Below are 115165 nucleotides of genomic sequence, written 5' to 3'. Positions count from 1 at the left end.
ACGAACCGCCTACGAGCCCTTTACGCCCAATAATTCCGGATAACGCTTGCACCCTACGTATTACCGCGGCTGCTGGCACGTAGTTAGCCGGTGCTTATTCGAAAGGTACACTCACCGCACGAGGCGGCTTGCTCCCAGTCAAAAGCGGTTTACAACCCGAAGGCCGTCATCCCGCACGCGGCGTCGCTGCATCAGGCTTGCGCCCATTGTGCAATATTCCCCACTGCTGCCTCCCGTAGGAGTCTGGGCCGTATCTCAGTCCCAATGTGGCCGGTCGCCCTCTCAGGCCGGCTACCCGTCGTAGGCTCGGTGGGCCGTTACCCCGCCGACTACCTGATAGGACGCGACCCCATCCCATACCGATAGAATCTTTCCCAGAGGACCATGCGATCAACTGGAGCATCCGGCATTACCACCCGTTTCCAGGAGCTATTCCGGTGTATGGGGCAGGTCGGTCACGCATTACTCACCCGTTCGCCACTCTCACCACCAAGCAAAGCCTGATGGATCCCGTTCGACTTGCATGTGTTAAGCACGCCGCCAGCGTTCATCCTGAGCCAGAATCGAACCCTCCACAAAAAAACCTCGTGAAGAGAACCAATTGAATGACTCTCAAAATAAGAAAATTGACGATCGCCTTATAAGGAAAGGCGCATCGCACAAAAACCTCACCGCCGTTTGACCGATCCCTCGGCACCACGCGCAAGACGCGTGGCCGACGATGAACTGGCAATCATTGACTATAAAGAAGTAGTACAAATACGCTCTTGAGTTCTCAAACCACCACCACTCACCCACCTCACGACCCGGAAGCGTCCGGGCCACTCGCTGAGCGGCAGCAAGAGATAAACTTACAGCACCAGGGCGATCCACGCAAATCGATGCTTTGTAAATCCCTCGTAAACCATTGGAAATATTGAGCTCTGTCGGCGTGTCGAAATTTGACAAATCAGGAAGAAAATACCTTCCCAACGTCTACCAGCGGCGACCGCAGCGCTTTCCGCCGACTCCGGACTTGCCTCCCGCACCCCATGGACCACGTCCTTCGGCACGCAGCACACCCAGATGATGCTTCATGGCGACCAACATAATGTGCGTGTCCTCCAAACCAAGGTGACGTTCCGACTTGGTCGGGTCGAGCGCGCCCTGTCGCTTGGCGTACGCGTCCAACGTATTGACGCCGTACGGATGTTCATCATCGGGAACCGAGCCCTCATCCCAACGGCGGCTCATCGGCAACGTATCGATGATCGTGATATTGCCCGAACGGTAGCTTTCCGCATATCCGGCCACATTCAGCATGAAGAACCCATGCTCGAATCGGGCGTTGTGTGCCACATACGGCTGCTGCTCCAATCGCTGCAGCAAACCGATCTGCGCCTCCGGCCACTCGTCGAACAGGCGGAAACCGGATGCACGCTGAGCCACGTCGATGCCTGTCAGGTCACGGATCAGCGGATTGCCGAGCGTCGCGTTCCCCGCTGGGACGCCGAACGACAGACGCGACTGCCCATACGCGTCGCCCGCCTCGTAGTAACTCTGCTCATATCGGTATCCGACGGGCGCGTCAGCCGGACGCGGGGAAATCATGTTCATGTATTCGAAACCGACGTCGATGATGTACACGCGGGCCGGATCCGTGCCGGTGGTCTCGATGTCGATGCCCATGACCTGATCCACATCGCGGCCAGGCAGGTACGCGTCACGCCAATCGGACTTGCGGTACTCGGCCAGACGACGGCTCTGCGCCGATCCACCGGCCCGAGACGCATCTCCGTGCGCACCGGCGGAATCCGAACCTTGATCGAACAATGTGGAGCCACCAGGACTGGTGACACCGCTCAGATTCGCACGCGACATGGCGTAATCGCTGGCACGCTTCTGCTTCCGCTCCGCGGCGCGTCGGGCGGCACGTCCGTTGACGATGTCGGCTGTCCGGTCCTGGATGTCATCCAGCGAAATCTCTTCGGAAGCCGAACCGGAACCGGGTTGAAGCACCGGCACCGTCACGCGCTCACGTCGTTCCTCGGTGACTGTCCACAAACCCATCTCCACGCCGATACGGCGCAATACTGCGATTTCGTCACACAGCCGCCGATTCGCGTAGGCGAGCGCGCGAGGAAGCCGATAAGAGGCGATGAGCCGGTCGAAATCCATCATGAACGTGCTGTTGCATTGTGCGATGATTGGTTCGAGCCGGTCGCGAATGGCAAGATCGTCCTTAAGCAGATCATGCAATTGCCGGGCTGGCAGTTGCGGCGACGCTGCGGAGCGCAGCACGTCCAGCAGGTCGATATGCTGCCGTGCGGCGACGCCGATGCCGTTGCGCAGGTCGAGTGAAGACACCCACTGCCAATCGATCGGCTGGTTGTCGGCATTGTTCGGCATCGATGCCGACCATTGTCCGATGTCCTGTTTCGCGTCGTCAAGCCAGGAAGAATTCGTCGTCGATTCGCTCATATCTGCTCATCGTAGCCGATACCCACCATCAGCGTGCGCAAACATGCGATGGTCCGGCGTGGGCTTCCTCCCTGCGCGAACGTGGGTGCATGGGCCCGAGTGAAGACGCTCCCTACGAAACCGCGCGCGGATATATCCATGAACCGCTGTCGGCATGCGAATCACCATATAGCGCAAATGTGACGATTTTCCAGCAAAAGCCCAGACTCGACTTTCATTTTGAATCACGGAACGCGACAAAACGTTCCAAATCAATGAAAGGAAGCTGCAATGTCAGTGACACATTCCGACCAAAAGCACTCCACCGGCGACATCATCGCAGGGGAATGCGGATGCTGCCATGGAACGAACGCCAATGGAGGCACGACCATGCCGGCAACGTGTGAACCGGGCGAATCCCATGAATCATGCGGAACCAAGGACAACGGAGTCAAGGAAGGCGGACGTCTCCCGGACAATGTGGAGATCAATCCGCTGTTCGCACGGCCAAAGGAGGCCAAGGCGTTCCCGAAATTCACCATGCCGAGGGAAGGCTCCCTGCCGGAAACCGCCTATCAGGTAGTGCATGACGAAGCCATGCTGGACGGCAACGCGCGGCTCAACCTCGCCACGTTCGTCGGCACGTGGATGGACGACCATGCGAATCGTCTGTATATGGAGGCGGCCGACAAGAACATGATCGACAAGGATGAGTATCCGAAAACCGCCGAAGTGGAATCGCGTTGCTGGCACATGCTTGCCGACCTGTGGCACGCGCCCGACCCGATGAACACCATCGGCACCTCCACCATCGGCTCGTCCGAAGCGTGCATGCTGGGCGGACTGGCGCTCAAGCGCCGTTGGAAGGAGGCTCGTGAGAAGGTCGGTCTGCCCACCGACAAGCCCAATCTGGTGATGAGCAGTGCCGTGCAGGTCTGCTGGGAGAAATTCTGCAATTATTTCGATGTGGAGCCGCGCTACGTGCCGATCTCCGAAGACCACAAGGTGCTCGACGGGTATGATCTCGACAAGTACGTCGACGAGAACACCATCGGCGTGGTGGCCATCATGGGAGTGACCTACACGGGCATGTACGAGCCCGTCGAGCAGATCAGCAAGGCATTGGACCGTATCGAGGAACGCACCGGACTCGACGTGCGCATCCATGTGGACGGTGCTTCGGGAGCCATGATCGCGCCGTTCATCCAGCCTGACCTCGCTTGGGATTTCCGTGTCAAGCGCGTCTATTCCATCAGCACCTCCGGCCACAAATACGGCCTGGTCTACCCCGGCTTGGGATGGATCGTGTGGCGTGAGACCGCCGACCTGCCGGAAAGCCTGATCTTCAAGGTGAGTTATCTCGGCGGCGAAATGCCCACGTTCGCATTGAACTTCTCCCGTCCAGGAGCGCAGGTGCTGTTGCAGTACTACATGTTCCTGCGTTTGGGATTCGAAGGGTATCGAAGGGTGCAGCAGACCTCGCACGATGTGGCGAAGTACCTGTCGGGCGAGATAGCGAAGATGGACGATTTCACGCTGTGGAACGATGGTTCCGACATTCCGGTGTTCGCATGGATGCTCAAGGACAGGACGGATCGCAAATGGAACCTGTACGATCTGCAGGACCGGCTGCGTATGAAGGGCTGGCTGGTGCCGGCCTATCCGATGCCGGTGGATCTGACGCAGGTGACCGTGCAGCGCATCGTGGTGCGCAATGGCTTCAGCCACGACATGGCCGAGGCGTTCATCGGGGATCTGAAGGCATGCGTGAAGTATCTGGACGGACTTCGTTCGCCGATGCCGAGCGAGGCGCACGTGTCCGGATTCCATCACTGACGTCCCTTGAGTTCGGGGAATTGAAGAAAACCATGATCATTCCCACAACGATTATGTTCACGAAAGCTGGCTGCAATGACAGTTCATATGAAAAAGCCGCTTGCCGTGGTGGCACACAACGCAAGCGCAGCTGCACATCCAGGGTCCGCTCGCTTCGGGGCGAAAGCCCGGACGGCACCGGCCGGAACGGCGAACAGCCCATCCCCCATCGCGTCCGCCGGCAGATCTGCCGATGCCGGAAATCCCAATACTACGGACATACCTGCGCATGCCGGGGTGAATGACGCGGGCGGCACGATCGCGAATTCCGCAAGCAAAACCGGCAAGGTCATGATGTCGGTCGGCCAGCTGGCCATGCTGACCGTGGTGGCGGTGGCCTCGTTGCGTTCGCTGCCGGCCATGGCCGATTACGGTCTCGCATCGATCCTGCTGTATCTCATTCCCGCGGTGGTCTTTCTGGTGCCGACCGCCTTGGTCGCAGCCGAACTGGCCACCGGCTGGAAGGGCGGCGTGTACGTATGGGTGCGTGAGGCCTTCGGCAATCGAATCGGATTCCTTGCCATCTGGCTGCAGTGGATCCAGAACGTGGTGTGGTATCCGATTCAGATCGCCTTCATCGCCGTCAGCCTGTCGTACGTGTTCGGCATGGGCGGCTTGGGCAATAACGGCGTGTATGTCGCCGCGGTGATCATCGTGCTGTATTGGGCGAGCACGCTGGTGGCGCTGCGGGGAGGCAATCTGTTCGCCAAGGTCGGTTCGGTTTCGGGGCTTATCGGAACGCTGTTCCCGGCGCTGCTGCTCATCATCTTCGGAGCGGTCTGGCTGGCTATCGGCGAACCGATGCACACCTCCCTGCATGCGTCCGCGTTGCTGCCGCCGTGGACGGGCATCGCGTCGATCGTGCTGATCGTCTCCAATGTGCTCGCCTATGCGGGCATGGAGGTCAACGCTGTGCACGCCAACGACATGGAGCATCCGGGGAGCCAGTTCCCGCGCGCCATCGCATTGGCCACCGCACTGATCCTGCTGGTGCTCGTGCTGCCGACTCTGGCCATCGCCTTCGCCGTGCCGCATCGTGAGCTGGGGCTCATTGACGGCATCAATTTGGCGTTCAAAGAGTTCTTCGACCACTTCGGCATGAGCTGGGGCACTCCGGTGATCTCGCTGCTCATCGCGTTGGGCGCGTTCTCCTCCGTGGTGGCGTGGATCGCAGGACCTTCCCGCGGTCTTTTGTCGGCCGCGCGGACCGGTCTTATGCCGCCCGCGCTGCAGAAGCGCAACGCCCATGGCGTGCAGGAGGGCATTCTGATTCCACAGGGCATCATCGTGACCGTTCTGGCGTTGCTGTTCGTGTTGATTCCCAATGGCAACACCGCATTCGCGACGCTGGTGGATATGGCGACCGCGTTGTATCTGGTGATGTACATGCTGATGTTCGCCGCGGCGATCCGGCTGCGCAGAACGCATTCCGAGGTTCGGCGCACGTATCGGGTTCCAGCGATCCGGCTGGTCGCGGGCGTCGGCTTCGTCGCTTCCGCAGCCGCGTTCGTCCTGACCTTCGTACGCCCGGCCGGCTTCACCGGCTTGAACAGCATCTCGTATGCGATTCTGGTGGCCGTTGTCGTGATTGTGCTCGGCGTGCCGCCGCTGGTGTTGTATGCATCGCGCAAGCCGGGCTGGGATCTGCGTTCGGATGCCGAACGGGAAGCCGACGCGCACGACATGCTGGTGAATCCGGAATGCTGACGAGTCTCGCATGAACGCCGGAATATGAATTCCGAATAGCATGCGCGTCAAACGTAAGGGGCGTCTCTCAAGTTCATCGCTTGAGAGACGCCCCTTACGTTTCCCTGTTTTCGTCGTGTCTGCCGCGGCCGTCTATGCGGTCACGGCCATGCGGTCACAGTTCGAAGCCGAGCTCCGCTGCGGCTTCGGTCGGCACCGGATCATCGCACCAGAAATCCTCGAGATTCTCATTGGTGGTCAGGCTTCGGATTTCGGCCTGGTCGATATACAGCTCGCCGCTTAAATGGTCGGTCTCATGCTGGAAGATGCGTGCCGGCCATCCGTGCAGATGCTCCTCATGCCGGTTGCCGTCCTCATCCTGCCAGCGGGCTGTGATGTCAAGCCAACGTTTGCGTACGGCCTGGTAACCGTCGAAGCTCAGACATCCTTCGTAGAAGCTTCGGGTTTCGGTGCCAATCGGCTCATAGCTTGGGTTGATGATGACATGGAAGGGGAATTCCGCGGCCTCGCGCGGATCGCCTTCATCATCGTCACGCACATGGTCCTCCACGACGGCCAGCGCCAGACCGAGACCGATCTGGGTGGCGGCAAGGCCCACGCCCGGCGCATCAAGCATGGTGACGCGCATGGCATCGATGAGCTTGTCAAGCGTCTTGCGGCTCAGCTGACCGTCATAGGCGACGGTCTGCTGCCGCAGCACCGGCTCACCCGCCTGCACGATCGGCAGGATCTTCTCCTTGCCGCCGATTTTGATGAGTTTCTCGACCTCGCGATTGAGCTCGAGATCCACCTTCGAATTACGTCCGAACATATGGAAGGTCTCCTTTATGGGGATTACGGGACGGTCAGGGGGTTACAGGGCGCTCACAGGGCGAGTTCGTCGGCGACGACCTTGGCGAGTCGATCGCACACTTCGTCGGCCTGCTGCTGGGTTTCGGCTTCGGCCATGACGCGGACGAGCGGCTCGGTGCCGGACGGGCGCAGCAGCACGCGGCCGGTGTCTCCCAGCAGCTTCTCCTCACGCTCCACGGCGGCCTGCACCTTGGCGTTGGTCTTGGCAGCCATCTTGTCCACGTTCGGAACGTTGATGAGCGTCTGCGGCAGCTGCGGGAAGTCGGCGGCGAGCTCCTTGAGGCTCTTGCCGGACTTCACGACCTCGTTGCACAAAGTCAGCGCGGTCAGGGTACCGTCACCGGTGGTGGCGAACTCGCGGTTGATCACGTGACCGGACTGTTCGCCGCCGAGCGAGTAATCGCCACGCAGCATCTCCTCAAGCACGTAACGGTCGCCCACGTTGGTCTGCACGGTCTTGATGCCCATGGAACGCAGTGCGAGCTTCAGGCCAAGATTGCTCATCACCGTCACGACGAGAGTGTCGTGGTTGAGCTTGCCCGCGTTCTTCTTGGCGCGCGCCAGAATGCCCATGATCTGATCGCCGTTGACCATGTTGCCGTCCTCGTCCACGGCGAGGCAACGGTCGGCGTCACCATCGAAAGCCACACCCATGACGGCGCCGGAGGCCTTGACCATGGCCTGCAGCTGCTCGGGATGCGTGGATCCGGCGTTCTTGTTGATGTTGTATCCATCCGGAGACGCGTTGATGACGGTGACGTCGGCGCCCGCACGGCGCAGCGCTTCAGGCGCAACCACGGAGGTGGCGCCGTTCGCGCAATCGGCCACGATCTTCAGACCTTTCAGCGGGGTCGGCTGGGACTTGTCCGGACCGATCGGCGCGATGGCGGAGACCAGATGGTCGATGTACAGGTTGGTCGCGGTGGCGGTGTCATGGCTGACACGGCCGACACCGGCGCCGGTAGGACGATCCCAATCCTGGCCGAGCACCGCCTCGATCTCGTCCTCCTTGGCGTCGGGCAGCTTGAAGCCGCCACGCGCGAAGAACTTGATGCCGTTGTCGGGCATCGGATTATGGGATGCGGAAATCACAGCGCCCATTTCGACGTTAAGCACGGACGTCAGATACGCGACACCAGGAGTCGGGATGATGCCGGCATCGATCACGTCGAAGCCACCCGCGGACATGCCGGCGGCCAGTGCGGAGGCGAGGAAATCGCCGGAAACTCGCGTGTCACGCCCGACCAAGGCGCGACGGCGGCTTTCGAATTCGCTTCTCTCGTCATCACCCAGCACGCGCACCGCGGCATCGCCCAAATCGAGCGCCAGCTGTGCCGTCAAATCCCTATTCGCCAATCCTCGAACGCCGTCGGTTCCGAACATACGTGGCATGAGTCTCAAACCCTCGCTATCTGCAAACGATATTTCCGTGACCTATCGTACTCACCTGTGCCGCCGAAAACGGCAGGCCACGGCGCAATCGCACATACTTCACATTTCGCCGGGCAATACGCACGGCATTAGCATGGGGATGCATTCCCTCGAACGGAACTGATATGACATGTGCCTGACCGCTGGCCGAAGCCAACGATCAGGCACATGGTCATACAACCGTGGTATGCGCCTTCACGCGCGATGCCGACGGCGGATTCCGACGATATGACGATATGGAACCGTCAGAGCGCGACGTTGAAGTCGCGCACCTTCAGCGTGCGGTGCGACGACTCGACGTTGCCGCGCACGATACGCTTCAGGGCGTTGTCGGCATCCTCATGGGACGCGAGCCAGGCATCGCCGAGCTCGACGAGCTTCGCCGGATCGGCATAGCTCGGATACAGGCCCTCGAGCAGCGCCTCGGCCATGTGGAAGGTCTTATGCTCCCAGATCCAATCGGCCGCCTCAAAGTACTTCTCGGCATACGGTTCGGCCAGGTCGGCACGCGGCGTGGCCGCGAAGCCACGGGCCACGGCTTCCAGCTGCATGTTGGTCAGATCGTCATCGTGCAGAGCCTCATTCCACGCCCATTCCTTCGCTTCGGCGGTGCCGGCCACAGCGCGCGCACCGTAGGCGAACTCACGGTTCTCGGTGGTTTCACGCTTGGCCAGTTCGGCGTCGATTCCGGCCTGGTCGATCGCGTTGATGGTGCTCAGCGCGTTGATGATGGTCCAACGGAAGTTGTTGTCGATGTCAAGGCCTTCGAATGCCACGGAGCCATCGAGTAGACCCTTCGCATTGGCCTCGAACTCCTCGTCGCCCGGCTCGCCGTAACCCAAATAGGCGGTGACGAGCTGGAACTGCTCGTCAGAGCCGGCCTTGGCCGCGCCGGCCAGCTTGAACAGTTCGGCGGCCACATGCTTCACGATCTCGGCGCGATCGGCCGGTGCCGTGTAATGCCATGCGGTGGTGCTGACCTGGGCCAACGCGTAACGGAAGGTGGTGGATTCATGTTCAGTGGCGAGCGCGGCCAGCGAGGTGTCGATGAACCGGCGTGCCGGCAGTTCGCCGTCACGGGTCATGTCCCACAGGGCGAGCCAAATCACGGAGCGTGCGAGCGCGTCGTCGAAGCGGTACAGGTTGTCAAGGGCGAAGGCGAGGCTCTTGTCGTCGAAACGAAGCTTCGTATAGGTCAAATCGTCGTCGTTCACGAGAATCAGCGACGGACGGGTTTTGCCCGCGGCCGCGTCGACGACCGTCAGCTCACCGTCCACGTCAAGTTCGAATTGATCGGTGCGCACGATCTTGCCGGTTTCCGGGTCCTCGTTGTAGAAGCCGACGGCGAGGCGGTGGGCGCGCAGGACCGGATGTTCGGCCGGTGCGGTCTGGCGGAGGGCGAGACGCTTGATGGTGCCATCCTCGTTGGTCTCCACTTCCGTGGTGATGGTGTTGATGCCGGACTGTTCGAGCCATTGGGCGCTCCAGGCCTTGAGGTCGCGGCCGGAGGTGAGTTCCAGTTCGGTAAGCAGGTCGGCGAGGGTGGCGTTGGAGTAGGCGTGCTTGTTGAGGTAGTTGTTGATGCCCTTGAAGAAGCGGTCGCGGCCGACGTAGTAGACGAGCTGCTTCAGCACGGAGGCGCCCTTGGCGTAGGTGATGCCGTCGAAGTTGACATAGGTGTCGTTGAGGTCGTTGATCGGGGCGACGATCGGGTGGGTGGTGCTCAGCTGGTCCTGGCGCAGCGCCCAGCTCTTCTCACCGGAGCTGAAGGTGGCCCAGGCGTCCTTCCATTCGGTCGCCTCGGCAGTGGCCATGGTGGAGGTGAATTCGGCGAAGGATTCGTTGAGCCACAGGTCGTTCCACCACTTCATGGTCACGTAGTCGCCGAACCACATGTGGGCGAGCTCGTGCAGCACGGTGACGACGCGGCGTTCCGCATAGGCGTCGGTGACCTTGGATTCGAACACGTACTGGTCGCGGATGGTGACCATGCCGATGTTCTCCATGGCGCCGGCGTTGTATTCCGGCACGTAGATCTGGTCGTACTTGGCGTACGGGTAGGGCACGCCCCACGTCTTGGCATAGAAGGCGAAACCCTTCTTGGTGATGTCGAACAGGTAGTCGACGTCCTTTTCGAAGGCATTGGCGAGCGCCTGACGGCAGTACATGGCCATCGGCACGGTACGGCCGTCCTCATTGGCGTATTCGGTGTGCCATTCGGCGTACGGGCCGGCGCAGATGGCGGTGAGGTAGGAGCTCATGGTCGGGGTCGGTTCGAACACCCACAGTTTGGTGGTTTCGGCCTCGTGGCTGCCGAGCGTGCCTTCCTCGGTGACGGTTTCGGTGTCCGTGACGGATGCGGTCGGCATGTTGGAGGTGACGATCCAGGACTTGGCCGCAAGCACGGAGAAGTCGAACACGGCCTTGAGATCAGGCTGGTCGAACACGGCGTAGACGCGGCGAGCGTCCGGCACTTCGAACTGGGTGTACAGGTAGACGTTGCCGTCGGACGGGTCGACGCTGCGATGCAGGCCTTCGCCGGTGTTGGAGTACTGGCACAGCGCCTTGACGGTGACCTCGTTGTGTTCCTTGAGGTTCTTCAGCTCGATGCGGCTGTCCGCGAACGCCTGTGCCGGGTCGAGGGTTTCGCCGTTGAGGGTGATTTCGCTCACGGTGTCGGCGATGAGGTCGAGGAAGCTGCTGCTGCCCGGCTTTGCATCGAAGGTGATGGTGGTTTCGGAGCCGAAGTCCTTGGCTCCACGGGTCAGGTCGAGTTTGACCGTGTAATGGATGGGCGCCGAGATGATGCTTTTACGTTCCTCGGCTTCGATACGGGTGAGGTTTGCTCCTGGCATGTCACTCCTTCTTTTTCTGGTAACAGAAGGCGGCGCGACCGATTGTGCCGGTCACGTCGCCTTCCGATTTGCGTATGGTTTACAGGTTACTTCGATGCGTTCAGGTTCATCGCATCGTCCACGTCCCGCGCGATGTCGGCCACGACGGGGACGATCATGGGCTTGCGGTGCAGTTGGCGCGCCACCCAGCTGCCGAGCGTGCGGCGCATGATCTGCTGCAGCTTGTAGGTGTCGTGGGTGCCTTGCATCATCGCGTCCTGCAGCTGCTCGACGATCTGGTGACGGACCTTGTCGAACTCGCTTTCGTCCTCCGCGACCGCGTTGAGATAGATCTTCGGTCCGGAGATGACGTCCGCGGTCTCGGTGTCGACGACCACGAAGCTGGACACGAAGCCCTCGGTGCCGAGGATGCGGCGCTTCTCAAGCTCCTCGTCGGTCAGCTCGCCGACGGAATCGCCATCGACGTACACATAGCCGCACGGCACGGAGCCGACGACCGCGGCCTGTCCATGATACAGATCGACCACATCGCCATCCTCCGCCAGAACGACGTTCTGCGGATCGACGCCGGTTTTGACGGCGATCATGCCGTTGGCCACCAGGTGGCGGTTCTCGCCGTGGATAGGCATGGCGCACTTCGGCTTGACGATGTTGTACATGTACAGCAGCTCGCCTTCGTTGCAGTGGCCGGAGACGTGCACGGCGGCGTTGTCACGGTTGACCACACGGGCGCCGAGCTGCACGAGCTTGTTGATGACCTTGTAGACGCCATGCTCGTTGCCTGGGATCAGCGAGCTGGCCAGGATGACCGTGTCGAACTCGTTGATGGTGATGTCGCGGTGGTTGCCGTCGGCGATGCGGCCGAGCGCGGCCATCGGCTCGCCCTGGGATCCGGTGCACATGTAGACGAGCTTGTCGTCCTGCACGTCGTGGGCCTGCTTCAGGTCGATGACGGTGTCCTCCGGCAGGCGCAGATAGCCCAGATCGGCGGCGATGGACATGTTGCGGACCATGGAACGGCCGACGAACACGACCTTGCGGCCGTACTTGTGAGCGGCGTCCACGACCTGCTGCACGCGGTGCACATGGCTGGAGAAGCTGGCCACGATGATCTTGCGGGTAGCCTGCGCGAACGCCTGGTCGAGTGCCGGGCCGATGGAGGTCTCCGGCTTGACGAAGCCCGGAACCTCGGCGTTGGTGGAGTCCATCATCAGCAGGTCCACGCCCTTTTCGCCAAGTTTGCCGAATTCCACCAGATCGGTGATGCGGTGGTCGAGCGGCAGCTGGTCGAGCTTGATGTCGCCGGTATCGATGAGCGAGCCGGCCGGGGTCTGCACGTATACGGCGAGAGCGTCCGGAATGGAGTGCGTGACGTTCACGAATTCCAGGTTGAACGGTCCGACCTTGAGCTTGTCGCGTCCCTTGACCTCGACGAGCGTCGGGTTGATGCGGTGTTCCTTGCACTTGGCCTCGACGAAGGCGAGGGTGAGCTTGGAGCCAATCAGAGGGATGTCCGGACGGAGCTTGAGCAGGTACGGCACACCGCCGATATGATCCTCATGGCCGTGGGTGAGCACAAGCGCCTCGACCCTGTCGAGACGGTCCTTGATGTAATGGAAGTCAGGCAGGATGAGATCCACGCCCGGCTGCTCCTCTTCCGGGAAGAGCACACCGCAGTCGATGAGCAGGATGTGGCCGTTGTATTCGATCACATTCATGTTGCGGCCGATCTCGCCCAGACCGCCCAGCGGCACGATGCGCATGGAACCCTTGCGGTACTTCGGCGGGGCGATGAGGACCTCGTCCTGCTGGGGAGCAGTGGACTGCGGCGCGGGACGCGATGGACGGCGGTTCGAGCCGTTGCCGCGACCGCGTGATCCGCCATTGCGCTGCGATCCGCCGTTGCCACGGCCGCGTGTGGAGGACTTCGTCTTCTTGGAGACGGTCTTCTCGGACTTCACAGCCTTTCCGGCCTTGGTTGCCTTGGCTGCGGTTTCGGTGCGCTTGGCAGCCTTGCTGCCGCGCCTGTGTGTTGTTGTGGTTTTGGTTTCTTCTGTTGCCATTTCCTAGTTGGATTTCTGTTGCTAATTGCCTCCGCCTGTGCGGAGACGAGGAATTTCAGTGGTGCTTGCCCCTATTCGTGATTCACAGCAGTCCCGCGGCGCGCATGCCGTTCTCGGCGCGCGCGATCTCAGCCTCGCCCGGACCAACGTTCGGCAGGCGCATTTCGGTGGAATCGAGAACGCCACGCACCTTGAGCGCGGCCTTGGCCATCACAGCCTGGAAGCCGTTGCCGTTCATCGCTTCGACGAGCGGAGCCAAACGCACGGCGATACGCTGTGCCTCGTGGATGTCGCCGCGGTCGAACGCTGCCGCCAGATCGCGCATCGGGCCTGCTGCGGCGTGCGCGATCACGGAGATGATGCCGACAGCGCCGACGGACAGGAACGGCAGGAACAGGCCGTCATCGCCCGAATACCAGGTGAGACCGGTCTCCATACGCTTGCGCACCGCTCCGGCGATGTCCCCGGTGGCGTCCTTGACGGCCTTGACGTGATCAAGATCAGCCAGACGGCAGTAGGTCTCCAACTGGATGTGCAGACCAGTGCGGCCCGGCACATCGTAAACGATAATCGGCTTGTCCGCGGAATCGTTGACCGCCTTGTAATGACGGAACACGCCTTCCTGCGACGGACGGGAATAATATGGCGCGACCACGAGCACCGCGTCGGCGCCCGCCTCCTGGGTCTGCTCCACCATGCGCACGGTATGCGCGGTGTCGTTGGAGCCCGCGCCGGAGATGACGGGCACGTCCACGACCTCCTTGACGGCCTGGACCAGCTCGACCTTCTCCTCCATATGGGTGGTCGGCGATTCGCCCGTGGTGCCATTGACCACGAGGCCATCGGCGCCATCGGCCACAAGCTGCTTGGCCAGTTTTTGCGCGGCTTCGAAATCAACGGAGCCATCGGCCCTCATCGGGGTGACCATGGCCGGAAGGATACGTCCGAACGGAGCGGGGTCGAGAAGATGCATAGTACCGTCAGTCTTAGGGCTTGTCATACGGCTAACGGTACTTCCCTCTGCGGACGCTTTCGGCTCCATGGCGCATGAGAGAACCACATTATGGAAGAGGCATCAGAAAGCTCATGGGAAGATTCATCCGCGAAAATACTTCATTGACCGCGGATAGTGGATAAGGACAAACGAAGATACGGAAAACGCGCGCGGCCAGTCAGTCAATCGGAAATATACCGACTACCGTCCGACCACGCGCGGCGAAGGCTCAGCCGACGTAGGCCTGCGGATTCTGGGCGAATTTGTCGGCGCAACCGGGGTTGCAGAAATAGTAGGTGACGCCGTTGTATTCGCGGGTCGCCGCGGCGGTGGCCGGATTGACGCTCATACCGCAGACCGGATCCTTGACGACGTTCGCCGCGGAATCGCCCTCACCTGCGGACATGCCGCCATGTTCCATGCCATGGCATCCGCCGTGGCCGCAGCAGCCGGCTTCCTTCTTGGCCTTGTGATCGCTGAACAGTCCCATGATGGTTCCTTTCTGTTTACTGGTTCGATTATCGCTCGAATCCGGTTTGCGGACCCGATACGTCTTGCTCTTCGCGGCTGCGGCGTCCGGATCGAACAGCCGCAGCCGGCTCGCGTTCGTCACCACACACAGTGACGAGAACGCCATCGCAGCGCCCGCGATCATAGGATTCAGCAACATGCCGGTGAACGGGTACAGGACACCGGCCGCGACCGCGATGCCGATGCTGTTGTAGCCGAGCGCGAAACCAAGATTCTGCGCGATGTTGCGCATGGTGGCATGCGCCAGGTCGAGTGCGTGCACGAGGCCCATAAGGGAGCCGCCCATCAGCGTCACGTCGGCGGATTGGACCGCCACGTCGGTGCCGGTGCCGATGGCGAATCCCACATCGGCGCGGGCGAGCGCGGGCGCGTCGTTGACGCCGTCGCCAACCATCGCCACCGTGTATCCTCGCGATTGCAGTTTTGCGATTTCATCCGCCTTGCGTTCCGGCCTCACGCCGGCGATCACCCGGCTTTCGTCGATGCCGACCCGGCTTGCGATGGCGCGTGCGGTGGTTTCGTTGTCTCCGGTGAGCATGACGACTGCGATGCCGCGCTTTTCGAGCAGTTCGATGGCTTGGCGCGAATCGGTTTTCGGCTCGTCGGCCACGGCCACGATGCCGGCCAAGTGGCCGTCGATGGCCACCAGCATCGGCGTCTTGCCTTGGGAGGACAGATGGTCCATGTCGGCGATGATCGCGTCGAGGTCCGCGTCATGCGCCGCTTCCGGATCGTCGGACGTAACGGATGGCATGCCGATGTCGAGGTCGTCGATCAGGTCGGTGTTGCCGACCGCGACGGCATGCCGCAGTCCGCGGAAAGTGACGTTCGCGGTGATGCCGCGGCCGGCGATCGCTTGGAAATCGGTGGTTTCGGCGATGCCCGTGGCTCCAGCGTTCCCCGCGGACGATTTGTCGACGGCGGCGACGATCGCGGCGGCAAGCGGATGTTCGGAATCGCGTTCGGCGGCGGCTACGATCGTCAACAAATCGTCCTGTGTGCGCCGCCACGCGCCGAACGGCAGCACGTCGGTGAGTGTGGGTTTTCCGGCGGTGATCGTGCCGGTCTTGTCGAGCACCACGGCATTGATCTTTCCGCATGTCTCCAATGCTTCGGCCGAGCGGACAAGCACCCCCATCCGCGCGGCGCAGCCGGTGGAGACCATCACCGACAGCGGGGTGGCAAGACCCAGCGCGCACGGACAGGCGATCAGCAGCACCGATACCGCGGCCACCAGCGCGTGCGTGACGCGAGGCTCGGGGCCGAACACGTACCACAGGGCGCACGACCAGACGGCCACAAGTACGACGACTGGCACGAACACGCCGGAAATCCGGTCTGCAAGACGTTGCACGGGGGCTTTGGAGCTTTGCGCGGCGCGGACCATGCCGATGATCTGCGACAGCACCGTGTCCTTGCCGACTTTCGTGGCGCGGTATCGCAGCGATCCGCCACCGTTGATGGTGGCGCCGGTGACGTCGCTTCCCACGGTTTTGGCGACCGGCATGGATTCGCCCGTGATCATCGATTCGTCCACGTTGGAATTTCCGGAAACAACGATGCCGTCGACCGGCAGCTTCTCGCCGGGACGAATGACGACGACGTCTCCGACACGCACGTCGTCGATGGCGATGTCGGTTTCCTTGCCGTCACGCACCACGCGGGCTGTGGTCGGCCGGAGTCCGGCCAGCGCGCGCATGGCCTCTCCGGTGCCTTTGCGGGCGCGGGCTTCGAGCAGCTGGCCGACGAGCATAAGTGTGATGACCACGCCGACCGCCTCGAAATATGGTTCCCGCGCGTTGACGGGCAGAATCTGCGGAGCGAAGGCGACCACGCAGGAATAGGCGAACGCCGCGATCGCGCCCAAGCTGACCAGCGCGTTCATTTCCGGCGCGCGATGGATGATCGCCGCGAAGCCACTGCGGAAAATCGGCAGCGCGGCATAGCCGACGATCGGCAGCATCAGCAGGAATTGCACCCAGGCCGGCATCGGATACAGCATGAGCATGGTGGAGCCGAATACCGGAATCGTGCAGATGACGGCCACAACGAGACGCGCGACAAGGGAGCGAATTTCCGTTTCCCCGGAATCGGACATTTGAACGTTTTCCCAGGAAGCCCGGCTGTCTGTTTCCAAGGAATCGGACGATACGGCTCCCCCGTCAGCCGTGATTGCGTCCGAATCGGAGGAATCGGCGGAATCGGATGTCGAGGCATCGTCAGCACCGGCATGACGACCCGGCAGGATGCGCAACGTGCCGTGCAGCATGTTCATGCCGCAGGCGAAGGGATAATCGCCCGCCTTGTCGGGGTGAAGCGTCAGCGTGGTCGTGCGGAAGGCGGGAAGCGCGAGGTCTGTGCCGAAATCGGAGAATACGACATGCGACGAGCATTCGCCGTCCTCCTTGCGGTCGAACACGAGCCGCAGCGGCATGCCGGCCTCCGCCTCAATGACGGACGGACTGTATCCACCCTTCACTTCGACGACGGCCTCCTGCACGCCGTCGCGCACCTGCGCCCGATACGCCTTGCGCGGCGCGAAGAAGAACCACAGCACTCCCGCCGTGACCAACAGCGCCACGACGAATACGATTGCGATAGGCATGTCTCACCGGCCTCCACATTCCATGATTGTTTCCCGGCCTCAACGAATACCACCACAATATACCCCACCAGGGTATATCGGCAAGGAAAGTAGGCTATGTTTGTCCATAAAGCGAAATGTTCAGCGCAGCGAGGAGAACGGCATGAACGCCACAGAACATGGATACGCGGACGACCAAAGGAAGATCGTCGCACGCCTGAATCGCATCGAAGGCCAGATACGAGGCATCCGGCAGATGACGGAGAACGGCGAATACTGCATCGATATTCTGACCCAGATCTCCGCCGCGGACAGCGCGCTGAAATCCGTGGCGCTACTGCTGCTCGACGACCATCTGCATCATTGCGTGGCCAAGGCCTCGGCGGAGGGCGGCAAAGTCGCCGACGAGAAGCTGGCTGAGGTCGGAGCCGCAATCGCACGTCTTGTCAAATGATCTTCCGTGCCGCCGGAAGTGCCACGGTCGTTCCGGCGGTACGAAAGGTACGGCGGACGAAAGCCCGCCTCGGAAATTTACGGAGGTTTACAGGTCGAGGAAGTGGTCGAGGCCGACGGTCAGCCCCGGATAGGAGCCGGTGGAGACCTTGCGCACGGCCAGCAGCACGCCCGGCATGAAGGAGATGCGGTCGAAGCTGTCGGCGCGGATGGTCAGCTGCTCGCCGGAATTGCCGAACAGCACCTCCTCATGTGCGTTGAGTCCGCGCAGGCGCACGGCGTGCACGTGGATGCCGTCCACCACCTGGCCACGTGAGCCGCCATCGGTTTCGGTGGCGTCCGGAACCGGACCAAGCCCCGCGGCCTTGCGCGCTTCGGCGATGCCCTGCGCGGTGTGGAAGGCGGTGCCGGAGGGAGCGTCCACCTTGGTCGGGTGGTGCAGTTCAATGACTTCGGCGGATTCGAAATACGGCGCCGCGACCTTCGCGAAATGGTCGGCGAGCACCGCGGAGATGGCGAAATTCGGGGCGATGAAGACGCTCTGGCCTTCACGCGGGGCTTCGGCGAGCACGGCACGCACCTGGTCGAGCTTCTCATCGGTCCAGCCGGTGGTGCCCACCACCACATCGACGCCCTGCTTGACAAGGGTGAGCACGTTGCCCAGCGATACGCTCGGCACAGTGAATTCCACGACGACGTCGGTGTTTTCGGGGGTGATTTGCGTGAGGTCGTCACCCGCGTCGAGTGCGAGGGCGAGTTCGGTGTCGGACGCGCCGTTGACGGCGTCGACCACGTGCGAGCCCATGCGGCCCTTGGCGCCGACTACGGAAACCTTGATCATTGCAGCTCCTTAATGCTTCGGGCTGTTCGCCCGTGTCATAACGTGTTCCATCTATGAATCTAAAGAGACGCTTCGACGCACTGCGCCAAGCCGGCCCGCCGAGTCGGACGGGCCAGGCAAGGCATGCGGATCGTCTAGCCGCGGCGGCGCACCAGCGCCCAGCCGAGCAATGCGAATGGAATCGAGCACAGCACGAAGATCCATGGCATCATGAGGCTGACGCTCGGTGTGGCGTGGTCGAGCACAATGCCGGTGATCATGGAGCCGAAGGACGAGCCCACAGTGCCGGCGGTGGACACCCATGACAGGCCTTCGGTGAGCGATTCCTCGGGTACCGTCTCTTTCATCACCAGATTGCCGGAGGCGAACACCGGCGAAATGGTCAGACCGGTCAGGATCTCCACCAGGCCCATGATGATCAGGTTGCCCATGCAGGCGTGGATGACCACGAATCCGATGGTCATGGCGGATAGGAACATCACCATGTGCAGCCAGCGCGAGCCTTTGAGTTCGCGTGAACCGAATGCGAGCGCGCCGATGCATGAGCCGACCGCCAGCATGGCGAGCTGCACACCGAGCACGGAGTCGAGGTGCAGCGATTTCATCACGGCGGTCATGGAGGTGTCGAACGCGGTGAAGCTCATGTTGAAGACGATGAAGACGAGCAGCAGCGGGATCACGCCGGTATAGGTGAGCACGTTGCGTTTGCCTGTTTCGCCGCTCCCCTTCAGCTGTTTGAGGCTCAGTCTGGTGGCATTCGCGTCGGCGCGGCCCGGCACGTTGGCGGCGCGCACGTCCTTGTCTTCGGCGCTGGCGGCGTCAACTTCGATGGCCCGAACCACGGGTGGTTGCGTATCTCGCAGGGCGAAGAAGATCGTGCCGCCGATGGCGCTGGCTGCCGTCGGTACGAACAGCTGCGAGACGGGATGCACGGATGCGGCGAGGAACGCGGCGAGGATCGGCCCGAAGATGAACACGATCTCGTCGATGGCGGATTCGAGCGCATAGGCGGTGCCGAGCATGTCGTTGTTACCGGTGCGGTCGAGCACATACGCCCAGCGGGTACGCACCAACGCCCCGAAGGCGAACTGGGTCAGGCCCATGATGATGGCGAGCAGGAACAGCAGTGGGATGGGCACGCGCACCAGCGCGGCGAATGCGAAGCCGAGCATGGCGACGATCTGCACGGCGAGCACGGCCTTGCCGACCTTGCGTTGGCCGAAACGGTCGAACAGTCGCGCGTACATCGGGGTGACGGCCGCGGTGGCGAGCACGTAGGCGGCGCTCATGGTGCCGGCGATCGTCCAATTGTCGTACAGGTGGTTCAGAGCGAGGATGATGCCCAGGCCCATCATCGACATCGGCAGGCGCGCCAATGCTCCAGACGCGCAGAATGCCTTTGCTCCGGGGATGGAGAACAGCACCGCGTACGGCGAACGCTGTTTGCCGGAGGGCGCGTTCTTGCCGTTGGAACCCGTCATGCTGGAAATCGTTGTGTTGGAAGGTCCGTTATCGGCGGCCATTAGGCGTCCACCCGCCCCCGGTAGATGAACATGTCGTCGAACAACGGCTCCTTGCCGTCCTCGATCGGCGTGCCGGCCGGGCGTTCCGCGATGCGTTCCAGGCCTTTGTGGTCGTAGAAGCTCACGTCGCAGTCGGAATCGGTATGCAGGTAGAACGCGTCCACGTCCCATGCGGCCAGGTATTGCTGCATGCGCTTCCACAGGCCGCCGCCCACGCCGTGCCCGCGCACGTCCGGGTTGACGACGAACAGCTCCAGCTCGCCCAGCGTGGTCTCGTTGGCCTTGCTTCCGCGTTCAAGATCAAGTTCCAGCGCGAACGAGTTCTTCACCATGTCGAGACGCTTGGATGCCTCGGGATTCGTGCGGATCAGGCGTTCGGTGGCGTCCATCTCGTCGGCGACGTCGATTTCGTCGAGCTGCGGGCGTTCGCCTGCCACGCGGATGAAGGTGACGCCGGCGAGCGTGCCATCCTGCGTGAATGCGGCGTTGGCGAACGTGGTCGGCTGCAGATAGTGCAGCACGAAGTATCTGGATATCAGCAGCGAGAACCTCGTGCCTCCAAGTGCCCCGTCCTGGGGCCAGGTGCGGTCGAACAGGTCGACCACGGCGTCCACATCCTTCCATGTGATGGGACGGTAGATGATGGTGTTCGGGTTGACGTCGGTGGTTTGGCCGGCGTGATTGGTTGCGCTGGTCGCAGCCATGATGCACTTGCTCCTTCATTGTGTTGCGTCCGGCACGTGCGCCCGCCCACACGTGCTGCGCGAGGGTAGCGGCATTCCCGCAACGCGGCCCGCGGCGCGTTTTCCCCGGGGCCAGTCTGCCGCGCATGTCGGCGCGGCGGCATCGTTGCAAGTGTATGCGGAATTCCGTAGCTCTACTCGGCAAGGATTCTGTTGTACGGCCTGCGAACGTTGTGAGAACCGGTTCGAACAGGCTTCCCCGATACTATCGGGACGTGCAGATAGCGCCGTCGTCAATCGTCGTCGGATTGTTCCGGAATGCCGTTGCGCAATTCGCCGATGATCTCGTCCCGTGTCTTGTCCGAGGCATCGAGCTGCCGGTCGGCCTCATTCGGCTCGCTCAGGTAGTAGAGACACGCGTCGATGGCGTCCAACGGCACGTGTTCCATCGCGGCGAGCAGCAGCCGGTACAGATCGAGCTGCGCGAGCTTCTCCTTGACGTCCTCCGGCTTGCGTGGTTTCGCGCCGGTCTTCCAATCGACCACGGTGTAACGTTTCGTGGCATCGGTTTTATCGAGACCGCCGAAGAACACGGCGTCGAGTTTGCCGTTGACGATGGTGCCGAGTTCCGGCATGCTGACGACGAGCTGACGTTCCGCCCACGCGGGCCGCCGTTCCGCCCATTTCGATTCGACGAGCCGGCGCTGCCAGTCGGCGAGCCGTGCGTCGTCCCGATCACGCGTCTTATCCTGCGATTGGTCTTGCGATTGGCCCGGAATCGACAGCGGCATGCCGATTCCGGCTATCAGGTCCGCACGCGACCGCACGGTTCCCTCTTCGATGCCGTCTGCCGCCGCGTCGGCCATGATGAAGCGTTCCGCCCACGCGTGGAATCGCGTGCCGAGTTGCGCCGCAGGAGAGGCGACGTGCGGGATCGGACGCACCAGGCCACGCCAGTATGCGCGCGCGTCGCGTTCGCTCATGGTGCCGGCGCGCGCTTGCAGTGAGGTGACGTTCTGGCGTCCTACCGCGAGGATCCGCTCGCCTTTGGCACGGACGGCCAAGTCGAAGACATCCTGCGCAGCGGCTTCGTCGTCTCGGGCGTCAGCCGTCACGATTTCCGGCATGAGGTTTTCGTCGGCGACAAGTCGTTTGGCGCAGTCCAGCAGGGAATTTCCCGATTGCGATTGGACGGTTTTGGACGGTTCTACGGAGGCGTGCTCAACTTCGCGAACCTGTTCCGCGGCGGAGCGCAATCCGCCGGCGATGTCCGCCGTCAGGCCGCATGGCCATGGCAGGGTGCGGTCGTCGGACACCGGTTCGAGCGGCGCGTTCCATGCGTCGCCGACCACGGCGTCCTCGAAATCGCGGGCATGCTCGCCCACGAAATATCCTTCGGGCAATTCGCAGCCGAGCGTATGCAGGGAGACGTCCGAATCGCAGCCGTCGACGCATCCAAGCCCGTCGGACGGTATCGGCGAATCGGCCAGATTCTCCGGTTCACGCGCAGCCGAAACGATGCCGTTCATCGAATCGCGCACTTCCTGCCAGAAGTTCGACGGCTCGCTCTTCCTCTTCCCCTCCACCAGACGGGAATCGCGGCTCGTCTCGTTGCAGCCGCTGTAGGTGAGCAGCGCCTCGTAACGCGCGCGGGTCAACGCCACATAGGCCAGACGGCGTTCGTCGGCGTGCAATCGGCGCCCGTACTCCTCCCGCTGCGTCAGATACAGTTGCGACGGGTCCACCCCTTCCATGTCGTCGATGGGCATGGTCCGCAGAGTGCCGAACACCTCGTCGTCGATGAGTTCCGCATCGTCCAATCCGGCGAGCGCCTCCAGCGGGTCGCCGCCGACGGTCGCGTCGTGCGGGAAGCGTGGCAGGATGTCCGCGTCGGCACGCACCGGTACCGGGACCGCGGATGGGTCCTCCAGCCATGTGTGGGCTTTCTCATGGTATTCCGGCGGTTCCCACACGCCGTCCTTCATGCCGCCTGGATGGTCCTCGTCCATCGTCACGTTCAGACGGTCGCCTTGTTCGGAAGGGAAGACGCCGTCGCGCATGCCGACCACGGCCACGGCGTCCCATTCCAGTCCTTTTGATTGGTGCACGGTCATAAGCATCACGTCGACTGGGGTGTCGGGGGCGGTGGCGTTGTCGTCGGACGCGTCGCGCAGCGAATCCACCCATGACATGAACGCGCGGAGGCTTGGCGCGCCTTGGGCGGCGATTTCCTGCAGATACGTGTCCACCAGGGACAGCATCGCGTCGAGCGGGGATGTTGCGAGTGACGCATCCCGTCCGTTGACGGCGTCGTTTTCGTCGGCTTCGCCGTGCGGATGCCGCATCCGCTCCGCAAGCAGCAGGTCGATGTCTAGGTCGAGCGCGGTGATGGCCGCGCGCACCACTTCGGGCAGCGGATGGCCGACGGCGCGTTGCACCTGTCGGATGACGTCGGCGGCGCGGAGCACGCTGGCCGCGCCCGTTTCGCTCAGCGTGCCGTCGATCAGTTTCGGCAGGTCGCCGCGCAGCAGCACGTCGATCAGGAACACGGCGTTGGGAACTTGGTCTCGGTAGGCGCGCACGGTGGCGCGAATGTCCGCGTCGGACGGTTCCGCCTTCTCCTCCACGATGCCGGCCGCGACGAGTGCGCGGTAGCGCTGCGTGGTGTTGAGTCGTTCCGCGATGCCGGCGAGCGCCTGCAGGTCGTCAGCTCCGAGAGCGAACCGTGGCGTGGCAAGCAGCCGCATGAGCGCGCCGCTGTCGGTGTGGTCGCACACCACGTGCAGCAGTGCGATGATGTCTTTGATTTCCGGCCGTTCCAGCAGTGCCGCCTGTCCGACGACGAGTGTGGTGAGTCCGGCCTGTTCGAGCGCGTCCTCGTAGGCGGGCATCTGCGCTTTGGATCTGAACAGGATCACCACGTGCGGGCGATTGTCCTTCCTGCCACCGGCTGTGTCGTCCGCGCTTGGGGTGTGCAGGGCGATCGCGTGTTTGGCGAAGCGCACTATGGCGTCGATTTCCTGGCCGAGTGTGGCGTATCCGAGCGCGCCGAGCGTTCCTTCGGGGGCGGTGTCGGTGTTGGCGAGCGCGGGGACGTCCACTTCGCGCATGAGCGAGCTGCCGGCGCGTTTCGCGGGCAGTCGCAGTGGTTTGGTCAGGTTGTTGGCCGCTTCGAGCACCATGCGCGAGTTGCGTCGGGTGACGGTGAGCGCGTATGGTCTGTCGGCTGCGTCGTGGCCGAGGTCGTGTTGCAGCATGCGGAACGCGCCCGGACTGGCGCCTCGCCATGCGTAGATCGATTGGAATGGGTCGCCGACGGCGTTGATGGCGCTGCGGCGCGCGTCGTCCACGTGGAACAGGGCGGTCAGCAGGGCGGCCTGTGTGGTGGAGGTGTCCTGGTATTCGTCGAGCAGCACGTGCGTGTAGCGTTTGCGGTAGGTGGCGCCGATGGAGGGGAATCGGGTGACGAGTTGGAATGCAGCGATGGTGAAATCGCTGAATTCCGCCATGTTGAGCGCGTGTTTTTCGGCGTTGTAGTCGGCCACGAGGTCGAGCAGGAGGTCGCGTTCGCGTGCCACGTCGGCCAATCGGGAGGCGTTGTGGACGCATAGTTGGTGGCATTGGGCGCGATACGCGCGTTTGCGTTCCTCGAAATCGGCGTCGGATTCCTTCTTCCGCTGTTTCGGCGCTTTGCCGGGTTTCGGTGCGTCGGTGGGCACGTCCTCGTCTTCCAGCGCTTTGGCGACCTGCGCCACGAACGCCTCGTCCCATTCGCGCACGCGTGCCACGGCCTCGTCGAAGCTGGAGCAGTCGCCGCCGATCATGGCGCCGGAGATGGCGTTGGACAGGGCGTACACGTTCCTTGCGATGGTGCTGAACGAGCCCAATCCGTCGCCGTCGTCGTTGAAGGACGCGATCTGGTCCATGTGCTTGTCGAGCACGGTGTGGATGAGCTGCATCGCGCCCGCCTCGCTCAATGGCTGGGTGTTCTGGTCGAAGCCGACGAGCAGTCCGTATTGGCGCACGATGGATTGGAAGAACGCGTCGTATGTGGAGACTTCCGGCTTGAGGAAGGCCGCGCGCGCGACGCTATGGCCGTCGCGCCCGCCTTGTTCCGTCTGGTTGCGTGCCACGGCCGCGGAGACTCGCGACAGCAGTTCCGAGGCGGCTTTGCGAGTGAAGGTCAGTCCCAGGATTTTTTCCGGGCTGACGCCTTGTCCGATGAGGGTGATGATGCGCCGGGTCATGGTGTAGGTTTTGCCGGAGCCGGCGCCCGCCACGACGACGACGTCCTCGTAGGATGGGGCTTGGATGACGGCGGCCTGTTCCGGACTGTCGGTGATCTTCGGTTTGGCCGCCATCGCGGCGCTTTTGTTCGTCCGCATGTTCCCGCTCATGCCACGGTCCTTTCGAATATGGTGTTCTGTTCTCCCTGGCAGGCCGGGCAGACGTCCTTGCACCGGCAGTATCCGACGTGTTCCGGGGTGGGTCGCGCGGTGATGCGGGTCGCGCGGCTGGCCGCGGCCGCGTAGAAGACGCGGGCGATCATGGACAGCGACCACACCGCCATGGTCGGACGCAAGTCGAGCAGCTGCTTCCAATGCTCCTCGCTCACCTGTTCCGGCCGTTCGGCTTCGTCAAGAGCCGATATGAAGACCTTGTCGAGTGTTTTCGCGTATTTGCGGGGCACGTAGTCGCCGGCGTTGATGCTTCCGTCGGAGAACAGCGCCTGCTGGTGATATGTCTCGTCGTAGTCGCCGTATGGCGCCGGCGATGTGTGGCCCATGACGTGGAACAGCGCGCTTTGCGTGATGTCGGGCATGGCCGCGACCGCCTGTGCGCCGCGATCGCCGCCGTTTTCCGGGAAGGCGAGGCCCAGCTGGTAGCAGACGAGCTGCAGGTCGCTGAAGATGTTGCGCCCGTTCGGCGTCTGCCCGGTTTTGTAGTCGATCAGACGCACCTGCTCCTTGCCGTCGGCGGTACGGCGGTGTTCGAGTCGGTCGATGCGTCCGGACAGGCGCACGGTGAGCCGTTCGCTCATGCCGGTTTCCGGCCATCCGCCGACGAGCGTTCCCATGATGGCGATGAGTTCGCCGCGGCTGATCGGGCTGATGCCGTCGATGGCGTTGTATGCGGCGAGGATGTCGTCGAATCCGAACCGTGCGGCGAACTGCTTTTCCGCTTCGGCGCGTTCCAGCGTGCCGACGGTGATGGTCTCGTTGTTTTTGACCGGGTATTCCATGTGGTTCGATCTGACGAAGTATGTGGCGATGTTGCGTAGCGCGTCGGCTGCCTTCGCGTCCTTGCCGAGCGCCTTGTACCGTTCCTCGGGGTCGGCGATAGCGTCGGGGTCGGCGCGCATGCCCTCGTATTGCCGGAGCATCCATTGGGTGATGCTTTCGATGTTGTCCTCGTCGCTCGTTCCGGTGTGGTTCGATGGCAGGTCGAGTCCGGCTTCGGTGGCTTTCTGGGCGACCGCATGGATGATCGAGCCGAATCCGGTGGCCGCGCTGCCCATGCGGGGGCCTGCGAAGCGGTTCTCCAGCATCCAGCACACCGGGCAGGCCCACAGGCTGTCCACTGCGGACGGCGAGAGGGTGACCACATCGGACTGCCGGTTTTCCGTGGAGGTTTCTTCCGGCCGCTCCGATCGCACGGTCGTGCCGGAAACGAACTGCCAGCGGTCGGGGTCGGCCGCGGCCACACCGTGTGAAGCCAGCAATGCCAAGGCTTCAGCCGCGTCACGAGCCTGGTCCGAACCGGCCGGTGCGGATGCCAGTGCGCCGCGTGCGGCGGCGACCAGGCCACGCGGGTCCGTCTCGAGTCCCGCGTAATCGCCGGTTCCGCCGACCATCGCGTACACGCGCTTCTCCGGATCAGCATCACGGTCGCGGTCGAACCATTCCGGCAGATAGCCGTACAGGAAGTCGGACGGCACATGGTCGTCGTTCAGGACGGCACTCACCTGCACACGCTCGTCGGCGCGGGTCAGCGCCACGAGGAAGCTCTTCTGTTCCGAGGCGAGCACCGACGCGAACTGCGCGTCCTCACGGCCGGACGATGTGACGATGTCTTCGGAAAGTCCGCCGTGCAGCATGACGTCGGCAAGCTCCTCACCGCCGAACAGGGTGTTGCGTGGGGTGAGGTTTGGCCATTGGCCCTGCTGCACGGCCGGCATGAACACCAGTTTCCAATGCCGTCCGGCCGCGCCCGCCGGCGTGGTCAATGTCACGGCCTGGTCGATCGGCGCGGTGTGGGCGAGGGAATCGGCTTCGATGGTGAGCGAACGGACCTGTTCGATGAATGCGCCGATGGTGTGCGCGGCCATCATGCCGTCGGACTCGCCGCCGGACGCGTAGCTGAACAGGCGCATCGCCGCGTCGAGCCGGTCATTGGCGGCGCGGCCTTCAGCGTTGTTGCGCAGCGCCATCCTCTGCCACGTCGTGGCTTTGCCGAACGCCCGCCAGACGCAATCGAACATGTACTGCGGTTCGCGGGACGTCAGACGCGCCTGCGACGTCATGGTGTCGTCCAACACCTTCCACAGATGCGCGAAGGCGACGGACTGCGGGTCCTTCTTTCCCAATACCGAGGCGATCGCGTCGAGCACGAGGGCCGTGTTCCCTTCCAGCAGCAGGATGTAGAGCGCGTCCACGCCGAAGGGAGGTTCGGCCGTGTCGTCGTCCTTCCCATCACCCGCGCCATCGCCCGCGATCAGACTGTCGTCGGTCATGACCGACGACATGGTCGGTTCGGCGTTCCGAGCCGATTCGCGCGCCGTGCGGAAACCGGCGACGTAATCGCTCCAATCGGAGACCAGCCGTGGAAGCAGCGCCTTGTCGGACGTCACGGATGATACGGACGATACGGCATCGGTCTCCGAACCGTCGTCTGAAGCGTCGGAGCCGCCATCCAGCACGGCGGCCAACGATCCGAGAGCGTTCATGGCCGACTCCACGACGGACAGACGTGCCGGACGTTCTCCGGCGGTGGCGATCAACGGCGAATCCATGATCAGCCGCACGCGGGAGCGGATGTACGCGCCGGCCTCACGCATGCCCATGGACGAAGCGGCGACGCCCCGCCGTTTCAATTCGGCCAGTTCGATCATGGCGAACAGTCCCTGTACGAACGGCTCGTCCTTGAGCGGCCGCGTCACACTCGAATAGCGCACCGGCACGCCGTCGGAACGCAGTCGTTCGCCGAATGCGCGCACGGTGGCGTTGTCGTGGGCGATGACGGCCATGTCGTTCCAGTCGCGGCCATGTTCGAGATGTTCGGTTTTGATCCGCCACGTCACGTCGTTGAGTTCTTCGACCGTGGAACGGTACATCGCGGCGTTCAGGCTTCCGTCGCGTTCCTTGGGTGGTTCGATCGGAGGCATTTTGCCGGGACGTTTCGGCAGCGCGTCGTCCGTTTCCTCCGCGCTGGCGATGGTGAGGCTCACACGGCTCGCCACCGCGCCGAGATCGGTGCCGTCGACGGCATGGTCCGGTTCGAGGCGCACCAGACGCGCCCCCAATCGGGTTCGGGCCGCGTTGAACAGGTATTCCGGGTATGATCCGCGGAACGTTTGCACCGCCTCGTCGGGATTGCCGACGAGCAGCAGGCGCACGCCACGGCCATGCAGCGCCGACAGGAAATCGAAGCCCGCGAGCGTGGCGTCCTGGAAATCATCGACGATGACGAGCTTTGGCAGGTCTTCCTCCTCCGCCTCGCTCACGGCCGTGGCCGCGTCGATCATGAGTCGTGAAGCGTCGAGACGGAACTGGTCCGGATAGGCGTCCCTGACGGCCTGGTCGTATTCGCCGCGCAGCGCGAAGGCGAGCCGCCATTGCACGCGCAGCCGTTCCCGATGCGCGTCGGCTGCTTCTCCCCTGCTGGCGGCACGGGCTATCAGCTCGTCCTCGAGTTCCGGTTCCGCGCCGATCTCGTTCATGCGGGCAAGCATGTCTCTGAACTGGTTCGCGAAGGCGTCGGTGGAATCGTCGGCGATCATGCCGGACCAGTCGGCCACCGCGAAGTAGGTGCGCAGCAGCGCGCAGGTGTCGCATTCGTCGCCGCGCTCCACGTGCCCGGTATGCGCAGCGAGCACACGGCGGATGATCACATCCTGCTCGGCGCCGTTGAGCAGTTTCGGCAACGGCTGTCCCGCACGCGAGCGCACGGCGGTTATCATGCGGAACGCGACGGCCGGCAATGTAGTGACCGGACGGGCCTGCGACACCGCGGACAGCTCACGGATCACGGCGTCGCCCAGCACGTCGGCCACCTGCCTGCCGGACACCGTCATCACGGCCCGTTCTCCGCCGTATCTGCGCATCGCGGCGATCAGCGTGTCGAGCGCGTATCGGGTCTTGCCGCTACGGGGTGCCCCCACAACCAGTGTCACATCGTCGAGATCATCCAAATCCATCATGACTCCCATCCTAACCTGTCGCCGTCTTGCCGGAATCCTCCGACATCGCGGCCGGAATCGTGCCGCACGTCGTCATCTTCTTTGCGGGGACTGTGGGTATGCGTCTCCATATATCATGGGTGGAAGAGTATCGCAGGGCCGATTCGTTTTGCCACGTGCCGTCAAAGACGAATGGAATCCACAGAAGGAAGAAGCATGGAAGCCTCGAGGAGCGTTCCCCCTCAAATTCCCGGTTACACGCTCGTCAGGCGTTTGGGATCCGGCTCCGAAGCCGACGTGTACCTGTACCAGCAGCTTTCGCCGTCCCGCCAGGTGGCCATCAAAATCAGCAAGGGCCGGCTCGATTCGCAGTCCGTCACACGTTTTCGCTCGGAAGCGGATCTCATGGGGCAGATCTCCTCGCATCCCAACATTCTCACCGTCTATGCGAACGGCGTGACCGCCACGGGCAGTGGCTACACCGTGTTCGAATACGCGCCGGGCGGCAATTACAAATCGTTCCTCGAACACGACAGGCTCACCGTGGACCAGATGCTCGACTTGGGCATCAGGCTGGCCAGCGCGCTGTTCACCGCGCACCGCCGAGGCATCATCCATCGTGACATCAAGCCCAGCAACATTCTCATCAGCGCGCAGGGCATGCCGTTGCTCTCCGATTTCGGCATCGCCGTATCCGTCTATGGACGTCCCGGCATCGGCTTCACCATCGCTTGGGCCGCGCCGGAAGTGCTCGCCCAGGGTGGCGGAGGCAAGGAGGCATCCGACATCTATTCGCTGGGCGCCACGCTGTTCGCCACGCTGACGGGCCGGTCTCCCTACGAGTATTTCTATGCCGATCTGCTTGGGGATTCCAAAGGCAAGGAGCGCGCGGAACGGCTCAAAACCATCATTCTCAACGATCCGCTGCCGAAGTTCAACCGGCCGGACATTCCGCCGCAGGTGGAGAGGGCGCTCCGCAAGGCCTTGGACAAGACGCCGGAGAATCGTTTCTACTCCGCGCTGGAATTCGCGCGGACCTTGCAGAACGTGCAATACGAGCTGTACGGCCACATGACGCAGACCATCATCGAAGGAGTGCCGAATTATCCGCGGCACCCGCATCGCCGGCGTGATTCCGGCAATGCCATACCGCAGCCGACGCGACGCCCGTCATGGGTGAGGCCCGTCGCGATCGGCCTGTCCGTGGCGGCGGCCCTCGTCGCGCTGATTCTGTCGTTCGCCTTCGTGGTCGCGCCGAACATGGACACGGCCTCCGACGGCAGCACCACGCAGGTGCGGAACCGAGGCGTCGGCGACCCTGCCGGGGATGATCCCGATTCCGCCATCACCGAGGGCGGCGTGCCCAGCGTGCGGGATCTTACGGGAACCTACATTCCCGACGGAGGCAAGGTGAGCTTCACGTGGGTCAACCCCTCACCGGAACAAGGCGATTCGTACGTATGGTCGCCGGTCGGCGATTCGGACAGCGACCCGAATTCGCAAGGCACCGTCACAAAATCGACGCATATCGAGATCGACCCTTCCGATGGGGCGCAGACTTGCATTCAGGTCAGTCTGGTGCGGGCGAACCGGCAGATGTCCGAAAAACCTGAGATATCCTGCGTAGCCAATCAGTGAATCGCATGGCGGCCGAACAGCCAAGCGGAACGCGAGCATAGCCGAGGAAGAGCCAGCATATGAGCAAGCATGGGAACGTCGAGAACCAGTCGTCGCAGTCGTACGAACGACGGCTGCGATTCGGATCAATGCTGCGCAGACTGCGTCCGTCCGGCGGACGCCAGTGGATCACACCAATCGTCATGCTGCTTCTGCTGCTCGGCATCGTCGCAGGAGCCGTCATCGTCAGCTCGGTGACGCAACGGCACGTGCAGCTCGACGACGGCACAGTGTGGATCACTTCGCTCAAGGACCGCAAGGCCGCCCGCTTCAACGTGAAAAACAGGGACGTCAACGCCGGCGTCGCCTCCACCACCGCACGGTTCGACGTGGCCCAGCATGACGGCGACACCGTGCTCTCCGAAGGCACGAAGGCCAGCAACATCGAAGCATCCACCGTCAGCGAGAGCGGCGGCACCACCATCAAATCCGATATCGAAACCGTCATCGGCGGTCACACCGCGGCATTCATCAATGCCAGGACCGGCAACGTGTGGGTGGGGCCGGCCGACGAGGTGAAGTCGATGAATCCCACCACCGACGTGCCGAAGATGAGACTGGGGTCGGGCGGCAGAATCGCGGTGACGCACGATGGTGTCGTGTACGGCTACCGTCCTTCTGATGGAACGGTGTTCAGCGTCGGCGGGCCGCGGGGCACGCTCGGCAAGGAAGGCACGATCAAGGGCGTGGACAACGCCGAATCGTTCACTGTGATCGGCGGAACGCCGGTCGTGGCCGACGGAGGCAGGATCTTCTGGCCGGAAGGCAGCGCGGACATCGGTTTGCGGGGCAAGACGACATTGCAGGCGCCTTCCACGGACGGCAGGCAGGACGGTTGGGTGGCCGCTTCGACGCCGCGCGGCATCGCCATGGTCGATCTGCGCAGCAGGAAGGCCGCGACGCTTCGCAATGGCGGCAAGGGCGAGGCCACACAGCCGGTGTCCACCAATGGCTGCGTGTTCGCGGCATGGGCCCAGAACGCCAACAACTACGTCAAGGTGTGCTCCGCCGGTGACGGTGGTGCGCGTTTCGAATCGCTCGAGGACGTCAACGCCACATCGCAGCTCGTGCTCCGCACTAACCATCGTCTGGTGGTGCTCAACGACGTGGTCAACGGCAATGTGTGGAATCCCCAGGAATCCACCAAAGTCATCAAAATCCAATGGAACAAGATAGAGACCAAGCAGTCGAAACAGCAGGAGCAGAACAACGACAGCGCCAACAACCAGCGCAACTTCAGCAAGAATTGTTCCTCGCAATCGGGCCAGATCAAGGCCGAGGACGATTCGTTCGGCGCGCGCGTGGGATCGGAGCAGATCCTGGACGTGCTGCGCAACGACGAGCAGACCGACTGCTCCGTGCTGCGTATCACCTCGGTGGGCGCCCCGGACGGCGCCAACATCACCGTCTCCCCCATATACGACGGCAGGTATCTGCAGCTCGACGCGTCGGCGGCCACCGCCGGCAACGTCTCCTTCAGCTATGAGATCTCCGACGGTCGTGGACAGACATCCAGCGCCACCGTGTCCCTCACGCTGGCCGACGACGATGACAAGGCGCCCGCGCAGACCGACACTCCTCCGGAAATCGATGTGGAGCAGGGAGCCACGTACACCACCAACGCCTTGGGCAGCTTCTCCGACCCTGATGGCGATCCGTTGACCCTGGTTTCGGCGACGCCGCAGAACACCGACCAGGTGACCGTGTCCACGCGGGCCGACGGCCAGCTGGTGTTCAACGCCGGCTCGATGTCTTCCGGCAGGGCGACCGTCGAAGTCCTGGTCTCAGACGGCCAGCAGACCTGCACCGGCATGCTGTATTTCTCGGTGAAGCCGGCGAACACAATGGCCGCGGTGATCGACCCAGTCGTCAAACAGACCACGCCCGACACCCGCACCACCATCGATCTCAAGCCATACGTGCACGGCACTTCCGTCGAACCCGCCCAGCTGATTTCGGTGGAGAATCCTTCCGGCGCGTCCGTCACCATGAACGCCGCCGACATGTCGATCATGTTCAGCGCGTCGAATCCCGGCACCTACTACGTGCCCTACACCATCACGCAGGGATCCATCCCGACGACCGGTCTGGCGCGCGTGGAGGTGCAGGCGGTGGCCGGCGACGCGGCCAAGCCGGTCGCGGCGAACGACGTGGCGCTGCTCGGCGCGGACAACACCGCGATTGTGGAGCCGCTGACCAATGACGTCGATCCGATGGGAGGCGTGCTGTCGGTCACCAACGTCGCCGCGGACGCGCAAAACGGCATCAAAACCGGCATCGTCAGCAACAAGCGCGTCTACATCACGGCACGGCAGGTGCCGACCAAGCCGGTGCGAATCAGGTACACCGTGGCCAACGCGGCCGGATCGTCGACCGGCGTCATCGTATTGCAGCCGCCGGCGCTGACCACGTCGAATTCGGCGCCGAAAGCGGAGAACATCACCGCTTCGGTACGCACCGACGGCGTCGTCTCCGTGGACGTCATCGACCATGTCACCTACTCCGACGGCACAACGGTGAGCCTGCAGAACGATCTGCAGTATGACAGGAGCACGTTCAGGGGACTGGTGTTCGTGTCCGGCGACACGGTGCGCTATCAGGCCACCGACCGGACCGGCTCCTTCCCCGTCACCTACACGGTGAAGGACAATCTCGGCAACGCGGCCTCCGCCACCATCACCATCAACGTGCATCGTAAGGACCCGTCGAACAAGGCCGCGCCAACCCCTTCCGACGTCGAGGCGCAGGTCGCGGCCGGACGGAAGGTGCGGATTCCGATCACCCTCACCGGCATCGACCCGGATGGCGATGACGTGCAGCTGCTTGGCTTGGGCAACAAGGCGCCGAAGCTCGGACGCATCACCGAAGTGGGCGCCACCTATCTCGTCTATGAGGCATACGCCGATTCCTCCGGCACCGACGCCTTCTCCTACGCCGTGGAGGATTGGACGGGACAGCGCGCCACCGCGCAGATCCGCGTGGGCGTGTTCAAATCCGGCAACGATTCCGGCGTGTACGCGCGCGACGACGAGATCACGCTGCGTCCGAACATCGCGGCCACCGTGCCGGTGTCGCAGAACGACATCTCCGGCGACAACACGGATCTGACGGTGTCCAGGGACGTCCAATCGCAAGGCATCGACGACGTCGAGGTCGTCGATAACATGCTGTCGTTCACCACACCGAGGCAGGACGGCACATACTACGTGGTCTACACCGTCAAGGACAAGGCCGGACTGTCCGATTCGGCCACCTTGACGGTGAACGTCGACGCCGACGCGCCCATCGACCCGCCGACCGCCTACGATTACCGTGTCCCCGCATCCGCCACCATCGACAGGAAATCGGTGGACGTGGACGTCTCGCAATGGATAGCCAACCCTTCAGGCACCGCCGACGAGCTTGAGGTGGGCGTCGACCCTTCCGCGGCCGACCATGCTCGCGTCAAGGGCGGAAAAGGCTCCACCACCATCACCGTGGATCTGACCGACGAGGTGCGGGCCGTGCCGTACACCGTCACCAACACGACGTACGGCATCACCTCCACCGCGTTCATACAGGTGCCCGCGTATGGCGTGTTCCCGCCGACCTTGCGTCCGAAGGCGCCCGTGCTGAAGGTGAACGCGCGCGAATCCATCACCATCAACATCGCCGACTACGTGCGCGTGGGCGCGGGCAAGACCGCATACGTGGACGGAGCCGATTCGGTGAGCGCCACGAAAGCGGCCGACGGCGACCTGTACGTCAACGATCAGACGCTGAAATTCACCGCGCCGAAGGACTACGCGGGCCCAGCCTCCATCACCTTCACCGCGGTGGACGGCAAACGAGGCAAGGACGACAAGGTGAAAATCGTCAATTCGGCCGTGCTCACGCTCCCCATCACCGTGATCGGACGCGAGGTGCCGCCGCCGACGTTCTCCTCCTCCACCGTCGACGTGGTGGCCGGCGAAAAAGCCACCACCATCGATCTGACGGCATTGACCCATGCGCCGTCCGGACTATACGAGGATGAGAGGCAGTACGCATACTCCGGCGGCGCGGATTCCGACAGCGTGGACGCCAAAGTGAGCTCCGCGGGCAAGCTGACCGTATCCGCCGAGAAGACGGCCGCACCCGGGACCACGCTGAACGTGCCCATCGCCATCAAATATTCGAAGGGAACCGTGAACGCCGGCGTGACCGTGCACGTCACCGCGTCCAACAGGCCGCTGGCCCGAATCGGCGAGAAGACCGTGAAGATCAAGGCTGGTTCCGGAGGCGAGGTGGATCTGCTGTCCGACGCGTACAATCCGTTCCCCGAAACCCCGCTGACCGTGACCGGATGCACGTCCGACGGCGCCTCGAAGCTGGCGGTGGACTGCCAACCAAACGGCAGGATATCCATCAAGGCGGCCTCCGACATCGGCGCGAGCACCAACAAGGTGGTCGTCACCGTGCGCGACGCCACCAGGACGAAGGAACGCGAAGTGACCGGCACCATCAGTGTCTCGGTGATGGACAGGCCGGACGCGCCCCTGCTGTCCCCCGTGTCCGGAAGCCCACAGGATGGCGCGGTGGACCTGAGCTGGACCGCCGGCTCGACGAACGGCAGTCCGATCACCGAATACCAGGTGACGTGGAACGGCGACGGTTCCGGGGAGAAATCCTGCGGGCAGAAGACCTCCTGCCTCATCGACGGGTTGAAAAACGGCAAGACCTATTCGTTCAAGGTGAAGGCCAGGAACGAGGTCGGATGGTCCAAGGAATCCAACGCTGTGGACGGAACGCCCGACAAGATTCCGACCGCGCCGACCAACGTGAAGGCCGAAGCGAACGGCAACACGATAACCGTCACCTGGAAGGCGCCGACCGGCGATTTCTCCGACATCGACAACTACGAAGTGACCTTGACCGGCAGGAACGCTCCCGCGAAGCAGCTGACGGACGCCACCCGAATCGACTTCGTCTTCGAGAACAACACGATCACGGACGGCGATTCATACACGGCGACGGTGAAAGCGCACAACAAGGTGAGTTGGAGCCAGCCATCCGAAGCCTCCGTCCCGGCCAAACCGTGGGGCAGGCCCGACGCTCCGACGGTTTCGGCGCAGCAGCAGGGAACGGACATCATAGTGACCGGACAGCTCGGGGACGCGCGTAACTCCGGATATGGCACTATCACCTTGGGATTCGCGGGGAAGACCAAAGACCTCCCCTATGGGAGGAACGATATCTATACGTACAGCTTCGCCATGGAGGATGGCTGGTACTACCGCGAGTACAAGCCGACCATCACCGTGCGGACGGACAAGTCCGGGAGCCTGTCCGCGGAAGGGGCTTCGCTGAAACCCAGTGTCAGACCCGGCACTCCGACCGATGTCACGCTGCGTCTTGACAAGAGCCAGACCGGCTGCGAGGCTTCCTGGAAGGACACTGGAAAATACAGCGGTTTCCTCGTCCAAGTGAACGGCGGTTCCGAACAGGACGTCGGCAGGGACAATCACTTCTCATACGGCATCAGTCCCTGGCAAAGCTGCGGAAAGATTCAAGTCCGCCAATATTTCCAAGACCACGATCACGTCGGTGAACCCGCGACCGGATCCGATGGCACCGTAGGCAACAAAAAGGCGGCCGAAATCACATCCATGCCGAATCTCTGGTGGGACGACAATGAAAAGAACACCCTGCATTACAGCGGGCTTGCGGTCAACGCGTACGGACAACCGTACAAGGCGACGCTCACCATCACACCCAAAGACAAAAAAGGACGTTCCTATGAGATCGGCTCCCCGCCGAACGTCATCCATGTCGACGACAAGCTGGATGTCGCCGATTCCTATTCATGGAAAATCAGCATCACATCCACGGCAGGGGAACCGAAACTGAATTCCGACTCCGATGAGCGGCAGGGCATCAACGGAACCAGAAAAACCGACCCTCCGGCATCAACGGGCGAGGACAACGCCGGAACGCAATCCCTGAACACACAGGCGGCATGGCGCGGCTCCGAACCCGTATGGTCCAAGGGCCTCGCGTACTACGCGGGACGCTGAGTCCAACAATCGCAACAATCCGCAAATCACAGCAACCAAGCATTCACATACGCAGCACAACAACAAGGAGCACCCCATGAGCGACGAATTCGACGACACCACCCAGCTGGGTTCCATCGGGCACAATCCGCGAGTCCCCTCCCAACCCTCCATGCCGACGCGGCAACCGCAACAACGAACGACGTTCCCCACCCCCAGCCTGCCACGCATTCCACAGGATGACGAAGACCCGGAAAGCACCATACTGAGCGCGCACAACGCCCAAAACCCGATCGCCGCAGAACCTGTGACGCCATCTGCGAACGATGCGCGCCGGCAGTTCACGCCGGCCGTGCCATCCAGGCAAGCCACACGACAGACCCCCATTTCTTCCATCTCCCCGACCTCCCCGGTCTTTCCCGCCGATCAGACGGTTCCGACGCGGCCGACGGTTCCAACCACTCCACGCCAGCAGCCACCACGCCAAACCGGAAACTCACCGCTCAGAGGAAAACCATCCATCAGCACGGCCATGATGCCCACACCAAACGAGGACATCGCCGAATTCCATGAGAAGTTCTCCAGACTCGTCGGCAACGTCTCCCAGGTCGTGGTCGGCAAGGAGAAGCCGATCCGCCAATGCGCCACCGCCATGGTGGTCGGAGGCCACATCCTGCTCGAAGACAACCCGGGAACCGGCAAAACCCAGCTGGCCCGAGGCCTCGCCAACTCCATCGCCATACCCTTCAAACGCATCCAATTCACCCCGGACCTGCTCCCGTCCGACGTGGTCGGCGTCACCTTCTACGACCAGAAGACAGGCGAATTCGAATACCGCGAAGGACCGATCTTCGCGTCCATCGTGCTCGCCGACGAAATCAACCGCGCCTCGCCGAAAACCCAGTCCGCACTGCTCGAAGTCATGGAGGAGCAGAAAGTCACCGTCGACGGCGTCACCCATGAAACACCCCAGCCGTTCATGGTCATCGCCACCCAGAACCCGATCGAGCAACTCGGCACCTACAAGCTTCCGGAAGCGCAGATGGACCGTTTCCTCATCAAAACCACCATCGGCTATCCAAGCCATGACGTGAGCGTCGACATCCTGAGACAGGTCAACGTCACCGACCGCGCCTCCACCGTATCCCCGGTGCTCAGCGGCGACGACGTACTGCGCATGCGCGAGATCAGCAAAAACGTGCATCTCGACGACACCATCCTCGAATACATCGTGCGATTGGTGGAAAGCACCCGGCACAACGAACGCATCCAAGTCGGATCCTCCATGCGAGGCGCGCTCGCGCTGACCCGCTGCGCACGCGTATGGGCCGCCTCCGACAACCGCGGCTACGTGGTGCCGGACGACGTCAAAGACCTCGCCGTGCCCGTCCTGGCACACCGCATCACCCTCACCGCCGAAGCCACCTTCGCGGGAACGACACCCGAGCAGATGATCGAGCAGACCCTTGAGGAAGTCCCCGCCCCGACGCTGGGCGCAAACATCTGAATCCAGCCATCCTATGGCCGAAACCGGCCGTTCCTCAGCCGAAACCCGGCATACGCTCCCACACAACCTGAAAGGTCAAGGAATGCGGCAATCGCAGACAATGCAACGCAGACGAACCCCCAAACGGTCGCTGCACCGCATCATGCATCGCATCAAACGGCTGGCCACCTCATACGTCTCCCCGCTCGGATGGGCCGTGATGGCGCTCGCCATCGCCTCGCTCGTGGCATTCGGCCTTCTCGGATGGCACGAACTGCTGGCCATGGCCGCGGTGTTCACCACCATGCTGGCCGCCGCGGTCATCCTCTCGCTCGGCAACACATCGTTCAAGGCGACCATCGACGTGTCCGAAAAACGAGTCACCGTATCGGACACCGTGCGGGTCGAAGTCCACGTGGACAATCCGGGACGCACCCCCACAGCCTCGGCGCGCGGCGACCTGCCCATCGGAGATGACCACGAACGGTTCGCCATCCCACCACTTTCCGCCGGCCAATCGCGTCAGACGAACGTGGAATTCACCGCCATCTCCCGCGCCGTACTACCCATCGGCCCCCTGTCGATCCGCAAAGGCGACCCGTTCGGACTGATCCGTCACGAAAAGAAACTCGTCGACCAGATCAACGTGTTCATCCATCCGCAGACCATCATGCTCAACACCCTGAACGCCGGCATCCCACGCGACCTGGAAGGACAGCCGAGCGGCGAAATCGTGGACGACGACCTCGACTTCTACGGACTGCGCGAATACGAGCCCGGCGACGACGTGCGCAACGTGCACTGGCTCAGCTCCGCGAAAACCGGCTCGCTGATGATCCGCCAATACGAAGCCACACGCCGCACCGACACCGCCCTGACCATCAGCGTCAATCCGGACGATTACACGGACGCCCGGGAATTCGAATTGGCCGTGTCCATCCACGCCTCCATCGGCGTGCGATGCCTGCAACAGCACCGTCCCGTAAGCACACAGGCCGGAACCGAGCATGCCAAGCCGCGCAACACCACGGAATTCCTCGACGGATGCAGCGCCATCGAACCGAACCCCGACGACAATCCCAACCTCGCCCAGGAAACGCTTGCGAACGCCCCGGACTCGACCTTCTACTTCTTCACCGTCGGCCGGAACAAGGACATCGACTCCATCAAACGCATGGCGCTCGCACTGCCCCGTTCCGCGACCTGCGTGGTGCTGCAGGCCGCGACCGACCAGCCCCGCGCCATCAAACGCTATTCCGACTTCACCCTGGCAACCGTGGGAGACCTCAACGACCTCCCCCTGATCATGGAGGTGCTGGCATGAGCACCACCAATCCAACGAAAAACGTCAATCCGATGGAATCCGCATACGCCACGAACCTCACCGAAACCGGAACCACCACCGGATCGTGGGCCGATTCCACGCATTCGGTCATCTGGATGTCCCGCAACGGCAAATCACAGACACCGACGAATTCCAACCACCCCCGCGCGGCGCAATACGCAGGACTGCTCGTATCCTCACTCCTCACGCTCGCCACGGCCAGCAACCTCATCGACGTGTACGGATCGGCCCAGGCATGGGCGGTCGCGGCGGTTCCCGCCACCCTCATCGGCTCGCTCATCGCGCTCGCCGGACTCGTTCCCACGTTGCGCCTGTGGTGGCAGATGCTGTTCATGGCCTTGGCCCAGCTGGTGGTCGGCCCCGTCATCTTCCTGAACGACACCACCGTCGCCCATGTCGTTCCGACGTTACGCACGCTGACCCGAGGCTGGATGCAGATGCTCGGCTCGTTCAAATATCTGTTGTCCATCGATCCGCCGACCGGCACGGGTGATGGCTCGCTGCTGGCAGTATGGACGATCTGCCTGTGGGCCGCGCTGCTCACCGGTATTTTCGCGGTGGCGGAGGATGGACGATTCACCATGATCGCCATCATTCCCGTCGTCGCGAATCTTGTGATCTGCGCATTGCTGGGTTCCTCGACCGGCTTCCATCGCATCGTGGTCGGCACGTTCACTGCGATCGCGTTGGTTGTCTGGATCAGCGCGCGTTGGAAATTGCTGGAATTGGGCCGCTGGACCAGCTCCGTCATCATCATGCTGCTGTCGGCCGCGCTGGCGATCGGCGGATGCCTGGCGATCGGACAGGACCGCACCATCCTGCGCGACCGCTATGAGCCCCCGTTGAGCCCATACGATTACATCAGCCCGTTGAGCGGCATGCGCTCGTACATCAAGAACCACAAGGACGACGTGCTGCTGACCGTACGGAATCTGCCGGCCGGCTCGTCGGTGCGTCTGGCGGTCATGGACCGGTTCGACGGCAATGTGTGGAATCTGTCCGAATCCACCATGGCCACGGATTCCTCCAATTACCGTCGTGTCGGCGATTCGATCAAGAACACCGTCAAAGGCAAGCGGTTCACCGCTCGATTCACCATCGACGATGGCTTGAACGATTATTGGCTGCCGTTGTCCGGCGCGGCTTCCAGCGTGAAATTCGCCGAATCATCGGACGCGGATTCGTTCTATTACAACACCGACACCATGTCGGCGATCTATCCTTCACGCACATCCGAAGGCCTGACCTACACGGAGACCGGCATCATGCCGAACGTGCCAACGGACAAGGAAATCGCCAAAGCGGATGCCTCCTCCATCAGCCAACCCAAGGCCGATGACGTGCCCGACTGCGTGGACAAGCTCGCCGCCGCGATCGCGGGCGGCCAATCCAAGGGTGGAGAAACGGCACAGGCCCTCGCCGACAAGCTCAAGGAGACCGGCTGGTTCTCGCACGGATTGGCCGGCGATTACCCGTCCAACGCCGGCCACGGCAATTACCGCATCAACCAGCTGCTCGCCGGCAACGCCATGGTCGGGGACAGCGAGCAGTATGCTTCCGCGATGGCGCTCATGGCCCGCAGCCTCGGCCTGCCAAGCCGCGTGGTGCTCGGCTTCCTGCCGAAGAACGATGAGGGCGATATCAGCAGCGACCGCACCGAGAAGCAAGGCAGGTCCACCGTCACGAAATTCACCGGCAACGACATGACGGCATGGGTCGAGGTCAAGTTGGACGGCTATGGCTGGGTGGCGTTCTATCCGACTCCGAAGGAAACGAAGATACCCGACGAGAATCAGAATCTGACCCCGCCGAATCCGCGAACCCTGGTGCGTCAGCCTCCGGTGCCGCTCACCGATCCGCTGCGAGACGACAACCAGGCCAAAGGCAAATCGTCAATCGGCGGAAGCATGGCCGACGAGACGTCGACGAACCTGTTCTGGCAGCGTTTCGGCAGAATCGCCAAAAAGGTCGCCGTCTACGGCAGTCCCGCCTGGACCGTGCTCATCGTATGCGGACTGCTGCTCGGCATCAAGGCGATCGTCTTGGCGAGGGCGCGTAGACACGGCAGCGCGTCGCAACGCGTCGCCGCGGGATGGCAGGCCATCGCGGCCCTCGCCCGGCAAAGCGGTCTTGACGTCCATGGCACACGGAACGAGCAGGCGGCATCCATCTCCAAGCAGATGGGCATCGATGCCGAAACACTGCTCGCTTTGGGCAGGCAGGCCGATTACGCGGCGTTCTCCGGGGACGAGGTCTCGCAAAACCAGGTGGAACGGTATTGGCACGACGTCATCGAAGAGCGCGAATTCATGCTCGATTCGCTGCCGATGCTCCGCAGATGCCGCACGAGACTTTCCCTCGCGGGCGTGTTCCACTTCCGTCGGATTGGGAAGAAAGGACGAAGGCTATGAGTCTCGAACGCATTGAAGCCGGTCTGAGCAGCGATATCGGATTACGCAGGAAAGACAATCAGGACAGCGCTTTCATCGGACGCGGCGTGTATGTGGTATGCGACGGCATGGGTGGCGGCAAGGGCGGCAAACGTGCGAGCTCCGCCGTCATCGAACGATTCGCGCGGCTTGCCGACCAGCCGACACGTGATCTCGACATGCTCGACAACACGTTGCTTCTCGCCCAACAGGACGTGCTGCGGCTGGGTGAGGAGCTCGGAGGCATAGCCGGCACCACCATCAGCGGCGTGCTGCTGCCGACACGCGTCGAGGACGGAGCCGGCTCCCCCGACGAGCGTTGCTACATCGTCAACGTGGGAGATTCGCGCACCTATCATATGCGTGCCGACGCAAGCGGCGACTGGATGGCGGATTCGCTGACCTGCATCACGCGCGATCATTCGGAACGGCAAAGCATCATCGATTCGGGTGAGATGACGCCCGACGAGGCGAGCCGCCGCATTCCGCGCAACATCATCACGCAGTGCGTCGGCGTTCCCGCGGGCATCCAACCGGATTGGTATGCGGCGTGCGCCGACGGCCGGTTCATCATCTGCTCAGACGGATTGCACGCGCAGATCAGCCGCGAACGGCTTGCCGGCCTCGCGGCCGCATACGCCGATCCGCAGATGGCTGCGAACATGCTGGTACGTGCCGCGTTGGATGCCGGCGGCTATGACAACATCACCGTCATCGTGGTGGATCTCCATGCCGACTCCCCTTCCGGAAGCGATTGGACCGTCAGCAAGATCGGCGATGATGAGGACCTCTACGACGTGTTGGATGGAACGCTACAGACGTTGCGGACTATTCAATAGAGTCAATAGGGATCGTTCAATAAGATTGGATATCAGGCCACGGAACAAGGAGAATATGATGGTCGATTTCGACACCGCGGTGGCGGCCGTGCAGGATCCGAACGCGGATTCCGTACTTCTGGCCAAGATCGCTTACGAGAATCCGGAATTCGGCGCGAACGTCGTCGCCAATCCGCGCGCATACCCGGGTTTGAAACGTTGGATCGCCGAATTCGGCGACGACCGCGCCCGTCAACAGCTTGCGGCGATGGGGTGGCCGGTCCCGCAGGAAGGCGTCCAGCCGCGGGAAGAAAACGCTTCCGTCGATTGGCAGCCCGTCGAGCAGCAGCCGCACATGCGGAATGCTGATCTCTCGGCCAATGATGTTTCGACCGAATACATCGACCCGTATACGAATCCCGAGAACCTGTCGGAAGTGGCCGACTATTCCTCCTCCCTGCAACAGAACGAGCAGCAGCGCGCCATGCCACAGGAAGCTCCGGCCGAGCCGGCCGAAATCACCGCGGAGCTTGCCATGACCACCACGGACCAGATGCTGATGGCGCGTATCGCCAGCGAAGTGCCGGAACTGCGCCCGTGCCTCGCCCGCAATCCGAACATCTATCCGGAACTGCTCACCTGGCTTGGACAGCTGAACGATTCGGCCATCAACGCGGCCATCCGTCTGCGCCAGTAGTGTTCCGCCGTTCCCGTTCCGTCGGACACCAATCACTGAATCCGAACCAACGGATACGAATGCGGGGTTGCCGCGGGTTTTTCCGCAGCAACCCCTTTTTCCCATCGCACGCGGACGCGCCTACCGTTCGGAGAATGCGAAGAACTGGTCTCCGATGCGCACCGTGCACGGCGCATCCAATTCCATAGGCTGACTCTCCACCTTGGTTTCGACGTCGTCGCGGATGATGTACGTGCCGTTGAGCGACCCGTAGTCCTCGATCCACAGCGTGCCGTTCCGATCAAAGCTGATCGCCGCGTGATTGCGGGAAATGGTCCGCGTCGGATCGTCCAATTTGACCGCCTTGGCACCTTCCGGCACGTTCATGGAAGGCTTGCGTCCCAACAGCACGCTCCTGTCCACGACCACCCGCTGTCCGGTCTGCTCGTTATCCAGCACGTACTCATGCTTGGGCTGCTTCATGGTGAATGCGGCGGACAGTACCGTGCCGTCCCAATCCATATCCTCATCGTCATTTCGCGCCACAAGCGCGTCCTGCAACGCCGGCATTTCCAGCACGACGGACTGAGGCCGCACTATGGCGGTGGAATCTTCCGCGCCGGAGGATGGCACGGATGCGGGCTGAGGCATCACCGTGACGTCATCGTCATACCACCCCGGTTCGGGTGGCGGTGGATAAGGCAGAAAGCTCATATCCCTATTGTAGGGATATGCGTGATTTTCACGGCGTTATATCCACCCTGCAATACAGCTAGGGAGCCTGCGATTCCGCATGTTTCCGCAACAAATATGGCGAGGGGCGGAGCCGACCAGTAACGGTCGATTCCGCCCCTCGCCATGTAGGACGATTCGTCTTTCGACTATCGCACGATCAGCGTCACAGGGTGTCACCCAGATCCATCTGACCGCCGTTGTCGTTCAGGAAGTCATCCGGATTGAAGTCGTCGCCGAGCTTCAGATCGCCGAAGTCGATGTTGGAGAAGTCCACATCGGACAGATCGGCATCGCCGAAGGAGGTGTCGGCGCCTTCCCCACCCAGACCGAAGTTCGGGTAGATGGTGTCGCGGATGGCCTTGTCGGGCTCCACCGTGGCGTTGCGGTAACGGGCGAGGCCGGTACCTGCCGGGATGAGCTTACCGATGATGACGTTCTCCTTGAGGCCCTTCAGGTCATCGACCTTCTGGTTCAGGGCGGCTTCGGTGAGCACGCGGGTGGTCTCCTGGAAGGATGCGGCGGACAGCCAGGAATCGGTGGCCAGGGAGGCCTTGGTGATGCCCAGCAGCTCCGGACGGCCGGCGGCGGGCTTGCCGCCGTTCTTCACGGCCTCCATGTTGGCGGCCTTGAAGCGTGCCTGATCCACGAGCTCGCCCGGAAGCAGGGCGGTGTCACCGGAGTCGATCACGGTGATACGACGCAGCATCTGGTGCACGATGACCTCGATGTGCTTGTCGTGGATGTCCACGCCCTGGGAGCGGTACACGGTGTGCACGCCTTCCACGATGTTCACCTGTGCGGCGCGCGGGCCGAGGATACGCAGGATCTTCTTCGGATCGACGGAGCCTTCGGTCAGCTGGGTGCCGGCTTCGACGTGCTCGCCATCCTTGACGAGCATCGGAGCACGACGGGTCACCGTGTAGACGATCGGCTCGATGGAGCTGTCGTCCGGCTTCAGGGTCACCTGGCGGCCACGCTCGGTGTCCTCCACCTTGACCACGCCCGGGAATTCGGTGATCTGGGCCTCGCCCTTCGGGGTACGGGCTTCGAAAAGCTCGGTGACACGAGGAAGACCCTGGGTGATATCGGAAGCCGAGGCAACGCCACCGGAGTGGAAGGAACGCAGCGTCAGCTGGGTACCAGGCTCACCGATGGACTGCGCGGCCACGATACCGACGGCCTCGCCGACGTCCACCAGCTTGTTGGTGGCCAGGGACCAGCCGTAGCACTTGGCGCACACGCCACGCTTGGATTCGCAGGTCAGCACGGAACGGGCCTTGACCTCTTCCACGCCGTGGGCGACAAGGTCGTTGAGCACGTCCATGGACAGGGCGTCGCCGGCCTTGTACAGCACGGTCTCACCGTCGGCCGGATCGATGACATCGGAGGCGAGCAGACGGGAGTACGGACCACCGTCGGCGGCCTTGACCAGATGCAGGTTGCCGTCGGCATCGCGTTCGCCGACCTTCATGACCAGACCACGCTTGGTGCCGCAGTCCTCCTCACGCACGATCACGTCCTGGGAGACGTCCACCAGACGACGGGTCAGGTAACCAGACTCTGCGGTACGCAGTGCGGTATCGGCCAGACCCTTACGGGCGCCGTGCTGGGAGATGAAGTATTCCAGCACGGACAGGCCCTTACGGTAGTTGGACTTGACCGGTCGAGGAATGATCTCGCCCTTCGGGTTTGCCACCAGGCCTCGCATGCCTGCGATCTGGTTGATCTGCATCATGTTTCCTCGTGCACCGGACTGCACGATGATGGCCAGGTTATTCTTGGAGTCGAAGTGCTTCTCGACGGCCTCGGAGACCTCGCTGGTGCACTTGGTCCAGAGGTCCACCAGCTCCTGACGGCGTTCCTCTTCGGTAAGCATACCGATTTCGTAGTTCTCGTTGACCTTGTCGGCTTCGCCTTCGTACTTCTCGATGTAATCGTCGAGTTCCGGCGGCTGAATAACGTCGGAGAATGCGAAGGACACACCGGACCACGGTGCACGGGTGAAGCCCAGATCCTTCAGCGCGTCCAGCGTGGCTGCCACCTGCGCGGTGGAGTAACGGGTCGCGATGTCGTCAACGATCTTGCTCAGACGCTTCTTCGGCGCCTGCTCGTTGACGAACGGGTAGTCGACCGGCAGCGTGCCGTTGAACAGGATGCGACCGTAGGAGGTGGCGAACAGGATGGAGCCGTCATGGAAACGCTCCTCCTTGACCACGTCCGGGCTGCCCGGTTCCGGATCGACGACCTTGACCTCGCCCGGCTCCCAATCCTTCGGCAGGACGAAGTCCTTCGGCAGACGGATGAGCACCTTGGCCTGCATGTCGATCTCATGCTTGTCGAGAGCCATTTCGGCCTCTTCCAGCGAGGAGAACACGCGGCCCTGTCCCTTGGCTCCGTCGATGACGGTGGTCAGGTAGTACAGACCGAGGATCATGTCCTGGGACGGCATGGTCACGGTGTGGCCGTCAGCCGGCTTCAGGATGTTGTCGGAAGCCATCATCAGGGAACGGGCTTCGGCCTGGGCTTCGGCGGACAGCGGCAGGTGGACTGCCATCTGATCGCCATCGAAGTCGGCGTTGAATGCGGCGCAGGCAAGCGGCGGCAGGTGGATGGCCTTGCCTTCCACCAGAATCGGCTCGAAGGCCTGGATGCCCAGACGGTGCAGCGTAGGCGCACGGTTCAGAAGCACCGGATGCTCGGAGATGACCTCTTCAAGCACGCCCCACACTTCGGAATCGGCACGGTCCACGAGGCGCTTGGCGCTCTTCATGTTCTGTGCGAAGCCCTGGTCCACGAGACGCTTGATGACGAACGGCTTAAACAGCTCGAGCGCCATCGGCTTCGGCAGACCGCACTGGTGCATGCGCAGGGACGGACCGACCACGATCACGGAACGGCCGGAGTAATCCACTCGCTTACCAAGCAGGTTCTGACGGAAACGACCCTGCTTGCCCTTGAGCATGTCGCTCAGGGACTTCAGCGGACGGTTGGATGCGCCGGTGACCGGACGACCACGACGACCGTTGTCGAACAGGGAGTCGACGGCTTCCTGGAGCATGCGCTTCTCGTTGTTGAGCATGATCTCCGGGGCGCCCAGCTCGATGAGTCGCTTCAGACGGTTGTTACGGTTGATCACACGACGGTAGAGGTCGTTGAGATCGGAGGTGGCGAAACGGCCACCGTCGAGCTGCACCATCGGGCGCAGGTCCGGCGGGATGACCGGAATCACGTCGAGCACCATGGCCTCCGGCTTGTTGCCGGTGGTCAGGAACGCGTTGACGACCTTCAGACGCTTCAGGGCGCGGGCCTTGCGCTGGCCGGTGCCGGTGTCGATTTCCTCGCGCAGCTGCTTGGCCGCGGCCTCGAGGTCGAAGTCCTGCAGACGCTTCTTGATGGCTTCGGCGCCCATGCAGCCTTCGAAGTAATCGCCGTAGCGATCCTCCATCTCACGCCACAGGTCGACGTCGCCTTCCATGTCGCCCGGCTTCAGGTTCTTGAAGCGGTCGAACACGGCGCTCAGACGCTGGATCTGCTCGTCGTAACGGGTACGGATGGCGGCCATCTCGCGCTCGGCGCTGTTGCGCAGCTTGGCGCGGGCGGAACCCTTGGCCTCTCCTTCGGCCTCGAGCTCGGCCAGATCGGCTTCGACCTTCTTGGCGCGATCCTCGATTTCGGCATTGCGGCGCTTCTCGAGGTTGGCGATTTCGTTGTCGAACTCCTGCTGCAGATCCGGCAGGTCCTGGTGACGCTGTTCCTCGTCCACCTTGGTGACCATGTAGGCCGCGAAGTAGATGACCTTCTCCAGATCCTTCGGAGCGATGTCCAGCAGGTAGCCCAGACGGGAAGGCACACCCTTGAAGAACCAGATGTGGGTCACCGGAGCGGCGAGCTCGATGTGGCCCATGCGCTCACGACGCACACGGCTCTTGGTGACTTCCACACCGCAGCGTTCGCAGACGATGCCCTTGAAACGCACGCGCTTGTACTTGCCGCAGGCGCATTCCCAATCGCGGGTAGGTCCGAAGATCTGCTCGCCGAACAGGCCATCTTTCTCCGGCTTCAGGGTACGGTAGTTGATGGTCTCCGGCTTCTTGACCTCGCCATAGCTCCAGTTACGGATGTCGTCGGCGGTGGCCAGTCCGATCCTCAGTTTGTCAAATTCGTTGACGTCCAGCACTCTATTGTCCTGTCTATCGATTCTTAATGCTTATCACGTTTGTCGGGGGACGGCCGCGACGCGACGCTTGTCATGCGTCGCGGCCGTCCCGTTCGATCACTGGAATTCGGGCTCCTCTGCGGCCTGCTCCTCCTTGGCCTGTGCGTCGGGACGCGCGCCAATGTTGAAGCCGAGGTCGTCGGAGGCGTTGGACGGATCGTCGTCCTCGTCCTTCATGTCGATGGCCACGCCTTCGGCGTTGAGCACTTCGACGTTCAGGGACAGGGACTGCATTTCCTTGAGCAGCACCTTGAAGGACTCCGGGATGCCTGCCGGCGGCAGGTTGTCGCCCTTCACGATGGCGCCGTAGACGCGCACACGGCCGTCGACGTCATCGGACTTGGTGGTCATCATCTCGTGCAGCGTATAGGCGGCACCGTAGGCCTCGAGGGCCCACACTTCCATCTCGCCGAAGCGCTGGCCACCGAACTGGGCCTTGCCGCCCAGCGGCTGCTGGGTGATCATGGAGTACGGGCCGGTGGAGCGGGCGTGGATCTTGTCGTCGACCAGGTGGTGCAGCTTCAGCATGTACATGTAGCCCACGGAGATCGGCTTCGGGAACGGTTCGCCGGTACGGCCGTCGAACAGGGTCGCCTTGCCGTCGGGGCCGACAAGCTTGTTGCCGTCGCGGTCCGGAAGGGTGCAGCTGAGCAGGCCCTTGATGGTTTCCGGACGGACACCATCGAACACCGGGGTTGCCACCGGGGTGCCCGGAGCGCCCTTTTCGGCACCCTTCGGCACGTACTTCTTCCATGCGGCTTCAGCATCCGGGTCGAGGGAGATGTCCCAACCGGCGTGCGCGATCCAGCCGAGGTGCAGTTCCAGCACCTGGCCGAGGTTCATTCGAGAAGGCACGCCCAACGGGTTGAGCATGATGTCGACCGGGGTGCCATCGGCGAGGAACGGCATGTCCTCTTCCGGCAGGATGCGGGAGATGACGCCCTTGTTGCCGTGGCGGCCGGAGAGCTTGTCGCCCTGGGTGATCTTACGATGCTGGGCGATGTAGACACGGATCATCTGGTTGACGCCGTTCGGCAGCTCGTCGCCGTCCTCCTCGGCATCCTCACGGGTGATCTCCTTGACCGCGATGACGGTACCGGTCTCACCGTGGGGCACGCGCAGCGAGGTGTCACGCACCTCGCGGCTCTTCTCACCGAAGATGGCGCGCAGCAGGCGCTCTTCCGGAGTCAGCTCGGTCTCGCCCTTCGGGGTGACCTTGCCGACCAGGATGTCACCGGCCTCGACCTCGGCGCCGATGCGGATGATGCCGCGCTCGTCGAGGTTGGCCACCGCGTCCTCGCCGACGTTCGGCAGGTCGCGGGTGATTTCCTCGGCGCCCAGCTTGGTCTCGCGGGCGTCGATCTCGTACTCCTCGATGTGGATGGAGCTCAGAGTGTCGTCCTGCACGAGACGCTGGGAGATAATCACGGCGTCCTCATAGTTGTAGCCGTTCCAAGGCATGAAGGCGATGAGCAGGTTCTTGCCCAGTGCCATTTCGCCCTTCTGGGTGGCCGGACCATCGGCAAGCACGGTGCCGGCTTCCACGCGTTCGCCGTCGTGGATGAGCGGGACCTGGTTGTAGCAGGTGGTCTGGTTGGAACGCTGGAACTTGGCCAGCTTGTAGGAGCTGGTGGTGCCGTCGTCGTTCATGGTGCGGATGATGTCGGCGGACACGTAGGTCACCACGCCCGGCTTCTCGGCCAGGATGACGTCGCCGGAATCGACGGCGGCGCGCCATTCGGCGCCGGTGCCCACGAGCGGACGCTCGGATTCGATCAGCGGCACGGCCTGACGCTGCATGTTGGTACCCATCAGCGCTCGGTGGCCCTCATCGTGCTCCAGGAACGGAATCAGGGATGCGCCGACGGACACCATCTGGCGCGGGGAGACGTCCATGTAATCGACGGAGCTGACCGGCACATCGACCGCTTCCTCTTCGCCGACTCGGGCGAGGGCCTGCTTCTTGACGAAGTTGCCGTTCTCGTCGAGCTCCTGGTTGGCCTGGGCGATGACGTGCTCGGCATCGCGGTCAGCGGTCATGTACTCGACCTCGTCGGTGACGTGGCCGTTGACGACCTTGCGGTACGGGGTCTCGATGAAGCCGAACGGGTTGATGCGGCCGAAGGTTGCCAGGGAGCCGATCAGACCGATGTTCGGGCCTTCAGGGGATTCGATCGGGCACATACGGCCGAAGTGAGACGGGTGCACGTCGCGCACTTCCATGGAGGCGCGGTCACGGGACAGGCCGCCGGGGCCCAGAGCGGACAGACGACGCTTGTTGGTCACACCGGCCAACGGGTTGTTCTGATCCATGAACTGGGACAGCTGGGAGGTGCCGAAGAACTCCTTGATGGTGGCGTTCACCGGACGGATGTTGATCAGGGACTGCGGGGTGATGGCCTCCGGATCCTGGGTGGTCATACGCTCGCGAACCACGCGCTCCATACGGCTCAGACCGGTACGAAGCTGGTTCTGGATCAGCTCGCCGACCTGGCGGATACGACGATTGCCGAAGTGGTCGATATCATCGACGTCCACGCGCAGGTCGACATCCTTGCCGTCGCGCTTGCCCGGGAACTTGGTATCGCCCGCATGCAGGGTGACCAGGTACTTGATGGTGGCGATGATGTCCTCACGGGACAGGCTGCGGTCGTTGATGTCCTTTTCCAGACCAAGCTTGCGGTTGATCTTGTAGCGGCCGACGCGGGCCAGATCGTAACGCTTGGTGTTGAAGTAGAAGGAATCCAGCAGGTTCTTGCCGGCTTCCGGAGTCGGAGTGTCGGCAGGACGGATCTTGCGGTACAGGTCGGTCAGGGCCTCGTCCTGGGTCTGCACGGTCTCCTTGGCGAGCGCGTCCATGACCAGCGGGTAGTCCTTGAAGGCGTCGGCGATCTCATCCTTGGTCATGCCGATGGCCATGAGGAACACGATGGCGGACTGCTTGCGCTTGCGGTCCACGCGCACGCCGAGGACGTCGCGCTTGTCGATCTCGAACTCGAGCCATGCGCCACGGCTCGGGATGATCTTCGCGCCGAAGACCTCCTTGTCGGAGGTACGGTCCTGAGTGCGGTCGAAGTACACGCCCGGGGAGCGCACGAGCTGGGACACGATCACTCGCTCGGTGCCGCCGATGATGAAGGTGCCGTGCGGGGTCTGCAGCGGGAAATCGCCCATGAACACGGTCTGGGACTTGATTTCGCCGGTGTCGCCGTTCTCGAATTCGGCGTTCACGTACAGCGGCGCGGAGTAGGTGTAGTCCTTCTCCTTGCACTCCTGCACGGTGTGGCGCGGTTCCTCGAAGTACGGATCGGAGAAGGTCAGGCTCATGGTCTGAGCGAAATTCTCGATCGGGGAGATCTCCTGGAAGACCTCGTCAAGTCCGGAGGTGTGCGGCACGGTGTTGGTGCCGTTCGCCTCGTCCTCCTCGACGCGCTTCTTCCAGCGTTCGTTGCCGATGAGCCAATCAAAGCTATCGGTCTGTACACCCAACAGGTAGGGTACATCAATGGGCTCGCGGATGGAGCCGAAGTTCACACGGTCCGACGCCTTGTGCAGATCAATGTCGTGCTGGTCGGCGCGTGCGATGATGGTGGTGGTGTTCGTCGTAGCCTCAGCCAATGGACGTTCCTTATCGCTCGCTAATCGTATCGATACGTTTCCCCGGAAGCGCTCTCATTGGCCACCATATGCCGAATACGCGGGCGCTTCTTCCTTGTCAGCGTGCCCGCTATATGACACGCATCTACGCAAAGTCAAGAGAATAGCATACCCTATAGATTTTCACTCCACGGTGATGCCGACCGGCTCCGACTTGGTTTTCGCATGCCCCTTGACCGACAGTTGGGCGGAGTACACGCCCCGGTCCACCTTCGGCAGGTCGGCCGCGTCCGCGCATTCCGTGCCGGAGCGCACGCCCGGCCATGTGATCGTCTGCTTGACCTCGTCGCCCTTGGCCAGCAAACGGTAATCCGGGTCCACCGGACACACGTTCGACTTCCAGATCACGTCCTTGCCCGATTTGATCGTCAACACCGTGCCGGATTGGGAGACGTCAATCAGGCAACCGGCTTTGCTCGTGCCGTCGTACTTCACGGAGACGGCGAAATCCATCGAATCCCCCACACCGAAACTCGATGCGGACGGCGTGACCGACAACGCGATGTCGGACGCGTCGCAATCGGGTACGTTGCTCTTCTTCTGCTGCGCGGTCGGCGATGGCACTTCCTTGCGGGAGATCGCGTACACATCGGCGTGATGGATTTCGCGATTGACCGCCACGATGCCCAGGGAAAGCGAATACAGGCAGAACACGATGAAACTCAGCACCACGACCAGAGCAACGCCTACGACGATACGGCGGCGACGATACACCGCCTGCTGTTTTTTCGTACGTTTTTTGCCGGTTCGTGGAGAGGTCTTTTGAGCCATGGCTCCCAGTCTAGCGTGCCGTGTTCCAAGCGGTTTCCGCATGCACTGCGCGCGTCACTTCGCGTCCGGGCAGGTCTGGACGGGCCCAAGCAGGCTTGAACAAGCCCAGGTGGGCTCAGGCGGGAAGCCGCACGCCTCCTCCGGGCAGGATTTCGATAAGCCCGTCCTCGTCAAGCGACGCGATGCATTTGTCGAGCTGCACATGGTCCTGCCACAGTTTTTCGACGTTTTCACGATCGAGCGTCGTCTCGTCATCCGGCAGTCCGCGCAGCGCGTTCAGCACCAGACCACGCACCTGACGATCCGTTCCTTGGAACCGTTGGCGGGGACGCGTGCGACGCTCCCCCAGCCCCGGTCTTCCGTTGCGCAGGAACGCGCATTGAGCCGCGATCGGACAGGCGTCGCACAATGGCGATTTCGCGGTGCACACGGTCGCGCCGAGTTCCATCACGGATTGGTTCCACACGACGGAAGGCCGATCGAAGCGGCGGCATTTCGCGGGACCATCGTCCGGCAGCAGCCGTTTCGCCAGCGCGCGTTCCGCCGGGCTTGCCGCTCCTCCGAGCGATTCGACACCGACGAACGCGCGGGACAGCACACGACGGATATTCGTGTCGATGACCGCGATACGTTCGCCGAAAGCGAACGACAGCACCGCACTGGCCGTGTAATCGCCGATGCCGGGCAATGCCAATAATTCGTCATAGGTACGCGGCAGCTCGTCGGCGTAATCGCATGCGACGACGTGGGCGCATTCCCGTAATCGCAACGCCCGTCTCGGATAGCCAAGCCTGCCCCACGCGGTGATCACGTCGGATTTGGGAGCTTCGGCGAGCGCGGCCGCGTCCGGCCATCGTTCCATCCATGCCGTCCAGTACGGCACGACGCGGCCCATCTGCGTCTGCTGGCTCATCACTTCGGAGACGAGCACGCCCCACGGTGTGGTGCGGCCGAATCGCCATGGCAGGTCGCGCGCGTTGTCGTGCCACCATTGCGCGAGCGCCGTTTCGATTTCGTCGGCATCGGTTTCGATGGCGATTGTCGTGGTATTGCCGCATAGGGCCGTATGCATGGTGTTCGTGTCGTTCATCGTTCCTATTCTTAGCATTTATGACGAATGAAGAGCATACCGATACCGCGCAGGGCGCAACGCCGAACGCCGAAACCGCCGCGGCGGAGGCCAAGGTCGAGAAGATGTTCGAATACGGGTACCGCAAGTCCAATTACGGGCCGGACGAGCTGGTGACCGACGCGCATGGCAATCCGATTTCCGTGGTGGATGCCATGCTGAGTGCGAAGGACGCGGCCAAGGCGGAGACCTCCACCCCGCACCTGTGCTACTACTCCCCGCGCATTCCGGGCAACACGGGTTCCGCGATCCGCCTGTGCGCCGTGACCGGCACGATCCTGCACCTGGTAGAGCCGCTGGGCTTCAATCTGCGCGACACCAAGCTGCGCCGTGCAGGGCTCGACTACCATGACATGGCGCATGTGGTGCTGCACCCGAATTTCGAGGATCTGGTGGAATCGATGCCCGATTCGCGCATCATCGCATTCACCGCGCATGCCACCAAGCTGTACACGGACATCGAATACAGGCCGACCGACATCCTGCTGTTCGGCCCGGAGCCGGGCAACATCCCCGATCCGATGGACATCATGGCCGGTCCGCATGTGGCCGAGCAGGTGCGTCTGCCGATGCGTCCGAGCCTGCGCAGCCTGAACCTCACCAACTGCGCCTCCATCGCCATCTACGAAGCCTGGCGTCAGCTGGGATTCGCGGGCGGAGCGTGATGCAGAAGCCCAGTGGGCTTCTGCATAGCTCCGCCGAGCGAGGCACGACAGTGCCGAGCGAGGAAACAACACAGCCCGGCCGAAGGCCGGTCCTTAATTGCAACCGGGGCGTGACGAGGAATCCCAGTTGGTTTCCGCACAGCCCCGCCGAGCGAGGAAATACCACAGCCGAGCCGCAAGGCTTGCTCCTAATCACAACCAGCGCATGATGAGAAAGCCCTAGCAGGACTTCCCAACACCCCCCCAATAATCGCGGTGAAAGTAACAGCATTCGTTACTTTCACCGCGATTATTGTTTTTTCACCGCGAATTTCAAAAGGTTGTCGTCGCTTTTGTCGAGACGCCAATAGTATGGTGCATGCTTTTTCCAAGAAAGCGTCCGCCTCTCTGTGGTATCTGAACGTTGTTCATGGATATGGCACCCACAGGAGGCGATTCCATCCTTCCTACAGGAATGCGCACATGTAGGTCGGAATGCAGTCGATGGCGCCATCACGACGTAGGTCCTTGGTGTAGACGAGGTACTGCCTGCCGACGCGTAAGTGGTACTTTTCGGAGAACGCATCCAGCGAAGCGTGCGTCTTGTATCCCGATGACTTGACTTCGATGGGGTTGATCTTCTTGCCGTCGGGCACGATGAAATCGATCTCGTAGTTACGGGTCGTACCCGGCTTGGGCCAAGTATGGTAGAACAGCTTGCGCCCATGGGCTGTGAGCTCCTGAGCCACGACGTTCTCGTAAATCATACCGAGGTTCACAGGCAGTTTGTCTGACAGGAGCTTTTCGTACACAATATTGTCAGTGAAGTCTGCGTCCCTGAAGGCGAGGGTCACGAACAGTCCGGTGTCCGCCAGGTACAGTTTGAACTTCCCCAAGTCGACGCTCGAGGAGAGTCCGGCATTCGGATCATCGGTACGGCGGGCGACAAGCACGGTCTTGGAGTCCGCGAGCTCCGCGATTTCTTCGAGAATGTCCTCCGCCCGGCGGCCTGCGAGCACGCTTGACACATGGTAACGTGAGGATTTCTTGGCGAGCTGGGCGGGAATCGCATCGAACAGCATAGACAGCGCGCCTGATGGACTGATTTTGTGGAAGTCCTCCTCGTACAGATCGATGATCATGCGTTTGATGTCGTCGACCGCGCGTAGGTCGTTGGTCCGTATCAGCGCGTCCACGGCCTGAGGCATGCCGCCCACAAGCATGTAAAGTCGAAAATCTCGCATGAGCCTGCGGTTGAGTTTCTCCCCCAAGGGCTTGCGCGAGGAGAAAGCCCCCTGCAGGAGCGGAACCGTAGCATCGTCGCCGCGCGCCCACAGGAACTCCTCGAAGTCCATCGGACGCATCTGCACACGCTCCTCCTCACTGGGAATGAGGATGTCCTTGGTGTTCCTGCGTATCGAGACGAGAGACCCGGTTTCGATGTAGTCGTACCTACCGTCTTTGACGAGCCGCTTGATAGCCTGCCTCGCTTTCGGACACATCTGGACCTCGTCGAACACGATCAGCGACTCCCTGTCGAACAGCCTGGCCGAATACCTCAGCTGGAGCTGCAGGAACAGGTAGTCGAGGTCGGACACGTCGTCGAACAAATCACGGATGTCACGGGAGGCCTCGGCGAAATCGACGAATATGTAACTGCGGTACTCGCGTCTGGCGAACTCCTCCACGACGGTCGACTTGCCAACGCGCCGTGCGCCCTCGACCAGCATGGCCGTCCTGCCTTGGGATCGTGATTTCCAATCGAGCAGGACATCGTACATCTTCCGTTTGAACATGGCGGCTCACACCTCGTTCCCGATTTCCACACTTTTTAAAACTTAATCTTGTCGCATTCCTGCACTTTTTAAAAGTGCATTTTACCGCATTTCTGCACTTTTTGTGAAACCAGTCGGATGGCAGTGGAAACTTTCGAGAGCCGGAACAGGCAATTCCACGATGACATCAGCAGTGGTACGATCACTAGACCAGCAAGCAGGAAAACAAGAAAGTCCGGAGGTGGAGGCCTCCGGACTTAGAGAGAGAAGAGAGAAGAAGGGATTCAATTATCGGGAACCTTACGGTTCGGGGCTTTTTGAAGCTAAGACATAGCTAACCTCCCAAACCTTCAGAAACCACCATGTTTTTCTGCGTGTTTCCTGAGAATCCGCGCTTGCACGCTCCATGTCCTCCGTACGTCCGCATCGCAGACCCTGTGCACGAATCCATGCTCCTCCCCCACCGAGCCCGCAGCCATCTCATCGCCCGCAATAACACAACGACCCCTCCGCAGAGGGGTCGAAGCAAGCACGAACGCGAATACGCGCGGCGCAATCAGCCAATCAATCAATCAATCAATCAATCGATTGGCCAATCAGTTCTTGAAGGAGTGGATCGGTGCCGGGATACGGCCTCCACGGGTCACGAAGGCCTCGCAGCTGGTCTGGTTCACCGGAATGATTGGCGCGTAGCCCATCAGACCGCCGAAGTTGGCCATTTCGCCCACGCCCTTGCCTTCCACCGGAATCACGCGCACGGCGGTGGTCTTCTGGTTGACCATGCCGATGGCCGCCTCGTCGGCGATGATGCCGGAGATGGTGGCAGCGGTGGTGTCGCCGGGGATGGCGATCATGTCGAGGCCGACGGAGCATACGCAGGTCATGGCCTCAAGCTTCTCGATCTTCAGGCAGCCGTTGTTGGCCGCGTCGATCATGTTCTTGTCTTCGGAGACCGGGATGAACGCGCCGGACAGGCCGCCCACGTAGGAGGACGCCATGATGCCGCCCTTCTTCACCTGGTCGTTGAGCATGGCGAGCGCCGCGGTGGTGCCGGGGGCGCCGACCTGTTCGAGACCGATTTTCTCCAGCACTTCGCCGACGGAATCGCCCACGGCCGGGGTTGGCGCGAGCGACAGGTCGATGATGCCGAACGGCACGCCGAGACGGCGGGAGGCTTCCTGAGCCACGAGCTGGCCGACGCGCGTGATCTTGAACGCGGTGCGCTTGATGGTTTCGCACAGGAACTCGAAGTCCTTGCCCTTGGCTTCGTCCAGTGCGCGGGAGACCACGCCCGGGCCGGAGACGCCGACGTTGATGACCGCGTCGCCTTCGGTCACGCCGTGGAAGCCGCCGGCCATGAACGGGTTGTCGTCCGGGGCGTTGCAGAACGCCACGAACTTCACGCAGCCGTAGGAGTCGTTGTCGGCGGTGGCATGCGCGATGTCCTTGACGATATGGCCGAGCAGTTCGACGGAGTTCATGTCGATGCCGGTCTTGGTGGAGCCCACGTTCACCGAGGAGCATACGATGTCGGTTTCGGACAGGGCCTGCGGCAGGGAGCGGATGAGCATTTCCTCGGCCGGGGTCATGGACTTGGACACGAGCGCGGAGTAGCCGCCGATCAGGTCGACGCCGACCTTCTTGGCCGCACGGTCAAGCGCGTGCGCGATCTTGACGAAATCCTCGGAGCTCTTGCAGGAGCTTGCGCCGACCAGCGAGATCGGGGTGACGGTGATGCGCTTGTTGACGATCGGGATGCCGTAGTCGCGTTCGATGGCCTTGCCGGTGGACACGAGGTCCTTGGCGTAGGTGGTGATCTTGTTGTAGATGTTCTCGCAGACCTCGTCGACGCTGTCGGCGGCGCAGTCCAGCAGGCTGATGCCCATGGTGATGGTGCGCACGTCGAGCTTCTCCTGCTCGATCATCTTGTTGGTCTCGTGGACCTCCATGATATTCAGCATGGTTCTTCCTTACGATTGGTACGATTCGTGGCTTCGGTTGCTTGGATGACTCACGTGAGCCGCGGATCAGACGCGGTGCATCTTGGTGAAGATCTCCTCGCGCTGGCAGCGGATGCGCACGCCGATCTCCTCGCCGAGCTTGTCGAGGTCGTCCACGACCTCGCCGAATTCCTTGTCCGTGTTGGAATAATCCACAATCATCATCATGTTGAAGAAGCCGTCGATGATGGTCTGGGAGATGTCGAGTACGTTGACCTTGTGCGCGGAAAGGTAGGTGCAGACGCGAGCGATGATGCCGACAGTGTCCTGGCCGACGACGGTGATGATTGCCTTGTTCATGGAACTCCCTAATCATGTAGGTGCGAATATCCAGTTACCGTCCCGGCGAATTGCCGGACGTGCCCTCAAGTATAGGAAAGGCACGTGCCAAAACACGTGCCTTTCCTGCCGTCCCGTTATATTTTGAGACGTTTTCCATCACCATTGGATCACGACGCGACAACGCTCATATATATTCCGTGCATATTGCATCTACTCAACATACATACCTGCGATGGTCGCACCGTAACCCCGTACGTCACTTCCAGATGGAGTTGAGCGAGCGGACGTCCGTTCCTTCGACCTTGCCGTCGGCGGTGAGACGGAATTCGCCGTCACCGTCCTTGCCTTGGAACAGCATGCTGCCCGCGGCCTCGCCGTCATTGAGGAACACCTCCACCACGCTGCGGTCGAAGAAGATCTCGACGCGGCGCACGTCGGTGATGCCGCTGTCGAAATCGACGTCGTCGACGACCGTGCCCTTCGTGACCAGTCGGGTCATACCGTTCCGGCGCTGCAGCTGCAGTTCCGTCGGTTCGCCGTTGGCCGGATTGACGCCGGTCGCGATGGTCATCAAGAAGTCGGCGTCGTCCGCGAGACGCACGTCGGCATAATACGCGTTGTTCGGTACGGCAAAGGCGGTGGCGCCATCATCCGTGCGAGACTGCAGGCTCTCGCCCAGCAACTGCTCGTACACTTCCTCGACCGGACGGCTGGCCAGGCGGCCGTCGCGCACGTGCAGCTCGCGCGGCAGCGACATCATGCCATTGGCGATGCACGGCTTCTCCACGCGCATCGCGGGGAAATCGGTGAACCAGCCGAACACGATGCGGCGACCGTCATCGGCGGCAAAGCTCTGCGTCGCGTAATAGCCGGTGCCGAAATCGCACCAATCGCTATTTTCGACCTGCAGACGTGGACCGTCGGCGGTGGCCTTGAGATCGCCCTCATACCAACGGACCTGCTGGAAACGGCCCTGCTTGTCGCGGTAGTGCATCAGAGCGCCGATGGCGACCGTCTTGCCATCGAGCTGGAACAGATCCGGGCATTCGTAGGTGCGCGACAGCTGATGTCCGAAGTCGGCGAGCACGGGTCCCTCATACCGCCAAGTCGTGTTGCGCTTGAGCGGCTTCTTGGCGGAGAAGAGCGTCATGGCCGGAACCGTATTCATATTCGGCTTATCGACGCCCGGCTTGCCCTGCGGTGAGCAGGTGAACCAGCCGTCAGTGCCTTGGGCGCTGATGCCGGGAACGGCTGAAGACACTGCATCCGCGTCGAATCGGGCGACAGGCAGGTTCGTTGCAGTCACCATATAGGCGCGTTCCGGATCGATGGCCTCGCCGGACATGCCGGTCTCCACCTTCGGATCGCGGAAGTCGAAGCCGAAATCATCGTTCACGCGCAGCGCCACCGGCGATTCGACGCTCAGATGCACGCCGTCCTCGCACAGGCAGGTGGTCTGGTATTCGGTGACGGACGATTCGTCGCCGCGGGTCTCCAGATGGCGGGTCAGATACAGGCGGATGGCGGTCGCGTCATCGCCCTTGCAGGGGTTGTCATGTTCGTCCACCGTCACCGCGGAGCCGGAGAACGCGCCTCCGACGATGCGTTCGTCGGTATGCAGCTCAGGCTGCGGTTCGAGGAAGATCGGCAGATGAGTCCAATGCACCAAGTCGCGGCTCACCGCGTGGCCCCAATGCATGTTGTCCCAGCCGAAGCCGTACGGATTGAACTGGTAGAACAGGTGGTAGCGTCCCTGGAAACGGCACAGGCCGTTCGGGTCGTTCATCCAGCGTGCGAATGGCTCGAAGTGCGCGGCGGGGCGTCCGAAACGGTCGTAGACCTGTTCCAGCGTCGGCTGCGCGTCCCATTCGGTGTCATACGGGTTCATGCTCACGAAGCGCACACCGTTGTCGAGGAGATCCTCGCATTCGGACAGATACGCGAACCGTGCGGTCAGTCCCCGCAGGTTCACTGTGATGCGTGCGTTCGTCGGCACCGGAATCGAGAAGCGATGACGACGTTCGGCCACCGGCATGGCATGGCTGGCGATCTCGTTGCCGTTCTCATTGGTGATGGCGATGCTGGCGCCGGCGTCGCCACGTTCGGCGAACACCTCAAGCAATCGGTAGTCGCCGGTTTCGATGGAGATGGAATAGTTGTCGGACATAATGGTCTCCTCTATAGCGCCACATGACCGGACATCACATGGCTACGTTTTGAGAAAAAAGGTAAAAGGGGTGAAAAGTAGGTGAAAAGTAAAAGGTATCGGAAAAGAAAACGAATACGGGAAGCCGAATCAGCCGGTCGTCACGACACGATGGAGTCGCGTTCGATGACACGGCACCGCAAAGCCATTTCGGCGCCGTCGCGATGGCCCTGCACCGCCACGCCATGATCGGATTTGAGATCCTTCACAGCCTCGTCGCCATCAAGCATGCCCACGAGCTGACGGATTGCCTCGAAACCCATTTCATAGTGAGGCAGTTCCAGCGTGGTCAGGGATGGCTTGAGCACGTCCGTGATGAACGGCTGGTTGTCGATGCTGATCACCGAGACGTCAGCGCCGATGCGCACTCCGCGTTCGCGTGCGGCCTCGTAGATGAAGGTGGCACGCACGTCGTTGAAGCAGAAGATGCCGTCCGGCTTGATCTCGTCGAGCACCCGTGCCGCCTCGTCAGCCGCGTTGGTCATTTCCAGCACGTTGACCACCAGAGCGTCATCGAACGGGATACCGGACTCCGCAAGCGCGCGCTTGTATCCTTCGAATCGAAGACCTTGCGCGATGATGTCCGCCTCGGTTCCGTAGTAGACGATACGCCGGCATCCGGCCTGAATCAGACGTTTGGTGGCATCATATCCGGCCAGTTCGTCATCGGGGTAGATCGAGGGAACCTTCCCCGCGGCGTCCTCGCTGTCCACCACTACGGTCGGACTGCCTTCCAGAGCCTCAGGAATGTCCACCTTGCGGTGGTACATCATGGCGTACAGGAATCCATCCACGTTGTATCGACGGAGGGCGGTTATCTCCTGGTTCTCAAAATCGGCGTCGTTGTTGGTGTTGGCGGTAAGCAGGATGTATCCGAGCTTGCGCGCGGCGTCCTGTGCGCCCTGGAGAATCCTTCCTGCGTACGGCGTAGTGGCGATCTCATCGGTGACGAAACCCAAGGTGTTGGATTTGCTGGTGCGCAACGAACGCGCCACGGAATTGGGCTTGTACCCCATATCCTTGGCGGTTTCGCGAATCTTCTGCGCGACCGCCTTGCTGACGCGGTTGCGGTCCTTGTTGTTCATGACCAAAGACACGGTGCATACGGAAACCCCTGTTTCCTTGGCTATGTCTTTGATGGATACCAACCGTTTCGACCTGTTCACTCGTTGCGTTGTGGACGACTGCGCCATTGTATCACCTCTCCTCCGTCTGTAGCCGAAAGGCCTAGCCTCTGGCCAAAGCCGTCTTGTTCTCCTCACGGTCGTGGATGTCCATCCCGGGCAGACGCCCGAACGAGTAGACGATCCAGATCACGCAGAACATCGGCAGGGATATGCCGAAAACCATAAGGATTCCCGGCCATTGGGCCCATACGAGCACGGTGAGGACCAGCAGTCCGGCCTGCAGAAGGCTGCACACCGGACGTGCCACGATCATCGCCAGCGTCGTGCGGACGATCCAGAGGGGACGTTCATCGTAGTTCGCGCGCACCACCCAAACCAGGGACGAGAACACCGCCAGTATGACGATGATGAGCAGCAGCACGCCGGAAATCGCGATATCGAAATCGTTGCGCGCATGCCAGTTCATCACGTAATAGTCGACGATAACCACGGCCCAGAGGACAACCAGCGGCCAACCGAAAAGATTCGCACGCTTGAACTCGCTTTTCCAGAAGCCGTGGAAGGTCTTCCATACTTCCTTGGCCCGCATTGAACGGTCCTCGGAAAGCAGCCACGTGCGGAACGTGGACTGCGCCGCCGCGAGCGAAGGAAGGAATCCCAACATCACGGCGCCCATCAGCGTGTGCGCGAGTATGGCCACGTTGACCACGAAAAGCGTGACCAGCAGACGGCAGAAGTGCTCGTAGGCCACAGAGAAACGGGCAAGCATGGCGAATCCTTTCTATTGGTTGGTTTGGTTGTCTCGGTTCGATTACCTTTTGCAGGATCGCGATTCGGACTCAGCCCTTGACGGCGCCGAGCATCACGCCCTTGTTGAAGTACTTCTGCAGGAACGGGTAGAGCACCAGCAGAGGCAGTGTGGACACGATGATGATGCCGAACTTGATCTGGTCGGCGGCCTGCTGTTGGGCGGCCGCGTTGACGTTGGTGCCGGTGCCTTGCGCCACGAGCAGCAACTGCTGCAACACCACCTGCAACGGCTGCTTGGTGTCGTCGGTGATGTAGATAAGGCCCGTCATGAAGTCGTTCCAGTGGCCGACGAAGTAGTACAGGCCGATCACAGCCAGAATCGCGGAGCTCAGCGGCAGGACGATCTTGAAGAAGTAGCCGAAGTAGCTCAGACCATCGATCTGCGCCGCATCGAACAGCTCCTCAGGAATGGAGGTGTCGAAGAAGGAGCGGGCCACGATCACGTTGTACACGGAGACCGCGCCGGGCAGGATGAACACCCACATGCTGTTGTTGATGCCGAGGCTCTTGTACAGCAAGTAGTTCGGGATCAGACCGCCGGCGATGAACATGGTCACGGTGAACAGGAACATGATCACGCGGCGCGGCTTGAATTCGCGGCGGGACAGGGCGAAGGCGCATGGAATGGTCACTGCCATGTTGAGCGCGGTGCCGACCACCGAGTAGATGATGGTGTTGAGATAGCCCTGCCAGATGCGCTGGTTGGCGAACACTTTGGCGTATCCCGCGAAGGTCACGCCCTTCGGCAGCAGCAGCACTTCGCCGCCGGCCACGGCGTTCGGGTTCGAGAACGAGGCGACGACCACGAACCACAGCGGGTAGAGCACCGCCACGACTGTCAGGAGCAGCAGCAGGTTGATGATGCCCGACACAGCCAGGTCGCCCGGCTTCTGCTTCTGGCGCACGTGCTTGTTCCAGGGAATGTCGTTCTTGTTCTGGGCAACAGCCCCAGTCGTTGCAGACATGATGGATTCCTCCTAGAAAATGCTCGTATCGGAAACGCGCTTCGCGATCGCGTTGGCGGTGATCAGGAAGACGAAGTTGACCAGGGTGTTGAACAGGCCGATTGCCGTCGAGTACGAATACTGGCCGTTGATAATACCGATTTTGTAGGTGTAGGTCGCGATGACTTCGGTGGCCGGCAGGTTTAGCGAATTCTGCATCAGGTAGATCTTGTCGAAGCCCACGTTCAGCACGGAGCCCATGTTCATGATGAGCAGGATCGCGCAGGTAGGCATGATCGTCGGGATGTCGACGTAGCGGATCAACTGCAGGCGTCCGGCGCCGTCGATCTTCGCCGCTTCGTACAGCGAGGTGTCCACGCCGGCGAGCGCGGCCAGGTAGATGATGGAGTTCCAGCCGACGTGCTGCCAGACTTCGGAGATCCAGTAGACGGCGGTGATGGCGCTGGTGGAACCCATCAGCGATTCGTCGCCGAAGAAGCGGCCGAGGATGCCGGTTCCCGGGGTAAGGAAGATGTTGAGCATGGAGACGATGACCACCACGGAGATGAAATGCGGCATGTAGGTGATCGTCTGCACGAAGCCCTTGATCTTCTTGGAACCGATCTGGTTGATGAGCAGGGCCAGGATGATCGGGAAGATGAATCCCATGACCAGCGTCCACAGGGAGATGCGGATGGTGTTGGTCATGATCTCGCCGAACAGCGGGTTATGGAAGAATTCCAGGAAGTACTTGAAGCCGACGAATTTGCCGCCGGTCAGGCCTTTGGTCGGGTCGAACTCGCGGAAGGCGAGCTGGATGCCCCACATCGGCACGTAGGCGAACAGGGCCACGAAGAACAGTGCGGGGGCGGAAAGGATCCACAGCTGCCAGTAACGGCGGAAGTGGTCGGCGATGCGATCAAGCAGGCCTGGTTTCTTGCGGTCGGGAACCGCATCCATCGCCACGGTCCGTGCAGCAACGCCTTGCGATGTTTGTGCACTCATGATGGTCTCCAATTTAGGATGGTTGCTAGGGAAAAAAGAGGCGGGGTCTGACGGCAGTTACGGGAGAGAATTGTGAACCCGCATATGCAGACCACGCCGGTATCAATTGGCTACTTGGTGTACTTGTCGTACCACTTCTGCCAAATCTTGATGTTGGCGTCGAGACCGAGGCTCGGCTCGGACACCTTCTTCACGTAGGCGTCCCATTCCTTGTCGATGCCGCCTTTCTGGAACCACTTCGCGATCTGGTTGTTCGCGTAGTTGGAGATGGCGGTGTTGTTGTTCTGCAGGGTGTTGGAATCCTCGGTGTTCGGGCGGACATAGATCGGGATGACGTCCTTGACGCCGTCGACGCGGTTGCGGGCCTCGCGGATGGCCTGATCGGAGGCGGTGACCTGATCGGCGTTGGTGTCGTTGACCATCTTCACATCGTCACGGATCCAGCCGCCGAAGCGGTCCTGCAGGGCGATGGCGCGGGTATCGGGATATTCGGCGTAGGCCTTCTTCTTGTCGATGGTGTACTGGTGGTTGCCGTCATCGGAGACGATGTCCGGAATGGAACCGAAGAATCCGGCCACGGAAAGCTTCTCGCTGTACATGGCGTTGATGACCTTGTAGATGGCGTCCTGGTTGGCGGCGTTCGGGTTGACGGTCAGACCGGAGCCGGAGTAGGCCCAGCGGCAGGCGTCCTGGGATGCGTCCCACTTCACCTGGGAGTCTGGCGTGGAGGCGTCCTTCTTCAGCGGCGGCAGGGTGACGTACTGGTCGCCCAAGCTGTTGCCGTATTCGGCGTAGTTGGACCAGCCGAAGGAAACGCCGGTGCGGGCGGTCTTGCCGTCGCTGACGGTCTGTGCGGTGTACTGGGAGTCATCGCGGGTGAGCACGTCCTTCGGGATGAGCCCCTTGGCCATGAGCTCGTGCAGGTAGGAGACGACGTCCTTGAGGGCGTCGGAGGTGTAGTAGCTCTTGACCTTGCCGTTGTCCACGTAGTAGCCCTGCTCGGAGGCGCCGCCTCCCATGAAGGAGGTGACCACGCCTTCGGAGTTCATCAGGGTCAACGGACTCCACAGGCCGAAGCCTAGGCTGCGGATGTTCATCGGGATCTCATCGGCCTTGCCGTTGCCATTCGGGTCGTCGTTCTTGAAGGCTTCGAGCACTTTTTCGAGCTCATCCCAGGTGGTCGGCATCTTGAGTCCGAGCTTGTCGAGCCAGGTCTTGTTGATGAACATGTGGGTTCCGGAGACCTCGTAGCCTTTGCCGCGGTCGGACGGCAGCATGGCGATCTTGGTTCCGTCAGTCACGTACTTCTCCGCGCCTGGCTGGGCCTTGAGGAACTTCTTGACGTTCGGCATCTTGTCCAGATGCGGCTTCAGGTCCTCGAAGTAGGTGTTGTACTTAGCCGCGTCGACCATGCTGAACAGGCTCAGGCCGATGTCCGGGAATTCGCCGGCGGCCATCTTGGCGCTCTTCTGCTGGCCCCAGGCGTTGTCGGAGACTTCCTGCCATTCGATGGTGCAGTCGCAGGCCGCTTCCAGGTCCTTGGAATACTGAGTGTCCTTCATCGGATGGTCGGTCACGTTGCGGCGAACCAGGATGTTGACGATCGGCTTGCCATTCGAATCGGTGGTGGCCTGCTTGTTGCCGCAGGCGGTCAGTGCCGTGGCCATAGTCGCGATTGCCGCGATCGACGCCAGCAGGCGAACACTCCTTCGTGCCATGATTAGGCTCCTTCTTCCTTGATGTTTCCTCCTCGCACCAATGTGAGAAACACGGGTGCGATTCCGCCAACCACTTGCTTTGTGGTTGTTTCCTTCGCGGTAGTTAACACTATAAATCGTTAATCGTTTAATGTCAAAACGTTAATCGTTTATCTCAATGGTTAGCGCTCACATTGTTTTGCACATATCGTCATTGAGAACGTGCTCATCGGCGACATATCGCCATTCCCCCGCATAACCGAAAACGAACATATCGCGACACGCCGTTAATCGTATAACGTAACATTTCCATCGCTTCCGCGCGAATAAAAAAGGTCCGTCCATCGCACGCGAAAAGCGGCGATGGACGGACCTGACATTCGTCAAAAGCGACCCGTCGTTCACTTGCGGGAGGCGCGATCCTCCTTCAGGAAGAAGGACAGCACGAACACGATCACGACCAGAACCAGACCGAACACGTAGCCGTAACGGGAGCCGGCGACGAAGCTCTCCGCCTCGGTCGCGCCGGAACCCATGCCGAGCAGACAGGTGGCCACCGCGGTGCCGATCGCGCCGCACACCTGCTGCATGGTGTTGAGGATGGTGGAGCCGTCGGCGGCAAGCTCGCGCGGCAGACCCTTCAGAGCCGCGGACTGCGCGGACTGCTGCATAAGCGGAATGCCGATCATGAACACCACATGCGCCAGCACGAAGAACGCCGGAGCGGTGGTGACGCCGATGGCGAGGAACAGCAGCGAGCCGATCACGGCCACCACCGCACCGCACCTGACCAGCGGGCGGGCGCCGACCTTGTCATACATGCGGCCGGTCGCGAAGGAGAAGATGGCGTTCACCACACCGCCCGCAAGCATCAGCATGCCGGCCGTGGAGGAATCCAGACCCAGACCACGCTGCAGCTCCTGCGGTGCGAGGAACATGAGCGCCAGCGTGCAGGCGAACGAGCAGGTGACCATCAGAGCCGGAACACGGAAGGCCTCGATGCCCAAGGCACGCAGCTCCAGCACCGGATGCTCGATGTGCAGCTGACGGTATGCGTAGAACGCGACGACCACGATGCCGATGACCAGCAGCGCGATCACCAGCGCGCTGAAGCCCATGTCCGCCACGAGGCTCACGCCCGCGACCAGGCAGCCGAAGCCGATGACCGAGGCGATGACCGAGAGGATGTCGACCTTCGGACGCGTCGTTTCGATCGGGGTGACGAAGAAGACCGCGGTGCAAACGATGGCCACGACGGCCACGACGGCGAACAGCACGAAGATGGCACGCCAGGAGAAGGCGCCAATCAGGATGCCGGCGAGGGTCGGGCCGATCACCGGCGCGAACATGATGACCAGGCCGGCCACGCCGTTGGCGGCGCCGATCATGAACGGCGGGAACACGCGCATGATCGCGGCGTACATGGTCGGCAGCACGATGCCGGTGCCGATACCCTGAATGATTCGTCCGGCCAGCACCAGCGCGAACACAGGGGCGAAGGCAGACAGCACGGAACCGATCGCGAAGCAGACCAGCGCAAACAGCACCAGCGTCTTCGCCTTGACCCACTTGAGCAGGAATCCGACGCACGGCAGCACCACGCCGATGGCCAGCATGTAGCCGACCACCATCCACTGCGCGGTTCCGGTGGTGATGTTGAATGCGTCGCACAGATCCGGCAACGCGATGTTCATGGACGTTTCGGACAGCATGCCCAGGAACGCGCCGATATACAGGCCGAGCATCACCTTGTGCGGATGCTCGAAACGTGGCTGATCATGTTCATGTGACTGCTGCATTGATGCGGTTTGTGACACAGTTCTCCTTGTCTTTCTTCTTGTTCTGTCTGTCGACTCCCCCGCCCGAGACCCGTGCCGGCAGACCGGCAGACCTGCGGATTTCGCAAGCCGACATACGGGCACGCAAACATGCGAAAGCCCGGACCGCCATATGCGCGTCCGGGCTTCGCTGCCTGTTCTCGGAACAAAAGAAAAAACCGCATGGCATACACCTTGATTTCGGCTATGCCATGCGGTTTTCAAAAACAGTGGTCAACGTATCACGAATGAAAATTCTTCGTAAGTCGTCCGGGCGTGTCGCGCCTACCGCACGAACCTTGCGGGCTATTCCCGTTCAAGCAATCGCTCGGGAGACAACGTCTCCTGAGTGGCCAGCACCACTCCTCCGGCCACGCCTGCAAGGCGTCCAAGAGGACTGCGCCCGATACTCAGGTTTCGCGTGGTCAATGGGCGGGCGGTCCTGTAGACGGTGGTGCGGATGGCGGTAAGCAGTTCGTCGCTTGCCTCCGCAATGAGTCCGCTGACGATCACATGTCTTGGGTTGAGGATGTTGCATAGCGTCGCCACCATGATGCCGATGGATTCTCCGGCTTCTTCCACAGCCTGTTCCGCACCGAGGTTGCCGTCGTGCAGTCGTTCGATGAGCTGTTCCACGCTGGTCGGTTCGTCCGCCATGGGTGACAGCTGCTGCATTCGTCTCAGCATGGCAGGCACGGATGCCACCGTTTCCAAACATCCCGTCTGCCCGCATGCGCAGCGTTTGCGGTTGCGTGGATCGTACGAGGTGTGGCCCACTTCACCAGCCGATCCGTCGAAACCGTGGAATATACGGCCATCCTTCATCACAATGCCACCACCGATGCCGGTGCCTATTTTGATTTCGATGATTGGTCGTTCATCCTCGGGAAGCGCCGCGGCATCACCCAATGCCCGAATATTGGTGTCGTTTTCCACGCTGACCGGGCATCCGAGGTCGTCCCTCATGTGCTGGACCGCGTTGAAGGCATCCCATCCGGGCATGATCGGCGGACGTATCGGCGCATCCTCGCGAATGTCGATCCTGGCAGGCAATGACAATACGGCATGGCGAAGCGGCAAATCGGGAGATACGCTCGACGCCATACGCCACAGGCATTCGCTTGCCCACGACAAAAAATCCTCCGGTCGTTGGTCCGCTATGGAGACCACATGCGATTCGTACGTCAGTAGTCGCATATTCATATCGGCCAGACCGAAAGTGGTATGCCGAGCCCCGACATCGGCAATCGCCATCAATCCCAATCGATCGTTGACGGTCAGACGCTCCGCGGGTCTTCCACGATCCTGCGAGATCACACCGCTCACGGCAAGAATTCCTTTGCGCAGCAGGGAATCCACGCAGGATGACACCGTGGATCGGGCCAATCCGGTTTCACGGACCAGCTCCGCCTTGCTGTTCGCTTTGCCGGACGCCACCAGCAGCGCCACCTCGCTGGGCAGCTCGCTGCCGGTGACCGCCAGCGTCCACGGTCGATCCGGAAGCGTGAAGCGCCACTGTTCTTTCGAAGACTGTTTCATTATCGACTGCCTCATCGCAATCCTCCACGAACCATTGCCATTGCTATATCCCCAATATACGTCAGATTTATGTTGAAATACGACATAAATCTGACGTTGAAGAGCATAAAACCGAATCGTATCGTGAGAATCACCTTAAGGAAACAACGGGAAGCGCAGCAGCTCCCCCACAACGTTGGTACCGACGAAGACAGCCATCATAAGAAAGGACCCACAATGGAAACTCCAAAATTCGCGGTCTCACTGATGTGCATGGACTTCTCCATCGCAGGTGAACAGGTGAGCACCCTGAGCCAGCACGCCGATTCCCTTCATCTTGACATCATGGACGGCCATTTCGCACCGAACCTCTCCTTGAGCCCGGAATGGCTCAAGTGGGTGCTGCCGCACAGCACCGTACGCAACGAGGCGCATCTGATGACCACCGATCCGGACTATTGGCTGGAACCGCTCGCCCAGGTCGGCGTGAACGTCATCTCCCCACATGTCGAAACACTGAACACCCACGCGTTCCGCACCATGAATTCAATCCGCGCCCTCGGCTGCGGCACCGGTCTTGTCGTCAATCCGCTCACGACCTTCGATTCCATCCTGCCGCTGATCGAACGCGTCGACCTGCTGACGCTGATGACCATCGACGTCGGTTTCGCCGGCCAACCGTTCATCGACGAGATGCTCGCCAAGATCGAACAGGCCGCCAAATACAAGTCCGACCACGGTCTGAACTATGAGATCCAGATCGATGGATCGTGCAGCGAGAAGACCTTCGCCAAGCTGCGCAACGCCGGCGCCGAGACCTTCATCCTCGGTAATTCCGGCCTGTTCTCCCTGGACCGCGACCTCGACAAGGCATGGGCCAAGATGCGCGCCAACTACGAACGCACCACCGGCGAAACCCTGCCTCCCGAGGACTGATTACAGTCGCGATTGCCATATCGAACCGGCAATCCCTTTCATCACCGGCTGGCATCGGCGCGTCCTCTCTCTCCTTGATACCGCATGCGTCCTGATGGCGCATGCTATCCGGACGCGCCTTTGCCATCTTCGGCACCACCACAACCCGTAATTTCTTTTAATTTTTGCAATGGAGCAGTCATGAGCAACACCACCGCCATCACCAACAACGAACCCACCGTCGCCACCGCGGGCAGCCCCGTCAATTCCGCCACGCTGAAAACGCCGGTCATCCTCGGCATCGACATCGGCGGCACCAATCTGCGCGTCGGACTGGTCGACGCACTCGGTGCCCTGGTCGACTCCCGCCGCGTCAGCTCACAGGAGGCGCTGAGCGGCGACGACCCGATGACCAAACTCGCCGACTATCTGGAAGGCTATCTCGGCGAGGTACTGGACGGCAAGTACGAGCTGAAGGCCATTTCCGTAGGATTCCCATCTGTGGTCGACGCCACTCGCACCGTGGTGCTGCAGACCACGTTCATCCCCGGGCTCAACAACGTGAACGTGCCGGAACGTCTGAGCCGATTCGGCGTGCCCGTGTTCATCGACCGTGACGTGAACATGATCATCCGTTATGACGCCAAGCGCCTGAACCTGCAACATCTCGAAGGCGTGACCTTCGGCTGCTACGTGGGCACTGGCATCGGTTGCGCGCTATCCGTGGACGGCAAGATTCTGGTCGGCCTGCACGGCGTGGCCGGCGAACTCGGCCATATCTACGAGGCCACCGGACGCACCTGCGGCTGTGGCTTGGAGGGCTGCTCCGAAACGGCTGCCTCCGGCAACGCGCTCGTCCGTGAGCTCGAAGCACATCATCCGGGCGCCTCCATCGACGACGCGTTCTCCCTATACGGCGACGAACCGTTCATCGATGATTGGCTGGAGCATCTCGCCTGGACCTTCTCGACCGTCATCAACCTGCTCGACCCGGCCAAAATCATCATCGGCGGCGGTGTGACGCAGATGAAGGACTTCCCGAAGCAGCGTCTGGAGGAGAAGATCAAGCGCATGTCCCGCAAGCCGTATCCGGCCGAGGACCTGCCAATCGTCTACACGATTCCCGGCAAGTACGACGGCGTCATCGGCGCGGCTCTGTGCGCGCTCGAACAGATCTGAGCCATGCCAGACTTCGGACGAAGCCCGTTCTTCCTTTCTTACGGGTTTCGTCCGGACCATAATAATCACAGATGATTATCCAACTCATACCCAAGCAAAACAATTCAATCCATCGTTGTAAGGACGCAACATGACCACCGATTCCCCCACCGCCCAAACGGCACGCCCCCGCAGCGCGTACAGCCCGCTTATGAAATTCTCGCTGCTTGCCATTTCGTTGCTGCTCACATCATCGAATGCGATCTCCGGCGTGATGCCGGCGCTGATCAAGCAGTTCCCCGACCAGCCACGCGCCAATGTGGAGCTACTGAGCACCGTTCCATCGTTCTCGATGATCATCATGATCATCGCCTCCGGCTTCATCGCCCGTAAGATCGGCGACAAGGCCACTGTGACCGCGGGACTGGTCATCGCGGCCGTCTTCGGCGTGATTCCCTTCTTCGTCACGAACAACTTCTGGGTGATCATGGGTTCGCGCATCGGCCTCGGCGTCGGTTTCGGCCTGATTAATTCCCTGGCCGTATCCATGATCGCCAAGTTCTTCTCCGGCGACGAGAAGGCCACACTGATGGGCTTCAGGTCCGCGTTCGAATCATTGGGCCAGTCGTTGATGACCCTGGCCGCGGGATTCCTCGTGTTGCTCAGCTGGAACAGTTCGTTCCTCGTCTATTTCCTCGCAGTGCCGATTCTGGTACTGTTCGTGCTGTTCGTTCCAAAGGAGCCGAACGATCCGAAAGCTGACGATTCCGCGCAGGCCCAAAACGGCAACGCCAAGCAGTCGGTGAATGGCCCCATCCTGCTCATCACCGTGTTTCTGATCGTCGCCGTGACCATGTACATCGGACTGACCACACGCCTGTCTTCCGTGGTGACCGGTTCCGGTTTCGGCACGATGCAGCAGGCATCCACTTTGCTGAGCGTCATGACCATCGGCGGTATGCTCATGGGCTTCGCATTCGGCCTGATCAACAAAATACTGAAGGCGCAGACGCTGACGGTCGGTCTCGTCGCATTGGGAATCGGATCTCTGATCATGTTCTTCGCGCCGAATTTCGTCGTTCTGTGCATCGACGCGCTGATTGCCGGCATCTCCTACCCCACTATGATCTCCTATACCTTCAATCAGATTTCCGAGGTCTGCCCGAAGGGTTCGGATACATTGTGCACGTCGGTGGTGCTGGTCGGCTGCAATTTCGGCGCCTTCACCGCCCCATACACACTGAAGCTGGTCGGAGGCGCCTCGCTGAGCCAGCCGTATCTGGTCTACGGCATCGTGCTGCTGGTCATCGCCGCGGGATACGCCGTGTACCATCTGGTCCGCAAGTAGGTCGAGGATAGTCCAAAAGCAGGTTGAAAACGAAAACGCGTGTTGGCGCACATCTTTTTTACGGACGTGCGCCAACACGCGTTTTCGTTATCGGGTTTTGTGATCAGGCCTCGCGGCTTGCCGCGGCCGCGGCGTATGCCGGCAGGGCGCGGGGCGCGTTGAAGCCTTCCTTTTCGAAACGGTCGGCGATCTTCTGCGCGATTTCATGACCCTGGCCCTTGTCGACCAGCGCGATGATGGAGCCGCCGAAGCCGCCGCCGGTCATGCGGGCGCCATACGCGCCATTGGCACGGGCGACCTCCACTGCGATGTCGAGTTCCGGCACGGTCACTTCGTAGTCGTCGCGCAGCGAATCGTGCGACGCGTTGAACAGCTTGCCTGCCGTGGCGATGTCGCCGGCGGCGAAGGCGTCTACGAATTCGTCCACACGGGCGATTTCCGTCACCACGTGGCGCACACGCTTCTTCATGGTCTCGTCGTCCAGCTTGGCGAGCACATCGGCGAGTGCCGCCTGCGGATCGTCCGCGGCTTTGATCGCTTCCGCGGTGACGCGCAGATTGGCGACTCCCAGCAGGGCCGCGGCGGCTTCGCAGGTGGAGCGGCGCTGCGCGTACTGGCCGTCGTTGAGCTGGTGCGGGGCTTGGGTGTCGAGTACGAGCAGTTCGAGGCCATACTTGTCGAGGTCGAATTCCTTCGGTTCGACGCTTTCCACCGCGGACAGGCCCGGCTTGCAGTCGAGTCGGATGGCGTGTCCGAGCGAGCAACGCATGGAGGCGTTCTGGTCGAGTCCGCCGGTGGAGGCGCCGGCCATGTCGTTTTCGGATTTGATGGCGGCGTTGATCAGCGTCACGCGTCCGGCGTCGGTCGAACCGTAGCCGAGACCGTACACGTCGTCTAATGCCAAGGCGGTGGAGCAGGTCATGGCTGCGGAGGAGCTTAGGCCCGAGCCGAGCGGCACACAGGAGGAGAAGGCCGCGTCGAAGCCCTGCACGGCGTCGAAGCCGGCTTCGCGCAGCGCCCAGGCCACGCCCACGGGGTAGGCGGCCCAACCTTTCACTTCCCCGGCTTCAAGTCCGTCGAGGTCAGCTTCGGCCACTTCCTCGGGATCCACGTCGGAGACCACGTTCACGTGGGTGTCGTTACGCGGCTTGAGTGCGATGAAGGTACGGTGAGGCAGCGCGATCGGCAGGCACAGGCCTGCGTTGTAGTCGGTGTGTTCGCCGATCAGGTTGACGCGTCCCGGGGCCGCCCAGATGCCGGCCGGATTCTCGCCGTAGGTGGCGCGGAACAGGTTGGTCGCGACTCTCACGCCCTCGTCATGCGAGAGCGGTTCGATGAATTCAACATCAGTCATTGGTGTTTCCTTTGCCGTTGTGCGTTTCAGCCTTCGATGTCAATCGGGCCGAGTTCGTGGAAGCGCTTGGCGATGAGCTCCGGAGTGGTGTCGGACACCCATGCGGCCATGCCGGATTCGGAGCCGGCCAGATACTTGATTTTGTTGGCGGCGCGGCGGAACGAGAAGAACTGCAGGTTGAGACGGTAGTTCTCGCGGCGCTTGTCGTGGATCGGGGCCTGGTGCCAGGCGGCGATGTACGGCAGGTCCATGCCCTTGCCGTCGCCCTTGTCGAAGAATGCATTGCCGCGCTTGAGCAGTGTGGAGTACATGACGGCCAGGTCCCAGCGTTCCTGGTCGTTGAGCTCGTCAAGGGTGAGCACGTCGCGTACCGGGGCCACATGCACCTCGAGCGGCCAACGGGCGGCTGCCGGCACATAGGCGACCCAGCTGTGGTTGCGCATGACGATGCGCTCCTCGGCTTCGATTTCGGCGTTCATGAGGTCCTTGAGCAGGTTGCCGCCGGTCTTCTCATGGTAGGCTTCGGTGTGCCGCAGCTCGGCCTCCATCTTCGGCGCGATGAACGGATAGCAGTAGACCTGACCGTGCGGATGGGCCAGGGAGACGCCGATCTCCTGACCGTGGTTCTCGAACGGGAAGATCTGTTCGACGCCTTCCATCTTGGAGATTTCGGCGGTGCGGAAGGCCCACGCCTCCACGACCGTGCGCAGGCGGGAGACCGGCAGGTCGGCCGGCAGACCGTTCTCGTCGGGATCGAAGCAGATCACTTCGCAACGTCCGGCCGCCATCTTCTTCTCCCACAGCGGGTTGCCGTCGACGTATTCCACGGCTTCGGAACGACCCGGCACGCGCACCATCGACGGGAAACGGTTTTCGAACACGACCACGTTGTAGTCGGTGTCCGGCACTTCGCCGTCCTGGTACGGGTCGCCCGGCTTGCGCGCGGCCAGCGGATTGCCCTTGGCCGTGGCGCCCGGGCCTGCGGTGATCGGGCGGTTCATGCGCGCGGTCGCCATCGGAATCCAATCGCCGGTCAGCGGATCGCGGCGCATTTCCGGAGCCGCGTACGGCACTTCCTCGCCCGCGGCGTTGAGCTGGTTGGAGAAGCGGTACGGCAGCTGGCGCGGATCCTTCAGTTCGCGAGTCTTGGCGCCGGAAACGTATTCCGGATCGTCATCAAGGTAGAAGAAGTCGCGTCCGTCCGCGAGCGTGGTCGGCGTGATGCGGATATGCTTCTTCGCATATTCCCCCGGAGTATAGTTGACGAAATCTGCCATATGTGATCATTCACCTTCCTGAACCGGCTCGGTCTGGTGCGCCAGCACGAGCTCTTTGACCAAATCCCTTGTTTTCGCCACCGAATCGGGATCCAACCCGTCATCGGTGATGACCGTATCCACCTGGTCGAAGCGAGCGAACAACGACAATGACGTGCAGCTCCACTTGGTGTGGTCGGTCAAGATTATCGTGCGGTCGGCGATGTCCATCATCGCCATATCCGTTGCGGCCTCCAGCGAATTCGGCATGAGGAAGCCGCGTGGAATGGACACAGAGTGCGTGCCCAGGAAGACGGTGTTGACGCGCAGCGACGCCACCACTTTGTCGGCGATCGGTCCAACGAGCGAGTTGGAGCGCGTGGTGACGCCGCCGGTGACGATGACTTCCACATCCTTCGATTCGAGTGCTTGCACCAGCTCCGCGACCGGAATGGAGTTGGTGAGGATGGTGATGCCCGACGATTGCTGCGATTCAAGCAGATGCTGCGCGAACACGTACGCCGTGGTGCCGCCGCCGATGGCGATCACGTCGCCGGGAGCCACGTATTTGACGGCTTCCTGCGCGATGGCATCCTTCAGACCGATGTCCATCTGCGATTTTACGGAGAACAACGGTTCGCTCAGCAGCGTGCTGGTGCTGACGGCGCCGCCGTGCACGCGCTTCAGCAGTCCCTTGTCGGCCAAGTCGGCGATATCGCGGCGGATGGTCATGGCGGAGACGCCCAGCTCTTTGGACAGCGCGGTGATGCGCACCGCGCCGCGGGTGCGCAGACGGCTCAGAATCAAATGCTGACGTTGTGACGATATCATGTGAACATTATCGCACATGTTCACTCAAAAATAAAACCGAGTTGAGCGTTTCGCCTGTTTTTCACGCAAACCCACGTCGCAATCGCCTGAAATTCAGCACAAACCACACAAAAGCGAACATGCCATGCCACCCAATCAAAGCAGCCCCAAGTCCGTCGTGCGAAACCGACGAAAACGTGCGAGAATAAGGAACCATGACATACGTTTCCGAAAACTTTTGGCACGACGCCGCGAACAAAGCCACCACCGACCTCTTCACCTTCGGCTACAAGCACATCGTCAAGCCGCATTTTGTCTTCAACCACACGCCCGACGTGGCGCACAGCCAGATGATCGAATTCTGCAAGGTCACACGCAACATTCCGCCGCTGATGTGGCTGTGCCGCGAGATGCTCGACTACACCGACCCGGTGCTGGAGACCAACGTGATGGGCGTCGACTTTGCCAATCCGTTCGGCCTGTCCGCCGGCCTCGACAAGGATTGCGAGATGCCGGTGCTGCTCGACAACGTCGGCTTCGGCTTCGAAACGGTCGGTTCCACCACCTCCCGTCCGTGCCCCGGCAATCCCCGTCCGTGGTTCCATCGTCTGCCTGAATACGATTCGATGATGGTGCACGTCGGCTTGGCCAACGAAGGTTCCGCGGTGGTGATTCCGCGTGCCGAGAACGCGTGGACGAAGGCCAAGAGCATGCAGGTTTCGGTGTCCATCGCCCGCACGAACGACGGCAAGACCGGAGATTTGGATGAGGGCATCGAGGATTACTGCATTTCGATGCGCCGCGCGGCCGGCCGCACCGCCATGGTCGAAGTGAACATCTCCTGCCCGAACACGATGGCGGGCGAACCGTTCAACGAAAACCCCGAGGCACTCGACAAGCTGTTCACCGAGCTCGACAAGATTGACCGTCCGCAGCCAACGCTCGTCAAGATGCCGTTGAACAAGACGTGGCCTGAATTCAAGGATTTGCTGGACGTACTGGCCGAGCACAATGTGCAGGGTCTGTCGATAGCGAACCTGCAGAAGGACCGCACCGGCATGAACATTCCGCGCGACTGGGAGGGCGGTCTGTCCGGTTCGCCTTGCTACGCGGCCAGCAACGAGCGTATCAGGCAGGTCTACCGCGAGTATGGCGACCGGTTCGCGATCGCCGGCATCGGCGGCGTCTTTACCCCTCAGCAGGCGTATGAGAAGATTCGCAGCGGCTCGTCGTTGGTGATGTTCATCAGCGCCCTCATGTACCGCGGTCCGCAGCAGATCACCGTATTGAAGCGCGGGCTCGCCGAACTGCTCCGGAAGGACGGTTTCGAGCATGTCAGCGAGGCAGTCGGCGTCGACGCGTAGGCCTCGCAGGGTTTGTAATCGCGATTATCAAAGCGATCAAGCGGGCGCCAAGCCGACAAAAGAGGAGTCGGCAAGGCGCCCACAAATGTTTACCCGCAAACATTACCCGCAAACATTGCCCGCAAACAGGGAAGGCCGCGATGCGATCAGCGGAAGGCGCCGCGCAGATATGGCGGCTGGTATGGGACCTTGTCGACCGGCACATCCAGCTTATACGCGGCGCGTAGCGGCCAGTACGGGTCGCGCAATGCCGCCCGACCGATCTCCACGGCATCCGCCGCACCCGATTTCAGAATCTTCTTGGCCTGCTTCGGCTTGGTGATAAGGCCCACCGCGGTGGTCGGAATACCGGCGCGCGACCGCACCTGTTCGGCGAACGGCACCTGGTAGCCGGGCTTCACCGGAATGGTCACGTCGGGGATCATTCCGCCGGTGGACACATCGATCAGATCCACGCCATGTGCCTTCAGGATCTTGGCCAGGTCGACGGTCTGGTCGAGATCCCAACCGCCTGCGGCCCAATCGGTGGCGGAGACGCGGACCAGAAGCGGCATGGTCTCCGGAATGACGGAACGGATCGCATCCACGACTTCGACCAGCATGCGGACACGGTTTTCGAACGAGCCGCCATACTCGTCATCACGCTCGTTGATGAGCGGATCAAGGAACTGGGACAGCAGATAGCCGTGAGCGGCGTGGATCTCCACCGCGTCGAAGCCGATGTCCGAGGCGCGCCAGGCGGCATCGCGGAACTGTCCGACGATGGCATGGATCTCGTCGACGCTCAGCGCGCGCGGACGGGCCAGCGTCCCATATGCGTCGGCGCTTGGGCCGACCGTCTCCCATCCTCCGTTCTCCTTCGGCACGCTCCGTCCTTCAAAACCGATCGGATGGCAGCCCGTGGAGCCTTTGCGTCCCGCATGGTTGAGCTGCACCGCCACCGCCGCTCCCGTGGCCTTCACATCGGAAACGATCCAGCGCCATGCTTCCATCTGCGCGTCGTCCCACAATCCCAGATCGCACGGCGAGATGCGGCCTTCCGGCGAGACGGCCGTCGCTTCCATGATGATCATGCCGAAGCCGCCCATCGCGCGCGACACATAATGCTGGTAGTGGAACGGCGTCGGCTTGCCGTCCTGCGCCAGCGCGGAATACGTGTCCATCGGCGGCAGCCAGATACGGTTGCGCATGGTCACGCCGCGCAACGTCATCGGGTCGAACGGCCTGATGGTCCCGTCCTTCTTGCCGTCGTTTTTCTCACCCTTGCCCATCGTCATCTCTTTCTTTGGAAAATCCCAAAACCATCGATATCGCGCCGCGTTTCCAGCAAATGGCACCAGTGGAATCGGATGGAGCCAATGGAGCGGCGCCACCTGCATTGTAAGCAGAACGCCCGCCTGTTGGGACGGGCGTTCATGGACTGTTCACTTTTCCTGTGATGCGCGCATCGCGGACACCACGGACATTACGGAACCGCGATGCGGCATGGCGTCACTGCTGACCCTGCGTAGTCTGCTGCGATTGCTGGTTCTGAGCCGATTGCTGCGACTGCTGGGACTGCTGGTTTTGCTGCGACTGCTGAATCGACTGGTTCTGCTGTTGGATGATGGTCGACTGCTGTTGCGTCGGCGTGGTCTTCTTGCCTCCTCCGATCGGCGTGACGCTACTGGAGGTCGCGGAATACTTGGACGCCGCCTGGCCGTAATCGTTGTCAATAGGCAGTTGCTTACGTTCGGCGTACGCGTTCATGAAGTCACGCCAAGCCGGAGCCGCGATGGTCGAACCATCCCAATAGCTGTGATACTGGCCGTTGATGGCGATGTTCGCGATCGGGTTCTGCACGGGATTCTGCACGTCGCCGACCAGCACGAACGTGGCGATCTGGTTCGGGATGAAGCCGCCCGTCGTCACGTACTGGTCCTCATGGGTACCGGTTTTGGCGAAGGTCTTGCGATTGTTCGCGAGCTTCGCCACCTGGCCGGCGCCATCCGCACGGACCACGCCCTGGTTCATGGCCCAGGCAAGGGTCTGGATGATTTCCGGATCGACCGCCTGATGGCAATTCGCCGACGGCACCTTCAGATCGTCGCCGTCCACCGTGGTGACCTTCTTCAACGCGATCGGATTGCACTGCACGCCGTTCGAGGCGTACACGGCGAAGATGCTTGCCATGGTCAGCGGGGAGACGTTCACGTTGCCCACCAGCATTGCCGGAACGAAGGACGACGTCTTGTCGAGCGTCTCGCCGGTGTAGGCGTCGTGGTAACCGAGTTCGGTCGCCGTGTCGGCGATCTTGCATAGGCCGATGACGGAGGCCATCGACGCCTGCGTGGTGTTATGGGATCGCGCCAAAGCGAGTGCCGGGGTCTCGGGGTTCACGGTGTTGTTGGTGATGGCGTTGGTCAGCGACCATACGTCCGTGCCGCCCTTGTACCGGTCGCACGCGAACAGGGATGTAGGGTATCTGGTCGTGGTCTGAAGATTTTCGTTGACGGAATGTCCCGCTTCCATCCATGCGACCAGGTTCACCGGCTTCCACGAGGAGCCGATGGAGAAGCCTCGGCCACCGCCGTCCACGTAGTCGACGGCGTAGTTCATGGCGTCCTTCGTCTGGTCGGTCAGGCCGGCGTCGGTCGCATCGTACGTACGGTTCAAGCCGAATCCCAGCACTTCGCCGGTGCCTGGTTTGACCGATGCCATGACGATCTCCATTCCGGAGGGGTCCTCCGGAGGAATCGTCTTCCGGGCCGTCTCGTTGAGCAGCGTGTTGGCGTCGAGGTCGAGCGTGGTGACGATTTTGAGGCCGCCCTCCTTGAGGAGCCGTTCACGGTCCTCCTGGGTCTTGCCGAATTCCTTGGAATTCAGGATCTTGTGCACGACGTAGTCGCAGAAGTATCCGGCATCGTATTCGGCGGCCATGCAGCCGGTCGAGTTGGACTGCAGGTTCAGGGTGTCCTTCAGCGGCGTATTGACGGCTTCCGTGTACTGCTTGTTCGAGATGTAGCCTTGGTCGCGCATCAGCTGGAGCACGATGTTCCGTTGCTTTTCCGATTCCTTCTGGTTCGCTTCGACGGACGGGTCGTAGGAATTCGGGTTCTTGGTGATGGCTGCGATGGTCGCGGCCTGCACCACGTTCAGTTTGTCGGCCGTGGTGCCGAAGTAGCGCTTGGCAGCTGCCTGCACGCCGTACAGGCTGTTGCCGCCGAACTGCGCGATGTTGAGATAGCCCTGCAGGATCTCGGCTTTGGAGTATTTCTTCTCCAGCTGCACCGAAATCAGCATTTCACGCATTTTGCGGGCGATGGTGTCTTCGGACGCATGGTATTGGGAGATCGGGTCGTTGTCTTGGGAAGCCTGCATGATCAGGGCGTTCTTGACATACTGCTGCGTCAGCGACGAACCGCCCTGCTGGTCGCCGCCTCTGACGTAGGTCTGGACGAACGCACGGAACACGCCCTGCACGTCCACGCCTCCGTGTTCGAAGAATCGCTTGTCCTCGCGGGCCACGACGGCCTGCTGCATGACTTTGGAGACTTTCTTCAACGGCACGACCTCGCGGTTCTGGTCCCAGAATTCCGTGATCTTCGTCTTTCCGTCGGAGGCATACATGGTGGATTTCTGCGGAAGGCTGGTCACATCGAAGTCGATGCCTTCTACCGCGAGCGATGGAACGACGGCTTTGACCACGTTATTGGCACCGAACACGGCGGGAAGGAAGAAAATACTCGTCACGATGCCGCCGCCCACGCATAGCATGATGTATGCGACTACCAGGGCGAGCACGCGTTGAACGGTCAGGGTCTTCTTCTTTTTGGGCATGACGCCCATTCTAAAGTGGCGGGTCTACTAAACGCACACGCGCCAACAGACGTCACGGGTTTCTCACAAAACCGCCGTTTTCGCAGAAAAAACTGGGAATCAACCGAAAATTATCTGTGCGAAATTATCTGCGCGATCGACGAATCAGCATGCCCGGCTGGTAGATGATGATAGACCGGCCTTCCCTGGCTATCCACCCGCGGTTGGCGAAATCCATCAACGCCTTGTTCACCGTTTCACGCGAGGAGCCGACGAGCTGCGCCATCTCCTCCTGCGTCAAATCGTGCGGAACCTTCAAACCCGCTTCGACCGGCTCGCCGAACCGCGATGCCAGGTTGAGCAGCGTTTTGGCGAGCCGTCCGGGAACGTCCATGAACACCAGATCGCAGATGCGCTCGTTGTTGCTGCGCATGCGGTGGGCCAGCACCTGCAGCATGTCCACGGCCACACGCGGATGCTCGTCGAGCCAGGCGAACAAAGCGTCGCGTTCCAGCCAGACGACGCGCGTGCCGTTGGTCATCGCCACCGCCGAAGCCGTGCGCGGCCCGCCATGCGGGTCGAACACCGGAATCTCGCCCAAAACCTCGCCGTACGCGTGGATGCTCAGCAGCTGCACGCGCCGGTCGGAGGCCTGCCGGATCAGCTTGACGCGCCCCTCCTCCAGCAAATACATGCGATGGTCGGTATCCCCTTCACGGAAGATGAAATCGCCCTTGGAATATTCGGCGTGACGCAGGTGCGGCAGCAGCTCCTCCGCCTCTTCGGGCGAAACCTGCTTGAACAACGCGGTGTGCAACAGCGTCTCACGTTCATCGTCGAAACCGTCGAAGCCATTGATTCCGTTGACTCCATTCGGGGTGACCATCGATGTGCCTCCGTTCCGACGCGCTTTCGTTGACCCATCGTCGGCGTCCATCCAATGTCTGCCAAGACGGACGCCTTCGACCATTCGGGCTTATCGGGCTATATTGTAACTCGCCTGGCGGCGTCGACCAGCCACTCAACCACCTCGTCGCGGCTCATGCCGGTCTGCGAGCGCATGGGATCGACACGTTTCACGGCGGATTTCACCGCCTTGTCGGACATTTTCTCGCGTGACACGTTCAGTACGCGTGTCATTTTCTCCGCGTCGATGTCGTAGGCGAGCGTGACGTGGTGCAGTATGGCGCCCGGACCGCCGTTCATGGGTGCGAAGCGGCGTTGCGCGGCTCCGCCGAGTTTGCCGTGTTGGGTGGCGATGTCGTTGATTCCGGCGAAGCGGACGTCGAGGCCGAGTCCGCGCAGGGCTTCGACGAGCCAGTGGTCGCAAAGTCTGTAGGATTCCTCGATGCTCATGCCGTGGGCGAAATCGAGCGGCGCATATAGCGAGTATGTGATGGTGTTGCCCGGTTCGATGAACATCGCTCCCCCGCCGGTGCATCGGCGTACGATTTGGAATCCTTCCTCGCGCGCGGTCCGCACGTTGACTTCGTCCTCAAGCGATTGGAATCTGCCGATGACCACGGCCGGAGCGGCCCATTCCCAGATGCGCAGGGTAGGTTCGCGGGTTCCTTCGGCCACTTCCCGAGCCCAGGTGACGTCGATGTCCATCTGCTCCTGCGGACTTCGCGGAATGTCGTGCACAATCCGCGGTCGCAGCGCACGCCATCGTTGCGCGTATTCGCCTTGGTTGCCATCCGCTTCGGGCCGCACGTTTTGTTGGCGTGCTTCCGATGCCTTGCTACCGGCGCGCTTCTTTCCGTACGTGCCGTTGGTCGATGCTGTGGTCGCGAAAGGACCATCATCGCCATCCGTCATGTCGTTGATCGCTCTGCGGAATGCGATGGCGATGCCTTGCGCGTCCATGCCGACGATGCGCACGTCGGTATGGTCCAGCATCGTTTTTTCGATGGCGATGGATGCTGCTTCTTCTGCCGCCGTTGGTTCGTCGGCATGTTCGACGGCGCATCGTTCCAACGTGGTTTCCATGGAACGTAGCATCCGTTGTGTCTCGTTTTCGTCGCCGTCGAGGAAGAAATCGCCATCGATATGGCATTCGACGGCGCTCGTGCCGTCCGTTCGCAACGTATGGGGAAACCGGACGGTGACTCCTATGAGTTTGCCGCCCGGCTGTTTGTAGAGTCCTCGGGCCATCAATCCTGCAGCTCTACGCCTTTGCCGTCACGATGCCATTGGGAACCCGTATGGGAGGCGAGGATCATGATGCCTTCCACCAGGCCCCAGATGCCGGAGATGGCCGGGCCGATGACAATGACCCAGCCGATGAGGGTCAGCAGCAGCTGCGCGACGGCTTTGCCGGTGTTGCCCAGGTAGAAGTTGTGCACGCCGAAGCCGCCGAGGAAGATGCCGAGCAGTCCCGCGGCCAGTTTCGACTTCTGTGAGTATCCCATGGGGACGGGCTGGCCGTAGGCGGGCTGTTGCGTGTAAGCGGACTGGTTGTAGGACGCATAACCTTGCTGGCCGTAATTCGGCTGGCCATAGGCGGGTTGGCCGTAGGATGGCTGACCGTAGGACTGCTGGCCGTATGCGCCGTTGGGATCGTAGGGCAAATCCGGAGCGGCCGGCTGCTGGGACGGCTGCGCGTACTGGCTGTAGGACGATGCGTTGGAATCGTAGGATGAAGCCGATTGGTCGGAATTCGGCTGGCCATAGGACGGCTGATTATAGGACGGCTGCTGGCCGTATGCCGATTGCCCATAATCCGGTTGGGCATATTGGTTGTAGCCGGATTGCGCATACGAGCCCGCGTTGGAATCGTAGGACGGAGCCGACGATGCGGGCTGGCCGTAAGGCGGTTGGTTGTAATTCGGTTGCGGCTGCTGGCCGGAATCGACGGGCTGGCCGTAAGGCGAGACGCCCGGCTGCGTTTCCGGACCGCGCATCTGCGCATCGCTTTGCGCGGAACCGTACGTTTGGCCAAAATCGGCCTGGGTCGCATCACTCGACGTTGGATTGTTGATTTGACCGTTGCCGTTGAAATCGGCGTTGTTATCACTCATGCCTCAACAGTATCCTAAGGTTTGCCCGTTTTTTATGCGGTTTCACCGTAAGGTGCCCCTGAAAAATCCCTGAATATGCGAAGACGCCCGCCGATTCGGGAAACCCCTTTTCGGCGGACGTCTCACAAGACGGGACGGGAACCGGAATCATCCGATTCTTTGGATGTCCAAACCGTCACATGCTGTCACATGTCGTCGCATGCCATTTCTCACATGCGCGCCAGGATGTCGCGGCCGACCTCGTCGGTGGAACGCGTGGTGGAGCCGAGCTCTTCGATGTCGGCTTCCACGGCGGTATGAATCTTCTTGGCGGCATCGTCGAAGCCGAGATGCTCGAGCAGCATGGCGGCGGACAGGATGGCTGCGGTCGGGTTGGCCTTGTTCTGTCCGGCGATGTCCGGGGCGGAACCGTGGATCGGTTCGAACATGGACGGGTATTCGTTGGACGCGTTGATGCAACCGGAGGCGGAGTATCCGACGCCACCGACCACGGCACCGGCTTCGTCGGTGATGATGTCGCCGAACAGGTTGTCGGTCAGGATCACGTCGAAGCGGGACGGGTTGGACACCAGGAAGATGGTGGTCGCGTCGATGTGCAGGTAGTCGTGGGTGACCTCCGGGTATTCCGCGGCCACCTTGTCGACGACGCGCTGCCACATGTCGCCGGCGTTGACGAGCACGTTCTTCTTGTGCACGAGGGTCACGTGCTTCCTGCGCTTCATGGCCAGCTGGAAGGCGTAGCGCACCACGCGCTCCACACCGTAGGCGGTGTTGATGGACACTTCGGTGGCCACCTCGTTCGGGGTGCCACGGCGGACGGCTCCGCCGGCGCCGCAGTACAGGCCTTCGGTGCCTTCACGCACGACGACGAAGTCGATGTCGCCTGGGTTGGCGAGCGGCGAGGTGACGCCCTTGTACAGCTTGGACGGACGCAGGTTCACGTACTGGTCCAGGTCGAAGCGGAGCTTGAGCAGCAGGCCGCGTTCCAGAATGCCGGCCTTGATGCGCGGGTCGCCAACGGCGCCCAGCAGGATGGCGTCGGTCTTCTTGATGCGCTCCTCTTCCTCTTCCGGAAGGATCGCGCCGTCACGCAGGTAACGCTCGGCACCCAGGTCGAAATGCTCGTACTCGAATTCGGCGACGCCTTCTGCCGCCTTCTCCAGAGCCTTCTGGGCCCACGGAGTCACTTCCTTGCCAATGCCATCGCCCGGAATGACGGCGATGGTGTACTTCTTTGCAGAATCACTCATAGCACGCGACTCTAGTCAGTGATTCATCTATCGGACCAAAACAGCTCAGCAAATGGACAGCCCATTTTGCCCACACACTTCGGCCCCATTCTCGCAACGTCATCAATGCGCATGTGGGCGCCGCGAATCAAACGTCCGCGACGCCCACATGCGCATGAATCATGTCAGGCTCAATCAATCCAAGGAGTGGATTCCTTGGTGATCGATCCGAAGTCGGTATTCGGGAACTTGCCCGGCTGCCGGACCACAGCTTCGAACATGGCCAGTCCGTTGAGCCCGGCGTCGGTATCAGCGTACACACCGGTCGTCGTTGCAGACCCCGTGCCGGAACCAGCCGTTACAGACGGCGGCTTGGCCACAGTTCCCGCCTTCGTCCACAGCGCGTACACAGTGCCGTCACGGTCAATCGGCATCAGCGATCTGCCGTCCTCGTCGAACGAGAGGACGCTGGTGGCGAACGCATCGTTGCGGACGGTGCTCCAGCCTTGGAATTCATAGCCGTCAAGCACCGGAACGTTCATCTGATCCTTTGTCGGGGAAATCAACGGATCGCCGTCGTAGACCTTCTGGGCCGCATACAGTTTACCGGCATCTTTTCCATCTGGCGCGGCACCGCCGTTGAGGTCGAATGTGATGGTCCACTGGTGTGCGGTGCGTGCCCACTGGGCATACAGGGTCACATCCGCAGTCACCTGCGTGCTGAAATCGTATGCGGTGCCGCCGGTCGGTTCGACGCTCCATCCGGTGAGCTTGTACTCGTCGCGGGTGGGCGCGGGATCCGGCGCCACGGCCTGGCCTCCATTATCCACGGTCTGCGACGGAACGTCCGTTCCGCCTTGGGAATCGAAGGTCACGGTCCAGGTCTTCACCCACTTGGCGTACAGGGTCAGATCGCCGGTCACCGCGGAGTCGGGCGCATAGTCGTTCTGGCGTGCCGTGTCGGTGGTCCAGCCGGCCAGACGATAGCCGTCGCGGGTAGGTGCGGGGTCCGGAATCGTAAGCCGTTCACCGTTTTTGACGAACAGCGTCATGCTTTGCAACGCAGTCGGCGGATAACCCGCACCGTCGCTAAGGTTCAGCGTCACGGTACGGTAGGTTTCGCCGACATCCGACCACTTGGCGTACAGGGTCAGGTCGCCGGTCACCGGCGTGCCGAACCCGTATGGCTTGGTGCCGGCCTCGTCGGTGGTCCAACCGACAAACTCCTTACCGTCAAGAGTCGGATCGCTTGGTTTCGCCACCGTCTGTTCATACTGCACGCTTGCCGAGGCAACGGATGTTCCGCCGTTCGTATTGAAGGTCACGGTGTATGTGTTCGGCGTCCACTGCGCGTACAGCGTCACGTCCTTGGTCACCGGCGTGCTGAAATCGTAAGCAGTGCCATCGGACTTGCTCGCGCTCCACCCTGTGAACGTGTATCCTTCGCGGGTCGGCGCAGCCGGTATCGAGGCTGCTTCGCCATCGCCAACGAGCTGCGTTTCGACCGCGCTGCCGCCGGTCGTGTCGAACGTGACTTTGTGAGCTTCGGCCCACTGCGCGTACAGCGTCACTGGAGCGTTGACCGGAGTGCCGAACATGTACGGCTTGGTGCCGGCCGCGTCGGTGGTCCAGCGCACGAACTTGTAGCCGTCTTTCGTCGGCGCGGCCGGTTCGCTCGCCGTACCGCCCACTTTCACGGTCTGCGCGCCCACCGACGAACCGCCTTGCGTGTTAAAGGTCACGCCGGTTGCAGCCACCGGATGCGCGTATATGGTCGGATCGCCACTCAGAATCCAGAATTCCGCGGTACCCTCATCCGGATTTCCGGCCGGCACGTTGATCACGGATTCGGGAATCTGACGGTCGTTGTCGTCGCAGTCCTTGCCCGTCCATGACGAACCGCCGTTACGGATGATGAACCAAGGATCGCGTACGCCCTTGCCGGTCTGTGACAGCTTGTATTCCGCCACTTCGCCGAAGTCGTCGTGCCCGTTGAACGGCGTGGCCACGCCGCTGGTACTTTCCTTGTACCAGCTCCACAGATCCCAGCCCTTCCAGGTGTCGGACTCCATATCGTAGTCCTGGTATCTGCCATCGGCACGGTAATAGTGCAGTTTGATGGTCAGCGTTTTCGGGTTCTTGATGTCGTTCGGCTGCGGCGTGGCGGCCGGTGACGCCTTCTCTGGAGACCTGTCGGAAGCGGTTTGCGGCTGGTTGCCGTCCACCCATGCCTCAATGGCGCCGTCAACGTACGCGTTGGCGAATTTGTCGAGTTTCCACGTGCTCGCCGAGTAACTGTCCTCGGTTCCCACGGATGCGGCCGTGGCCGTTTCGCCATCGACGATGCGGAATCTCACCTGGCTTTGAGCACCATCCACATAGCCTTGCGCGATCTTGCCGAAACCGTTGCCAGTCGCGCCGAACGGAAGATACGTGGACTTCGTCTGATCATCCGTCCACACCTGCACACCGGTGGCGTGTTCGCCGACGGAATCGGTCGGCTTGAAGTTGACGGTCACCTTGGTCTGACCGGCATGCTGACTGGCGTATGTGCGCGCGTATGGCACGCCACGGTTCACGGTGCCGTCGCATACGTTGACCATGGTGTCGCCGACCTGCGACTGATACCACCCGTTACCGTCCGGACGGTCCGTGTCCGCACCTTCGGCGAAGTAGAACTTCGCCGCCGCGAGATTCGCACCTTCCGGCAGATTGGCGCTGTACCAGCCATGCGCATCGGTGGAATCCGCGGCATCCACGGCCTTCATCGATATGCGCTGTTCCGTGCCGTCGGCCTTCTGATAGTGCAGTTCCGGCACGGCGACATCATCCCGCTTCGGCTTGTAATACACGGTCAGCGTCTTGTCGCCGATCAGCGTGCTGTTCGGCGAATCACTGTATTGCGGCTCATACTGTCCCTTGCCGGAATCGCTTTCCGCCGCGGCGCCTTGATACAGTGCGATTGCGCTGCGCTTGCCGATGGTGGTTTTGATATGTCCGTCGGACACTGTCACCGTCTTCGAACAGTCGCGTGACGCATACACATCGCAATACTTTCCATCGGGCAGTTTCGTCGTGTAATCCACGTCATGATCCTGCAAGGTGTTGTTGATGGCCATGAAACCTTTCGCCGTCGAGGAACCGTCGGCGGCCCTGTCGAATGCGATGTTGTTGTCGCCACGTTCCTGCCAATTCGTCACTTTCGTGCCGTTGACGGCGTTGTGGAAGCGAATCATGCCTCGGATCGACGTCCAACGCTGCTGGCAGTTCCAGTCACCGTAGGTCATCTGCGTCGGATCCTTCGATGTGGCGCATGCCTCGTTCATGTCCACGTACGGCACTTTGGTGTCGGACGTGTCCTTCACTCCATCGTCGTATTGCGTGGATTTGTCGAAGTAGTAGTCGGATAGAATCTTCGGATGTCCGTAGTCGTAACCGAGCATGAACGCGTTCGCAAGCTCATAGCGGGCGCCGGATGTGGGGCTCAGCGTTTCAGAGCCGCGGGCGCTGTCCCAGTTCGCCACGAACACTGTGGCGTCGTCGGAGCGTTTCAGCAAATCGGAGGTGATGTATTTCAAGTCGGTGATGGAGCCGTTGAAGTCCTTGAGCAGCGAATACGCGTAGGAGAATTGGGTCACTTCGCCATTCTTCTCGTACCGTTCGGGAGCGAATTTGCTTGATTCACCCTGATGGTAGATCACTTCCTGCGACCACGGGAACGACTGGCCATTGATGTCGGCCTTGTCCATGAATTTGCGTTTGATGGCTGCGATGTCGTCCGGATCCATATGCTTGGCGGAGTCGATGCGGAAGCCACGCACGCCATCCTGCCACAACCGGTTCAGATAATCGGCCTGTATGTTCTGCACGCGTCCGTTGCCCGTATTGATGTCCCACATGGTGGACAGTCTGCAGTTCCATACCTCGTCGGCGTTGGTGTAGTCGGAGATATTGTCGGAGACGTTGGACTTGCAGGTGTGGAAGTCCCCGCTTGGCAGACCGTACTGGTGGTTGTTGCCGCTTTCCTGGTACTGGTAGAGGCCTTGCGTGCCGCCTTCCGCATACGGGTCCATGCTTGGATAGCGCCCGTAGGATCCGTTGTATGCGGTGCCGTCCACGCCATATTGGTCATCCACCCAGGACACGTCATGACCGGTGGTGTGGTTGAGCACCACGTCGGCTATCACGTCCACACCGGCCGCGTTGCACTGTTTGATCATGTTTTTCAGCTCATCCTCGGTACCGAAGCGCGAGTTGAGCTTGTAGCTGACCGGCTGGTAGACGGTCCACCATTGTGTGCCCTGCACGGATTCCTGTGGCGGGGAAATCTGCACGTATTTCACGCCTTCCGGCCCGTATGTGTTCGTGCATTCCTCGGCCACGGTCTTCCAATTCTGCTGGAATGCGATCACTGTCACGTCGGTCGCCGCCGGTTGTGTGGCGTACGCGACGGCTTGCGAGCCAAGCCCCGCGCAGGAAAGCGCCAGTCCGATCGCAGCGGCCGTGATGCGGCGTGCAGTATGGTGCACATGCTGGTTCATCGTCAGTTCCTTTCCTTACGACGCAGCGCTATGACCAGGCACAGCGCGCCGACGAGCAACGCAATCAGTCCGGCCCGCATGCAGGTTCCATCGCCTTTGCCGCCGGTGGAAGGTAGTTTGACCGCTGTGTACTTGTTGGTCAGCTGATACTGCCATGATTCGTCAGTCGTGGTTGCATCCGCCGTTGCGCTGCTTTGCGGTTTCGCCACGTCTTTGCCGCCGGTGAGCGATATCGGTTTGTAGCCGTCCACGGCCTCCTCGGTCACGGAATAATGGATCTCCTTGCCCTTGTAGTACTTGGGCAGGTTCTCGAACGTATAGACCCATTCGTCGGAAGAGGTATTCGTCGCGCCCGAACCGGATGATTCGCCCGTTTCGGAGGATTTCGCACTGCCGGTTACGGCATTTGCGGCAGTGAGCACCGCGCAGCTGACCCCCACCGGATTCTTGGCGTTCGCATTAGTCGGGGCCGAGCACATGCTGTTGTTCTGCGGTACCGGCCATCCCGGCAACGGCTCGTTGGCCTTGTTGTTCCAGATGCTGGACAGCACCCAGACGGTCAGGCTTGCCGGTCTGCCGTTATCGCTGTTAGCATTGTCATCCCATTGCTTGGTGACGCTCAGCGTGGTCGTTTCCGGCGTGTGCGTGTTCGTCACTTGGAAGTCCTTCTCCTTGTCGGTGGAGGAATCCGTCGGCTTGAGCACGCATCCTTTGCCTTCGGCCCCAGCGGCGCCGGTCCCATCTGTGGCGCATCCGCTTATCGTGTAACCGTCCACGTTCTCCTCGGTGACGGTGTACGTGTACGGCTTACCGTAAATGTTCAGTTTGGGCAGCCCTTCGAAGACCCAGGACTGTTGGTCGCCGGACACGTTCACATCCTGCACGATCATCTGTTCGGTTTTGTCTTCGAAGCCTTGGGTCAGGTCCGTCGGATCCTTCGGCTGCTCACTGGTGCCCCACACGTGGAAGGTGAGCTTCCGCGGCCGTTTTCCGTCGTTGTCGGAGTTGTCTTCCCAGGTTTTGGTCACCTTGGCGCTGATGGCGTCCGGCTCGCGCACGTTCAGCACCGTGTATTCGGCGCCGTCCTGATACGGTCGCTTGGTAATCGACACTCGGTAGGAGCCATCCTTAAGCGCTTGTGCGGTCTCCTCGTCCACGGTGTAGTTGTAGCGCTCTCCGTTCGCATCGTATCGAGGTAGATCGGTCCACGTATACGTCCACGAGCTGGAATTGCCTACCTCGACCGTGTACTGTTTGTCGGTCAGCTCCTTGGCATTGCGCAGCAGATGAAAAGTGACTGTTTCCGGGCGTCTTGAATAGTTCGAGTCGGACCAGACTTTGCGCACACGCACCATGGTGGTGGCGATGCGGTCCTCCACGCGTATGGTGCGGTCGCTTTGCAGCACGCCGTCGATGTATACCTGACCTTCTCTTACGGTGAATTTGAGCGGTTTGACCGCCTCGTATCCGGTCGGGGCCTTGGTTTCGGCAAGCGTGTAGACACCATCCTCGAGCATGAACCGCTTCGGCGTTCCGCCGCTGGTCCACGCGATCGGGTCGATGGCTTTGCCTTCGAATGTGCTGCCGGTCAGGCTGAATTCGGCTCCGGCGAGTTCGGCCCCGCCGCCTACCGCGGTTTTGGAGAAGAAGATGCCGTTGGTGTCGGGCTTATCCACCATGGTGAGCGTCCCGTCCGTCTGGGTCTTGCCATCCATAGTGATTTTGCCGTTGATGTCGACGCTGAACGTGATGTCATCGGCCTTCGTGTAGCCTGCCGGCGGATCGGTCTCGGACAGCGTGTAGGTGCCCGGCTGCAAATCGAGCTGCTGCGACTGCCCCTGTTTGGTGGTCCATGTGATTGAATTGATGGATTTGCCGTCAAGCGTGCGTCCTGTGACGCTCATGCTTGCGCCCGCAATGTTGGTGATGCCGTCCGTCAGGCTGTTCTTGGCGATGGTGACGCGATGCGGTTGGTACGCGTCGACCATAGTGATCAGGCTGTCGTCCGCTACGACGTAGCTGCCGTCGGACTGCCGTATCCGGACCTGCAACTTGCCATCGGTGCCGGTATCCACGCGGAAGACGATGTCATCGGCCTTCGCATACCCCGCAGGAGCCTTGGTTTCCGTCAACGTGTAGATGCCCGGTTCCAGTGTGAAGCTCTGCTGGCTGCCGTCGGAAATCCATGTTTGGGCGGTGAAGGTTTCCGTCGTATCGTCCAACGTTCCGGTGAGCCTCATCGTCGCGCCGACGAGTTCTTGCCCCCCAAGGCTCTGCTTGGAGAACCACACCTTCTCGTTGTTGGGATGGTGGGTGTTGGTCAGGGTGATGTTGTCGTGGTCCTTGTCGACGCCGTCTGTGGTGACGGTGTAACCGGACGGCACATCCTCCTGCACGCCATAGGTGATCTTCATGCCGTTTTCGTAGACGGGCAGATTGGTGAATGCGTTGTCATTGCTCCAATTATTGGCTGCGTTCAACGTGGCTGACCGGTTGGTTTTCACACCGTTTTTCACCAGATACACGGTGATGGAGTCCGGTCGGCTTCCATCCTGGTTATCGGCGTCGTTCCACACCTTGTTCACGCCGAGGCTGGTAGTTTCCGGCGTATGCGTGTTGGTGCAGGTCATGACCATGCCGCTGCCGTCGGCCGCGGAGGCCGGATCGGTGCATTGCGCTGTGTATCCATCGATCGTGGTGGCTTCCACGGCTTTGTATTCGGCCTGCTTGCCGTCCACCATGACCGGCAGGTCGAACCAATATGCGGCGGAATCACCGGCGTTGACGTTGACGTCTCGGCTCTGGCCGTCCACCTTCGTATAATCGGCTTCTTCCGCAAGCTTGCGGTACAGGTCGAAGGTCACGGTGCGGCGTTTGCCGTCCTGGTCATCGTTGTCGTTCCACACCTTGTTCACGGTGAGATTCGTGGTTTTCGGCGCGTCCAAGGCCTGTATCTGGCCGATGCCGTTCTTGTCGGTCACGTTATGGCCGTTGACCGTCACGACGCCGTCGGCGCCCACGGTGATAGTGATCGGGCTCATGGTTTGGTATCCGTCAGGGGCTGCGGTTTCCTCCAGCCAGTAGCGTCCAGGCAGCAGTTCGAATGTCTGTTTCCCGGTGCTTCCGGTAGTCCAAATCAGTGCGGTACCAGTGGAATCTTTGCTGACGCCCTGCATTGATGCAGTCCAATTCGACCAGGCTTCCGGTGCTTCGGACGACCCCCATTTGGATAGCTTCAACGAGGCGCCCGCCACCGGAACGTTGATATCGGCCGCATCCAATTTGGCGATGCTGACCTTGGTCTTCTTCTTGTGGTTGTTGTTGACATACCACAGGTAGTTGCCCAACGTGGCGTTGTTGGCCACGGCCACGGTCAAAGAGCCCGAGTCGCCTTTATTATCGGAGATGACCAGATTGTCGTATTTGCCATTGTATGTTTTCGAGTCCGCAATCCACGCATCATTGCCGGGGAAGACCACATACAGCGGCTTGGCTTTCTCGTACGCGCTGTCGGTGGTGTCGGCTTTTTCTCCCGGGGCCGTAAGTTCCGTGACTTTGTAGATGTGGTCCGCATTCAGCTGCACCTGGCTGGAATAGCCGGTCGTGCCAGTGGTGAGGTTGTTCATCACGGTGTTGCCCACAGTGCCGGAGCAGGTCTTCCTGCCTGCGGTTTCAGCTGCCGTGCTGCACTTGGTCAGGTCCACGTCCACTTCCTGCACTTCGAACATTGCATTGGCGCCCGGCCGACCGGTATCGCCATCAATGTACTTGTAGATTTGCAGGGTGTTGCTGTCGAACGTCATGCCGCCTTGGGCCGTTTTCACCGTTCCGGTGATAGTGGAGCCAGCACTGCCCTTGCTTGCATCCACGCCTTCAAGCAGAATCTCGTTGTGGACGGTTTCTCCTTGAATCTTCTCTCCGGCTTTGAGCTGCACGGTCGCCTTGTATGTGATGGTGACAGCCCGCTTGTCCGGAATGGAGAAGACCAGTTTCTTGGAGTTCGGCTCATATGACCATGTCGCGCCATTGATCTGCTTTCCCGAGGCGGAGTCGGCGATGAGGATGCTGTCCATACGCAGATCGAGTGCGCTGCTCAACGTATCGGTCAAGGTCAGAGCTTTGCCGTTGTTCAGCGTCTGTGCGCCCGGATTAATCTTCACCGTATAGTTGACGTTCGGCGCCGTGGATTTGTTGTACGTTCCCCGCTTGCTCACCAGCTTCGGCGTGTCCATGCCGAGCTTGTAGGACTGGTCTGTCTGATCATTGCCGTCTACGCTGATATGCGCTTTGTTGGTGTATTCGTGGTAGCCTTCCTGCGCTTTCAACGCGTCGACGCGCGTGTCATAGACAATTTGCAGGCCTTTTGAAGTGGTGGCCTGCTTGAATGCGGCCGTGCCCGGCGATATGGTGAACGTCACTGTGCCGTCGCCGTTGTCCTTGGCCGATACACCACTCAATGTGGTGGTTTTGGCATTGGGGCTCACCGCTTTGACGGAACCGGGTACGAACATGGTGTTCTCAGGCAATGTATCGCTGATTGTCACCGATTGGGCTTTTTCCGGCAGATCGTGCACGGTCAGCAGCCAACGCAGCACTCCGGCTGCGTTGGCGGTCTGGCCGTATCCGTATTCGTCATACCATTGGTTCACGGCCATCTTCTTCAGATTGTCACCTTGGTGAGTATGGCTTGCCGTTGCCGTCTTATGTTTCGATTCGGCGGTGTTGTACACCGTTTCGGCGGTCACACCATCCTTGACGGTGGACTGGTAGGCCACGTACACGGTCTGGTTGGCATCGAGATGCTTGAATGTGATAGTGAAGCCATGGTCCGTGGACATAATCGAATAGGCACTGGCATCAATGCGCTGCGTCATCGCCTCGTCCGCATACGCGACGATGCTGTTTTGCACCAGACTCTGCTGGAATCCAGCGGATGAGCCGTCCCCCCTTCTGATCGAGGGTATCTTTGAGATCCACGTTGTTCATCGCGGTCAATGCGGTCAGCGAGGTCACCCATGTGAGGTTCTTGCTCTCGGATCCCGGGGAGGTGCACTTCTTGACAAGCTTCACTACGTCCTTGCCGACGTCCGCCGTGCCGGTGGCGCCTTTGCTGGGGTGATCTTTCGGCGTGACCGTCACATCGTTGGTGTAGGTCCTATGTTCGCCACTGTCGGCATTGGGCGCGTTCGTCACTTCGGTGGTGTAGGTGATGGCGAAGGAGTCGAAGCCGGACGGCAACTTATATGCGCCGTTCACCAGATCCTTCCAGGAAAGTTTAATGGACCACTGGTCGTTGTACGAATCGCTTTTGAATGCGCCCGGAGCGTTTGTGGGGCACTGTGTCTTCCAATCATTGGCTTTTCTGCAGGTCAGAATCACATCGCCAGATGGCTCTTCCAGCCCGTTGCCCAACGCGTCCTTGATGCCGGCTCCGGAAATGTCGGTGTCGGTGCCGTTGGTGATGTTGATGGTCCATTGGATACCTGGAACGTCCTTCTTGTTGTTCGGGTCGCCTGGTTGCGGATCGGACTTTGCTATCGTCGTTTGGGTGCCGCCTTTGGTCACCGACCAGTCCTTGTAGGTGACCCAGATGGCGTTTTCGGTCTTTTTGTGGTCCGTGTTGTCATCGCTGTGGTATTCCACGGAGTTCTTCAGTCCGGGCACTTGCGAGCAATCGCCCGCCTGCTTGCAGGCCGCCACGAGAGTGGCGCGGTCAGCGGTCACGGTGTAGCGCACATACAGCGTTTCGCCATCCTCCATGGACCCAATTGTGGCGTTGAATCCGGCGTTATCCGCCGCCGACGTGGCACTCCACGTCCCGCTATACGGCTGCTTGCAATCCGCGTCGGTACAGATACGGATGCTGTTCAGATTGTACTTCATCAGCTCGCCCATGGTGTCGTTCAATTGCACGTTCTGGTTGGTGCCAACGGAATTGACCTTGATGACGAATTCCCACTTCGAGGGGTCCGAGGTGGAGATGGCCGCGGATTTGGAAGCGTTCACTTCATGCTTCGGATTCACTTTCAGCGTCACGTCGCCGTAGCCTGGATATGAGAACGTCTTGTCTCCGCCGTTGTTGCCGCCGGTTTTGTCGGAGTTGATGGTGCCTTTGACCGTCACGTACGCGGTGACGTTCGATCCCGCGTCCTCGCCGCGGGTGTACGTGGCCACCATGCGATTGCCGTTGATCACATAATGCCCGACCACATCGCCCGATTCGTTGATGATGTCGTACTGTTGCCCAGATTGGAAGGTCAGATTCTCGGGCAGATCGTAGACGAAGGTATCGCCCGATTTGACGGTGATGTTGTTCGGCACGCTCCAATGCAGCTGCATGTTGATTTCATCGCCATAGTCGACGGTGGTGCCGGAGATGAACGGTTTTTCTTGGCCGCCGGACACGATGGTCAGCTTGGAGGAATCCTTGTCCACCCAGCCGAGCTCGCCGATGTTGTATTCCGCGGCTTGCGCATGTACGGGCCCAATCAATACGCACGCCAGCATGGTAGCAAATGTCACCAGCATGGCGGCAAACGTTTTCACGCAGCGTCTCGTCGTTGACTCCTTGCGCTTATGCATAATCCCTCACTTCATGATTAAGCACAATCTCAGGTTGGCGGCAGTCACTACCCTATCCCGGCTGCCGCCACTGTCATGCAAGCACGGTGTCACGACGTCAATATTGACTTATGAAACAGTGCTTCACACCATTGAGACACTGGAAAGCGCAGTATAAAACGTTTGACGTTAGGGTGCCCCCAAAAGGGGATTCGCGAAACGCCGAAGGGTGTTTGCAATGTTTCATGAAAATTTTCTGAAACGAAAGCCCGTTGCTGCAAACGATTGCAACAACGGGCTTTCACCATTCACGATTCTTCACCCCCGGGAAATCCCTCGAAGAATCCCCCGAAGAGAATCCCCCGGACCGTTCAGCTGCTGATGCCCATCATTGACAGGCACCAGGCGTTCTCATACGAGACCTCCTCCCACTGCTTGTATCGTCCGGACGTGCCACCATGCCCGGCCTCCACCTCGATCTTCGCTACGGCGTCCACGCCGGCATGCTGCAGTCGGGCCAGCCATTTCATCGGCTCCACGTATAGCACGCGAGTGTCGTTCATCGACGTGGTGATGAAGATCTTCGGAAAAACGGCCACCCTCTTGTCACTCTTGCTGTTCGGAGCGTTCTCGTACGGCGTGTACGACTTCATATACGCGTACACGTCCGCATTGTGCAACGGATCTCCCCATTCGTCCCATTCGGTGACGGTCAGCGGCAACGACGGATCGAGAATCGAGGTCAACGCGTCCACGAACGGCACGTCCGCCTCCACGCCCGCATAGCATTCCGGAGCCATGTTGGCAATCGCGCCCATGAGCAGACCGCCCGCGGAGCCGCCGTTCGCCACCGTGCGCCGCGGCGAGGCCAGTCCGGCCCGCTGCAATGCGCGCGTGGCATCGATGAAGTCCTCGAACGAATGCTTCTTGTTGAGCAGATGCCCCTGCTCGTACCAGGCGCGGCCCATCTCGCCGCCGCCGCGGATGTGCGGCACGGCGTAGAGCACGCCGCGGTCGAGCATGCTGATGCGCGACACCGCGAATCCCGGATCGGAGCTGATCTCGTACGCGCCGTAGCCGGTGATGAACATGGCGGAATCGCAGGTCGGCACATCGCGCCGCCATACCAGCGAGACGGGAATGCGTTCGCCGTCACGTGCGGTGGCCCAGACGCGCCGCTCCATGTAATCACGCGGATCGAAGCCACCGAGCACCGTGGCGCGTTTCAGCAGCCGGTCCTCGCCGGTGGCCGGATTGTAATCATGCAATTCGCCCGGCCGCGTATAGCTGGCGAACGAATATCGCATGCGCGGCGCATCGTACGAAGGGTTGCCTCCCACGCCGATCGAATACAGACGCCGTGTCTCCCCCGGCATTCTGTCGGCGGTGGCGCCGTCGGACGAGGTCATCGCCTTGCGGGAGATTCCGTGGACGGCCGACCCTTCGCCTTGGGCGGCGGCGAGCGCGTCGAGTTTGCCCCAGACTTCGGCACGTTCCTCGTTGATCTCGTCCACGGATTCGTCGACGTCCCAATCGCCTTCCAGCGCATGCGGCACGAGTTCGGTGAATCGCCATGGACGTCCGGCCAGGAAGTCCTCCGCGGCGGCGGTTTTGGTCATCACTGCGACGTGCGGCAGGCTTTCCGCACGGTATTGCAGCGCCACGAAATGCCGGTGGATCGATATGCCTTCGATGCCTAAGCCGTGCGCGCCCTGCAGAATGGCGGGATTGCGGGGATTCGAGTATGGCGTGCCGATCGGCATGGAGGATGCGCCCGGCTCCACGTCGTCGCCGTGCTCGCATCCGTACGGGGATCCGACGGCCACGCACACGCCTTCGCCCAGTCGGTATGGCGGTTCGTGTGTCCGCATGTCGATCACGTCGATTTCGAAATTCGGATTCAGCGCGTTGTGGTAGACCACGGCGAGTGGAATGTCCTCGCCGTTTTCGTCCGCGCCTTCGAAGCAGGAGAAGCTCACGTCGTATTCCACGTCGGTTTCGCGCGGGATGAAGGCCTGGAACTCCCCTTCCGGGGTGTCGGTGGGCAGCAGCAGCACTTCGGTGGTGGTTTTCGATCCGGTGCCGATCACGATGTTGCGTTCATCGAAGGACAGTCCGATACCCACCCAGAAGCGTTCGTCCGCTTCGCGATAGACTTCCACGTCATCGGCCACGGGGGTGCCGACGCGGTGGCGCATCACCGCGTACGGACGCCATGCGTCGTCCAGCAGCACGTAGAACACCCACTGCGCGTCCGGTGTGAAGCAGGCGCCGCCGATGCCGTCGAACCGTTCCGGCAGTTCCTTGCCGGTTTCCAGGTCGCGGATGCGGAAGTCGTAACGTTCGTCGCCGCTTGTGTCGGTGCCGTACAGCATCCAGCGGCCGTCCTTGGAGATGTCCATGCCGCCGATGCGGAAGAAATCGTGGCCCTGCGCCTCGGCGTTCGTGTCGAACACCACCTGTTCGCCGTCGAGCGGCACGCCGGCCTCCACCGTCGGCGGATCCCAATCGTCCTCGTCGTGGATCGGCACGCGGCATTGCGTGGCGTATTGCCGTCCCTGCATGGTGCGGGTGAAGTACCAGTAGCCGTCCATGCGCGTCGGCACGGACATGTCGGTTTCCTGCACATGCGATTTGAATTCCTCGAACAGCGTCTTCCGCAGTGATTTGAGCGGTGCCATACGCTGCTCGCAGTAGCGGTTCTGCGCCGCCACGTAGTCTTGTACGTCCTGCGATTCCTTGTCACGCAGCCATTCGTATTGGTCGATGAAGGTGTCGCCGTGGAAGGTGCGCTCCTTCGGCACCCGTTTCGCGCGCGGAATCGCGCCGAACCCATCCTGCTCCGATGCGGACGGGTCGTTCATGCCCCGAAATTCACTCATGCACGCGATTATACCGGCCTGCTATACCGGCCCGCATCGTACGTTTTCGTCGTTTCCGGCAGGCGAATCGTCATCTATCGGCGGACGGCCGCCAATCTTTGCGAATCGCCGTCAATCGTCGACGACCAGTCATTAATCGTCGAAACGTACGGAACGCAGGTACGGCAGCATCGTTTTCATGATGTTCGATCCGGTCGTTCCCATGAACACCGGCACGTCGGTGACCGGCGTCGGCTGCGTGGACGCACGGCCGGCGACGGAACCGAGCGTTCCCCCGACTTCCCGCGGCGACAGCTGACGGATGGCGATTGCCAGCACGCGTCCCGGATACCGTCGTGCGATCGTGGCGTACGTGGTCGGATCCTTCTGCCCGTCGTCGCCGATCAGAATGAACTTCATGTCCGGAAAATCCGCCATCAGCTGTTCGGCGAATTCAAGCTTGTGCTGCACGCCCGACGGGATGAACGTCTTCGGACGCGGGTCGAGGTCGCGCAGCAGCAAAGGCCCTTCCGGAAAACCATGGTTCGTGATGAGATGCCGAATCGAGCTTTCCACATTCCACGGCGAAGTGGACAGGTAGAAGAACGGGGCGTCCGGGAACATGTCCGCGATGCGGGTGAACAGCAGGTTCATGCTGGGCACCGGCACCTTCTTGCGGGGGTTGAGCAGCAGCAGATTATACGCGGCCTTCACCAAGCTCGGCGCCTGCGTGACCATGATGGTGTCGTCCACGTCCGAGATCACGCCCACCTTGGTGCCGCTTGGAATGGTGAACAGATTGGCGTTCACCGGCTTGCGGCTACGCACTTTGTACGACACGTTGTGGATGCCCGGTTCGAGCGAATGCTCGGCGACGAGGTCGAGGTATCCGGCATCGTCGGACGCCACGAATTCGCTGGAGGTGTCGGGATGGCTGTCAACCGCGTCATACACTTCGGACGCGCCAACCTGCACGGTTTCGATAGGCACGTCGTCGATCGCGAGACGCACCTTGGTATGCGGCGACGGCACCATCAGCATGCCGCGGATACCGCGCGACAGCCGCCCCGCCTGCCTTTTGAACGGCCCGTACACGGTACGGCAGATCAGGCGGGAGTAATGCTCAGTACCGTAGCCGACGTACGGCTCCACGCGCGGATACCAGTCCAAGGCGTGCACCAGCGCGGTGGAGAATTTCAGCCAGATGCCAAACGTGCCGGTGACGGCGTGACGGAACAGCCTGGTCAGCAGCGGCTTCGCTTCGATCCGCTCATGTTTGGAGGCCGTATCGAAGGTGGTGGCTACCTTGCGTGCGGGAATCGGCACGGTGGGCATATCGTCGGACGACGCATCATTCCATCCATCCGTCCGCTGCGAATCGATGTGCCGATCGCGCTGCGGCGGAAACTGCGGCAACGGCTGAATTTCATTCATACGCACACTATAGGAGTCACGTTCGAACAAACGATTACGCCACAGCGAAATTTCGGAAAGCGGAATTTCGGAAATGCCGGCGGACGGACCGTCAATCCGCGATTACCGTTTTCAGAGTGCGCCAATTCAGAGTGCGCCAGCCGAGACTATTGGACTCTACTGGGCCACGATTTTGGCGTACTCGTCGGCGGTGAGCAGATCCGGTTCGTCATCCTCGAGTTCGATTTTGAAGATCCAGCCCTCGCCGTACGGATCTCCGGTGACGATGCTCGGATCGTCGGCGGCCTCGTTGTTGACGTAACGAATCGTGCCCGCGACCGGGGAGACCAGTGCTGTGACGGCTTTGGACGACTCGAATTCCGCCACTTCGTCGCCTGCCTCGACCTGGGTGCCGACCTCGGGAAGGTCGATATACACCAGTTCGCCGAACTGTCCGACGGCATATTCGGTGACGCCCACCATGGCGGGTTCGACGGATGCGTCCACCCACACGTGTTCGTCGGAGTATTCGAGGTGCTCGGGCACGTCGAGATTCAGCTTGGTGTCGTTATCTTCGCTCATGCCGCCATTGTACGGCAATCGCACGAACCTTACGGCAACCGCACGGCGCACTACGGCAGATCGTGGCCGAGCCACTCCTCGATCATGTAACGCGCAATCGTGGCCTTGCCCGGAGCCTCCATGCGGCCCGAAACCAGCTCATTCATATACTCGTCGCGCGTCACCCACCGTGCCATGAGCGTCTCCTCACCGTCCACGCGCACGTCCGTATTGACCGCCACGCCCTTGAACGCCATCATGAGCGATGCAGGGAACGGCCACGGCTGCGATCCGAGATACTTGAGCTCGCCGACCTCGATGCCGACCTCCTCCTTGGCTTCACGCCGACATGCATGCTCCAGGTTCTCGCCGGCCTCCACGAATCCAGCCGACACCGAATACAGGCCGCTATTCCCCCAGGCGCTGTTGTGCTGCAACAGCAGGCGGTCGTCATGGTCGACGATTGCCGTGATGACGGCCGGTTCGACTCTTGGGAAGAGCAGACGATTGCCGTCCGCTTCGCTTGTGCAGCGCTGCGCCCATCCGCCGAGCGCAGGCTTGATGGGGGCGCCGCAGGTCGGGCAGTGGCGTTGTCTCGCATGCCATACGCTCAGGGAGATCGCGGACGTGGCCTGGCCGGCTTCACGTGCGCTGGCGTGCGGTGCGAATCCACGCAGATCCACCCAATCGAATCGCGTCGCGGCGTTTTCCAGCAGCGATTTCGTGGTTTTCTCCTGCGATTGGCTCGGCCGCACTTCGGCGAACGCATCGTCCGCACCGCCGCCGCGCGTCGTTTCGGCCATCGCGGAGGATTCGGATGCGGGCTGCACTCGCGTCACATCCACGGCGACCACATGGCCACCCAATCGTCCGCCGTAGGTGCCGAGGAACATGGCGAGCGCCGTCGGATGCGATTCGAGTTCCGCGGAAACGTAGGCGCCCGGGAGCTGTGCGAGGCGCATGTTCACGTTGGCATAGTCGGCGATCGCGCCTTGGCCGTGCGGTACCGCCACTTTGCCGTCCTTGACGAGGATGACTTTCGTGGCCGGTTCCGCCAGCACCTTGACGAACAGGTCGGGTTCGCCGCGTCGCGCCACTTCGTAATCGATGTCGCCTTGGGCGAGCGGCAGGAACGGCAGCGCCTGCGTCAACGCCAATGGTGAGAACATGCTCATGGTCGATTTGCTTCTTTCGTTACGATGAATTTCACTGTGGTTTGTATATAGAGGTATATCCGGCGAGGAATATCCGACGTCAGCCGACCCGTTTCACCAGTTCCAGCAACGCCGCGGCCACTTGGCCGGGGTGCTCGTACGCGCTGAAATGGCCGCAATCGTCGATCACCGTTATCGACACGTCGGCCTTCGCCATCGCGTCGGCGACCGGCTTCATCACGGCCGGCGGGCTGGACGGATCCTTGTCGCCGCAGATCACGGCGGCCGGCACTTCGATTTCCGGCAGCACGTCGTTGAGGTCGGGCCGTCCCGCCGCCATGCGCTCGCGCCATGCGATGCCCGCCGCCGGCTGCTCGTTGATCCACGTCTCGAACTGCCTGCAGTACGCTTCCGACCGCTTCACCGTGGAATCGGCGTCCGACGGCACTGCGAATCCCATCACCGGCTCATGCGTGCCGGTCGTCTCGCATTCCTCGGCGATGGCAACGCGCTTCACACGCATCTGCGCGGAATCCGCGTCACCCTTCGTGTCGCACAAGGCGAGCGCGGCCACCGCTTCCGGATGCAGCCGCTGGATGTCGAGGATCAGATAGCCGCCCATCGACAGGCCCACCCAGATTGCCTTGTCGTAGCCGGCCTTATGCAGGAGGTCCACGTATGCGTCCGCCATGCGGTCAAGTCCGTACGGGAACGCGCCGTCCGAAGCCTTGCCGCCGCTGTCCTTGTCCGACGGAATCGGCCCTTCGCCCGCTCCGGGCATGTCGGGAGCCCATATCGCGAATTGTTTCACGCCTTGTTTTGCGGCGACCTTCCGCAATTCCTCGGCGCACTTGTCCCACATGCGGTGGTCGACCGGGAAGCCGTGCACCAGCACGACCGGCGTGCCTTCGCCATCGCAATACACATTGTTCTTCAGTTCAATCGCCATGCGTTCCGCTCTCCTTCTCCGTATTTCTCTTTGCGTGTCCTGTTCGTTCCGCTCAGCCTAATCGCTCTGCGCGTTCCCGCTTTCCGGCTTTGCTTCCCTGTCACTTGCCCGTCCAGGCGAGCGCTTGGCGCACGATCGTGCCGTAGCCGTTGCTCATCTGTCCTACGAACGTGTCAAGCATGTCGCTGTCTGGATCGACCCATTCCACGTCGAGCGTCTCGTCCTGTGGCTTGCAATCGCCGGCGATCGGTACCACGTAGCACAGCGCGATCGCGTGCTGTCGCGGATCGTAGTAATCGGACAGGCCGGGCGTCGGATAGAATTCGGCTACGGTGAACGGCTGCAGGCTGACCGGCAGTTGCGGCAGGGCGATGTCTCCCAGGTCCTTCGCCACATTGCGTGCCACCGCTTCACGCAGCGATTCGTGGTACAGCACGCGGCCGGCGATCAGCGTGCGTTCGATGCCACCGTCGTCGCTGACGCGCAGCAGCGAGCCGACTTGTGCCACCCTGCCGAGGTCGTCGGTGCGCACCGGTACCACCACGACGTATGGAATCGGCATTTCGCGGCGCATGCGTCTGATTTCGTCGGATGAGAGCCATCCCGGAGGATTGCCCATTCCGCGGATGAAATCCTCCGGTGTTATGTCGTCGAATTCCCCGCGATGGCGGTTGGCGTCGAAATCGCCCTCGTCGGGCACTTCATCATTCATCACTGGCATGGTTCCATTATCGCGCACGGTATGTGAATTTCACTCGATTTCGATTCCTCCGGTAGCGCAATCGAATATGGCATTGCGTCGGCGCAGCGCGCGGCTATATACTTTTCGCGGGCGGGGATTCCGGTCACGAGCCGGCCGGGCATATCGGATATGCCGGCATATGCGGCGTCGATAAAAAACGGAAAATCGAAACACGTCGAGATGTCGGAACGTTGAAAAGAACGTCGGGACGTCGAAGGAAACGTCAGAAAGCAGGAACGGATATGGCAACGCATGCAGTCACTTCGAAGGATTTCAACCAGGTCGTCGAATCGAACGATCTGGTGTTCGTCGATTTCTGGGCGACTTGGTGCGGTCCGTGCCGCGCGTTCGGCCCGACGTTCGAGAAGGCGAGTGAGGAGCATCCGGACGTCTACTTCGCCAAGGTGGACATCGATCAGAATCCCGATCTGGCCTCCGCAGCCAAGGTGCAGGCGGTGCCGACGCTGATGGTCGTCAAGAACCAGCAGATTGTGTTCCAGCAGGCTGGCGCGTTGCGCGCCTCCGATCTGGACTCCCTTATCGAGCAGGCCAAGGCGCTCGACATGAGCGCTTCGGACAACGGCTCCGATACCCCCTCCGGTGTTTCCGCGGAATGACAACGTTTTCGTCGCCCAGCGATCGAATTCCTCGGAGTGCGCTAGACTGTATGTAGTTGCGCGTTTTCCGGCGGAGCCCATGCGGCCGCGCGCACGCGTTCGAGAAGCGCTTGAATCCGCCGAGGAATTGTAAGCGATGTAGGAGCAGAATGGCTAACCATAAAAGACATGCCCAACCGGCCACTTTGTCTCTGCCGAGCAAGTCCCAGCTGGTGAAGATTGCCGCAACGGTCGCGGCAGTAGGGCTGTTGGCCACCGGTGGCTTCGTGTCCCATAACCTGTACGCCACAGCGGATGCGAGTAAGGAGAAGCCCCAATCGGTTTCCGCGTATTCCGTTTCCGATGCCAACGAGGCTTCCCGCGGCAACGCGCGTGAGGCGCTGAAGGGCAACACCTCGTATGTCACGGTGAAAATCAACGGCAAGACCCGCGTGGTCCCCGGCACCGATTTCACCGATGTGAAGTCCGTGCTGGATGCCGGTGACATCACTTTGGATCCGGAAGACACCGTCTCGCCGGCTCTGACTACGAAAGTCAATGAGAAGACCGTCATCACCATCAATCGTGCGGGCGCGTCCGTCGCCGTGACGGACACTGCGATTCCGTTCAACACGGTGAAGAAGGAAACCTCCTCCCTGCCGAAGGGTCAGGAGAAGGTCGAGACCGAAGGCCAAGAAGGCGTGATGGAGACCACGAATCTCGTCACCAAGTCTGGCAGCACGGTCGTTTCCTCCAATATGATCAGCTCGTTCGTGAAGAAAGCCCCGACCGACAAGGTGATTCTCGTGGGCACCGGTTCCACCACGCCGTCCACAGCCGCCGCGACCATCGGCACCACCGTCCCCGCCGGCGAGATGCAGCAGTGGGCTCACGATTACCTGCTGTCCAACGGCTACACCGAAGAGGACTTCACCGCGACCGTGTACATCATCTCGCACGAATCCGGCTGGAACGTGTCGGCCACCAATCCGAGCTCCGGCGCATACGGTCTGCCGCAGGCGCTTCCGGGATCGAAGATGGTCAGCGCGGGTGCCGATTGGGCCACCAACTACCAGACCCAGCTCAAGTGGTTCTGGGGTTACTGCGCCCAGCGCTACGGCTCCATCCAAGGCGCCTATTCGTACTGGCTTGCACACAAATGCTACTGACGCTGCCAAACCTTCACTGAGCGTGCGGCCCTCAATCGCCCACGCCCCACCCAAAAGCCTCGCCCCGCGCGAGGCTTTTTCTTTGTCCCGTTTTTCTTGTCCGTTTTTCTTGTCCGTTTTTCTTGTCCGTTTTTCTTGTCCGTTTTTCTTGTCCGTTTTTCTTGTCCGTTTTTCTTGTCCGTTTTTCCTGTCCGTTCTTCCTGTCCGTCCGTTCTTCCTGTCCGTTCTCCCCTGCTCCCTTATTTCTCTTTTTCTCTCCCCGCGTTCCGTCTCTCCTCTCTCCACTCCTTCACTTTCCACTTCTCCCTTCCTACGTTTGCGGATTAAACTCTTCCCGTGCGGATTTATGCAATGCCGTGCGGATTTTTCAGCACGCATGCGGATATTCAATAGTCTTTGCGGATTATTACGGAAGTTTGCGGTTTTTCGAAAGCCCTTTGCGGATTTATCGACGCACATGCGGATTATCGGCAACTTTTGCGGATTATTTTCATCAGTTTCAGTCGCAAATCGATTAAACCGAAAAGCAAAAGCCCGGAATTCCAACGTTTCTCAATTTCACAATTATTAAAATATGCGATTTTCATCCGCACGGACATCAAAAAATCCGCACGCGGATTGAATAATCCGCAAAGGCACCAAGTAATCCGCAGAGACAATAGTAAATCCGCACTACGGCTAAAGAATCCGCACAATCGTCGGAATAATCCGCACAACATTCAAGAAATCCGCATGGCACCCGATAAATCCGCACGGACGATGAATAATCCGCAAACCAGCACGAAAATCAACATGAAAAACTAATACAGGATTGCAGGTAGGTCTGCAGAAAAGCTACGTAGATAGTAGCCGCACAGAAGCGATGACTACAGATACGCAGCACAACACAACATACAACAGGATGCACACACGAAGTCGCCCATACGCACAACGCGGCACACGCACACGCAATACACGGCACACGCACACGCAATGCACGTGGGACACGCACACACTTATCCACATAACGGATTTGGGTACGTCATTTATCCACTTTTCCACAGATTTTCGTATTCGGGTGGCGCAAACCGGCCGCCATCGTCTACATTTGCCGGCATGTACGCGCAAACACCTCAGGACATGGCCCGCACGCTTTTCGAAGCGCAGTTCACCGAGCTGCAACGTGCTCGGGCAATCCGCAAGAAATATCGCACTGACGTGGTACTTGGTCTCACTTCCGCCATAAGAGTGCTGCTGATCGACATGCCCGCACTTTACGACAAAGTGAAGCTGCTCGACTATCTGCACATCGTGGTGGAAGAGGCACGATTCCGCTCTTCGCTGGATGGCGTGAAATTCCATGCATACACCGCGACGCTTCCTCCGGACCGGGCGCCTGAACAACTGAATCGGACAGTTCAATCAGACCGAGCAGCTCAAGCAGATCAGACAATCCAAGCAGCTCGGACAGCCCAAATAGCCCAGGAAGTCCAAGTAGGCCAAGCAAACCAGACAGCCCAAGCAGTCCAAGCAGCTCAAGCAGGGCCGACAGTCCAAACAACTCAGATAGCCCAAGCAGCCAAAGCGAACCAGGCAACTCAACTAAGCCAGACGGCTCAACCAAGCCAGGCAAACCAACCAGACCGAACGGCTCATCCAAGCCGAGCAGACCGAGCAGCTCAAGCAGATCAGACAATCCAAGCAGACCATCCAATCCAAGCAGCTCATCCAAGCCAAACAAACCAGACAGCTCAGTCAAATCAAACAAACCAGACAGCTCAGCCAAATCAAACAAACCAGACAGTCCAGGCAGACCAAATAACTTACCAAAGTCAAAGAGCAGTTCAGCAAAACAACCACACAGTAGATCGCGCCGACCAATCCAAACGGACACAGTCAAAACCGCAGGACGAACAACGCGAACAATACGAACAACACAAACAAAGCATGCAAAGCGAACAGCACGAACAGGACATACAAATCACGCAACACGCACAACGCACAAAGCGCACGAAGCGAGTCCGCAAAACACCGCCGTTCGCCTCCTTCGAGAAAAGCAAGTACGCTCCCGTTTTCGTGGAGCCGCATATTTTCACGGTGCATCCGCTCCTGCTATGGGCGCAGATGGCCGCGTACCTCACACTTGAGGAGCTGGTGGTGCTTGGCGACGCGATGATGCGCCGCAATTATTATCATGTGCACGTCTCCCCCGAAAATTTCACCACGCTGCTCGACGAGCTTCCTTCCACATTCCCGCATCGCCGGAAATGCGAGTCAGCCGCGAAACTACTTGCCGAAAATACCGATTCATGCATGGAGACCCGTCTGCGATTCCGCATGCACCGCGCCGGCTATGGCCCGTTCGTGGTCAATCATCGGCTTACGTTGAATACTTCGGACGGCAGGACGGCTTTTCTTGATATCGCGATTCCGGATTTGAAAATAGCGATCGAATATTCCGGCAAATTCCATGCCAATAATTGGGAGAGCGACGAGGCACGACGCACGGCATTGGCTTCGGCCGGATGGCAGGTACTTTCCGTCAACGCCGAGACCTTGCGCGATCGCGGCAAATTCAAGGATTTTCTTTTGCAGCTTTCGATGACGATTGCAAGGCAACGCAATATTCTGCGGCAGGACGTGTGACGCGCGTAGAGACCGCGAAAAAGGAAATCACAGGAAACGAGGCTATAGGAAAGAGAAAGACCATAGGAACGCGCAAATATGCGAGGATGCGTCCGATTGAAAAATCACCGCAAAAAGTCACGTCCGTCGCGCAAATACGAAAGGACGCCGTCCGCATTTGCGGATGACGTCCTTTCGTAGAATGGTTCTTCGGATGGAATCCTCAGGCTTCAGTAGTTTCAGCGGTTTTAGCGGCCTCGGCGGATTCGGCATCGTCCTTAGGCTTACGCGGGTGCTTCTGGTGCGATCCGGGCTTCGGCCCGCGCTTGCCGACCGTGCCACTCTTGGCGGTCTCCACATCGAACACGATCGCCTGATCGTCCGAATAGTAGATGCCATCCAGCGCATAGAACGCGATTCGCGTGGGATCGTCCAGTTCGGGGAATTCGAAGAATTTCTGCGTGGCGACGAGCAGGTCGATGTTGCGCAGCGTCACCGCGGACGCCTCTCCCGGCCGTTTGGTGGCGAAACGAATCGCGTACTCGTCCTTCTTATCGCACTTCTGGATCGCGAATTTCTTCTCGTCGTAGTTCACCAGCACCTTGACGTATTCCGGGAATCCCAGCACTGAGCTGACGTTCTTGGAGAAACGCACGGATTCGAGCATGATCGTCATGGTCAATTTGCCGCCGGAACTCTCGCCAACTTCTTTGAAACCGTCCAGAATAGACATATAAAACCTTCCTTACGGAAAAACAACTACCGAAAATAAGTGTACATCATATTTCAATTTAATAATTATCGTTTCGACCGCAACATAATTGGCATGCAGCGCAATTTAAAAGGGTGCGACAACGATTTACGATTCACATAAATCGATTGGCACACCCTTAAATATCCGCTGACGTATCGGCGAACGTTGTGCGATTAATTAGTTTGGGGTTTGGTATTGGAATCCGTTCCGCTGATGGAGCCAGCAGGAGTCTGCGGGGTTCCAGAGGCGTTTTGATTGTCATTAGTATCTTTATTTGCATTATCAGGAGAAGGCTGCTCAGACGTGTCGTCAGACTTCTTTTGTTCACCAGTTCCAGTACCACCAGCGTTATTGTGATTCTCCCAGCCATTGCCATACTGGTACCCGTACGAATACTGACCATTCTGCGAATCATTCTGCGAGTCGCTCTGCGAATTCGTCTGCGCCGCTGCCGCCTGGGCCGCCTGAATGGAGGCGTTCACCGCGTCCGTGGCCGTGGAAATCGCCTTCACCGCGTTCTGCATAGCCTGGACATCGGAGCTCTTGCCGTCGATCAGCTTCTGCGCGGCATCAATCGCCTGGGAAAGCGCGTCACGCGTAGCATCGTCCGCGACCTGTCCGTTGGAGTTGTCAAGCAACGTGCTGGCGGTGGAGATGGCCTGATCCAATGCGCCGCGCGCGTTCTTGGTTTCCAGCGCCTTCTTGCTGGTTTCGACCGTCTTCACGGCCGAGGCGACGGCATCGGCCCGCTTCTGCATATCGCCGCTGTGCTTGTCCATATTGCTCGCCCTGGATTCCAGCACGGTCTGGGCGAGCGACGCGGAGCATTCGGTGGTGATGTTGCTGGAGGCAAGCTGCTCACCTTGTTCCACGCTCTTATTCAGTTTCGTCAGCGCATTTCCGTCAGAGACTTGGTCTTTGGTGAGCTTTTGCAGGCCGGACGCCTTCTGCATCGCACTCTCCAAGGCCTTGCTCGCCTTGGTATATTTGCTCTGCGCCTTTTCGCACATGGCGATCGCGTCACGCTTGCCCTGGCTCTTGTCTTCGTTCTTGGAGCGCACGACGAACACGCCTGCCACGACGAGCGCGATCACCACCACCGCGATAATGACGCCCAGCGCTATTTTTTTGATCGGCAACGGCTTCTTCGGCGGCACGGGAACGGTTTTCAGCGGATCGTGTTCGGGATCATCCTCGGCGATCTTTTCCAGATCGGCCATTTCGCCGCCGTCCTCGATGGCGGAACGCGACGGCTCTGCCGCTCCTTCGAATGTCAGCGATCCGGCCGGCACGACTGTGGTCTTCTCCGTGTCGGAATCGTCCTGCGGCTGTACGACGGCCCCGGACAGGCCAAGAGCGTCCTCGTCTATCTTCGGGAAGCTCAGCGAAGGAATATTCCAATCGTCATCGAACGCATTGTTGCGCAACAAATCAACCGGATCGTCTTCCATTTTCGGAAAACCATTATCCTCAACTGCCATATTCTCCCCATTTCATGGCCAGTACACTTCGCATTCCGCCGCCAACGCCATATGATCATCATCGTCGGCACATACCAGACTCATGATAGCAACATTGTCAGAAACTTGGCATGGTTTTCTGGCAGAGCGTGACGCGATGCGATCATGCCCACGCTCCGGCAACCCCTTATTCCCATTTGCGCAAACGGCAACTTTTTTGCAGAACGACCCATCGTCCAGCGCAAGACTTGGAAAACCGGGTCTCGCATGAAGGAAACGACGACGAAGGTATTACGATAGGGTGTTTGCGATTCCACATTTATGCAAACATTTTCATGAAACGAAACAAGTTTTCAGCAACAATTTTCATTGATTTTCCGCCACTTTTCACAATTTCGTTCCTTATCGCAGATGTAAAATGGAAAATATACGTTTGCAATAGTGCAAACGCTATCAAAGAAGATGGGACCCCTTCACGGGGAGCCATGGAGTAAGGAACAAGGAGCTATGAGGCACCGGAAACCAACCCCAGCCTGGCAGAAGCTAGGTCTGAAGATCAGCAAGAAGGTGGTCGTCGGCGTCACAGCCGCAGCGACCGCCCTCGGCGGACTGGCGATCGCCAGCACCGCTGCGCAGGCCAGCACTGGCCGTGACAGCTATGCCGACACCACCGGCAATCCGACGTTCGAGGCGGCCCGCGAGAAGTACGGCCTGACCAAGAACATGAAGAACGGCGCCATCCTGCATGCGTGGATGTGGTCGTTCAACACCATCACGGAGCATATGGATGAGATCGCCGAAGCCGGCTACACCTCCATCCAGACCGAGCCGATGAGCAAGATCAAGGAAGTCGCTTCCAACGGCAGGAAGTTCACCGAGAACTGGTATTACGTGTATCAGCCGGCCAACACCTCCATCGGCAATTTCGTGGTCGGCACCGAAGCTGATCTGAAGAAGATGACCGCATCCGCACACGCCCATGGCATTCGTATCATCGTGGATGTGGTGGCCAACCATTTCACCGCCGACTGGAACGCCATCGACTCCGATTGGCAGAATCCCGAATATTTCCATGACAAGAACGCCTGCAACGGCAGGAACATCAACTATTCCAACCGTTGGGAGGTGACCCATTGCCAGCTGCTGGGCCTGTGGGATCTGAACACCGCCAACAAGACGGTGGAAAGCCGCATGCACGACTTCCTAAAGACCGCTGTGGATGACGGCGTCGATGGATTCCGCTTCGATGCCGGCAAGCACGTCGAGCTTCCTGGCGAATTCGACAACTCCACGTATTGGGACGTTATTCTGCAGAACGGCTCGCAGTACCAGTACGGCGAGGTGCTGCAGGGCGATCCCGGCTTGGATTACAAGGCTTACGCAGCACTGTATGCCAAGTACGGCAAGGGCGGCGGTGGTGCCACCGCTTCCGATTATGGCAAGGCGATTCGTTCCGCCTTGTGGAGCAAGAATCTCAACGCAGGCAACCTGAACAGCCTGCAAGGCGCCGGCATTGCTGATGACCATCTGGTCACCTGGGTCGAATCGCACGACAACTATGCCAACGAAGACAAGGAATCCACATATCTGTCGTCCAAGCAGATCCGCTTCGGCTGGGCCATCGTCGGCGCACGCAAGGGCGGCGCTCCCCTGTTCTTCAACCGTCCGCAAGATTCGGGCGGCGACAAGCCGCAGTTCGCCGAAACCAGCAAGCTGGGCGACACGGGTGACAACCAGTGGAAGGACCCGGAAGTCGTGGCGGTCAACCAATTCCGCAACGCCATGGATGGCGAGGACGAGTATCTACGCAACTGCGGTGCGAACCAGAACAACAACCCCTGCCTCATGGTGGAGCGCTACACCACCGACAAGAAGTCGGATGATGATGGCGTGAGCATCGCCAACATGGGCGGCGACCAGGATCTGGCCGGTACCCCGACCAAGCTTGACGACGGCACGTATACCGATCAGGTGAACGGCGGCAAGATCGTGGTCAAGAACGGCAAGATCGAATCCGGCACCGCCAAGGGCAACGCCGTGAGCGTCTACTTCACCAAGGGTGTGAAGGAATCCGTCTCCGCCACCGCCAGCAAGAGCTTCTCCTCCGACACCATGAAGGTAACGCTGAGCGCCCGCAACGCCAAGAACCTCAGCTATAAGCTGAGCAACGGCAAGAACGGTTCCTTCGTCGACGGCGACAGCCTCACCATTGGCGAGGGCATGAACGAGGGCGATTCCGTGACGCTGACCGTCACCGGCACCGGTGCCAAATCCGGCAAGGCGCTGGAATACACAGCCACGTATACGAAGGTCGCGTTCAAGCAACGCGTCGTGTACGCGAAGAAACCTGCCAATTGGCAGAATCTGTACGTGTACGCGTACCGCGATGACCCGTCCGCCGACGAGCAACTTGAAAACGCCGCTTGGCCCGGCGAGGCCATGACCGCCATCTCTGATGGCGATTCCTGCGGGCAGACCGCCGGCACGTATCGTTACGAGCTTCCGGATTGGGGAGATACCACCTACCGTGTGATCTTCACTGACGGCAAGACTGGCACGTCCACGAAGTATCCCGCCGATTCCGACACCGACATCGATGCGGCCGGACTGGAGTCCACCGGAACGCAGATCTGGAACGGAGACACTTCACAGCCGTCCAGCAGCACGTGGAGCGATCTTGCCTGCAGCACCTCCAAGGTGACGAAGGTGACGATCTCCGGAGACACGTCCATGGATCTGTCCTCGACGCAGACCCTGCAGCTCAAGGCATCGGTGACCACCGATCCGGCAGGCGGCTCCGCCTCCGTGAGCTGGAGCTCTTCCGACACCAATCTCGCCACTGTGGATTCCACCGGCAAGGTGACCGGCCTCAAGGCCGGAACCGTGAAGATCACGGCCAAGGCCGGCGGCAAGAGCGCCACCGTGACGCTGACGCTGACTGGTGTCAGGCCGCAGCCTCCGGTGGCAAAGAACACGATCTACGCCACCAAGCCTGCCGGCTGGAGCAAGATGTACGCGTACGTGTACACCGGCGATGGCGCCACCGCGGCGAGCAACGCCAAGTGGCCGGGCGTGGAGATGTCCAAGGCGGACAACTGCGACCAAACCGGCTACAAGTACGTTGTTCCGGACAGCCTCGCCAAGGACGCGAAGGTGATCTTCACCGACGGCGGCAGCCAGCAGTATCCGGGATCCCGCCAGCCGGGCCTGGACTACAACGGCGGCATCGTCAAATGGGACGGCTCCAGTGCCGCTTTGGCCGCGCTCGAGTGCAGCGTCACGGTCCCGGTCACGTCCGTGTCCATCTCGGGCGGCGGCGTGAAGGACGGCAAGCTCTCCCTGAAGGCCGGCGCGTCCGCGCAATTGACCGCGACGGTCCTGCCGGAGAACGCGACCGACAAGAAGGTCACGTGGACGAGCTCGGACAGCTCGGTCGCGAACGTGATGGGCACGGGCGTGGTGACCGCGGGCCGGAAGGCCGGCACCGCCACGGTCACCGCCTCGGCGGGCGGCAGGAGCGCGTCCGTGCGGGTGTCCGTCA

The 115165-nt window shown here is 61.0% G+C and carries 67 protein-coding genes and 1 rRNA gene; 19 read left to right on the top strand and 49 right to left on the bottom strand.

Annotation, left to right across the window (positions count from 1 at the left end; all coding sequences use genetic code 11):
• Window positions 1-579 (bottom strand): 16S ribosomal RNA (locus tag AC1ATL_RS08665); the annotation flags it as partial.
• 396 nt (window positions 580-975) lie between these two features.
• Window positions 976-2460 carry a DNA polymerase III subunit epsilon gene (locus AC1ATL_RS08660; RefSeq protein WP_476569915.1) on the bottom strand — a complete coding sequence of 495 codons (1485 nt, stop codon included), beginning with the start codon at window positions 2458-2460 and terminating at the stop codon, window positions 976-978.
• A 270-nt stretch (window positions 2461-2730) separates the two neighbouring features.
• On the opposite strand from AC1ATL_RS08660, the gene gad reads away from it, so the two are divergent.
• Entirely contained in the window at window positions 2731-4275 is a 1545-nt protein-coding gene (gene gad / locus AC1ATL_RS08655) for a glutamate decarboxylase (protein ID WP_476569914.1), read from the top strand.
• A 276-nt stretch (window positions 4276-4551) separates the two neighbouring features.
• Window positions 4552-6021, top strand: coding sequence for a glutamate/gamma-aminobutyrate antiporter GadC (gadC, locus tag AC1ATL_RS08650; protein WP_476569913.1), 1470 nt, complete (start codon window positions 4552-4554; stop codon window positions 6019-6021).
• A 154-nt stretch (window positions 6022-6175) separates the two neighbouring features.
• Here the strand turns inward: gadC and AC1ATL_RS08645 are convergent, their stop codons facing one another.
• The 6 genes from AC1ATL_RS08645 to AC1ATL_RS08620 all read right to left on the bottom strand — a co-directional run bounded on the left by AC1ATL_RS08645 (window position 6176) and on the right by AC1ATL_RS08620 (window position 17352).
• Window positions 6176-6832: a peptide deformylase gene (locus tag AC1ATL_RS08645; protein WP_476569912.1), complete on the bottom strand. Its 657-nt coding sequence runs from the start codon at window positions 6830-6832 to the stop codon at window positions 6176-6178.
• A 53-nt stretch (window positions 6833-6885) separates the two neighbouring features.
• Window positions 6886-8265, bottom strand: a complete 1380-nt coding sequence (gene glmM / locus AC1ATL_RS08640) for a phosphoglucosamine mutase (RefSeq protein ID WP_432624161.1) — start codon at window positions 8263-8265, stop codon at window positions 6886-6888.
• Between the two features lie 284 nt (window positions 8266-8549).
• Window positions 8550-11159 carry an aminopeptidase N gene (gene pepN / locus AC1ATL_RS08635; protein WP_476569911.1) on the bottom strand — a complete coding sequence of 870 codons (2610 nt, stop codon included), beginning with the start codon at window positions 11157-11159 and terminating at the stop codon, window positions 8550-8552.
• An 86-nt stretch (window positions 11160-11245) separates the two neighbouring features.
• A complete protein-coding gene (locus AC1ATL_RS08630; RefSeq protein ID WP_476569910.1) occupies window positions 11246-13222 on the bottom strand; it encodes a ribonuclease J in 1977 nt (658 codons plus the stop codon).
• 82 nt (window positions 13223-13304) lie between these two features.
• Window positions 13305-14195 carry a 4-hydroxy-tetrahydrodipicolinate synthase gene (gene dapA, locus AC1ATL_RS08625; RefSeq protein ID WP_432624168.1) on the bottom strand — a complete coding sequence of 297 codons (891 nt, stop codon included), beginning with the start codon at window positions 14193-14195 and terminating at the stop codon, window positions 13305-13307.
• A 250-nt stretch (window positions 14196-14445) separates the two neighbouring features.
• Window positions 14446-17352, bottom strand: a complete 2907-nt coding sequence (locus AC1ATL_RS08620) for a heavy metal translocating P-type ATPase (RefSeq protein ID WP_476569909.1) — start codon at window positions 17350-17352, stop codon at window positions 14446-14448.
• Window positions 17353-17494: 142 nt separating this feature from the next.
• Between AC1ATL_RS08620 and AC1ATL_RS08615 the strand changes: the two genes are divergently transcribed.
• A complete protein-coding gene (locus AC1ATL_RS08615) occupies window positions 17495-17785 on the top strand; it encodes a metal-sensitive transcriptional regulator (RefSeq protein ID WP_432624157.1) in 291 nt (96 codons plus the stop codon).
• Between the two features lie 87 nt (window positions 17786-17872).
• Here AC1ATL_RS08615 and dapB read toward each other — a convergent pair whose 3' ends face one another.
• From dapB to AC1ATL_RS08590, 5 genes are all read right to left on the bottom strand, one after another.
• Window positions 17873-18625 (bottom strand): 4-hydroxy-tetrahydrodipicolinate reductase, encoded by a 753-nt coding sequence (gene dapB / locus AC1ATL_RS08610; protein WP_476569908.1) that lies wholly within the window; start codon window positions 18623-18625, stop codon window positions 17873-17875.
• 134 nt (window positions 18626-18759) lie between these two features.
• Window positions 18760-20106, bottom strand: coding sequence for an MFS transporter (locus AC1ATL_RS08605; protein WP_476569907.1), 1347 nt, complete (start codon window positions 20104-20106; stop codon window positions 18760-18762).
• A 41-nt stretch (window positions 20107-20147) separates the two neighbouring features.
• Entirely contained in the window at window positions 20148-20852 is a 705-nt protein-coding gene (locus AC1ATL_RS08600) for a GNAT family N-acetyltransferase (RefSeq protein ID WP_476569906.1), read from the bottom strand.
• A 272-nt stretch (window positions 20853-21124) separates the two neighbouring features.
• Entirely contained in the window at window positions 21125-25192 is a 4068-nt protein-coding gene (locus tag AC1ATL_RS08595) for an ATP-dependent DNA helicase (protein WP_476569919.1), read from the bottom strand.
• A 32-nt stretch (window positions 25193-25224) separates the two neighbouring features.
• Window positions 25225-29250 (bottom strand): PD-(D/E)XK nuclease family protein, encoded by a 4026-nt coding sequence (locus AC1ATL_RS08590; protein WP_476569905.1) that lies wholly within the window; start codon window positions 29248-29250, stop codon window positions 25225-25227.
• Window positions 29251-29445: 195 nt separating this feature from the next.
• Here AC1ATL_RS08590 and AC1ATL_RS08585 point away from each other — a divergent pair, with 195 nt between their 5' ends.
• The 7 genes from AC1ATL_RS08585 (at window position 29446) to AC1ATL_RS08555 (ending at window position 43695) form a co-directional block, all read left to right on the top strand.
• Complete coding sequence (locus tag AC1ATL_RS08585) at window positions 29446-30867, top strand: serine/threonine-protein kinase (RefSeq protein WP_476569904.1); 1422 nt, start codon at window positions 29446-29448, stop codon at window positions 30865-30867.
• 59 nt (window positions 30868-30926) lie between these two features.
• Window positions 30927-36941 carry an Ig-like domain-containing protein gene (locus tag AC1ATL_RS08580; RefSeq protein WP_476569903.1) on the top strand — a complete coding sequence of 2005 codons (6015 nt, stop codon included), beginning with the start codon at window positions 30927-30929 and terminating at the stop codon, window positions 36939-36941.
• Window positions 36942-37092: 151 nt separating this feature from the next.
• Complete coding sequence (locus AC1ATL_RS08575) at window positions 37093-38427, top strand: AAA family ATPase (RefSeq protein ID WP_476569918.1); 1335 nt, start codon at window positions 37093-37095, stop codon at window positions 38425-38427.
• An 82-nt stretch (window positions 38428-38509) separates the two neighbouring features.
• Window positions 38510-39730, top strand: a complete 1221-nt coding sequence (locus AC1ATL_RS08570; protein ID WP_476569902.1) for a DUF58 domain-containing protein — start codon at window positions 38510-38512, stop codon at window positions 39728-39730.
• 32 nt (window positions 39731-39762) lie between these two features.
• Window positions 39763-42162 (top strand): transglutaminase TgpA family protein, encoded by a 2400-nt coding sequence (locus AC1ATL_RS08565; RefSeq protein WP_432623607.1) that lies wholly within the window; start codon window positions 39763-39765, stop codon window positions 42160-42162.
• Entirely contained in the window at window positions 42159-43019 is an 861-nt protein-coding gene (locus tag AC1ATL_RS08560; protein ID WP_476569901.1) for a PP2C family protein-serine/threonine phosphatase, read from the top strand. The genes AC1ATL_RS08565 and AC1ATL_RS08560 overlap by 4 nt, the downstream gene beginning before the upstream one ends.
• A gap of 58 nt (window positions 43020-43077) precedes the next feature.
• Window positions 43078-43695 (top strand): variant leucine-rich repeat-containing protein, encoded by a 618-nt coding sequence (locus AC1ATL_RS08555; protein WP_476569917.1) that lies wholly within the window; start codon window positions 43078-43080, stop codon window positions 43693-43695.
• 120 nt (window positions 43696-43815) lie between these two features.
• Here AC1ATL_RS08555 and AC1ATL_RS08550 read toward each other — a convergent pair whose 3' ends face one another.
• The 5 genes from AC1ATL_RS08550 to AC1ATL_RS08530 all read right to left on the bottom strand — a co-directional run bounded on the left by AC1ATL_RS08550 (window position 43816) and on the right by AC1ATL_RS08530 (window position 54125).
• The gene (locus AC1ATL_RS08550; protein ID WP_476569900.1) at window positions 43816-44388 is read right to left on the bottom strand and encodes an FHA domain-containing protein; all 573 of its coding nucleotides are present in this window, start codon (window positions 44386-44388) and stop codon (window positions 43816-43818) included.
• A 184-nt stretch (window positions 44389-44572) separates the two neighbouring features.
• Window positions 44573-48586, bottom strand: a complete 4014-nt coding sequence (locus tag AC1ATL_RS08545; RefSeq protein ID WP_432623574.1) for a DNA-directed RNA polymerase subunit beta' — start codon at window positions 48584-48586, stop codon at window positions 44573-44575.
• A 96-nt stretch (window positions 48587-48682) separates the two neighbouring features.
• Window positions 48683-52243, bottom strand: coding sequence for a DNA-directed RNA polymerase subunit beta (rpoB, locus tag AC1ATL_RS08540; protein ID WP_432623576.1), 3561 nt, complete (start codon window positions 52241-52243; stop codon window positions 48683-48685).
• A 162-nt stretch (window positions 52244-52405) separates the two neighbouring features.
• Window positions 52406-53053 carry a hypothetical protein gene (locus tag AC1ATL_RS08535; protein ID WP_432623578.1) on the bottom strand — a complete coding sequence of 216 codons (648 nt, stop codon included), beginning with the start codon at window positions 53051-53053 and terminating at the stop codon, window positions 52406-52408.
• A 115-nt stretch (window positions 53054-53168) separates the two neighbouring features.
• Window positions 53169-54125 (bottom strand): HhH-GPD family protein, encoded by a 957-nt coding sequence (locus AC1ATL_RS08530; protein WP_476569916.1) that lies wholly within the window; start codon window positions 54123-54125, stop codon window positions 53169-53171.
• Window positions 54126-54163: 38 nt separating this feature from the next.
• Here AC1ATL_RS08530 and AC1ATL_RS08525 point away from each other — a divergent pair, with 38 nt between their 5' ends.
• On the top strand, window positions 54164-54847 hold the full coding sequence (locus AC1ATL_RS08525) for a tRNA (cytidine(34)-2'-O)-methyltransferase (RefSeq protein ID WP_432623580.1): 684 nt from the start codon (window positions 54164-54166) through the stop codon (window positions 54845-54847).
• A 446-nt stretch (window positions 54848-55293) separates the two neighbouring features.
• Here AC1ATL_RS08525 and AC1ATL_RS08520 read toward each other — a convergent pair whose 3' ends face one another.
• The 11 genes from AC1ATL_RS08520 to AC1ATL_RS08470 all read right to left on the bottom strand — a co-directional run bounded on the left by AC1ATL_RS08520 (window position 55294) and on the right by AC1ATL_RS08470 (window position 70043).
• Complete coding sequence (locus tag AC1ATL_RS08520) at window positions 55294-56622, bottom strand: ATP-binding protein (RefSeq protein WP_476569899.1); 1329 nt, start codon at window positions 56620-56622, stop codon at window positions 55294-55296.
• Between the two features lie 575 nt (window positions 56623-57197).
• Window positions 57198-58562 (bottom strand): DUF711 family protein, encoded by a 1365-nt coding sequence (locus AC1ATL_RS08515; protein WP_476569898.1) that lies wholly within the window; start codon window positions 58560-58562, stop codon window positions 57198-57200.
• Between the two features lie 66 nt (window positions 58563-58628).
• Window positions 58629-58901 carry an ACT domain-containing protein gene (locus tag AC1ATL_RS08510; RefSeq protein WP_026647175.1) on the bottom strand — a complete coding sequence of 91 codons (273 nt, stop codon included), beginning with the start codon at window positions 58899-58901 and terminating at the stop codon, window positions 58629-58631.
• A gap of 238 nt (window positions 58902-59139) precedes the next feature.
• Window positions 59140-61050 carry a GH32 C-terminal domain-containing protein gene (locus tag AC1ATL_RS08505; protein WP_476569897.1) on the bottom strand — a complete coding sequence of 637 codons (1911 nt, stop codon included), beginning with the start codon at window positions 61048-61050 and terminating at the stop codon, window positions 59140-59142.
• Between the two features lie 140 nt (window positions 61051-61190).
• Complete coding sequence (locus AC1ATL_RS08500; RefSeq protein WP_476569896.1) at window positions 61191-62282, bottom strand: LacI family DNA-binding transcriptional regulator; 1092 nt, start codon at window positions 62280-62282, stop codon at window positions 61191-61193.
• A 34-nt stretch (window positions 62283-62316) separates the two neighbouring features.
• Window positions 62317-62985: a YesL family protein gene (locus tag AC1ATL_RS08495; protein ID WP_476569895.1), complete on the bottom strand. Its 669-nt coding sequence runs from the start codon at window positions 62983-62985 to the stop codon at window positions 62317-62319.
• Window positions 62986-63055: 70 nt separating this feature from the next.
• On the bottom strand, window positions 63056-63991 hold the full coding sequence (locus AC1ATL_RS08490) for a carbohydrate ABC transporter permease (protein ID WP_432623593.1): 936 nt from the start codon (window positions 63989-63991) through the stop codon (window positions 63056-63058).
• 12 nt (window positions 63992-64003) lie between these two features.
• Window positions 64004-64975: an ABC transporter permease gene (locus AC1ATL_RS08485; protein ID WP_432623595.1), complete on the bottom strand. Its 972-nt coding sequence runs from the start codon at window positions 64973-64975 to the stop codon at window positions 64004-64006.
• A 110-nt stretch (window positions 64976-65085) separates the two neighbouring features.
• The gene (locus AC1ATL_RS08480; RefSeq protein ID WP_476569894.1) at window positions 65086-66693 is read right to left on the bottom strand and encodes a type 2 periplasmic-binding domain-containing protein; all 1608 of its coding nucleotides are present in this window, start codon (window positions 66691-66693) and stop codon (window positions 65086-65088) included.
• Between the two features lie 380 nt (window positions 66694-67073).
• Window positions 67074-68471 (bottom strand): MFS transporter, encoded by a 1398-nt coding sequence (locus AC1ATL_RS08475; protein ID WP_432623613.1) that lies wholly within the window; start codon window positions 68469-68471, stop codon window positions 67074-67076.
• A gap of 324 nt (window positions 68472-68795) precedes the next feature.
• On the bottom strand, window positions 68796-70043 hold the full coding sequence (locus AC1ATL_RS08470; protein ID WP_476569893.1) for an ROK family protein: 1248 nt from the start codon (window positions 70041-70043) through the stop codon (window positions 68796-68798).
• Between the two features lie 201 nt (window positions 70044-70244).
• Between AC1ATL_RS08470 and alsE the strand changes: the two genes are divergently transcribed.
• From alsE to AC1ATL_RS08455, 3 genes are all read left to right on the top strand, one after another.
• On the top strand, window positions 70245-70943 hold the full coding sequence (gene alsE / locus AC1ATL_RS08465; protein ID WP_432623601.1) for a D-allulose 6-phosphate 3-epimerase: 699 nt from the start codon (window positions 70245-70247) through the stop codon (window positions 70941-70943).
• A 180-nt stretch (window positions 70944-71123) separates the two neighbouring features.
• The gene (gene alsK, locus AC1ATL_RS08460; protein ID WP_476569892.1) at window positions 71124-72101 is read left to right on the top strand and encodes an allose kinase; all 978 of its coding nucleotides are present in this window, start codon (window positions 71124-71126) and stop codon (window positions 72099-72101) included.
• A gap of 130 nt (window positions 72102-72231) precedes the next feature.
• Window positions 72232-73428 carry an MFS transporter gene (locus AC1ATL_RS08455; RefSeq protein WP_476569891.1) on the top strand — a complete coding sequence of 399 codons (1197 nt, stop codon included), beginning with the start codon at window positions 72232-72234 and terminating at the stop codon, window positions 73426-73428.
• 103 nt (window positions 73429-73531) lie between these two features.
• On the opposite strand, the gene galK is transcribed toward AC1ATL_RS08455, so the two are convergent.
• From galK to AC1ATL_RS08440, 3 genes are read right to left on the bottom strand one after another with little or no spacing between them, the layout of a single operon-like run.
• The gene (gene galK, locus AC1ATL_RS08450) at window positions 73532-74782 is read right to left on the bottom strand and encodes a galactokinase (RefSeq protein ID WP_432623718.1); all 1251 of its coding nucleotides are present in this window, start codon (window positions 74780-74782) and stop codon (window positions 73532-73534) included.
• Window positions 74783-74808: 26 nt separating this feature from the next.
• The gene (gene galT, locus AC1ATL_RS08445; RefSeq protein ID WP_432623720.1) at window positions 74809-76059 is read right to left on the bottom strand and encodes a galactose-1-phosphate uridylyltransferase; all 1251 of its coding nucleotides are present in this window, start codon (window positions 76057-76059) and stop codon (window positions 74809-74811) included.
• Between the two features lie 6 nt (window positions 76060-76065).
• The gene (locus AC1ATL_RS08440; RefSeq protein WP_217063566.1) at window positions 76066-76869 is read right to left on the bottom strand and encodes a DeoR/GlpR family DNA-binding transcription regulator; all 804 of its coding nucleotides are present in this window, start codon (window positions 76867-76869) and stop codon (window positions 76066-76068) included.
• Window positions 76870-77063: 194 nt separating this feature from the next.
• On the opposite strand from AC1ATL_RS08440, the gene AC1ATL_RS08435 reads away from it, so the two are divergent.
• Complete coding sequence (locus tag AC1ATL_RS08435) at window positions 77064-78212, top strand: quinone-dependent dihydroorotate dehydrogenase (RefSeq protein WP_476569890.1); 1149 nt, start codon at window positions 77064-77066, stop codon at window positions 78210-78212.
• A gap of 146 nt (window positions 78213-78358) precedes the next feature.
• Here the strand turns inward: AC1ATL_RS08435 and AC1ATL_RS08430 are convergent, their stop codons facing one another.
• The 15 genes from AC1ATL_RS08430 to AC1ATL_RS08360 form a co-directional block, all read right to left on the bottom strand.
• Entirely contained in the window at window positions 78359-79483 is a 1125-nt protein-coding gene (locus AC1ATL_RS08430; protein WP_476569889.1) for an NADH:flavin oxidoreductase/NADH oxidase, read from the bottom strand.
• Between the two features lie 220 nt (window positions 79484-79703).
• Window positions 79704-82040, bottom strand: coding sequence for a transglycosylase domain-containing protein (locus AC1ATL_RS08425; RefSeq protein WP_476569888.1), 2337 nt, complete (start codon window positions 82038-82040; stop codon window positions 79704-79706).
• 115 nt (window positions 82041-82155) lie between these two features.
• Window positions 82156-82896 carry a Crp/Fnr family transcriptional regulator gene (locus AC1ATL_RS08420; protein WP_432623728.1) on the bottom strand — a complete coding sequence of 247 codons (741 nt, stop codon included), beginning with the start codon at window positions 82894-82896 and terminating at the stop codon, window positions 82156-82158.
• Window positions 82897-82994: 98 nt separating this feature from the next.
• Window positions 82995-84164 (bottom strand): lipoate--protein ligase family protein, encoded by a 1170-nt coding sequence (locus tag AC1ATL_RS08415; RefSeq protein ID WP_432623730.1) that lies wholly within the window; start codon window positions 84162-84164, stop codon window positions 82995-82997.
• Window positions 84164-85030: a TM2 domain-containing protein gene (locus AC1ATL_RS08410; protein WP_476569887.1), complete on the bottom strand. Its 867-nt coding sequence runs from the start codon at window positions 85028-85030 to the stop codon at window positions 84164-84166. The genes AC1ATL_RS08415 and AC1ATL_RS08410 overlap by 1 nt, the downstream gene beginning before the upstream one ends.
• A gap of 209 nt (window positions 85031-85239) precedes the next feature.
• The gene (locus AC1ATL_RS08405; RefSeq protein ID WP_432623734.1) at window positions 85240-86280 is read right to left on the bottom strand and encodes a 3-isopropylmalate dehydrogenase; all 1041 of its coding nucleotides are present in this window, start codon (window positions 86278-86280) and stop codon (window positions 85240-85242) included.
• Between the two features lie 170 nt (window positions 86281-86450).
• Entirely contained in the window at window positions 86451-90800 is a 4350-nt protein-coding gene (locus AC1ATL_RS08400) for an InlB B-repeat-containing protein (RefSeq protein WP_476569886.1), read from the bottom strand.
• Window positions 90801-90802: 2 nt separating this feature from the next.
• A complete protein-coding gene (locus AC1ATL_RS08395) occupies window positions 90803-95710 on the bottom strand; it encodes a Cna B-type domain-containing protein (protein WP_476569885.1) in 4908 nt (1635 codons plus the stop codon).
• The gene (locus AC1ATL_RS08390) at window positions 95658-97382 is read right to left on the bottom strand and encodes an Ig-like domain-containing protein (RefSeq protein WP_476569884.1); all 1725 of its coding nucleotides are present in this window, start codon (window positions 97380-97382) and stop codon (window positions 95658-95660) included. Before AC1ATL_RS08390 ends, AC1ATL_RS08395 begins: the two co-directional genes overlap by 53 nt.
• Window positions 97383-97732: 350 nt before the next feature.
• A complete protein-coding gene (locus AC1ATL_RS08385; protein WP_432623746.1) occupies window positions 97733-100225 on the bottom strand; it encodes a S9 family peptidase in 2493 nt (830 codons plus the stop codon).
• A gap of 150 nt (window positions 100226-100375) precedes the next feature.
• Window positions 100376-101557 carry an App1 family protein gene (locus AC1ATL_RS08380; protein WP_432623748.1) on the bottom strand — a complete coding sequence of 394 codons (1182 nt, stop codon included), beginning with the start codon at window positions 101555-101557 and terminating at the stop codon, window positions 100376-100378.
• Between the two features lie 255 nt (window positions 101558-101812).
• On the bottom strand, window positions 101813-102217 hold the full coding sequence (gene gcvH / locus AC1ATL_RS08375) for a glycine cleavage system protein GcvH (protein WP_432623740.1): 405 nt from the start codon (window positions 102215-102217) through the stop codon (window positions 101813-101815).
• A 50-nt stretch (window positions 102218-102267) separates the two neighbouring features.
• Window positions 102268-103371 carry an NAD(+) diphosphatase gene (gene nudC / locus AC1ATL_RS08370; protein ID WP_476569883.1) on the bottom strand — a complete coding sequence of 368 codons (1104 nt, stop codon included), beginning with the start codon at window positions 103369-103371 and terminating at the stop codon, window positions 102268-102270.
• 79 nt (window positions 103372-103450) lie between these two features.
• Window positions 103451-104299 (bottom strand): alpha/beta fold hydrolase, encoded by an 849-nt coding sequence (locus AC1ATL_RS08365; RefSeq protein ID WP_432624901.1) that lies wholly within the window; start codon window positions 104297-104299, stop codon window positions 103451-103453.
• Between the two features lie 100 nt (window positions 104300-104399).
• Complete coding sequence (locus tag AC1ATL_RS08360; RefSeq protein ID WP_476569882.1) at window positions 104400-105020, bottom strand: DUF4916 domain-containing protein; 621 nt, start codon at window positions 105018-105020, stop codon at window positions 104400-104402.
• Window positions 105021-105283: 263 nt separating this feature from the next.
• On the opposite strand from AC1ATL_RS08360, the gene trxA reads away from it, so the two are divergent.
• The 3 genes from trxA to AC1ATL_RS08345 all read left to right on the top strand — a co-directional run bounded on the left by trxA (window position 105284) and on the right by AC1ATL_RS08345 (window position 109431).
• Window positions 105284-105658: a thioredoxin gene (trxA, locus tag AC1ATL_RS08355; RefSeq protein ID WP_476569881.1), complete on the top strand. Its 375-nt coding sequence runs from the start codon at window positions 105284-105286 to the stop codon at window positions 105656-105658.
• A gap of 149 nt (window positions 105659-105807) precedes the next feature.
• Window positions 105808-106806, top strand: a complete 999-nt coding sequence (locus AC1ATL_RS08350; RefSeq protein WP_476569880.1) for an aggregation-promoting factor C-terminal-like domain-containing protein — start codon at window positions 105808-105810, stop codon at window positions 106804-106806.
• A gap of 1119 nt (window positions 106807-107925) precedes the next feature.
• On the top strand, window positions 107926-109431 hold the full coding sequence (locus AC1ATL_RS08345) for a hypothetical protein (protein WP_476569879.1): 1506 nt from the start codon (window positions 107926-107928) through the stop codon (window positions 109429-109431).
• Window positions 109432-109633: 202 nt separating this feature from the next.
• On the opposite strand, the gene AC1ATL_RS08340 is transcribed toward AC1ATL_RS08345, so the two are convergent.
• Together AC1ATL_RS08340 and AC1ATL_RS08335 are read right to left on the bottom strand one after the other, a co-directional pair.
• Window positions 109634-110143: a hypothetical protein gene (locus AC1ATL_RS08340; RefSeq protein ID WP_476569878.1), complete on the bottom strand. Its 510-nt coding sequence runs from the start codon at window positions 110141-110143 to the stop codon at window positions 109634-109636.
• 194 nt (window positions 110144-110337) lie between these two features.
• Window positions 110338-111645, bottom strand: coding sequence for an FIVAR domain-containing protein (locus tag AC1ATL_RS08335; RefSeq protein ID WP_476569877.1), 1308 nt, complete (start codon window positions 111643-111645; stop codon window positions 110338-110340).
• Window positions 111646-112131: 486 nt separating this feature from the next.
• Here AC1ATL_RS08335 and AC1ATL_RS08330 point away from each other — a divergent pair.
• A partial coding sequence (locus AC1ATL_RS08330; RefSeq protein ID WP_476569876.1) for a starch-binding protein occupies window positions 112132-115165 on the top strand: 3034 nt, incomplete at its 3' end.

It is taken from the genome of Bifidobacterium sp. LH_743 (assembly GCF_056355775.1).
Note: the sequence above shows the minus strand (reverse complement) of the source record. Positions and strands in the feature narration are given on the sequence as shown.

Bases quoted from the DNA above. Each gene is read 5' to 3' on its own strand.
- AC1ATL_RS08555 (WP_476569917.1), top strand. From the start codon at position 43,078: ATGGTCGATTTCGACACCGCGGTGGCGGCCGTGCAGGATCCGAACGCG.
- gad (WP_476569914.1), top strand. From the start codon at position 2,731: ATGTCAGTGACACATTCCGACCAAAAGCACTCCACCGGCGACATCATC.
- AC1ATL_RS08600 (WP_476569906.1), bottom strand. From the start codon at position 20,852: ATGGCTGCGACCAGCGCAACCAATCACGCCGGCCAAACCACCGACGTC.
- AC1ATL_RS08560 (WP_476569901.1), top strand. From the start codon at position 42,159: ATGAGTCTCGAACGCATTGAAGCCGGTCTGAGCAGCGATATCGGATTA.
- AC1ATL_RS08505 (WP_476569897.1), bottom strand. From the start codon at position 61,050: ATGTCCGACAACTATTCCATCTCCATCGAAACCGGCGACTACCGATTG.
- AC1ATL_RS08500 (WP_476569896.1), bottom strand. From the start codon at position 62,282: ATGGCGCAGTCGTCCACAACGCAACGAGTGAACAGGTCGAAACGGTTG.
- AC1ATL_RS08495 (WP_476569895.1), bottom strand. From the start codon at position 62,985: ATGCTTGCCCGTTTCTCTGTGGCCTACGAGCACTTCTGCCGTCTGCTG.
- AC1ATL_RS08470 (WP_476569893.1), bottom strand. From the start codon at position 70,043: ATGAGGCAGTCGATAATGAAACAGTCTTCGAAAGAACAGTGGCGCTTC.
- AC1ATL_RS08660 (WP_476569915.1), bottom strand. From the start codon at position 2,460: ATGAGCGAATCGACGACGAATTCTTCCTGGCTTGACGACGCGAAACAG.
- AC1ATL_RS08585 (WP_476569904.1), top strand. From the start codon at position 29,446: ATGGAAGCCTCGAGGAGCGTTCCCCCTCAAATTCCCGGTTACACGCTC.
- dapB (WP_476569908.1), bottom strand. From the start codon at position 18,625: ATGATCAAGGTTTCCGTAGTCGGCGCCAAGGGCCGCATGGGCTCGCAC.
- AC1ATL_RS08345 (WP_476569879.1), top strand. From the start codon at position 107,926: ATGGCCCGCACGCTTTTCGAAGCGCAGTTCACCGAGCTGCAACGTGCT.
- AC1ATL_RS08605 (WP_476569907.1), bottom strand. From the start codon at position 20,106: ATGACGGGTTCCAACGGCAAGAACGCGCCCTCCGGCAAACAGCGTTCG.
- gcvH (WP_432623740.1), bottom strand. From the start codon at position 102,217: ATGAGCGAAGATAACGACACCAAGCTGAATCTCGACGTGCCCGAGCAC.
- AC1ATL_RS08550 (WP_476569900.1), bottom strand. From the start codon at position 44,388: ATGAGCTTTCTGCCTTATCCACCGCCACCCGAACCGGGGTGGTATGAC.
- AC1ATL_RS08630 (WP_476569910.1), bottom strand. From the start codon at position 13,222: ATGGCAACAGAAGAAACCAAAACCACAACAACACACAGGCGCGGCAGC.
- AC1ATL_RS08350 (WP_476569880.1), top strand. From the start codon at position 105,808: ATGGCTAACCATAAAAGACATGCCCAACCGGCCACTTTGTCTCTGCCG.
- AC1ATL_RS08565 (WP_432623607.1), top strand. From the start codon at position 39,763: ATGGAATCCGCATACGCCACGAACCTCACCGAAACCGGAACCACCACC.
- AC1ATL_RS08645 (WP_476569912.1), bottom strand. From the start codon at position 6,832: ATGTTCGGACGTAATTCGAAGGTGGATCTCGAGCTCAATCGCGAGGTC.
- AC1ATL_RS08575 (WP_476569918.1), top strand. From the start codon at position 37,093: ATGCCGACGCGGCAACCGCAACAACGAACGACGTTCCCCACCCCCAGC.
- AC1ATL_RS08520 (WP_476569899.1), bottom strand. From the start codon at position 56,622: ATGTTCAAACGGAAGATGTACGATGTCCTGCTCGATTGGAAATCACGA.
- AC1ATL_RS08440 (WP_217063566.1), bottom strand. From the start codon at position 76,869: ATGATATCGTCACAACGTCAGCATTTGATTCTGAGCCGTCTGCGCACC.
- AC1ATL_RS08365 (WP_432624901.1), bottom strand. From the start codon at position 104,299: ATGGCGATTGAACTGAAGAACAATGTGTATTGCGATGGCGAAGGCACG.
- alsE (WP_432623601.1), top strand. From the start codon at position 70,245: ATGGAAACTCCAAAATTCGCGGTCTCACTGATGTGCATGGACTTCTCC.
- AC1ATL_RS08480 (WP_476569894.1), bottom strand. From the start codon at position 66,693: ATGGCACGAAGGAGTGTTCGCCTGCTGGCGTCGATCGCGGCAATCGCG.
- galK (WP_432623718.1), bottom strand. From the start codon at position 74,782: ATGACTGATGTTGAATTCATCGAACCGCTCTCGCATGACGAGGGCGTG.
- AC1ATL_RS08490 (WP_432623593.1), bottom strand. From the start codon at position 63,991: ATGTCTGCAACGACTGGGGCTGTTGCCCAGAACAAGAACGACATTCCC.
- galT (WP_432623720.1), bottom strand. From the start codon at position 76,059: ATGGCAGATTTCGTCAACTATACTCCGGGGGAATATGCGAAGAAGCAT.
- nudC (WP_476569883.1), bottom strand. From the start codon at position 103,371: ATGAGCATGTTCTCACCATTGGCGTTGACGCAGGCGCTGCCGTTCCTG.
- alsK (WP_476569892.1), top strand. From the start codon at position 71,124: ATGAGCAACACCACCGCCATCACCAACAACGAACCCACCGTCGCCACC.
- AC1ATL_RS08525 (WP_432623580.1), top strand. From the start codon at position 54,164: ATGACGAATGAAGAGCATACCGATACCGCGCAGGGCGCAACGCCGAAC.
- AC1ATL_RS08475 (WP_432623613.1), bottom strand. From the start codon at position 68,471: ATGCAGCAGTCACATGAACATGATCAGCCACGTTTCGAGCATCCGCAC.
- AC1ATL_RS08425 (WP_476569888.1), bottom strand. From the start codon at position 82,040: ATGGGCGTCATGCCCAAAAAGAAGAAGACCCTGACCGTTCAACGCGTG.
- AC1ATL_RS08570 (WP_476569902.1), top strand. From the start codon at position 38,510: ATGCGGCAATCGCAGACAATGCAACGCAGACGAACCCCCAAACGGTCG.
- AC1ATL_RS08580 (WP_476569903.1), top strand. From the start codon at position 30,927: ATGAGCAAGCATGGGAACGTCGAGAACCAGTCGTCGCAGTCGTACGAA.
- AC1ATL_RS08595 (WP_476569919.1), bottom strand. From the start codon at position 25,192: ATGGCGGCCAAACCGAAGATCACCGACAGTCCGGAACAGGCCGCCGTC.
- AC1ATL_RS08380 (WP_432623748.1), bottom strand. From the start codon at position 101,557: ATGCCCACCGTGCCGATTCCCGCACGCAAGGTAGCCACCACCTTCGAT.
- AC1ATL_RS08485 (WP_432623595.1), bottom strand. From the start codon at position 64,975: ATGAGTGCACAAACATCGCAAGGCGTTGCTGCACGGACCGTGGCGATG.
- AC1ATL_RS08405 (WP_432623734.1), bottom strand. From the start codon at position 86,280: ATGAGTGATTCTGCAAAGAAGTACACCATCGCCGTCATTCCGGGCGAT.
- AC1ATL_RS08455 (WP_476569891.1), top strand. From the start codon at position 72,232: ATGACCACCGATTCCCCCACCGCCCAAACGGCACGCCCCCGCAGCGCG.
- AC1ATL_RS08360 (WP_476569882.1), bottom strand. From the start codon at position 105,020: ATGCCAGTGATGAATGATGAAGTGCCCGACGAGGGCGATTTCGACGCC.
- AC1ATL_RS08535 (WP_432623578.1), bottom strand. From the start codon at position 53,053: ATGGCTCAAAAGACCTCTCCACGAACCGGCAAAAAACGTACGAAAAAA.
- AC1ATL_RS08435 (WP_476569890.1), top strand. From the start codon at position 77,064: ATGACATACGTTTCCGAAAACTTTTGGCACGACGCCGCGAACAAAGCC.
- AC1ATL_RS08400 (WP_476569886.1), bottom strand. From the start codon at position 90,800: ATGAACCAGCATGTGCACCATACTGCACGCCGCATCACGGCCGCTGCG.
- AC1ATL_RS08385 (WP_432623746.1), bottom strand. From the start codon at position 100,225: ATGAACGACCCGTCCGCATCGGAGCAGGATGGGTTCGGCGCGATTCCG.
- AC1ATL_RS08590 (WP_476569905.1), bottom strand. From the start codon at position 29,250: ATGATGGATTTGGATGATCTCGACGATGTGACACTGGTTGTGGGGGCA.
- AC1ATL_RS08515 (WP_476569898.1), bottom strand. From the start codon at position 58,562: ATGCTGAATATCATGGAGGTCCACGAGACCAACAAGATGATCGAGCAG.
- AC1ATL_RS08530 (WP_476569916.1), bottom strand. From the start codon at position 54,125: ATGCATACGGCCCTATGCGGCAATACCACGACAATCGCCATCGAAACC.
- dapA (WP_432624168.1), bottom strand. From the start codon at position 14,195: ATGCATCTTCTCGACCCCGCTCCGTTCGGACGTATCCTTCCGGCCATG.
- AC1ATL_RS08415 (WP_432623730.1), bottom strand. From the start codon at position 84,164: ATGGCCCGAGGACTCTACAAACAGCCGGGCGGCAAACTCATAGGAGTC.
- AC1ATL_RS08615 (WP_432624157.1), top strand. From the start codon at position 17,495: ATGAACGCCACAGAACATGGATACGCGGACGACCAAAGGAAGATCGTC.
- trxA (WP_476569881.1), top strand. From the start codon at position 105,284: ATGGCAACGCATGCAGTCACTTCGAAGGATTTCAACCAGGTCGTCGAA.
- AC1ATL_RS08390 (WP_476569884.1), bottom strand. From the start codon at position 97,382: ATGCATAAGCGCAAGGAGTCAACGACGAGACGCTGCGTGAAAACGTTT.
- AC1ATL_RS08335 (WP_476569877.1), bottom strand. From the start codon at position 111,645: ATGGCAGTTGAGGATAATGGTTTTCCGAAAATGGAAGACGATCCGGTT.
- AC1ATL_RS08510 (WP_026647175.1), bottom strand. From the start codon at position 58,901: ATGAACAAGGCAATCATCACCGTCGTCGGCCAGGACACTGTCGGCATC.
- glmM (WP_432624161.1), bottom strand. From the start codon at position 8,265: ATGCCACGTATGTTCGGAACCGACGGCGTTCGAGGATTGGCGAATAGG.
- AC1ATL_RS08620 (WP_476569909.1), bottom strand. From the start codon at position 17,352: ATGCCTATCGCAATCGTATTCGTCGTGGCGCTGTTGGTCACGGCGGGA.
- AC1ATL_RS08410 (WP_476569887.1), bottom strand. From the start codon at position 85,030: ATGAGTGATAACAACGCCGATTTCAACGGCAACGGTCAAATCAACAAT.
- AC1ATL_RS08340 (WP_476569878.1), bottom strand. From the start codon at position 110,143: ATGTCTATTCTGGACGGTTTCAAAGAAGTTGGCGAGAGTTCCGGCGGC.
- AC1ATL_RS08430 (WP_476569889.1), bottom strand. From the start codon at position 79,483: ATGGGCAAGGGTGAGAAAAACGACGGCAAGAAGGACGGGACCATCAGG.
- pepN (WP_476569911.1), bottom strand. From the start codon at position 11,159: ATGCCAGGAGCAAACCTCACCCGTATCGAAGCCGAGGAACGTAAAAGC.
- AC1ATL_RS08420 (WP_432623728.1), bottom strand. From the start codon at position 82,896: ATGGTCACCCCGAATGGAGTCAACGGAATCAATGGCTTCGACGGTTTC.